Origin of the sequence: Marivirga sericea (assembly GCF_900177665.1) — a bacterium.
GTDB classification, from domain to species: domain Bacteria; phylum Bacteroidota; class Bacteroidia; order Cytophagales; family Cyclobacteriaceae; genus Marivirga; species Marivirga sericea.
Window position 1 is genome coordinate 1 of sequence record NZ_FXAW01000007.1, and the last position, 115,343, is coordinate 115,343.

Genomic DNA, 115,343 nt, shown 5'->3' on the forward strand with positions numbered 1-115,343 from the left:
TTCAAATCCATCTCCTCCATTCTAATTTTAATTGCTTCAATGGGGTCTGGGGCATCTATCGGGTAATGCTTTTTTTCGTATTCATCAATTAGAAGACCTAGAATATCAGCTTCATCACTTTCTGGAGTTCCAATTTTAGCATCAAAGATTTCTTCAAGTCTGTTGAGGGCCTCTTGATATTCGACATCTGTTTTTATAAGCTTTAGTATCATAATTATCTATTTAAATGTTGTTGGCATCAATTTTATCGTATTCGGCATGCATTCCAATAAAACGGATAAATATCCACTGCTTTTCAAAATTGAACTTTACTACAAGTCGGTATGAATTTCCTTTGATGTTAAATACAACTCGTTCCTCTTTTAGTATACTAGCATTTGCATAAGTGTTTTTCACGTCATTCGGGGTTTTCCACTGACTGTTAATAGCTGTATCATACCATGTTTTGAGATATTGTTCAGAGTCAGCATGTTTTTCCCAAAATTCTCTTAAGGTTCTTTTAGCAAATATTCTATCCATGTAAAAGCTTAGTAATTACAACAAAGATATAAATTTAGTTCTTAAAAAGAGAACTTATATTAATGGATTTTAAGAAGCAGTAAATTTTTTGAAGCCATTCTTAAAAGGTAGCCAAAAGCAAAGAGCAGATAAGCCGAAAAGGATAAAACTGATTAGTATTGTAACTGGTGCCATTATTTAAATTACTGCCAACGATTAGTATAAGAATAGTAGCCGACTGCATGGCAACGTCCCGTCAAGTTATATGAAAGTTCAAGCGTGCTTGCACTCTTGAAATCATCAATTTTCCGGCTATTATTTTTATATCTTGTTGTGCGTTCGGCTTTTTAGTTTAATTCTCTATATTCTATCGGAGTTTTTCCAGTTTTATTTTTAAATAACTTACTAAAATATTGTGGGTATTCAAACCCCAAGGAATAAGCAATTTCGCTGGCTGAATAATCCGTGTTTAAGAGAATATTCTTGGCTTCTTCTATCAGATAATAATGAATGTGATCTTGAGCATTCATACCGGTTTCCTTCTTGAGTAAATCGCTAAGATAGCTTGCAGAAAGGTGCACTTCATCAGCTAAATACTTTACAGTTGGTAAACCATTTTCCTTTATATTTTCATTTTTGAAATAGCTCTTCAATAATTTTTCTACCTGCGACAGGGTACTTAAATTGGTGTTTTTTCTTGTGATAAATTGTCTACTATAATATCTGTCACAGTAATTTAGTAAAAGTTCAATATTGGAGACAATAAGCGTTTGACTATGAGCATCAATGTTTTCCTGAAGCTCACTTTCAATACTTTGTACGCAATCGAATAATATTTTCTTTTCCTTATCAGATAAATGTAAAGCTTCGGTTACATCGTAATCAAAAAAGGTGTATCCATCCATTTTATCAGCCAAGGAAGTCCCTCTTAGCAAATCTGGGTGGAAGAATAATCCCCAACCAAGCATATCATCGTTTTCTTCTATTTCTGTATCCATCACCAATACTTGTTTTGGCGCGATACAAATTAAGCTTCCATCTTGAAAATCAAGCGATTGCCTGCCATACTTTAAGGTATTGGCAGAATAATTTTTAAACATGATCGTATAAAAATCAGCGTTAATGCGCATGCCCTCTTCCAGATATTGATCTACTTTGCCAAAGTCTACCACCGAGACTAATGGGTGCTTAGTTTTACTTTGTACAAATTGGTTGATTTCAGAAATTTGCTGTAAATGAATAATAGGTTTCATGTCATTTTTGTTAATGGATGCTTACATTTTGAAAATCGGATAGCAATATGTCTTTCCCATAAACAGCCGGTGTTTGAAAGCCAGAGGTCCAGTTATCCGTTAGTATTTTTTTCGAAATACTGCTTAAGGTTTGAGCCGTAAACACATAAGCTTCTGGCCCGCTGATATTAATCCGTTCAGTTTTTCCATGCTGATTTTTTACTTCAGCATACACAAACGTTTTTCCTTTTCTTAGTTCCTTTTCTGATGGCCCCACAGGTAGAAAATTAATCAATTTATTTAAAATTAAATTTCTTAACCATAGTAACTTCCCTTTCATCATTCTTTCTACAAAGCCTGGGAAGTTGGAGTAGGTTTGAATATTGGGTATCTGAGTGGAATGTAGAGCAGTTACTAAATCCCCCCGCCAGGGGTTATAAACTACCCGTTGTTTTTTGCCTCCTGCATCAAAGTAAAAATCAGACTTAGCAGGCATCGCTTTCACAGATTTCCCATTTACAATTTCAATACCTTCTCTGTGGATGTCTTTTAAAACAGTCTTCAAAGTCCCTCTTGTGGCACCTCCTATTGTAATATACGCAATCTTAAGATGAGTTGCATCAGGTAGTTTTTCATGAGCCATTTTTGATGCAATATCGGTTGGCACCACACCAAATCCTGCACCAGGCATGAGCATGATATTAGCCTCTTTTGCTTCTAAATCAAAAGCTAGAGCTGATTCAAATTCTGGCGTTTCACCTGAAATATCTATGTAGTGCGTATTAGTTTGCAAGCAGGCTTTAATAAAAACTTGTTGTGTATTCATAAATGGCCCAGCAAGGTTAACAACCAACTTTACATCATTCAAATGAGCAGCAATGGTATCTACATCATTCAAAGAAAACTGCCGAACTTCTTCGCTAGATTGCAGTGCAGTTCTGCTACCTAAAACGATTGGCATATTGGCGTTTTTGACATACTGTGTAAATAGTTTACCCATATAGCCTCCAGCACCGTAAATTAATATCTTATTTTTCATTTTCTACTCTTTGTTTTAAAAGGTTATTATGCTCAATAAATGCATTCTCCATCTTGTTTAGCAGACTCTTCGGGATAAACCAAGAAAAAAGACCGGTAAACCATTCTCCATGCAGCAATTTTGTTCGACTCCCGTCAATGGCCTCTAAACGATAGTAATGTTTACCTGCCATTAAAAATCTAGCCCCTTGAACTCCTTTCCAAACGAGTGCTTCATTCTCTTTCCACTCTAGTACTTTAGGATGGTAAGTTTTCCCTAAGGGTATAATATGAGTGCTAATCTTTCCTCCTTCTCTCAGATCTCCAGTTAAATCGCCTACCAGAGGATTCCAGCTTGGGTAGGCCTTAAAATCTGTGAGGTGTTGCCAAACTTGTGCTATGGGAGCCTTTATTTCGATGGATGTATGATACTCTTTCATCCCTTACCTTACTTGGCTCATCACAATTTTATCAAATAGCCGATCGCCTAAGTAAATTCGTAACCAAACCATTGGTTTAGCAAAATAGCCTACCCTATATCGAGTTTTAGGTTTCTTGGTGTTAACGATTTTCTTAACTACATCAGCTATTACTTTTACCTTAGAGCCTTGCCCTTTTTCGTACATAGTTTTGGTGGAAGCGACTAACTTGCTGGTCAAAGAGGCATAAGCTCCTTTTGCAGAAAATTTACTGATGTTATCAAGCATAATTTCACCCCACTCTGTTACAATTATGCCTGGTTCTAATACGACTACATTAATATTGCTTTCTGCTAATTCTATGCGTAAGCAATCACTAAAACCTTCTATGGCATGCTTACTGGCATGATACCAAGCTCCTAGTGGCGTGTACATTTTACCACCCATGGAAGAGGTATTAATGATGGTTCCTGCCTTGGCTTTTCGCATAAAAGGCACCACCTTCTGGGTCAAAGCAGCGACTCCAAAAACGTTTACCTCAAACTGTTTTCGGGCTTCCTCCATTGGCACATCTTCTACAGCACCATACAATCCGTAGCCTGCATTATTCCATAAGACATCAATTTTGCCTTCTTTTTCAATGATTGTGTCTACTACATCTTGGATGTCATTTTCATTGGTCACATCCATTTTGATAGGATGACCTCCTAGAGATTTTAGGTCTGCCATTTGTTCAACCCGCCTTGCAACGGTATAAACGCTATGACCCTGTGCAATTAAAATTTTTGCTGATTCTTTGCCCATACCTGAACTTGCACCTGTAATGAGAACTACTTTCTTTTCCATTTCTTTTTATCATTTATGTGATGACACAAAGGTCAGGAGAATGGGTAAAGTAGGAATTATACAGATTCGGGCTTATTGTATACTTTTTACAGATTGTCTGCTTTTACTCTGACGCACAACGCCACTGTATAAATTCGTGGCTGATTAAAAGTATAAAAATTTCAGTTAACTACCGAGGCAATCCGCAGGATTGGCTTATTAATTTAATGTTTAGCAATAAGGCAATCCTGCGGATTGCCGGGCTATCTACGAAGAGCTAAAAGTACAATAACCTACTGAACAGCCATGATTTATACAGGATGTTGTAAACTGTCTTTTTAGAACTCGTAAATTACAGAATCTGTTGAATAAAAAATGGTATCAGCACCATAGGTGTAATCTGAAAATGTAGTTAAACCAATGAGACTTTTGTTTCTTAGTGCAGATAAGCTTGCATTGTAAAATACTGCTGAGTACTTTAAATTAATTGGAAGTTCTACATTCTGTATTTCGGTATCTGTGATTGTTAAAAAGAAGGTTCTTTCTAAATCAAAAACTCTTGGTGGCTGGTACGGTTCCCTGACTAAATAGAACTGAAAATATACAGAGTCCTTATCGGTTGAATACTTCGAAAAGGCTATCAGTTTGCCATCCGAATCTGCAGGGTCTCCTTTTTGGTCATATTTCCTAAAATAGGTCAGTTCACCTTCCAAATTGGTATGGTAATAGATTTTATACATAGGATGGTCCTCCATAATGAATGTATCCACTTCGGTAATAAAGGAGTAATCAATTGTATCGTCATAATACAGCCCATGTTGTCCAAAAATCAGCTTTCCCTTATCATAATTAAGCATAATTTTAAGTTTCCCAGAGCTATAATTAACTGTAAATGTAGAATCTAACTTACCATTAGTTCGCTTAAAATTATATTTATTCCCAGATGAATCTGTGAAGCTAAAAGTTGAATTTATAATTAATGGCTTGTAATTGTCAGCAATTATAATCGCCTTCTTTATTTCATCAGAAAAAGCTATTTCTGATTCAGATTCAAGCTCTTTATCTTCATTATTTTGCTGAGAACAGGAGGAAACAAAAAGTAGTAAAATAGTTAAAATATGATATTTCATTACGATGGTTTACAACGTCATGCTATCAATCGTTTTGATTGGGAATCTTAGCAATTTGATGACCTTTCATAGTGATTTGATAGCTGATGTTGTATTTAGTATGTTTTAAATTAGTCCTAAAGTAATGCATTAAAAGCTAATTGAAAAATACGATGTTCCTTTCTTAATACCATCACAATCATCTGCCACGTCAGTTGGAGTCATGACTTAATGGTATATAGGAGAGACTATATAATCCGTTGTCATGCCGGTAGAAAGTCCAAATCCACCCCTGATAAAAAGGATTGCTTTTTTCATTAGCCTCTGAATTCCTTGACTTTATGGCTGGAATCGGCTAACTTCACTCTAAGTTTTTTAACGATCTCTACCGTTTAGAAGCACACTGCTTCCACGGCTCGCCCGCAAAACTTAGGCCTTTTCAAGGCTAATCAATCCGCTTTTTATGCCCTCTTTCTGCCAACTGCCTAGCAGAATAATTTTAAGAAAGGAATTAAATACAACGCCTACATAAAACCTGTTTGCCTATGTGGGCTATGAAAAGCTAAACTAAGCAATTTATGCGGTTTCCACCAAGGCAGAATGTTGATTAAAGTGATGTCCACATACGGTAGGTCCAGTGGGTCGGTAAAAACCAGTCCGCCCGATGATGGCAAGTAGTTGGGTTGATTGCTACAATGTTAGGCCTGCCCGCCGAAGGAGGGTCCGCCCGTTGATGAAGTTGCCACAAAGCAAAAGCATAAATTGCTGGCTAATTACTGCTGACTTTGCTACAAGGTGCTGAGCAAATTGGTTTTATGTTTTGTTAGAGCCTTTTTTTATTTCATCAAGGACATGTTGAAAATAACTGTTGAGGCTAGAAATCTTAATTCTGTTGTTTATGTATATGAAAGCTACAAATATGCCACCTACTAAAATGCCTTGGAGACTCAACATCATTTCACCTGAATAAATAGTATATGAAAGCCAAGCTCCTAATATCACAGAGATTAATACTAACATATCAGAAAAGCGTACATCTGGTTTAATTACATATTCTATTTTCAATCTTGATTTATTAGAATCTATAAGCTTGCCGACTATTTGACCTGAACCCCTAAATGGATTCATTAGGCCAGGTTTACGAGTAACCTTTATGGTGTTTTCTTTTATTTCTATATGATCAAAGTTTATAAAATAGTCTTGGATAAAGCCAAAAGAGTCATTTTTATAGTTTTCTTTTAACTCACACAATTGTGTCTTAAAAGCTTTCTGGTCGATATCTATTATTGAATCCATTTGAGTATGGAGCTAATTGGCTCTAACAATTGAACACGTGCACCTCAAGGTAAACGTATTTGCTATATATTTTTAGCAATCTAATGGATTTTTAATATTCTTAAAAGCATTTGCTACAAAACCCTTTTTTTCAAACCTGTCAATTTATTATAGGACGACACTACTTATTATAAGACGGCACCACCTATTATAGGATGGCACCCTTTAAACAAAACAATCTTCTCTCCTGATTCTTATTTACACTTCCCTGCAAAATATTATTGTCTTCTGAGTATTTTTTAGGCTTCCTGACTTAGTATTTTTAATTCCTGAAACTCAGGATAGCTATTTCACCTGTATATATCAATTTCTCTAACACCTACAGCACTGCTAATTCATAAAAAAGCCTTTCACAATAAGTTAAGACTATTGTGAAAGGCTTTAACTGTAGAATTAAACGTTTACTAAACGATTAACTCTACGGAAAAATCTAAAAAAATTTATTCCAATATCTCTTCAATAGGCTCCCCCGTTGCGCCATTTGGCAGGTTAGTCCCTAAAATATGAGCTAAGGTTACGGCTATGTCATCTATATTCTGTCTTTTATAAGAAGTCCCGCTTTTAATACCTGCTCCATACCAAATTAAAGGCACGTGAGTGTCGTAAGCGTAGCCTGTTCCGTGTGTAGTGGCTGAACGGGTTTGATAAAACCATCCAGGCTCTAATACTAGTAATACATCGCCAGAACGCTTAAAATTATAGCCCATTTGCAAAGCCGAGGCCTTGTGCTCCGTAAACTCAGTGCGCTGCATATCTGTAGCGGAATAGGCCTCCGCAACGCCTTCTAGATTTAATGCTTCATTTACTAAGAATCTTCTGACCGCATCTAATTCTATATTGCTTTCCTTTATCAAATCATGATTTAAGAAAAACTGCTCATTCGAGTAATCTTCTATCCATTCCCCCTGTCCAAATTTCTGATTTAAGGCCTTGCTCATATTCTGAACATAAGCCTTGCCGTCATAATGATTAGCAGGAATCTTATTGGCTTGCAAATACTCAGGTACTTCTGCACATCCGTGATCGGAGGTTAAAAAGATCAAGTAGTTCCCCTCTCCTACTTTTTCATCTAGGTGTTTAAAGAGGCGGGCTATTTCTTGATCTAATTTGATATAAGCATCTTGTACTTCCACAGAACGGGGGCCAAAACCATGACCTATATAATCAGTAGAAGAAAAGCTTAGGGCTAGAAAATCAGTGATTTCATCTTGTCCCATTTCCTCGCCTTCCATAGTTGCCATGGCTAGCTCAGCTAGAATTGTATTTCCAAATGCAGTATTCGGCAGTAATCCAAAATTGCCATTTTCAGCTCTGAGGGCTTTTAAATCATAAGGGAAAATAGGCTTTTCTTTTCCTCTCACTTTCATTTCATATGGCATATCATCTGCAGTCGACTGGGTGTACTTCTCTAGTGGCATAGATAATTCCCAGGCCTGGTTAAGATATTGATCTGCAAGATTACGAGCATTAAATGCCTGCAACCAAGAGGGCAATTCTTCTTTTCCATAATAACTGCTGCTCACGAAATGTCCGTTGCTTTTATCGTACCAATAGGAACCCGTTGGATTATGGCCCGCAGGCAAAATAGAACCTCTGTCTTTTATAGAAATCCCCACCACTTTTGATTTGAAATTGGTAGATAAGCCCAGTTCATCTGTAATCGTGCTGCTTAACATCCGGTGCGGAGACATGAGACCTGCCTCTGAAGTAGATCCAATAGTATGCACAGAGGTATCTTCAGCGCAATAAACGGAGGTTTTGATGTTCTTATCGTACCAGTTATTGGCGATAATCCCGTGTGTGGCAGGAGTGGTTCCTGTATAAACTGAAGCATGGCCGGGTCCAGTATAAGTAGGCACATAATTATAATGCGTATTATGATTATAAAAACCACCCTTTATCAATCTTTTAAAGCCATCTTTTCCAAAATTATCGGCATAGCGTTCGAAGTAATCATGTCGCAATTGATCTATTACGATACCCACTACTAATTTAGGTTTTTTTACTTTTTGTTCTTCCTTTTGAACCGGCTGGCAAGAAAATAAAATTAATAGAGCAAGTGCTCCGCTTAAATACTTTTTCATTGATCTTGAATTATGATTTTTTTGCAAATTAAAATTTTGAACTGACTAATGATACAATTTTAAGATTAAGGTTTTATGATGAAAAAAATAAAAGCAGGCTAATCACATGCCGTTTCCAAATAATCATCAAAGTTTAAACCCTCCTTGAATAGCACTTGACCATTTTTATCAAAATAAGCGATTACAATGTAGTTGATTTCAGAAAGCCTTCGCTCAGCTAACCAGTAGAGTTTACTTTTACTTTCATAGGCTTTTAGCTCATTAAAAATGAAAGGAATTACCTCCTCTCCCAATTGATTAATAACGCCATATCCTGCTTGCCTTCGAACAATAAAAAAAATTTCTTCTCCAAAAACTATTCTTTCCCAAGTTTCTAAGTCTTCAAACAAATATTCTTTACTATAAATGTTAAAGATACCGATTTGGCCGGCTTCTTCCACTATAGCTGTTGAATCATTGAAAAATTCTATGGCCTCAAAATCTGCATCTACCACAATCTCTGCTTTAGCATTACTTATACCTAGCAGATTATCTTCCTTGAAAATATACAAAGAGTCTTGGAGGAACAATTCTATTTTACTTTGCGAATGAGCAGGGATGATTTTCAAGTCTTCCACGATAAGCGCACCAAATTTTCTGTTTTGCAATATCGGGATTAACCCATCTTGAAAAGCCCCGAATGCCTCCACATTTTTAATTTTGATTTCGGTTCCGCTGGAGTCAATTAATTGCTTCTTTTTATTCTGATGAACCTGAATAAGACGGGGTGTCAATATGTTAATATCAAGATCCTGCCCTTCTTTCACCATTCTGCCCAAGCCATTATACAACTTGAAATAGCCTTTCTCATTTGAAATTTCCACAAAGCGGATCTGGTCTGATACATTAGAAAAGGCCACATTATAGTTTTTGAGAATCCTATATCGCTCCTTTTCCTTCAAAACAACTTTTTTTCCTGATTGAAAAAGCAAATACTCAGCATCATCCTGCTGAGCGTAAGTCAACCAACTATTAAATATTCGAATAGAATCATATTGGAATTTTGGAAATCCTTTGAATCCGCTGATAAATACTGACCACAGCATTTCATTTTTAACCCCTAAAACCCCAGATTCAAATTGAAAAGCAGCCAAGTCTTCCTCGAAAAGTGAATTCCTGTTTTGATCTAAAACTTTCACTTTACCATTTTTTTCTTTAACCCATACCGCATCAAAATAATTAAAGCTAGCTTGCTCCAACGGAAAAAAAACTTCCGCCCGTTGATTTAAAATGGTTTCGTAATCATTGGAATGTAGCCGCAGATATTTTTCATCTAGCCACTCATAATCATTATATAGATAGCTTAGAGATTTTAACTCATTCTTGGCTGATTTTTTGAAATCTGCTATGGAAGCCACTGCCATATTATTTCCTTTCTTAAAGAAGAAAACTTCGCCTTCCTTCCAAATACTATCCACGGGCTGTTTCAAAATAGCTTCACCTAATAGCGAAATTAAATACCAAGAATCATCTTCTTTTTTGGCCAAATGAAAATCATCTAAAATTTGAAATTCAACTGCCTTCTGACTCAATTTATCATGTTGGCTAAAATGAACTAAATTTTTGTCCCGTCCGTAATCATCGATTTGAAAGAATCCGCTTCCCAAATACTCAATCGCTTTAATATTGACATCAAGTATCTTCTCTCCGTTTTTAAGATAAGCAAAAACTACATTAGCCTGTTTACTTAAGATGAAAGGCTGCTTTATAAAAGAGCAAGAATCAGGAACTATCTCCTCAAATTGAAAAGATGATAAACCTTGCTTTTCTAAATTATAAAAATGAAACGCACTATCTTTTTTATGCGTCAATAATTCATCAGTTCTACCCTCATAACTCACGCCCTCTAGAATTGTCTGAGCAAGCTGAGAAGCTTCAAATTGGTTATATTGCTTGATGAATCGCTGATAATCTAATGTTTCTGCTCCAGCACTGATGATATTCAAGATTTCAAAAGCAGCTTCTTCCGCAAACTCAGTTTGAGGTCTTTCTTTTACATAATCTACATATTCGGTGAGCGTTTCATTTTGAGTTTTCTTCTCATAGTAGAGTGTTTCAAAAACATTTCTTGCTTTCTGAGCTTGAGGAGCATCTGGATATTTCCTAAAAAAATCACTGACCGCTTGAGTTGTATTTTGAGCAATGGCTTTATCATAGGCTACTTGATTTCTTAATGCTGTAGCTTCTTCTTCAAAAGTTAAATAGTCATAAGTATTAAGATACTGATTGTAAGCATCTTCTGTATTTTCTGCTTGAGCTTTTGCAAAGGCCAAGCTATCTACTATTAAGGCTTGTTGCACTACGGCCACACTGTCTAAGCCCTTTTTACTCAATTTCTTTACAGTTTTGTTCTCAAGCTGAGGGAAAGTATCGCTGACTGATCGAATATAAAGATGCGCAGAATCTACTGCATCAAAAGACCAAACTGAATGACTGTAATATTTGGCCAGCATAAATTGTGCTGCTGGATTGCGAGGATCATTTTCAATCGCTTTGTCAATACGCTTTTTTGCCTTACCCATCTCCTGCTTCTCCAAAAACTTATCAGCCTTCAATACTTTATAAGCACATCCGTAAAAAAATGTGACCATAAAAATTGCGAGAAGGAAAAATAATAGTTGACGCATACACCTGATTAAAAAAGCTAAAAGCGCTTAATTATATAACAAAGTTATAAATATTATTAAAGCTAATGGAAGGTTTGATAGCAAACTGAAAGATAGGCAAAAATTTAAGAATCTTTCAATCAAATGATCTCTCTTCATTCGGAAAGCGATAGACTAGCACTCCAATATTATCTCAATTTTAACATTTCTTTAAGTTCATTACCAATGTTAAATTTTAACACTGTAAGCCTATTCCTGCAGTCTACTTTTATGATCAATAAATCACACAAAATCATAAACCATGAGACAAAAAACTACAAAAAAAATGATGTTCAATTGTATAGCATTTTTGCTTGCAATGCTGTCAATTCAGACAGTTAGCTTAGCTCAGTCTACAGATGCAGCGATAAGCGGAATAGTAAAGGACAGCGATGGGAAAGGATTACCTGGGGCAAATGTAATGCTAAAAAACAAATCAACAGGATTTGAAACAGCTACCGTCACTGCCCTAGACGGGAAATTTTTATTAAAACAACTGCCTTTAGGAGGACCTTACCAATTAAGCATTTCATTTATCGGTTATCAGAGTTATCAAGTGGAGGATATTCAATTGAATCAAGGAGATAAAGTAAGACTTGATGTGGACTTAAACCCTTCTACTGAGGAACTAAAAGAGGTGGTGGTAAGTGCCAATAGTTTTTCTAAAAGAGCTGATAGAGCAGGATCTGGGATAGCAATCAATGCAGAAAAAATGAAGCACTTACCAAATGAGGGTAGAAACTTCACGAATCTAACAGCTCTTTCCCCATTACAGGGTGGCGGAAGCATAAACTTGGGAGGACAGAGAAGAACATCAACCAATGTGACTGTGGATGGGGTAAATGCCAGAAACCAATTGACCGCAGGGGAAATCGGAAGAGGTCCTTATACTATTTCCATGGAAGCAATCAGAGAGTTTGAAGTAGTGACCAATTCTTATGATGTAACCCAAGGTCGTCAGGCAGGTGGAGCATTAAATGCCGTTACCAAATCAGGAACCAATAAATTTGAAGGTTCGGCATTCATGTATCACAGAAATGACCAATTAGCTAGCCAGTTAGACATTCGTGGAAATGAGAGAGATCAGGAATTCTCCAATTACCAATGGGGGTTCAGCTTGGGTGGCCCTATAGTGCAAGATAAAGTGCATTTTTATATGGCATACGACAGACAAGATTCAGGCCAGCCTGTATTCATTGCTGATATCAATAATGAAGCAGATGAAAGGAGATTAGGCATTAGAAAAGATACCTTAGATAAAGCAGTCGAAATTGCCAGAAATCTATACGGAGTTAGTGAAGCTCAACAAGTAGGTGAATTCCAAAGAAGTTCAGTGGCTAATACCCTGTTTACCCGAGTCGATTGGCAATTGAATAACAAAAACAGACTAACCTTGAGGAATAATTACACAGATTGGAATAATCCTTTGAGTATAAGCGATAACTCCAATATTGAACTAGCCGAAACCTGGGGAAGCTTTTCTTCCAGAGAAAATAGTTTACTACTGTCATTAAGAACAGCTGTAAGCCCAAATCTAACGAATGAATTAAAAGCTCAGTTTCAGCATGCCGAAAGAGAATTTGGCGCTAATCCGCAATTGCCTAGCCAAAATATCCCTAGAGCAATTGTGCAGGTAGAAAGTCCATTTCCGACAGAAAGTAATCCTAATGCAACCCAGTCACGAACCCTTCAGTTTGGTGGCCAGCGCTATACGCCAGAAACCAATTTAGAAAGACAACTTCATCTAGTAAACACTACTTATTATACCCAAGGGAAATATAATTTCACTTTCGGAACTGATAATATGGTCACCTATTTAGAAACCCTACTTTCTAACGAACAAAATGGACGATTTTTCTTTAACAGCTTGCAAGATCTAGAGAACAAAATGCCTATCAGATACGCTAGAGAAGTACCTACCCAAGGCTTACCAGTGGTACAGCAAACAGTTTATGACGTTTCCTTATTTGGTCAAGTTGATTTTGAAATGCTACCCAATTTCAATACCACTTTCGGCTTAAGGTATGATGCTACTATTTTCTCAACTCCTGCTCAGTACAACTCTACAGTTGATGAAGAATTAGGAATCAGAACTGACAGAAAACCATCCGATTGGTTTAACCTTCAGCCAAGATTCCAAGCATTGTGGAATGTCAAAGGTGAAAACAAGGACATCATTAAGTTTGGTGCAGGATTATTCTCGGCTCAGCCACATTATTATGCACAGGTCAATAATATTCAGAACAGTGGACAAATGTTAGCTTCCATTGATGTAACGGATCCTAACTTAATCCCTTCTCCTGATTTCGAATCGTACAGGGCTGATCCTTCTTCAGTTCCGGGTATTCCTGAAGGTGCTTCAGCTGGAATCGCCACTATCAATGCTGTTGGTGAGGATTTTAAAGTTCCAAACACCTTGAAAGCTAATGTTAATTACAATAAGTTTATGGGAGATAGATTAAGAGTAGGTGTAAATTTACTATTTAGCAAAACATTCAATAATTATGTTTACCAGGAGTCCAATTTGGTAGATGATCCATACTTTAGATTAAGCAACGAAAATAACAGAGGAGTTTTCGTACCAGCCTCTGCAATCAACCCAGCAAATGGGCAATCAAGTTGGTTAGATTCCAGAAAATCAAATGAAGTGGGTCGTGCTTTGGTCCTGCAATCTGATGGTGAATTAACGCAGTATGCAGCAGTGATTGATGCAAGCTTAAGATTAGGGAAAGATGGAAGCTTGAACGTAAGTTACACTAGAAACCAATCGAAAGACAATTCATCCTATAATTGCTGTGTAGCCAATACTTCGACTTTTCTTCCAATAGAAGATGACCCAAGAGCATTGAATTATGGATATTCAGACAATCACTTTTCTGATAAGGTAGTGGTGAATGGAGTTTCACCATCTTTTGCAGGATTTACTTTTGGTGCAACTTTCAATGGAATTGGAGGAACACGCTATTCATTCTTAACCACAAACGGTAGTTTGAATGGAGATTTTAATTTAAGAAACGACTTGGCTTTCGTTTATGATCCGAATGACCCTAACACTCCCGCTAATATTCGCGAAGGTATCAATGGCATTTTAAATGATCCAGAGACTTCTCAGAGTGTCAAAAACTACATCAATGAAAACCTAGGTCAGATAGCAGAAAGAAATGGAGGCGTGAACCCATTCTTCTACACTATAGATTTACGGATGATCAAGAATTTCAACATTGTTAATAAACACAATTTCGAGTTGTCAGCAGATCTTTTCAATTTAGCTAATCTGCTGAATTCTGAATGGGGCGTCAACAATGATTTCAATAATAGAAACTTATTAAGAATAGCCGGTTTTGACCCTAGCAGTCAGAACTACCAATATAACGTAGAAAGCAATGTTGGGGCGCTTCCAGTGAATGGAACTCCGTGGCGATTGCAATTAGGCCTGCGTTACTCGTTTTAATTTCTTTTTATTTTTTTGATTTTAAAGTTAGGGGAACAGAAGCTTAATGTTCTCTTAACTTTTTTTCTCTACAAACAGACTAAATTCACAACTCAAATTAACATGAACATGAATTGCTTTTATAAAACTCTAATACTTTCTATTTCCATTTTAATAAGTTTTGCTGCTTCTGCTCAAAAGCAACAAGTGATCCTAATCTCTATTGATGGCCTTAGACCCGATTTCTATTTAAACAATGACTGGCCTGCTCCAATTCTACAACATATGGCAGAAAATGGAGCCCATGCAAAAGCAGTTAAAGGCGTTTTTCCATCTGTTACCTATCCATCCCACACAACAATTATTACTGGAATGCCACCTGCTAAACACGGAATATACTACAACACTCCTTTCGAACCATATGGTGCGACTGGTCGATGGTACTGGGAATATGAAACTATCAAGACTCCCACACTATTTTCTTTAAGTAAAGATGCCGGTTTAGTCTCAGCTGCAATTTCCTGGCCTGTTTCTGTCGGTGCTCCTATCGATTATAATATCCCTGAAGTTTGGTCCCTCGAAGAAGGAGTTGATCGCTTCACACCTATGAAAAGTAATGCTACTCCTGATGGTTTTCTTCAAGAAATTGAAACATATGCCACAGGAAAAATCAATACTACTAATTTTGGCAATGGAGGCTATTTTGCTAGAGAGCAAAAATTTGCCGCAGCTGCTTCTTACATTTTCGAAAAATACAATCCTGATCTGCTAGCCGTTCACCTGCTATCTGCTGATCATTTTCAGCATACTGATGGCCGGGAAGGCTTTATGCCAAAAAGGGCTGTAAGTGCTGTAGATGCTGCTATTGGTCAGATTTTAGAGACAGTAGAGCGACTGGGTAAATTAGAAAATACAACTTTTATTATCACGGGAGACCATGGTTTTGTGGATATCCATACCAAAATGGCACCTAATGTATTATTGAAAGAAAACGCTTTGATCAGTGAAGATGAGAAAGATTGGAAAGTCAAATTTCACACTTCTGGGGCTGCTGCTTTTCTACATCTCAACAAACCAGATGATAGTGAATCAGTCGGAAAGGTAAAAGAGCTTTTGAACTCTCTACCTGACAGCCAAAAAAAGCTTTTCAGATTAGTAGAAAAAGAGGAACTCGAAAGCATAGGAGCTGACCCTAAAGCGATGCTTGCCATTGCCCCAAATGAAGGTATAAGTATGACCTCTACCGCAGAGGGTGCACTATTTAGAGAGGGAAGTGGTGGTACACATGGATTCTTTCCGGAACATGAAAATATTTACACAGGTTTTATCGCTTTTGGCGGGAAAGCAAACAAAAAGACCGTATTAAAAGAAATGTATTTAACAGACATTGCCCCAGTAATAGCTGAAATACTAGGTTTAAGTTTAAAAGATGTCGAAGGAGTATTATACCCTGGCATATTAAAAAAATAAAAACAATCGTGACTAAAACTTTTGAATTATTCGCCTTTTTAAACCAACAAGAGCAATACAAAAACTGTCTTAAAAAGCATATAAGCTCCAAAGTATACAAAAAAGGACAATACATTTACAAGCCTTCAGAAGAGCCGCACCTAATTTTCGAACTCATTTCCGGAACTGTGAAAGTGGGGAACTATGCGATAGATGGTACAGAGCATTGCTACGACATACTAAAACCAGGTGATTTTTTTGGAAATTACCGTCTTCTGGACGGTAATTTCCAAGAATTCGCTAAGCCATTAACTAGCGTTAAAGTGCGCCAGTACGAACTAAGCTATATCAAAAAATTAATTTTTACAGATATTCAAATCTCGGAATTATTCACAAAGTATGTCGTTCGTAGATGGTCAAGAGCAGAAACGCGGTTTTTTACCGTTATTTCTGAAGACACCTCTGTTAGAATTAAAAGGCTATACCGAGAATTTAATGTTAAAATAAAGGATGCTGATGGAAGAGCTGTCAATATTTTTAGTCTATTTTCTCAAAAGGACATTGCAGATTTAACTGGCTCAAGCAGACAAACAGTTGCTCATATCTTTAAAAAATTAAATAAGGATTATGAGGCACTTCTTTTGGACATAGACCCTGTGATGATCCCATAATTTAAATGCCATTGGACTGAAATCTGATTGCCATTTCCATGCTAAATAGTATATTGCGCATTGTTTTTTAGGCAGGTACAGAACTATGGAGAGAATAGCCATTATAGATTTAGGCACTAATACTTTTCACTTACTCATTATGGAAGTAAAAGGTGAGGAAGAGAACATTATTCACAAAGAGAAAATAGCTGTAAAGCTAGGAGAAGGTGGGATAAGTGAAGGCAATATTAGTAAAGCTGCTGAGGAGCGTGCTTTAAAGACAATGCTGTATTTCAAAGATAAAATCAAGGAAGAGCAGGTAAAACAAGTATTCGCTAGCGCTACATCTGCAATGCGCAATGCAAGCAATGGAAAAGAAGTTATGGAGCGAATCTATGATGCTACAGGCATTTCCATACAGTTAATCTCTGGACTGGATGAAGCTAAATTCATCCACAAGGGCGTAAAAAAAGCTTTAAACATTGGCTTGGAGCCTGCATTAATTATGGATATCGGCGGTGGCAGTGTTGAATTTATTATTTGCAATCAACATGAAGTGTACTGGATGGAAAGTTTTGAAATCGGTGCACAAAGACTTTTAGATAAATTCCATAAGCATGACCCAATGCTTCCAAAAGACATAGAAAACTTAGATGATTTCCTAAGAAAAGAATTGGCAGAGCTAAAAGTCAAAATGGATATTTATCAACCTCACCACCTCATAGGCTCTTCTGGTACTTTTGACACCCTAATTGACATTAACTATCAAGAAAAAGGAGTAGAAAAGCCAGATGATAATGCTTTCTCACTTTCTCTGGAAGATTTCGATCGTATTTTTAGTGAAATCATCCATAAAACGAGAGCGGAAAGAATGGAAATTCCAGGCATGATTGAGATGCGAGTGGATATGATAGTAGTTGCGGTTTGTATGATTCAATTCCTCATTGAAAATAATGAGTTCATAGATATAAAAGTTTCAACTTATGCGCTTAAAGAAGGTTTATTAGATGCTATCATCTCGAATGAGTTGAAAATATCATAAAATACGCTGGTCGACTACAACACAAGCTGTTATTACCAGATTATCATTAATTCAAAAGTATTATCATTAAATAATAGCAGAATCCATATAATGAAGTTATTTGATCACATATCATTGCAACATTTTGTAAAAGAAGTATTCATCCGAATGGGTTGCCCAACCCTCGAGGCAGAAGAAGCAGCTGCGGTTTTAGTGAATGCTGATTTGCGCGGAGTTGATTCTCATGGAGTAGCGCGTTTGCATGGGTACATCAGGCTATGGGAAGAAGGTCGGATTAATGCAAAACCTGACATTAAGATTATACATGAAACCCCTAGTACGGCCGTAGTAGATGGGGACAAAGGTCTTGGGTTAGTAGTAGCACCCTTTGCTATGAGAATAGCGATGGAAAAAGCTGAAAAGGTGGGCACAGGATGGGTCTCTGTTAAAAATTCAAATCACTATGGCATAGCTGGCCACCACAGTATGATGGCCTTAGATAAAGACATGATCGGATGGTCTATGACGAATGCCAGTCCTTTAGTATCGCCAACTTTCTCTAAAGAACGATTATTAGGAACAAACCCTATTTCTATTGCCATACCCACTAAAAACCAACCTCCCTATGTAGCAGACTTTGCTACTACTACAGTAGCGAACGGTAAACTAGAAGTATTGAAAAGAAAAAATGAAAAAGCGCCATTAGGATGGGTGCAAGATGCAGAGGGAAATGGAACAACAGATGTAGACGCATTGAAGAAGGGTGGAAGTATGTTACCCTTAGGAGGTTCAAGAGAACACTCAGGACATAAAGGCTACATTCTTGGATCCATAGTAGATATATTCTCTGCGGTGCTTTCAGGAGCGAATTACGGCCCGTGGGCTCCACCATTCGTTAGCTTCCTACCTCTAAAGGAAAATCCTGTAGGCGAAGGCTTAGGCCATTTCTTGGGCGCAATGAGAATTGATGCTTTCAGACCTGCTGAAGATTTCAAATCCCACATGGATAATTGGATAGAAACATTCAGAAATGCGGAAACTACAAATGAAAATGATAAAGTATTGATTCCTGGTGATCCTGAAAGGGAAATTAGCGAAGAGAGAAAGACAAATGGAATTCCATTATTGCCTGCAGTAGTGCAAGATTTAACTACTATTGGGGAGAAATTTGAAGTGACTTTCAAAGACTACTTTAGATAGGTTGTAAACTACAACACAAGGCCGTTTAGAACAAAAGCCGCCATCTGAATGTCTATCTAAATGGTAAAGCCTACCCGCAAAACAAAAGGAGAATTATACGGAGAACGAGAAACATCATAAAGTAAATTATATAATGCCATTACTGTGAAACCAGCTCTATTTCCAATAGGCTGAAAATACCCCCCACCAATAAAAAAGGCTGGAACCCATGCTCTGCCTAGTTCAAAACCATTTGAAGTATTATAAATTACATCTAAATTAATATTCTCATACTCAGAATAACCGAATAATTGTTGTGAAAAATTATATCTTCCAAACAATTTGCCTCCAAAAATATTGGTTTCATAATCAGCCACTCTATTGCCTCCTCGGACTCTGAAATATTGATAAATTCCACCAACGCCCGCTGAAAGCTTTTCATTAATCATATAGCCTACTATAGGGGAAGCTTCAATATGAGTGAACGTTCCAAACTGGAGTCCAAAATTACCTCCAAAATAGATCCTCTCTGTAAAACTGGAATTTTCATCCACATATTTCTGAGCGGACGAGTCTTGAATAGTACTAGCAGTTAGTATTATCAGAATCACACAAAATGTAAATAGTTTCTTCAATATTTATTCTTTTTCAACTATAACGAAAAGATCTTCAGATTCTTTCTTCATCAGGTATCTTTCTCTAGCAAATTTTTCTAGCAATTCATCATCACTCATCAATCCCTCTCTGTCTAATTCGACTTCCTTAATCTTCTCTTGATAATATTTCTTCTCCTTTACCAAATCGTTATACTTGGAAGAAAGTCTCCACTGAGAAACTAAATCATTGCCATCAATGAATAACATCCAAATCAGGAACACTGCTCCTGCAATAAAGTAAAAGTTCTTAAAGATTTTTGGAATTCTATCCATTATATGCATTACTATTGATGCTTTAAAAGTAACATAAAAAAGTGAAACAGCCTAAAAGTAAAAAAGGCTACTGGCACAACACCAATAGCCTTTTGTGCTGATTGTCTATAATTAGAAGTTAATACCAGGAAAATACGCCATTTCACCTAATTCTTCTTCAATTCTCAATAATTGATTGTATTTCGCCATTCTATCAGAACGAGAAGCAGAACCAGTCTTGATTTGACCAGACCCCATAGCCACAGCCAAATCAGCGATAAAGGTATCTTCAGTCTCTCCAGAACGGTGAGAAATTATATTTTTGTAAGAAGCCTTATCCGCCATTTTGATTGCATTGATAGTTTCCGTCAAAGTACCAATTTGGTTTACTTTAATTAAAATAGAGTTTCCTATTTTCTCATCGATACCTCTTTGTAATCTTTTAGTATTCGTTACGAAAAGATCATCTCCTACTAACTGAACTGTTCTTCCGATTTCACGAGTTAATTTCTCCCAACCTTCCCAATCATCTTCTTGCATTCCGTCTTCAATAGAAAGAATAGGATATTTATCGCACCAGTTCTTCCAGTAGCTTACCATCTCATCTGAAGTCAACTCTTCTCCAGTACTTTCAAATACATATTTCTTTTTAGACTCATCATAAAATTCGGAAGCTGCTGCGTCTAAGGCAATGAAAATATCTTCACCAGGTTTGAAGCCAGCTTTTTCAATTGCAGTTAAAACTACTTCAATAGCCTGATCATTAGATTCAATGTTTGGTGCAAAACCACCTTCATCACCAACGTTAGTTGACAAGCCTTTGCTTTTCAACACTTCCTTCAAGTGATGAAAAACCGTAGTCCCCATTCTTAATGCTTCAGAAAATGACTCTGCATTTACCGGCATCACCATAAATTCCTGAAAATCAATTTTATTGTCCGCGTGGCTACCACCATTCAAAATATTCATCATTGGAACAGGTAAAGTATTGGCATTTACTCCTCCAATATATCTGTACAATGACTGACCTGAAAGCTGAGCTGCTGCCTTTGCACAGGCCATAGAAACGCCCAGAATAGCATTTGCTCCTAACTTAGCTTTATTTTCTGTTCCATCTAGTTCGATCATTATCTTATCGATCAGATTTTGCTCAAACACAGAAAAACCGATCAGTTCCTCAGCAATCGCACCGTTAACATTATCAACAGCTTTCAAAACCCCTTTTCCCATGAAAATGGACTTATCTTTATCTCTCAATTCAACTGCTTCATGGATACCTGTGCTAGCACCAGACGGAACTGCAGCTCTACCGAAACCACCATTGGTTGTAAACACCTCTACTTCTACAGTAGGATTCCCTCTAGAATCTAATATTTGTCTTGCGTGAATGTTTTCTATTATACTCATAGTTTTATTAGTTGATTAGTGAAATAAATTGGTCGAATAAATACCTTGAATCATGTGGGCCAGGGGATGATTCCGGATGATACTGCACAGAGAATACTTTCTTATCTTTCATCCTTAAACCTTCCACCGTCTTATCATTCAAATTCAAATGCGTGGCTACTACTAGAGTGGATTTCTCTACATCTTCAGTGACAATACTAAACCCATGGTTTTGTGAAGTGATTTCACTTCTCCCTGACTCTACATTCAACACTGGTTGATTTAAACCTCTATGTCCATTATGCATTTTAAACGTTTTAATTCCATTTGCTAGTGCAATTAACTGATGCCCTAAGCAAATACCAAATAATGGCTTACCACTTTCGATAATCTCCTTACTATTATTGATGGCATCTGTCATTACTCCCGGGTCACCAGGCCCATTTGATAAAAAGTACGCTTCAGGATTCCATTCTTCGCTTTCATTAAAACTTGCACTCGAAGGGAATACTTTGCACCTAAAGCCTCTTTCAACTAATTGCTTTAGAATACTACTTTTTATACCATAGTCCATTACGGCCAACTTCACTCCTCCATCTGGTCCCATTTCATAAGCCTGCTTAGTCGTTACTTTAGAAGAAAGCTCCAAGCCTTCCATTGAAGGCACTTTATCCAATTCTCTTTTTAATTCGTCTATATCTGTTATTTCTGAGGAAATGATAGCGTTCATCGCACCTTTATTTCGAATATGCCTTACAATTTTTCTTGTATCCACATCACAAATACCAGGAATTTCATGCTCAATGAGATAATTATTCAAATTATCGACTGCTTGACCTCTACTGTAGTCATCTGAAAAGGCATTAATTACTACGCCAAATATCTTCGGACTGTCAGATTCTGACTCATCAGGGTGAACTCCATAATTTCCTATATGGGCATTGGTATTCACCATAATTTGACCGTAATAGGAAGGATCAGTATAGACTTCTTGGTACCCAGTCATACCCGTATTAAAACAGATTTCACCACCTTTTGTGCCTGAAAAACCAACGGATTTGCCGTGGAAGACTGTTCCGTCTTCTAAAAGTAAGATTGCTTTGTTTTTGTTTTTATACTTCATCAGATACTATTCTGAAATTGAAAATGAAATGGAGCTTTATTTATTAAACTGAGGCAAAAATAAATAAAAAAAAAGGGATTGAATAAATATCCAATCCCTTTTATTAAATCTATTGTTAGAAAGATTATTCATCTCCCTTTTTCTCATCTGATTTATCATCAGATTTTGTCTCTTTTTTCTCTGCTTTCGGAGCATCCTCTGTCTTAGCTTCGGCTTTCTTAGTTTCAGCTTTAGGAGCTTCTTCTTTTTTCGCTTCAGCCTTTGGAGCATCTTCTTTCTTAGCCTCTTTCTTCGGAGTCGCTTCTTTGGTTTCGGCAGTACCTTCAGCCTTAGCAGAAGTAGATTTAGAACTACCACCTCTACGGCTTCTTCTAGTAGTTTTCTTTTCCTTCTTCTCACCACCTAGCAACAACTCATTGTAATCCACTAGCTCGATTAATGCCATTTCCGCATCATCACCCAATCTAGATCCCAATTTGATTATTCTAGTATAGCCACCTGGTCTATTAGCAATCTTAGTTGCAACTTCGTCAAAAAGCTCCTTTAGTACTTCCTTATTCTTTAAAGAAGAAAAAACAATTCTTCTATTATGCGTAGTATCCTCCTTTGATTTTGTCAATAAAGGCTCAACATACTTCCTTAGTGCCTTTGCTTTAGCAACAGTGGTTGTAATCCTTTTTGAAAGGATTAAAGAACCTGCCATGTTTGATAACATCGCATTTCTATGGGAAGCAGTTCTACTTAAATGATTAAATTTCTTACCGTGTCTCATTGTCCTTATTCTTCGTCAAGTTTGTATTTGGATAGATCCATTCCAAAGGTTAAACCTTTATCTGCTACCAATTGCTCTAATTCTGCTAACGATTTCTTACCGAAATTTCTAAATTTCATCATATCAGAAATTTCAAGTGCAACCAAGTCTCCTAGTGTTTTAACATCAGCTGCTTTCAAGCAATTGTACGCTCTTACGGAAAGGTCTAAATCGTTAAGAGCTGTTTTAAGCAATTTGCGCATATGCAACATTTCCTCATCTACAGCTTCAGGTTCATCAGATCCACCAGCATCCAATACCATATTCTGATCAGAAAATAACATAAAGTGCTTGATCAATATATTTGCAGCACCTTTTAATGCTACTTCCGGGTGAATACTACCGTCAGTTTCAATATCTAAAACTAATTGTTCGTAATCAGTTTTCTGCTCAACTCTTGTATTTTCAACGCTATATTTAACGTTTTTTATTGGAGTGAAAATTGAATCAATAGCAATATAGTCCGTAGCTTGGTCTACTACATTGTTCTCTTCAGAGGAAACATATCCTCTTCCTTTTTCTATCGTCAATTCTATCTCAAAATTAATTGACTCATCCATGTGACAAATCAACAAATCAGGATTCAAGATTTCGAAAGAAGTTGTGAACTTATTGATATCACCAGCTTTGAATTCCTTAGTATTTTTAAGAGAAATGTTAATTTTGTTGTCAGCAGTCTCTGCTATCTTCTTAAATCTTACCATTTTAAGATTTAATATCAATTCAGAAACATCTTCCACCACACCTTCTACTGCAGAAAACTCATGCAATACACCAGGAATCTTAATACCTGTTATAGCATAACCTTCAAGTGAAGATAACAAAATTCTTCTTAAGGCATTACCTACAGTAACGCCATATCCTTTTTCTAATGGTTTGAATGTAAAAAGCCCGTGAAAATCATCTGCTTTCTCCATTGCCACCTTTTCAGGCATTTGGAATGCTAAAATGGACATATTATTAAATTTCTTTAAATTAACTGTTTATTTTGAGTACAACTCGACAATCAGCTGCTCATTAATATTCTCTGGAATATCTTCTCTTTGCGGAATATTTACAAATTTTCCTGACATTGAAGACTTATCAAATTCCAACCAAGAATATTTCGTTGCTGTATTGGATGAAAGGCTATCAGTGATAGACTCTAGAGATTTAGATTTCTCTCTTACACCAATTACATCACTTTCTTTCACTTGATAAGATGGGATATTTAAAATCTCTCCATTTACCAAAATGTGTTTATGACCTACCAACTGTCTCGCTGCTCTTCTAGTAGGAGCAATCCCTAATCTAAAAACAACGTTATCCAATCTACTTTCCAACAATTGAAGTAGTACCTCACCAGTAATACCTTTCTTTCTGGAAGCTTTATCAAATAAATTAGCAAATTGCCTCTCTAATACACCATAAGTGTATTTAGCTTTTTGCTTCTCCATCAGCTGCACAGCATATTCAGACTGCTTTCTACGTCTTCCTCTGCCGTGTTGTCCAGGAGGATAAGCCTTTTTGGATAATGCTTTACTTGCACCAAAAATTGGTTCATTAAACCTTCTTGCTATTTTGGATTTTGGTCCTTTATATCTAGCCATTTTCTTTAATTACTTAAGCGATGAATTAAACCCTACGTCTTTTAGGTGGACGACATCCATTATGTGGTAATGCAGTAACATCTTTAATCACCGTTACTTCAATACCTGTATTTTGAATAGTTCTGATGGCAGAATCTCTTCCTGCACCAGGTCCTTTAACATATACTTCAACTTTCCTAAGACCTAAATCGTAGGCAGTCTGTGCGGCATTCTGAGCAGCGACTTGACCAGCATATGGAGTGTTCTTTTTAGAACCCTTAAAACCCATCTTACCAGCGGATGCCCAGGAAATTACCTGACCTGTAGAGTTTGTTAAGGAAATGATGATGTTATTGAACGAAGCTCTGATGTGTGCTTGTCCGATAGCTTCAACATTAACAACTCTTTTTTTAGCTTTATCTTTTCTCTTTTGAGCCATGATCTAATGATTACTTAGTAGCTTTCTTTTTATTTGCAATAGTCTTCCTCTTTCCTTTACGAGTACGAGAATTGTTCTTTGTTCTCTGTCCCCTTAACGGAAGCCCTTTTCTGTGACGTAAACCTCTGTAACATCCAATATCTAACAATCTTTTGATGCTCATTTGAACCTCAGATTTTAGAACACCTTCAGTCTTGAAGTTTTCACTAATGACAGATCTAATGCTATTCGCTTCGTCATCAGTCCACTCACTAACTTTTTTATCAGCGTCAACACCAGCCATTTCTAAAATCTTTGCTGATGAACTTCTACCAAGACCAAATATGTAGGTCAATGATATAACTCCCCTTTTATTATCAGGAATATCTACTCCGGAAACTCTTGCCATAATTACCCTTGTCTTTGTTTGAAACGTGGATTCTTCTTGTTGATCACATAAAGCTTGCCGTTTCTTCGGACTACTTTACAATCAACACTTCTCTTTTTGATTGAAGCTTTAACTTTCATAATCTTTTTATTTGTATCTGTATACTATTCTACCTTTTGTTAGGTCATAAGGAGACATCTCCAATTTCACCTTATCTCCAGGAAGAATCTTAATATAATTCATTCTCATTTTCCCAGAGATATGAGCTATTACCTCATGACCATTACTTAATTCAACACGAAACATAGCGTTCGATAACGCTTCCGTTATTGTTCCATCTTGCTCTATTGAACTTTGTTTTGCCATAATTACTAGATTAAGCTACCGCTGTTCTTTGTGACGAACTACCTTTCACTTTACCTGACTTCATCATCCCTTCATAATGACGCATCAACAAGTAACTCTCTATTTGCTGTAAAGTATCTAAAATCACCCCTACCATAATGATTAGGGATGTTCCTCCAAAAAATTGAGAGAATTGAGTGCCAACACCAGCTCTAGCAACGAACGCAGGTAAAATTGCAATCAGTGCTAAATAAATAGAGCCCGGTAAAGTAATTTTCGTTAATATATTATCTATAAAATCGGAAGTTTCCTTTCCTGGTTTAATTCCAGGCACAAAACCACCGTTCCTCTTCATATCATCTGCTATCTGACTAGGATTAATCGTAATCGCAGTATACAAGAATGTAAACACTATGATTAACAATGCAAATGTTAAGTTATACTGCCAACTTTGAAAATCTGAAAATACATTTCCAATATAAGCCGCTGTATCACTATCATCTGCCCATAAGTTTGCCAATAAAGCAGGTAAAAACATCAATGACTGCGCAAAGATAATCGGCATTACACCTGACGCATTAACCTTTAATGGAATATATTGACGTTGACCACCATACACTCTTCCTCCCACAACTTGCTTAGCATACTGAACTGGTATTCTTCTGGTAGCTTGCACCAACATTACGGTGACCATCACTACGAAGAATAAAGCCACGATCTCTAGAATGAAGAATAATAAACCACTCATGCCTAGGGATATTGCTTCAGCAACAATAGAACCAGGGAAACGTGAAATAATTCCTATCATAATCAGCATAGAAATCCCATTCCCAATACCCTTATCAGTAATTTTTTCTCCTAACCACATACAAAAAATTGTACCTGCTGTTAGAACAATAACGGATGTGACAGTGAAGAAGGTCTGACTCATCATAATAGCCTCCGATGGAATCGTTCCTGCTACGTAGCTTACACCTTGTACAAAGGTGATAGCAATAGTTAAGACTCTTGTAATTTGAGTGATTTTCTTTCTACCAGATTCGCCCTCTTTTTGCATCTTCTGAAAATACGGCACAGCAACTGTCAAAAGCTGAATGACAATACTTGCAGAGATGTAAGGCATGATACCTAACGCAAAAATGGATGCGTTCGAAAACGCACCTCCTAAAATGGTGTCTAAGAGACCAAAAATACCTTGGGCATCACCGGACAACTTTGAAGGATCAACACCAGGTAAAACCACAAAAGAGCCTAGACGGAATATTATTAAAAACCCAATAGTATTTAAAATCCTATCTCTCAGCTCCTCAATGGAGAAAATATTCTTTATGGTAGAAAAAAAACGATTCATATTATATTTTTGATGCAGTTCCCCCAGCTTTTTCAATTGCCTCTAATGCAGTTTTTGAAAATGCATTAGCTGTAACATTCAATTTAGCTTTCAAGGTTCCGTTTCCTAAAATTTTAACCAAGTCATTTTTAGCAACAAGTCCTTTGCTTTTCAATAATTCCAAGTCAATAGTATCAACACTATACTTTTCTTGAAGTATCTGAAGATCACTCAAATTGATGGCTTTATAACTAACTCTATTGAAGTTATTGAAACCAAATTTAGGAACTCTCCTTTGCAATGGCATCTGTCCACCTTCAAAACCTTGTTTCGAAGAATATCCACTTCTCGATTTAGCACCTTTATGACCTCTTCCTGCAGTACCGGCAGCTCCAGATCCCTGGCCTCTTCCAATACGCTTTCTATCTTTAATAGAACCTTCTGCTGGTTTTAATGTATGTAATTTCATCTTATCCTTCAGTTATATTAACTAAGTGAGCTACCTTTCTCAACATTCCTTCGATTTGAGGAGTTGAATCTTTAGTCACTGTTTTATTAATTCTACCTAAACCTAAAGCTTCTATTGTAAGCTTTTGATTTTTAGGCCTTCCTATTACACTTCTGGTTTGTGTTACCTTAATTTTCTTAGCCATTGTAATTACCCATTAAATACGTTAGAAAGTGCAATTCCTCTATCTTTCGCTACTGTATAAGGATCTCTCAATTTAAGTAGTGCATCAAAAGTAGCTTTCACTACGTTGTGCGGGTTCGAAGAACCTTTAGATTTTGCTAAAACATTATGAACACCAGCACTTTCGAAAACAGCACGCATTGCACCACCTGCTATTACTCCAGTACCTGGAGAAGCAGGTTTCACTAATACGAAACCACCACTATATTTACCGATTTGTTCATGCGGAACAGTACCTTTAAGAATAGGCACTTTTACCAAATTCTTTTTAGCATCATCAATTCCTTTGGTAATCGCATCCGTCACTTCATTGGCTTTACCCAATCCATAACCAACAACACCATTACCATCTCCTACAACCACGATTGCAGAGAAGCTAAATCTTCTACCACCTTTCACAACCTTAGCAACCCTTTTAATGGCTACCACCTTCTCCTTCAATTCGATTTCGCTTGCTCTAACAGATTTTATATTACTCTGAGACATATTTTTAGAATTTTAAGCCACCTTTACGAGCACCGTCAGCCAATGCTTTTACTCTACCATGAAATCTGTAACCACCTCTATCAAATACGATTGATTTGATACCAGCATCCTTCGCTCTCTCGGCCAATGTTTCACCAACCTTTGAAGCCGTATCGATATCAGCATTGCTATTAGCTCCTAACTCCAAAGAATTAGCGGCTACCAACGTATGCCCTTTTAAATCATCGATCACTTGTGCATAAATGGCACGGTTACTTTTAAATACCGTCAAACGAGGTGTTTCAGCAGTTCCGGAAATCTTTCTACGAATTCCTAATTTAATTCGAACTCGTCTATCTTGTTTACTAATAGCCATTTTTAATATTATTTAGCGGCAGTCTTACCTGCTTTACGTCTAACTTGTTCACCAACAAATCTAATTCCTTTTCCTTTGTACGGTTCAACAGTACGTAAGGACTTGATCTTAGCAGCAACCTGTCCAATCAATTGTTTATCAAAGCTTTCTAAAGTAACGACAGGATTTTGACCTTTAACCGTTTCAGCAGTCGCTTTTACCTCTTCAGGCAATCCTAGAAATATACTGTGAGAATAGCCTAAACTTAACTCCAATACATCCCCTTGAACTGTGGCTTTATAACCAACACCAACCAGTTCTAATTGCTTTTTATATCCTTCAGAAACTCCAGTAACCATATTATTCAATAAAGCTCTGTACAAACCGTGCATCGCTTTATGTCTTTTAGATTCTGTAGCTCTTTCTAACTGTATTACACCATCTGTGTTCTTAACAGAAATAGCAGAATCAATTTGCTGTGTTAAAGTACCTTTAGAACCCTTTACCGTTACTAAATTATCTTTAGCAATTTCAAGCGTTACATCTTGAGGTAGTTGTATAAGACTTTTACCTATTCGTGACATTTCTATTCTTTAATATACGTAGCACAATACTTCACCACCAATTTTAAGCGTTCTAGCTTCTTTGTCAGTGATTACTCCCTTTGAGGTTGACATTATCGCCACACCCAAACCATTTAAAACTCTCGGCAAGTTTTCAGAATCAGAGTATTTTCTTAACCCTGGCTTTGAAACTCTCTCTAGTTTTGAAATAGCAGGAGTCTTTGTTTCAGGATCATATTTCAAAGCAATTTTGATATTACCTTGCGCGTTATCTTCCTCAAATTTATAATTCAGGATATAACCTTTTTCATGAAGCACTTTGGTCATACTCTTTTTCAAGTTTGATGCCGGTACTTCTACGATTCGGTGATTTGCCTTTATAGCATTACGAACCCTTGTAAGAAAATCAGCTATTGGATCAGTTACCATCTCTTAATTAATTATAATTTCTATTTGCCCTGCCGAAACAGGCGTGCAAAGTTAAGAAATTAATTTGTTTATAAAAATAAAAATTTAAAAATCACCAACTTGCTTTGGTCACCCCTGGTATTTTACCTTGTGAAGCCATTTCACGGAAGGTTACCCTTGAGATTCCAAATTTACGCATATACCCTTTAGGACGTCCAGTCAATTTACATCTGTTGTGCAACCTTACTGGCGATGCATTTTTTGGTAATTTATCTAAAGCCTCATAGTCACCATTAGCTTTTAACTCAGCTCTTTTGTCTGCGTACTTAGCGACTAATCTCTCTCTTTTCTTTTCTCTGGCAATTACTGCTTTTCTAGCCATAATTATTTGTTGTTTTTACTAGCAAATGGCATTCCGAAAGCTTTCAATAATTCATAGCTCTCTTCGTCCGAATTTGCAGTGGTTACAAATGTGATATCCATCCCGGAGATAGTTGAAACTTTATCAATACTTATTTCCGGGAATATGATTTGTTCTTTAACTCCTAGAGTATAATTCCCTCTACCGTCAAAACCTTTATCTTTCACACCTTGAAAGTCACGTACTCGAGGTAATGAAACAGATATTAATCTATCTAAAAATTCATACATCTTTTCACCCCTAAGCGTCACCTTCGCTCCAATTGGCATTCCCTCTCTTAACTTAAAATTCGAAATAGAATTTTTAGCATAAGTAGGAATAGCTTTTTGACCTGTTATCATGGTCAACTCCTCTACTCCAGTGTCTACCAACTTTTTATCAGCTGTTGCTGCTCCAATTCCCTTGTTGATTACAATTTTTGTAAGCTTAGGAACCTCCATAGCAGAGCTGTATTGAAATTTCTCTTTCAAAGCGGGAATTATTTCACCCAGGTATAATTCTTTTATTCTTGGATTAGCCATTGTTGATTACCTCCCCCGTTTTTTTTGAATATCTTTGCAATTTACCTTTTTCGTCAAGCTTTCGCCCAGTTCTAGTTGCTTCACCAGTTGCAGGATCCACTAATTTCAAGTTACTGAGATGAATTGGTGCTTCCACTTTGTCGATACCACCTTGAGGACTATTGGCAGAAGGTTTGTTGTGCTTTGTAACCACATTAGCTCCTTCAACAATAGCTCTATCTTTCTCCCCGATCATTTCTAACACTTTACCTGATTTGCCTTTAGCATTACCGGCAATTACCATTACAGTGTCACCCTTGCGGATATGAAACTTCTTTTGTTTGTTTTTTCTCCTCTCCATAATATTATAATACTTCAGGTGCTAAAGAAACAATTTTCATGAATTGCTTTTCACGCAATTCTCTAGCAACAGGTCCGAAAATACGAGTACCTCTTGGCTCATCATTAGGGTTCAATAATACCGCAGCATTATCTTCGAAGCGAATATATGAACCATCTTTTCTTCTTACCTCTTTCTTAGTCCGTACGATAACGGCTCTAGAAACGGTACCTTTTTTCAAGTTACTTGAAGAAAGAGCAGACTTAACAGTTACAATCACTTTATCACCAATGGAAGCGTACCGTTTTTTGGTACCACCCAATACACGGATACACAATACCTCTTTGGCACCACTATTATCCGCTACACTTAATCTTGATTCTTGTTGTATCATGGTTATTTAGCTCTTTCAACGATTTCTACTAATCTCCATTTTTTATTCTTGCTCAATGGTCTAGTTTCTTGTATTTTGACAGTGTCGCCAATCGTACAATCATTAGCCTCATCATGAGCCATGAATTTGGTATTTTTCTTTACGAATTTACCATACATAGGGTGTTTAACCTTTCTTTCTACAGAAACGGTAATGGACTTATCCATTTTGTTACTAACAACTAACCCTACTCTTTCCTTTCTAAGGTTTCTTTCCATCTTAGCAATTATTTAGCAAGTACTTTACTTCTTAGTTCAGTTTGCAGACGTGCAACATTCTTACGAGTATCTCTGATTTGCATAGGATTCTCTATTGGAGAAATTGCGTGCGCAAACTTTAACTTGTGAAGTTTTTGTCCTTCAACTTTAATATTCTCATTGAGTTCGTCAACGGATAATTTTTTAATATCAGTGTTTTTCATGATACTATATTTTCTGAGTAATCCCTTCGTACTGAAAACTTAGTTTTCACAGGCAATTTTTGCGCTGCAAGTCTAAGTGCTTCTTTGGCATCTGCCATAGATACACCACCCGCTTCAAACATTATGGTACCAGGTTTAACAGTTGCAACCCAATATTCAGGTGCACCTTTACCTTTACCCATCCTTACTTCTGCAGGCTTTTTGGTGATTGGCTTATCAGGGAATATTCTGATCCAAACCTGACCTTGTCTTTTCATAGCTCTAGTCATGGCAATCCTTGCTGCCTCAATCTGTCTACTGGTAATCCAACCCGGCTCCAGTGACTTCAAAGCAAAACTTCCAAAGGCAATTCTATGCCCTCTCTGAGCAATTCCTTTTACTCTTCCTTTTTGCTTTTTCCTAAATTTTGTTCTTTTTGGCTGTAACATTTTCTAAAAATCTTTTACCAAGAAAGCGCTTACTTACGCTTTCTTTTAGGACGTTCACTTCTTCTATTATTAGCCGGGCCACCACCTTTACCAGGTGTACCTGCCCCAACATTAAGCGACAAGTCTCTCTTGCCGAAAACCTCTCCTTTGAAAACCCACACTTTCACACCAATTGTTCCATAAATTGTATGTGCTGGAGTTGTCTCATAGTCGATATCTGCCCTTAATGTATGCAAAGGAATTCTACCTTCTTTATACATCTCGGTACGTGCCATTTCAGCTCCGCCTAAACGTCCTGAAACTTTAATCTTAATTCCTTGAGCTCCTACTCTCATAGCAGATGCAATTGCTTGCTTCATTGCTCTTCTGTAGGAAATTCTTGCTTTTAATTGCTGACCAATTGACTCTCCAATTAATTTGGCGTCTAATTCTGGACGTTTTATTTCAAAAATATTGATTTGAACATCCTTTCCAGTCAATTTTTTAAGCTCCTCTTTTAGTTTATCTACTTCGCTACCACCTTTACCGATTACTACTCCTGGTCTAGCAGTGTGAACAGTTAAAGTAATTCTTTTTAAAGTTCTTTCGATAACAATTTTAGAGATTCCACCTTTTGGAATACGAGCTAATATATATTCTCTGATCTTTTGATCTTCTATAAGTTTATCAGAAAAAGAAAGACCTTTTCCCCCGTACCAGTTGGATTCCCAACCTCGCACGATACCTAAACGAAAACCTATTGGATTAACTTTCTGTCCCATTGTTATTTATTTTCAGCGTTATCAGTTTCAGCCAATACCGCTTTGTCCGCAGCACTGTCAACAATCAAAGTTACATGGTTTGATCTTTTTCTAATTCTATGAGCTCTACCCTGAGGAGCTGGTCTAAGTCTTTTTAGGACTCTACCACCGTCAACTTGAACAGACTTAACATATAACTCAGCATCTTCAAGATCTAGTTCTGGATTTGCTTGTTGCCAGTTGGCAATTGCAGACAGCAATAATTTCTCAACTCTAGCTGCTCCATGCTTAGATTCAAACTTAAGAATATTCAAAGCACGGTTAACTTTTTCACCTCTGATAAGATCCACTACCATCCTCATTTTACGAGGAGAAGTAGGTACGTTATTTAATTTAGCTATTGCTTCCATTATCTCCTACCTTTATCTTTTTTGTTTATATGACCCCTGAAATTTCTAGTAGGAGAAAACTCACCTAGCTTATGTCCTACCATGTTCTCAGTTACATAAACCGGAATAAATTTATTCCCGTTGTGCACTGCAAAAGTATGACCAACAAAATCAGGAGAAATCATAGATCTTCTTGACCAAGTTTTGATAACCGATTTCTTACCGGAGTCATTCATATTGTCAACTTTCTTTTCAAGACGAAAGTCAATATAAGGTCCTTTTTTTAACGATCTAGCCATCTATTATTTCTTTTTACCGATAATTAATTTATTGGAATATTTCTTAGGCGTTCTGGTTTTCAAACCTTTAGCCAATAAACCTTTTCTTGATCTAGGGTGACCTCCTGAAGATTTACCTTCACCACCACCCATTGGGTGATCAACTGGGTTCATAACAACCGCTCTGGTTCTAGGCCTACGACCTAACCAACGCTTACGACCTGCTTTCCCTAACTTAACAATCATATGATCGCCATTAGATACAGTTCCTACAGTAGCCATACAAGTTGCCAATACTAATCTCATTTCACCAGAAGGCAATTTCAAAGTAGCATATTTACCATCTCTAGCCAATAACTGTGCATATGATCCAGCACTTCTTGACATTGCACCACCTGCACCAGGTTTAATTTCAATATTATGAATTATTGTACCTAAAGGAATATCAGACAAGGGAAGAGCATTTCCAACCTCAGGTGCTATACCCTTACCTGAAACTATAGTATCTCCTACTTTCAATCCGTTAGGAGCTAAGATGTATCTCTTTTCTCCATCAGCATAGTGCAATAAAGCTATAAAAGCCGTTCTACCCGGATCATATTCCAAGGTCGCTACTTTAGCAGGAATATTCAATTTATTCCTCTTGAAATCAATAATTCTTAAACTTTGCTTATGACCACCACCTAAATAGCGCATAGTCATACGTCCTGAATTATTCCTTCCACCTGATTTCTTACTTGGAGCAAGCAATGACTTCTCAGGAGCCACTTTACTTAGCTCGGTATAAACCGGTGCTAATCTATATCTTTGTCCAGCTGTAACTGGTCTTAATTTTTTAACTGCCATTTTTCAGATCATTAAATTTCGCTGTAGAAATCGATTACCTCTCCTTCTGCTACAGTTACAATTGCTTTTTTGAAACTAGGCTTTCTTCCAGTAAGAATCCTAGACTTAGTATAACGAGATTTTTGTTTGCCCAAATACTTCATAGTATTGATGCTCTCGACATTTACACCGTACGTCTTTTCAACCTCAGCTTTAATTTGGATTTTGTTAGCATTAATATCTACAACAAATCCATATTTACCTTTTTCGTTGAGGTCTGAGACTTTTTCCGTTACAAGTGGTTTTATTAAAACGCTCATATCTTTTACTTAAATAAGTTTTCTATTTTCTCTAAAGAACCTTCAACGAATAGCAACTGATCAGCATGAAGAACATCATACGTATTTAATGAATCAACTGTAGTTACTTGCGTGTTTTTAACATTTCTACCAGAAAGCACGATATTTTTATCTACTTCTGGAAGAACTAAAAGTGTCTTTTTATTATCCAAAGACAACTTGCTCAGCATTTCTGTGTAAGATTTCGTTTTCACTTCATTAAAAGTAAACCCTTCTAATACCGAAATCATCTGATCTTTAGCTTTGTAAGTTAAAGCAGACTTTCTCGCCACCAACTTTAGCTTTTTATTCAATTTAAAGCTGTAGTCTTTCGGTCTAGGACCAAATACTCTACCACCACCTTTAAATATCGGAGATTTAATACTACCCGCACGAGCAGTACCAGTACCTTTCTGCTTTTTAATCTTTCTGGTTGAACCTGAAATTTCTGCTCTCTCTTTAGATTTATGCGTTCCTTGTCTCGCATTAGCCATTTTCTGCTTCACATCTAAATAAATAGCGTGATCATTTGGCTCTATATCAAAGATGGCATCCGATAAAGAAACTTTTCTTCCGGTGTCTTCGCCTGTATGTTTTATAATTGAAAGCTCCATCTTTATTTCTCTATTATTACAAATGAATTTTTTGCACCCGGTATTGAACCACTTACTAAAAGTAAATTCTTTTCAGGGATCACTTTTAACACTCTCAAATTAGTGTTTTTAACTCTATCCCCTCCTGTTCTACCGGCCATACGCATACCCGGAAAAACTCTTGCCGGATAAGAAGCACCACCTATTGAACCCGGTGCTCTTTGTCTGTTATGCTGACCATGAGTTGCTTGACCAACCCCACCAAAACCATGACGTTTTACAACACCTTGGAAACCTTTACCCTTTGAAGAACCTGCAACATCTACAAAATCGCCTTCTTCAAAAACATCGCCGATAGTTACCGTTTGTCCAAGACTATACTTGTCAACAAAAGTATCATAACCTTCGTATTCACGAAACTCAACTAGCTTCTTCTTTGGCGTTGTTTGAGCATTTTTAAAATGCCCTTGCAATGCTTTTGGTGTATTCTTCTCCTTGCGCTCATCATAGCCCAATTGAATAGCAGAATAACCATCGGTTTCCTCTTTTTTTACTTGTGTAACCACACAAGGACCAGCTTCTATCACCGTGCATGCGACATTTCGTCCATCGACACCGTAGATACTAGTCATTCCGATTTTCTTTCCTATTATTCCTGACATTATTAATTTGATTAACAACCTTTTAACGGGTTTTACCGTAGCTTTTCCCGAAAGGACTGCAAAGTTAGTAAAATATTATAAGCTACAAAACTTACAACATTAAAAAATACAAAATTCCAAAAAAGAAAAACCAATGATAACAAGACCATTGGTTTTTCTAATTTTAAATAATATTCGATTACACCTTAATCTCAACATCAACTCCACTAGGAAGCTCAAGTTTCATTAAAGCATCAACTGTTTTTGCGCTATTTGAATAAATATCAACTAGTCTTTTGAAAGTACATAATTGATATTGCTCACGAGACTTTTTGTTCACGTGAGGTGAACGCAAAACTGTAAAAATTTCTTTTTCTGTAGGCAAAGGGATTGGACCACTAACTACCGCACCTGTTGTTTTTACAGCTCTCACAATTTTCTCAGAAGACTTGTCTACTAAATTGTGATCGTATGATTTTAACTTTATTCTGATTTTTTGATTCATGATTCCTAATTATTTAACAGTCTCCCCTTTAGATTTTGCAATTACTTCTTCCGCAATATTTCGAGGAACTGGGTCATAGTGTGAAAAAGTTAAGGATGCTGTAGCTCTACCGGAACTTATAGTTCTTAAGTCTGTTACATATCCGAATAACTCTGACAATGGAACGTCAGCTCTGATAACTTGAGCTGCTCCTTTAGGATCCATTCCTTTCATTAATCCCCTTCTCTTATTTAAATCACCTGTAACAGGACCAGTATACTCTTCAGGAGTAAGCACTTCTACTTTCATTACTGGTTCAAGTAATTGAGGACCCGCTTTCTTAGCTGCCTCTTTGAAGCCGATTCTAGCAGCCAGTTCAAATGACAAAGCATCTGAATCCACGTCATGGAAACTACCATGGTATAGTTCAACTTTCATCGCTTCGATTGGATATCCTGCCAAAGGACCATTCGACATAGCCTCAGTAAATCCTTTTTGAATTGCTGGAATGAACTCCTTCGGAATAACACCACCAGTAATCTTATTATCAAATTGTAATCCTGGCTCGATCTCACCTTTTTCGTTAGGCTCTGCAGGAGATAACTTAAATACAATGTCAGCAAATTTACCTTTACCACCAGACTGCTTTTTATAAACCTCCTTGTGATCAACTAAAGCACTGATTGCTTCTTTATATGCTACCTGTGGTGCACCTTGGTTGATATCTACCTTAAACTCTCTTCTTAATCGATCCATGATGATATCTAAGTGCAATTCTCCCATACCTCTTAGGATTGTTTGCCCAGTTTCTTCATCAGTATTTACTAAAAGAGTTGGATCTTCTTCCACCAATTTAGCAATCGCCATACCCATCTTATCAACATCTGCCTGTGTCTTAGGCTCAATTGCATAACCAATCACTGGCTCAGGGAAATTCATTGATTCAAGAACAATTTTATGTTTCTCGTTACAAAGTGTATCGCCTGTCTTGATATCTTTAAATCCTACAACTGCAGCAATATCACCAGCATGAAGTGTATCAATTTGGTTTTGCTTATTTGCATGCATTTGAAAAATTCTTGAAATCCTTTCTTTTTTATTAGTTCTAGTATTGAATACATAAGAACCAGAGTCTAAAGTACCAGAATAAGATCTTACAAAGCATAAGCGACCTACGAATGGATCGGTAGCAATTTTAAATGCTAATGCTGCGAATGGATCTTCAGATGTAGGTTTTCTTGTAGTTTTCTCATCAGTATCAGGATCCGTCCCAACAATATTATCTCTATCCAAAGGAGATGGTAAAAGTTCCATTACATAATTCAACATGGTCTGGACTCCTTTATTTTTGAAGGCTGATCCACATAACATTGGAACAAATGCCAAGTCCAAAGTTGCAGCTCTTAAAGCAGCAATCACTTCATCTCTGGTAATAGTCTCAGGGTCTTCAAAGTATTTTTCCATTAAGGATTCGTCATACTCTGCAACTGATTCTAATAAGTGCTCGCGATATTCGCTTACCTCATCTTGCATGTCCGCAGGTATTTCCACTTCTTCCCACGTCATACCCATATCTTCTTCGTTCCAAACGAAGGCCTTCATTTCCACTAAATCAACAACACCTTTGAAATTACCTTCGGCTCCGATAGGCAATTGCAATGGAACTGACTTAGTTCCTAACATTTCTTTAACCTGCTTACAAACGTTTAAAAAATCGGCACCATCTCGGTCCATTTTGTTCACGAAGCCAAGTCTCGAAACATTATAATTATCAGCTAGTCTCCAGTTAGTTTCAGATTGTGGCTCAACACCATCAACCGCACTAAATAAAAATACTAGACCATCTAAAACTCTTAAAGATCTATTTACCTCAACAGTAAAATCAACGTGTCCTGGAGTGTCAATAATATTTATATGATACTCCTCATCTTTATAAGGCCAAAATACAGTAGTAGCAGCTGAAGTAATCGTAATACCCCTTTCCTGCTCTTGTTCCATCCAGTCCATAGTAGCTGCGCCATCATGAACTTCACCTAATTTGTGACTTACACCTGTATAGTATAAAATCCTTTCAGTAGTAGTAGTTTTTCCGGCATCGATATGTGCTGCGATACCTATATTACGTGTTAGTCTGAGATCTCTTGCCATTATACTAGCTTTTAAAATCTAAAATGAGAAAATGCTTTGTTTGCTTCAGCCATACGGTGCGTATCATCTTTCTTTTTGATAGCAGCTCCTTCACCTTTAGAAGCAGCGATGATTTCACCAGCCAAACGTTCCGTCATAGTTTTTTCACCTCTTTTTCTTGCGAATGTAATCATCCACTTGATTCCTAGAGATGTCTTTCTTTCAGGACGAACTTCAAGAGGTACTTGGAATGTAGCTCCACCAACTCTTCTACTTTTTACTTCAACTGCAGGAGAGATGTTAGCTAACGCTTTCTTCCAAACTTCTAAACCGTTCTCTTTTGTTTTCTCCTCCGCCATAGCTAATGCTTCATAAAAAATGTTGTAAGCAACACTTTTTTTTCCATCAACCATTAGGTAGTTAACAAATTTTGTAACCAAAGTATCTCCAAATTTCGGATCTGGAAGGATATATCGTTTTTTAGGTTTTGCTTTCCTCATCGTTTTTTATTTCTTAGGTCTTTTTGCTCCATATTTTGATCTTCTTTGGGTACGACCGTTTACACCGGCTGTATCCAACGCACCCCTAATAATGTGATATCTCACACCGGGTAAATCTTTTACTCTTCCACCCCTGATTAACACAATAGAGTGCTCTTGAAGGTTATGACCTTCACCAGGAATATAAGCGTTCACTTCTTTTTGATTGGTCAACCTAACCCTAGCCACCTTTCTCATTGCTGAGTTTGGCTTTTTTGGAGTGGTGGTATAAACACGAGTACATACACCCCTTCTTTGTGGGCAAGAATCCAAAGCAGGAGACTTTGACTTAGAAGTCAATTTCTTTCTACCCTTTTTAACTAATTGTTGTATAGTAGGCATTTATTATAACTTTATCTTCTATTACTACTTGAGATTTTTAGGACTGCAAAGGTAAAAAATCAGATGCATTATCCAAACACATCTGATTAATTATTTTCACAAAGTCCTAATTTATAAGGAATAAGCTTACGCTTCTCCAACATTTGAACCGAAATTCATCGGAAATTTTGGCGATTCTTCCGATTGCTTTATCGGACCAAAATTACTTTCATATTTACTTATATTATCCTTTAAGGCATTCAAAAGCCTTTTTGCATGCTCTGGAGTAACTACAACTCTAGATTTTACCTTTGCTTTTGGCACCCCCGGCATCAACCGAATGAAGTCAATCACAAATTCACTATTCGAGTGTGCAACCATCGCCAAATTAGCATAGACTCCTTCTGCAACATCATCGGGAAGCTCAATATTAATCTGATTTTGTTGTTTCTTATTCTCTTTCTTGTCCTCCATTTTATGAATCGGATTTTATCATCTAAAGAAAGACTGAATTAAGCTTCAGTCTTTTCTTCTTTTACTTTACTTTCCTTCATACTGTCAAGTTCATCCTGAGACCCAACAATCATTTCGCTCCAATCACTCAAACCTGTACCAGCAGGGATTAAATGCCCTACAATTACATTTTCCTTAAGACCATTTAAATGATCTGCTTTACCTCTAATAGAAGCTTCACTTAGCACTTTAGTAGTCTCTTGGAAAGAGGCTGCTGAAATGAAACTTTCAGTTCCTAAAGAGGACTGTGTGATACCTTGCAATGTAGGTTTAGAAACAGCTGGTTCAGCATCTCTAGTCTTCACTAACTTCAAGTCCTTTCTTTTCAGAGTAGAGTTTTCATCCCTTAATTTCCTAGCAGAGATGATTTGACCTGGCTTCAAATTAGGTGAATCACCTGCATCTGTCACTACTTTCATATCTAAAACTCTATCGTTTTCCTCTCGGAACACAAAGCGATCAACCACTTGGTTAGGCAAGAATGTAGTGTCACCTGATTCTAATACCTGAACTTTTTGCATCATTTGTCTTACGATCACTTCAATGTGTTTATCATTGATTTTCACACCTTGTAATCGATAAACTTCCTGAATTTCGTTTACAATATATTCCTGCACAGCAGTCGGACCTTTAATTGACAATATATCAGAAGGTGTAGTAGCACCATCTGATAGTGCATAACCTGCTTTTACAAAGTCATTGTCCTGAACCAAAATATGTTTCGATAGTGACACTAAATATCTCTTCTTAACTCCGTCTTTTGATTCAATATATATTTCTCTATTCCCTCTTTTGATACCTCCAAAAGTTACAACACCATCTATCTCAGACACTACTGCTGGATTTGAAGGATTTCTTGCCTCAAACAATTCTGTAACTCGCGGAAGACCACCTGTAATATCCTTAGACTTACTTGTAGATCTTGGAATCTTAGCCAAAATCTGACCTGGCTTAAGCTTAGCCCCCTCATCAACTGACAAGTGAGCGCCAACAGGAATGTTATAAGTTTTCGGGTCCTGACCTTTTGTATTTACAATAACAGCAGGATTCTTGGTTTTATCTTTCGTGTCGATAATAACTTTCTCCCTATGTCCTGTTTGCTCATCTGACTCTTCCTTATAGGTTATTCCTTCTTCGATACTTTCGAATTCAGTTACTCCTTCAAACTCAGAAAGAATCACAGCGTTATAAGGATCCCAGAAACAAAGTTCCTGATCTTTATCAACCTTTTCTCCTTCTTTGACCTTAAGTGTAGCACTATAAGGAACGTGATTACTCATCAATACTTTCTTGCTTTTCGGATCGATGATTTTGATTTCACCTGATCTTCCCATCACCACCGTTCTTGATTCACCTTCATCATCCGTAGACTGGATAGCTCTCAAATCTTCAAATTCAACTACTCCGGCAGTCTTCGCTTTGATTGTAGCTTCAACAGCTATGTTAGAAGCAGTACCCCCAACATGGAAGGTTCTCAATGTTAACTGAGTACCAGGCTCACCGATTGATTGTGCTGCAATTACACCAACTGAATCACCTTTTTGAGCAATCTTAGATGTCGCTAAGTTTCTTCCATAACACTTACTACATACCCCTTGACGAGTTTCACAAGTTAAGACAGATCGTATTTCAACTTCTTCAATTAAAGCCTCATCGATTTTTTCACAAATATCATCAGTGATTGTTTCACCTGATTCAACGATCAATTCATCAGTTTGTGGGTGAAATACATCATGTACACTCACTCTTCCAAGAATACGCTCATACAGTGATTCAACAACTTCATCATTATCTTTTAATGCCGAAACATTCAATCCTCGTAATGTGCCACAATCCACATCGTTTACAACAACATCTTGTGCTACATCTACTAGCCTTCTGGTTAAGTAACCAGCATCGGCAGTTTTCAATGCCGTATCAGCAAGACCTTTTCTAGCACCGTGGGTAGAGATAAAGTACTCAATTACATCCAGCCCCTCTCGGAAGTTAGATAAAATTGGGTTTTCAATAATACCTCCAACTGATCCTGCTAGGTTTTTCTGTGGCTTAGCCATCAAACCTCTCATACCACCCAGCTGACGAATCTGCTCTCTTGAACCACGGGCTCCTGAGTGCATCATCATATAGATAGAGTTAAATCCTTGATTATCCTCTTCCAATTGTTGCATCAAGGTATTCGTCAATTGAGAGTTAATTCTAGTCCAAATATCAATTACCTGATTGTATCGCTCATTATCAGTGATTAGACCCATCAAGTAGTTGTTCCACACTGCATCAACTTCTTCTTTGGCTTGTTCTACCAAGGTATCCTTCACTTCAGGAACCATAATATCGCCAAGTCCCATTGAAAGACCTCCTTTATAAGCACTTTGGAAACCTAATTCCTTAATATTATCTAAGAAATTAGCAGTTTTAGCTGATCCTGCTAATTTATATACATGCGCAATAATACCCTGTAAGTTCTTTTTAGTCAATAATTGATCAATGTAACCTACCTCTTCTGGTACACTTTCATTGAAAATTACACGACCTGCAACAGTATCAACTATTTTAGTCTCAAGCTCACCGTCAGCATTTCGCACCTTAGTTCTTAACTGAATATTTGCATGTTTTGAAAGCTTCTTCTCATTGATAGCAATAATTACTTCTTCAGAGCTATAGAATCTTTTACCTTCACCAATTACAGGCTCTTCCTTAGTTGATTTTCTTCCTTTAGAAACATAATACAGACCTAAAACCATATCCTGAGATGGTACAGTAATAGGAGCCCCGTTTGCAGGATTTAATATATTATGAGAAGAAAGCATTAAAGTTGAAGCTTCCAAAATAGCTTCATGTCCTAAAGGAACGTGAACCGCCATTTGGTCACCATCAAAATCGGCATTAAATGCAGTACACGCTAATGGGTGTAACTGAATTGCTTTACCTTCAATCAATTTCGGCTGGAAGGCTTGTATACCTAAACGGTGAAGTGTTGGAGCCCTGTTTAATAGCACAGGATGTCCTTTCATCACATTCTCTAAAATATCCCAAACCACAGGATCTTTTCTATCTACAATTTTCTTTGCAGACTTCACCGTTTTCACGATACCCCTTTCAATTAATTTCCTAATGATGAAAGGTTTGAAAAGCTCAGCGGCCATGTTTTTAGGCAAACCACATTCGTGCATTTTTAACTCCGGTCCTACAACAATTACAGAACGACCAGAATAATCCACCCTTTTACCTAATAAGTTTTGACGGAATCTACCTTGCTTACCTTTCAACATATCAGAAAGGGACTTCAAAGCTCTGTTTCCATCAGATCTTACTGCATTTACTTTTCTTGAGTTATCAAACAATGAATCAACAGCTTCTTGCAACATCCTCTTCTCATTTCTAAGGATAACTTCAGGCGCTTTGATATCGATCAACCTTTTTAGACGGTTGTTTCTGATAATAACTCTTCTGTATAAATCATTCAAATCAGAAGTCGCAAATCTACCACCGTCAAGAGGTACTAAAGGTCTTAGTTCAGGCGGAATTACAGGCACCATTCTGATGATCATCCATTCTGGACGATTTTCGATTCTTGTTCTTGCATCACGGAAAGCTTCTACTACTCTCAATCTCTTTAAAGCTTCTGCTTTTCGTTGTTGAGAAGTATCAGTCGCTGCCTGATGTCTTAATTCATAAGAAAGCTCATCTAACTGAATTCTGCTTAAAAGCATATCCAGAGACTCTGCTCCCATTTTAGCTATAAACTTGTTTGGATCGTCATCGTCTAACTTCTGATTTTCTGCCGGAAGTTTATCTAAAATATCTAAATATTCATCTTCCGTCAAGAAATCCATGTAGGCAATACCGTCCTCTTCCTTCACACCTGGCTGAATTACTACGTATCTTTCATAGTAAATAATCTGATCCAACTTTTTCGTTGGTAGACCCAATAGGTATCCTATTTTGTTAGGTAGAGACTTAAAATACCAAATATGAGCAACAGGTACTACCAATTCGATATGCCCCATTCGCTCTCTACGAACTTTCTTTTCAGTTACTTCAACACCACATCTATCACAAATGATGCCTTTATATCTGATCCTTTTATATTTTCCACAATGACATTCCCAGTCTTTTACAGGTCCAAATATTCTTTCACAGAATAGACCACCCATTTCCGGCTTATAAGTACGGTAGTTAATGGTTTCAGGCTGAGTGACTTCACCATGAGAACTTTCCAGAATAGATTCTGGAGAAGCCAAGCTAATGGTGATTTTTGAAAAGTCAGTGTTAATTTTTTTATTTTTCTTGAACGCCATAATAAAGTATATCTAAATGGGGCCGGTTAAAGCCCCGATAAAACAAATGAAATTAGTCTAGAGTGATTTCTAGAGCTAGACCTCTTAATTCATGAACCAATACATTGAATGATTCAGGAATATTCGGTTTACCCATATTTTCACCTTTGACAATAGCTTCGTAGGCTTTAGCTCTTCCAATCACATCATCTGATTTGATTGTAAGAATCTCTTGCAGAACATGAGAAGCACCGAAGGCCTCCAATGCCCAAACCTCCATCTCACCGAAACGCTGACCACCAAACTGAGCTTTACCACCCAATGGTTGCTGAGTTATAAGTGAGTATGGTCCGATAGAACGAGCATGCATCTTGTCATCAATTAAGTGACCTAATTTCAGCATGTAAATAACTCCGACAGTAACTTTTTGGTCAAAAATATCACCTGTTAAACCGTCATAAAGATGTGTTCTACCAAATTCAGGTAAGCCAGCTTCAGCTAATTCAGCAGAAACTTCATCAGAGGATGCACCGTCAAAAATAGGTGTAGCATACTTCCTACCTAATTTCAATCCTGCCCAACCTAACACAGTTTCATAGATCTGACCTATGTTCATCCTTGAAGGTACACCTAGCGGATTCAATACGATATCTACTGGGGTTCCATCTTCTAAGAATGGCATGTCTTCATCACGAACTATTTTGGCTACAACACCTTTGTTTCCGTGACGACCGGCCATTTTATCTCCTACTTTCAATTTACGTTTTTTAGCAACATAAACTTTAGCAAGCTGAACTATACCTGCTGGCAATTCATCTCCTACTTCAATAGTAAATCTCTCTCTCTTAAATTTACCTGCTATTTCGTTTCTTCTTTTGTTATAATTTCTAACTAAATCAACGATAAGCTTATTAGTATTATCATCGTTAGTCCAATTATCCAAAATCAAATCAGAAATCAAATTCACCTCTTCAGGAACATTGTAGTTACTTTCATCTCTGTAAATGTTCTTCTCAGGGAATAAGTTCTTTTCAATATTGTTTTGAGTGAATTTAACACCTTTACTCATGATCTCGTCACCAAACTTATGCTTGATTCCTTGACAAGTTTTACCTTCAAGTAAAGTAGCTAATTTCTCGATCTTAAGATTTCTCAATTTCAATAATTGACGGCTATATTCTTTCGCCAAAACAACAACTTCTTTCTTAGCGTCCGCTCTTCCGTCCTTATCTTTTTTGTGTCTAGCAAAAAGCTTGGTATCAATCACTACACCTCTTAAAGATGGTGAAGCTTTCATCGAAGCATCTTTAACATCACCCGCTTTGTCTCCGAAAATTGCTCTTAAAAGCTTTTCTTCAGGAGTTGGATCAGTTTCACCTTTAGGTGTGATTTTACCAATAAGGATATCTCCTTCTTTGATTTCAGTACCCGTTCTGATGATACCGTTTTCGTCAAGGTTTTTAACCGCTTCTTCACTAACATTTGGAATTTCAGAAGTTAATTCTTCCTCTCCACGCTTAGTATCTCTAACTTCTAATTCAAATTCTTCAATGTGAATAGAAGTAAATATATCTTCTCTAACAACTCTTTCAGAGATTACAATCGCATCCTCAAAGTTGTAACCTTGCCATGGCATAAATGCCACTTTCATGTTACGTCCAATAGCTAATTCACCTTTTTCAGTTGCATAACCATCACAAAGGATTTGACCTTTTTTCACTTTATCACCCTTGTAAACTAGTGGTCTAAGGTTGATAGTTGTATTCTGGTTAGTTCTTCTGAATTTGATTAGATCGTATACCCTATCATCATCTTCGAATGAAACCAATTCTTCCTCATCATTCATGTCGTATTTCACGACAATTTTTGTAGCATCAACAAAAACAACAACTCCGTCTTTTTCTGCTACAATCATTGATCTAGAATCTCTGGCAACTCTTCCTTCAAGACCCGTACCTACAATTGGTGCTTCTGGTCTTAATAAAGGAACAGCTTGACGCTGCATGTTTGATCCCATCAAAGCTCTGTTCGCATCATCATGCTCCAAGAATGGAATCATTGAAGCAGCAACGGAAACAATTTGATTAGGAGCAATATCCATGTACGAAAGCTCTTTCGGTTCTAACACTGGGAAATCACCTTCAAATCTCGCTTTCACTCTATCATTAAGATATTTACCAGAGTCATCTATAGGGGCATTAGCCTGCGCAATATTATGATCATCTTCCTCTTCAGCAGTAAGGTATAGTACATTACCACTCATATCTACTTTACCACCTTCAACTTTCCTATACGGAGTTTCAATGAATCCCATACCATTTACTTTGGCATGTACACACAATGAAGAAATCAATCCAATGTTTGGACCCTCAGGCGTTTCAATTGTACATAATCTACCATAGTGAGTATAGTGAACATCACGAACCTCGAAACCTGCTCGTTCTCTAGAAAGACCACCAGGTCCTAATGCTGACATTCTCCTTTTATGGGTTACCTCAGATAATGGATTCGTTTGATCCATAAACTGAGATAATTGGTTGGTACCAAAGAATGAGTTTATAACAGAAGACAATGTCCTAGCGTTTATTAAATCAACCGGCTTAAAGTCTTCGTTATCTCTCACATTCATTCTTTCTCTGATGGTTCTTGCCATTCTAGCCAAACCAACACCGAATTGAGCGTATAACTGCTCCCCTACTGTTCTTACTCTTCTATTACTTAAGTGGTCAATATCATCAACAATAGCTTTAGAGTTGATCAAGCCAATAAGGTATTTCACAATATGGATTATATCCACCTTCGTTAAGACCTTAGTTTCAGCGTCTATATCTAAACCTAATTTTTTATTGATTCTATATCTACCAACTTCACCTAAGTCATATCTCTTCTCTGAAAAGAAAAGATTTTGAATTATCTCTCTTGCAGTTGCTTCATCAGGAGCTTCAGTATTACGCAATTGACGATAAATTTGCTCAACTGCTTCCTTTTCTGAATTGGAGTTATCCTTCTGAAGCGTATTATAAACAATGCTGTAGTCAGTGATATTAACATCAGTTCTATGAAGAATGATGGACTTAACACCAGCATCAATAATTAATTCTATATCTTCTTCTTCTATAACAGAATCTCTTTCCAATAAGACTTCATTTCTATCGATAGATACAACCTCTCCAGTATCTTCATCCACAAAATCTTCCGTCCAAGTCTTCAATACTCTAGCGGCCAATTTACGTCCAATGACCTTTTTCAGCGCTGCTTTAGTACCATCGACCTCTTCAGACAAATTAAAGAGATCTAAAATATCTTTATCAGAACCATAACCAATTGCACGTAGCAATGTAGTCACAGGGAATTTCTTCTTCCTGTCAATGTACGCATACATGACATTATTCACATCGGTAGCGAATTCAATCCAAGAACCTTTAAAAGGAATGATTCGTGCAGAATATAATTTCGTCCCGTTGGTGTGTTTACTTTGAGCAAAGAACACACCAGGTGATCTATGCAATTGTGAAACAATCACACGTTCAGCACCATTAATGATAAATGAGCCTTTTTCGGTCATATAAGGGATGTTCCCTAAAAATACCTCTTGCTCAATGGTTTCAAAGTCTTCATTATCCTCATCATTGCAAATCAAACGTAGTTTTGCCTTCAAAGGAACAGAATAAGTTAATCCCCTATCAATACATCCATCAATATCATATTTTGGTGGATCTACCAAATAATCAACAAATTCCAAAACGAAATTCTCTCTGGAATCAGAAATAGGGAAATTTTCTTGAAATACTTTAAAAATTCCTTCTTCAGCTCTCTTTTCAGCGGGAGTTTCCAATTGGAAAAAATCCTGGAAAGATTGGAGTTGAACATCAAGGAAATCAGGATAATCAATTACTGCCTTAATTGAGGAGAAATTGATTCTTTCAGATTGATTTATATTAGCCAAGGCTCTGAATATTTAAAGTTGTGTAAATCTATAGTGTGCAATTAAGCACTATCCTGCTGCATAAATTAGTACAAACAGGAAAAGACCTGACCACGAAAACGAAAAATCGTCATCGGGGACCAGGCCTAATTTCTTGGGCAGAAATCAGTTAATCCTTTCAGGATCAACTTGTTACTTTAATTCAACTTCTGCTCCAGCTTCTTCAAGTTGCTTCTTAAGCGCCTCTGCTTCGTCTTTAGCTACTCCTTCTTTTATTGCTTTAGGAGCACCATCAACTAATTCTTTTGCTTCTTTCAAGCCTAAACCTGTCAATTCTTTAACAGCTTTTACAACTTGTAATTTAGCAGCACCTGCAGAAGTTAAAACTACATCAAAAGATGTTTTCTCTTCTGCTGCATCTCCTCCGCCAGCACCGCCAGCTGCCATTACAGGCGCAGCTGCTGCTGCAGGTTCGATACCGTGTGTTTCTTTTAGGTAATCAGCAAGTTCATTAACTTCTTTTACTGTTAATTCTACTAATTGATCTCCAATTGCTTTGATATCAGCCATGATTGTGTTATTTAAATTTTAATGATTTTGTTCTAGTAATTTGTTAATTATTGTGCTCTTTCTTCAAGTGCTTTCACTAATCCTGAAACAGTATGTCCTCCGCTTTGTAAAGCAGAAATAACATTCTTAGCAGGTGATTGTAATAGACCCACAATATCGCCAAGCATATCTTTCTTAGATTTAAGTTCGCTTAGTGGCGTTAAGTGTTCTGCACCTACGTAAATATCAGTATCTATAGCAGCAGCTTTAAATAAAGGCCTTTCTGTACTGTTTTTCTTATGAAATTCTTTTATAACCTTAGCAGGTGCATTACCTACTTCAGGAGAAAACAGAATTCCTGAGAAACCTTTTAATGATTCAAATATTGCAGTATAATCTCCTTCCTGCTTCTCTAATGCTTTTTGTATTAAAGAGTTTTTCACTACTTTATACTCAAGCCCTTTTTCAAAACAAAGTTGACGAAAGGTATTAGTTTGCGAAACAGTCATTCCTGAACCATCTGCCAGATAAAAATGCGGATATTCTGCAAATTTTTCTGTAAGTTCCTCTATTAGTTGTCCTTTTTCTTTTTTATTCATATTAAATTCCAGCTATAGAGTTTTTATCAATTGAGATGCCCTTGCTCATCGTTGATGACATGGTCATACTCATGAAATAAGTACCTTTAGAAGAAGCTGGTTTCAACTTCGCTAAAGTTTGAATTAATTCATTAGCATTCTCAGTAATTTTCTCTTTCGAGAAGGAAGCTTTACCAATACTTGCATGAATAATTCCGAACTTGTCCACTTTAAAATCAATTTTACCTGATTTTACTTCTTGGACCGCCTTTCCTACATCAAGTGTAACAGTTCCTGATTTTGGATTCGGCATAAGACCTCTTGGTCCTAGCACTTTACCTAACCTACCTACTTTTGCCATAACAGTAGGCATTGTTACGATAATATCAATGTCTGTCCAACCACCTTCGATTTTTTTGATGTACTCATCCAATCCAACGTAGTCTGCACCAGCATCTTTTGCTTCCTGCTCTTTGTCAGGAGTTACTAATGCTAACACTTTCACATCTTTACCTGTTCCGTGGGGAAGTGCCACAACACCTCTAACCATTTGATCAGCTTTACGCGGATCAACTCCTAATCTTATGTCTAGGTCAACAGAAGCATCAAACTTGGTAGTTGTAATTTCTTTAACTAGAGAAGACGCCTCATCTAAAGCATATACTTTAGTTGAGTCCAATTTCTCAGCTGCAATTTTCTGATTTTTAGTAAGCTTTGCCATTTTACCTATTTTTTAAGATTTCCAAGGAGCAGTTCCTGTAACTTTAATTCCCATGCTTCTCGCAGTTCCTGCAACCTGACGCATAGCTGATTCAATTTTAAATGCATTCAAATCAGTCATTTTGGTTTCAGCTATTTCTTTAACTTGATCCCAAGTCACAGAGCCAACCTTAACACGGTTTGGCTCAGCAGAACCTTTTTTCTTCTTAGAAGCATCTAATAAAAGTACCGGAGCTGGAGGAGTTTTAATTACAAAATCAAAAGATTTATCTTTGTAAATTGTAATAACAACTGGCAATACTTGCCCAGCTTTGTCTTGAGTCCTTCCATTAAATTGCTTACAGAACTCCATTATGTTTAGTCCTTTACTACCTAATGCAGGACCAACGGGAGGTGACGGATTTGCTGCACCCCCTTTAATCTGTAATTTCAGATATCCACTTATTTCCTTAGCCATCTTGCTATTCTGTTTTTTCTACTTGCATGTAATTCAATTCCACCGGAGTATTTCTTCCAAAGATTTTCACCATAACATTTAGCTTCTTTCTTTCTTCAAAAACCTCCTCTACGGATCCGGTAAACCCACTGAACGGCCCATCCATCACTTTCACTGCTTCTCCTATTATGTAAGGAGTACTCAGCTTCTCGTCCATTTCTTCAGTTTCATCAACCTTTCCGAGTATACGGTTCACCTCATTTTGTCTCAAAGGAACCGGTTCTTTCTCATCACCTTGTCCACCTAAGAATCCAATTACTCCAGGAATACTGGTGATCACGTGATGCGCTTCTCCATGAGATATATCAGCCGATACAAAAACATAGCCCGGAAAGAAATTCTTTTCCCTGACACGCTTTTTCCCATTCCTCATTTCATACACCTTTTCAGTAGGTATAAGTATTTGAGGGATGAAATCTTCTATTTTTTGTCGAGCAATCTCATTTTCAAGATAAGTTTTAATCTTCTTCTCTTGACCACTGATTACTCTTAAAACGTACCATTTATATTCTGACATTATCTCAATATATCTTAAATGCTAAAATGCATTATAAAACCACTCCATCGCATTATCAAATGCCAAATCAATAACACCTATCAACAGGGCAAAAATTAAAGCTCCAACTAATACCAAAATAGAACTATTTTGTAGCTTACTGTACGGTGGCCAAGTTACTTTATATCGCATTTCTGACCACGATTCTTTTAAGAATAAACTTAATTTTTGCATCTTATTAATGTGTTAAAATTGCACGGGTGGAGGGACTCGAACCCCCAGCCAATGGTTTTGGAGACCACTACTCTACCAATTGAGCTACACCCGTATTTACCAATGCAACTCAAAATGGTCTGCAAAGGTAGACAAAAGTTTTATAAGAAACAAATGCGCTCTCAAAATTTCGAGAGCGCATCGTTTAATTTATTACTAAATCTTAAGTATTAATCTAAGATCTCTGTTACCTGACCAGCACCTACTGTTCTACCACCTTCACGGATAGCGAAACGTAAACCTTTTTCACAAGCTACCTTGTTGATCAAGTTTACTTCAATAGTTACGTTATCACCAGGCATAACCATTTCAACATTTTCAGGAAGTTTAATCTCACCTGTTACGTCAGTAGTTCTCAAGTAGAACTGTGGACGATATCTGTTAAAGAATGGTGTGTGACGACCACCTTCATCTTTCGATAGAACGTAAACCTCAGCTTTGAAATGAGCGTGTGGAGTTACAGAACCTGGCTTACAAATAATCATACCTCTTTTGATCTGAGCTTTTTCAATACCTCTCAACAAAAGACCAACGTTATCACCAGCTTCTCCTCTATCTAAAATCTTACGGAACATTTCAACACCAGTCACAGTAGACTTTAAGTTTTCAGCTCCCATACCGATTAAGTCAACAGCATCTCCAGTGTTAGTTACACCTCTTTCGATTCTACCAGTTGCAACAGTACCTCTACCAGTAATAGAGAATACATCCTCAACTGGCATCAAGAAATCTTTATCAGTTAAACGCTCTGGTAATGGAATATAATCATCAACAGCTTGCATTAACTCATCAATTTTAGCAACCCACTCAGCTTCACCGTTAAGTGCTCCAAGAGCAGATCCTGAAATTACTGGAAGATCATCACCAGGGAAGTCATAGAAAGAAAGTAATTCTCTCACTTCCATCTCTACTAATTCTAATAACTCCTCATCGTCAACCAAATCAACTTTATTCAAGAAAGCAACGACAGCAGGAACACCTACCTGACGAGCCAAAAGAATGTGCTCACGAGTTTGCGGCATTGGACCATCTGTAGCAGCTACTACTAAAATAGCTCCATCCATTTGCGCAGCACCTGTAACCATGTTTTTCACATAATCCGCGTGACCTGGACAGTCAACGTGTGCGTAGTGACGGTTAGCAGTAGCATACTCTACGTGAGAAGAGTTAATTGTAATACCCCTTTCTTTCTCTTCAGGAGCGTTGTCAATAGATGAGAAATCTCTCATCTCTGCGAATCCTTTATCAGACAATACTTTACAGATTGCAGCAGTTAATGTAGTTTTACCATGATCCACGTGACCGATAGTTCCGATATTCACGTGTGGTTTCGAACGGTCAAAGGTTTCTTTAGCCATATTTGAAAAATCCTCAGTTTAGTTAAAATTTATAATATATTTATTCAATAACACTGATTGAGCCAACGAGGGGATTTGAACCCCCGACCTCTTCCTTACCAAGGAAGCACTCTACCCCTGAGCTACATCGGCTTGAAATCATTCAGTGCCTTTTGCAGGCACATCCTAACAAAGGCAGTGACGTTTCCGTTCTGCCTTAGATTTTCACCGAAATGCCTATTGTATTATAGAGCGGGAGACGAGGTTCGAACTCGCGACCTGCAGCTTGGAAGGCTGCCGCTCTACCAACTGAGCTACTCCCGCTTGTTTGATTAATAACTACTAAAAAATGGTAGTATTAAAATCAAATTGTAATCTTTCGCCGAAGCTACAAACTACAAAGTGGGGGAAACAGGATTCGAACCTGTGAAGTCGAAGACAACGGATTTACAGTCCGTCCCAGTTGGCCGCTTTGGTATTCCCCCAAATGGTTTCAATAAGCATTTCCTAAATCCCTTTCGTTTTAGGAAGTGCAAAATTATATGGATTTTATATTTTATCAAACTTTACTGACAAAAAAGATTACTTTTTTTTCATCTTAATTTCTAATCATGCACTATCTCTTGTAAATCAGTTATTTATAACTAAAAGAAAATGTAGTAGATATTTGAAGAATACAAAAATACAAGCGAATCGCTTTTTACTTATCAGCGTCTGACTAGTTTCTTAGATTTTTTTCAAGCGCAAAGGTGAAAAAAAACTCAACACTTTCACTAATTTTAAAATGAAATGTGTGAAATTTAATATGTGTTCCTATCTTCGTGTTAAATTTTAATTATGTACGAAATAAAATTCAGTCAATCCGATAAAGAATATCGACTATCCACGAAAGACGGAGATATTTTCATAGACGATAAACAAGTTGATTGGGACATAAATAAAACCGATCATCAATCCTTCCACATCATTTATCATAATCAAACATTTAATGCACATATTGTCGAGATTGATTATGAAAGTAAAGTTTTCAAATTACAATTAAATGGTAAAATCATTGAATTGGAGTTGAAAGATAAGATGGATCTACTTTTAGAAGAAATGGGGATCTCTGACTTAGATCAAAACCAAATGAATGATGTCAAGGCTCCCATGCCAGGATTAATTATAGATATAATGGTCGCACCAGGAGACGAGGTTAAAAAGGGAGATCCACTGTTGATTCTGGAGGCAATGAAGATGGAGAATGTGATAAAAGCTGCAGGTGATGGCACAATTGCAGAAATAAAAGCCAAAAAAGGTGATAGTGTAGAGAAAAATCAATTGATAATTCAATTCTAAATTTTTGAAGTATATTCAACAACTAGAATCGAATAAAATACTTATAAAATAGACTTAAACTTTTAAAGGGACAGCAACAATTTAACTATGAAATTCAAACGTATTCTATTGAAATTAAGTGGCGAGGCTCTTATGGGTGATGAAGGCTACGGCATTGACTCCAAACGATTAGCGCAATATGCAAAGGAAATAAAAAGAATACATGACCAAGGCATTGAAGTGGCTATAGTTATAGGTGGAGGAAATATTTTCAGAGGTATTCAAGCTGAATCAGCGGGAATTGACAGAGTTCAAGGCGATTATATGGGAATGCTAGCGACAGTAATTAATGGTATGGCTGTGCAAGGGGTTTTGGAAAATCACGGCATGTTCACTCGTTTAATGTCTGGTATTAATATGGAGCAAGTTTGCGAACCATTTATAAGAAGAAGAGCGATACGACATCTAGAAAAAGGAAGAGTTGTGATTTTTGGTGCAGGAATCGGTAATCCTTACTTCACTACTGATTCTACTGCAAGCTTAAGAGCTATTGAAATAGAAGCGGATGTAGTTTTAAAAGGTACTCGAGTGGATGGGGTCTATACATCAGACCCAGAGAAAAATGCTGATGCTGTGAGATATTCAAACATATCATTTCAAGAAGTCTATGAGAAAGGGTTAAATGTTATGGATATGACTGCATTTACGCTTTGTCAAGAAAACAATTTGCCTATTATTGTATTTGACATGAATAAAGCAGGAAATTTATACGACCTGATAAATGGAGAAAATGTTGGTACCTTGATAAATTCTGAAAAATAAAAAGCAATGGAAGAAATAAATTTAGTATTGGAAGAAGCAAAAGAGCTAATGGAAAAAGCCATTCAGCATACTAAAAGTAATTTGCAGAAAATTAGAGCAGGTAAAGCTTCACCTGCAATGCTCGAAGGATTAATGGTTGATTATTATAACAATGACACTCCTATCAGCCAAGTTGCTTCAATTAGCACACCAGATGCACGTTCAATCATTATTAAACCATGGGAAAAAAATATTATCGGTGAAATAGAACGTGCAATTATCAACAGTGATTTAGGATTTACTCCTCAAAATGACGGTGAAATTGTAAGGATAAACATTCCTCCTTTAACTGAAGAGAGAAGGATTGCTTTGAGTAAGCAAGCCAAAAATGAAGCAGAAGATGGAAAAATCTCTATCCGAAACGCACGAAAAGATGCTAACGATCAACTGAAACAATTACAAAAGGAAGGGATTTCTGAAGACGATGTCAAAAGAGGAGAAGAGAAAGTGCAATCACTTACTAATGACTATACTAAAAAAATTGACGATATCTTAGAGCACAAAGAAAAAGAGATTATGACTGTTTAATTATTTATCACTTAAACTTAGGCTGTTTTATTGGGTCGACAAAATCATTAAAGTTGCTGTTTGTCGAATTTATAAAACAGCTTTTTTTTGCCTAAATATTAGGGAGTTTATACAGCTGTTCCAATTGTTTATTTACCACAAATTGAGGTGTCATTTTCATGACTAACTTCATCACAAACTGTCCTACGCTGCTATGAGCCATTTTGCCAAAACGCCATGAATTATTGACTACATAATCTACCTTCTTTCTTCGTAATGTTTCAAACTCTTCAAAAATCTTTTCAGATGGTTGAAGCTTGGAAAACAACTTGGCTATCACATAAGCATCTTCAATTCCTTGCCCCGCACCTTGTCCCATATTTGGTGTTGTAGCATGTGCGGCATCTCCTAGTAAGCAGATATTTTGCATATGCCAATGATCTAATCTCCCTAAATCTAAAATGTCACCTCCAATTATCTTCTCAGCATCTGTATTACTTATGATTTGCTGTACAAGCGGATGGAAATTTTTAAACTTTTCATTTAACTCCTTTTTTACTATTGCTCTATCAACTTCTACTTGTGCATTTGCCTCTGCTACTGCAAACCAATAAACCAAATCATCAGAGACTTGAGAAAAACCAAATCGGACTTTATTACCCCAAGCTTCTCTACCCAAATTCCGGAGCTCTTCCGGGACTTGAATCGCTGAGATTCCCCTCCAACAGGTCTGCCCTGAATGCCTTAAGGAAGAAAGAGGAAAAAGTGCTTGCCTGATCCTGGAATTAATACCATCCGCTGCTAAAACATAATCTGCTTTTAAAGAAATACTTTCAAAATGCAAGTCCACTTTGCCTGCACTTTGAGTAAAGGATCTTAAATCATGCCCTAATTTAAGCGCATCATTTGGCAAAGCTTCTACTAAGATTTTCTGCAACTTCCCTCTGTGAATCGACACAATTTTGTTCCCCTTCTTATCTTGAACGACACCATTACCAGACTGAAATGGATTTAATTGACGATTAGTGATATCTACTCTATCTAATTGAACTGCATCCTTCAAGATGGAATCTTTCACGCCTAAATAATCTAATACTTTCAATGCATTAGGTTGCAACCAAATACCAGCCCCTATTTCGTTTAATTGCATTGCGCGTTCATATACAACAGATTTAATCCCCTGCTTTCTTAAAGCTAATGCAGCAGTAAGACCTGCTATACCTCCTCCAATTATTGCTATTTCCATACTTATTCCTAATTTTAGGTCAAATATACTAATTTATTTTAATTAGGTCAAGTTTACTAAAAATGAAAAATACCAGAGCAAAAATTCTTAATGCAGCTCTCCAGCTTTTCAACGACAAAGGCATGGTCAACGTCAGCTTGCGACAGATTGCCCAAGAATTGAAAATCAGTCAAGGGAATTTGAATTATCACTTTAAACTTAAAGAAGATATTGTCGAAGCTTTATACGTTCAACTAGTGGGAGAAATGAATCTTCAAATGACTTCAATGGATGCAGCAGGCACCGTACTTGAAGCCTTATATGAGTCTTCGTTAAAGACTATGGAAAAAATGTTTGACTATAAATTTATACTGATTGACTTTATCCATTTGATGAATGCTAACCCAAAAATAAAATCACATTATGCAGATTTAATGAAGATTAGAAATGAACAGTTCCAAGTAATTTTTCATTCACTTATTAAATCAAATATCTTAAGGAGGCCCGAATTTGAACATGAATATGAAAGACTATATCAAAGGATGAATATTGCTGGAGATAGCTGGATAAATATCTATGCTACTTTTGACGAAAACAATACTGTCCAATACTACTGCAACCTACTTTTTGAAATGATATATCCGTATTTAACGGAAAAGGGCAAGGAGGCGTATCAAAAAATACGGAAAGCATGAGTTCAAAACTCTAATAGTTTCTTTACTTGCTCTTCCAATAACTGGCTGTAAAGTTCATCGGTAACTTCTTCACCATCAAAATTCTTCTCAATCCTCGCTAGCTTAGGCTTTAGCGCTAAGACATTCATTCCTAAGTAATTAAAAATATCTGTCATATGGCTTAATGCCAAGCCGGCCCCTTGCATTCCTGAAGATATACCCACTAGCGCACATTTCTTATCTTGAAAACTATTGGGATATTCCATCCCATCTATGAAAGCTTTCAAAACTCCAGGAAAAGAACCATTATACTCTGGAATAATGAAAACGTACTTCTCTGAAGTGCGCAATTTTTCCAAGAACTTATTAAAATCAGCATTTTTTCCATTGTTGTCGTACAAGGCTGTATACACAAAGTCATTAGGTAAATCAGCCAAGTCAATAATATTGGATTCAACTTCATGCTTTCTCAATAAGCCTTGGTAAAGATGAGCTACTTGAGCAGATACTGAATTTGGACGGTTGGTGCCTGATATAATGGTTATCATTCTTAATAGATCTGTTAAAAAACAAAAATAGGGACAAAATGTCCCTATTCAATAAATAATACAATACGTTTAAATTATAACGATGATAAATTAACTGATAATTCAAAATCATCATAAATCATTTTGTCTCCTAATCCATCGAAAAATGAACCAGAGCCATATCTTACTTCCCATTTCGTTCTATCTAGAGCAAATGAAGCTTTAGCGTTTGCCTTTCCGTCTTTAATTGTGACTGTAGCTGGAAAAGTAATTTTATTGGTAATTCCTTTTATTGTTAAATCACCAGCAATAAAATGTGTCGCATCTGTTGCTTCACTTTTATCAATTGAAGTAATTGTAAATTTTGCAGTCGGATACTTTTCAACGCTAAAGAAGTCGTCAGATCTTAAATGCCCCATCAATTTACCTTTGTACTCTCCTTCTAAATCTAAAACATCAATAGTCGTCATATCAATAACAAAAAATCCGCCTGTTACTTGACCTTCTTCCATTTCAAGAGCTCCCTCTTTTATGTTAACGATGCCATTATGCTGACCAGTTACTTTTTTACCTACCCAAGCAATTTGACTTGAATTTGTATCTACTTTTACTTCTTTCTGTAAAACAGTAAAAGCTGCAGTCATAATTAATGCTGCTAATCCGATTGATAAAATTTTTGTTTTCATTTTTATTAACTTTATGTTGTTACATTTAATGTTGATACATATACTTACAAATATATAAAAAGGTTTTAAAATCTCTTAAAATAATTTTGAAGAGATAGAGACTTCAATCAAATTGAACCAAAATTGTTTAAATAAATTATGAGCACATTGAAAGAAATAAAACAAGCAACTGATTATTTAAGAGATAGAGTGGATTTCAAGCCAGAAGTAGGGATCATTTTAGGTACAGGTCTGGGGGCTTTGGTAGAAGATATTCAAATCAAATATAGCTTTTCTTACAAAGACATTCCTCATTTTCCAGTTTCAACAGTAGAAACGCACAGCGGAAAATTGATTTTTGGCGAATTAAGTAGTAAAAAGGTAGTTGCTATGCAAGGTCGCTTCCATTACTATGAAGGCTACAGTATGCAGCAAATCGTTATGCCGGTAAGAATGATGTACTTATTAGGAATACAATATTTATTCATTTCAAATGCTGCAGGAGGTTTAAACAAAGGCTTAGAATTGAGTGATTTAATGATCATTAAGGACCATATCAATCTTTTTCCGGAAAATCCACTTAGAGGTCAAAATATAGATGATTTTGGCGGTCGCTTCCCTGATATGTATGATGCATACGATCCTAACTTGATTGCCTTAGCAAAAGAAGTCGCAAAAGAGGAACATATTGACATAAAAGAAGGCGTTTATGCTGGTGTTCAAGGGCCGAACCTGGAAACACCTGCCGAATACAGGTACTTGGATACAATAGGCGCTGATGCCGTGGGGATGAGTACTATACCAGAAAATATTGCAGCTAGACATATTCAAATTCCTGTTTTTGCTGTTTCTGTCATTACCGATTTATGCTATGCAGAAAAATTAAAACCTGCGGCAATACCAGAAATAATTGGAGCTGCAATCAATGCCGAACCTAAAATGACTAAAATTTTCAAAGGATTACTAAAGAAGCTAGGCTGATCTTATCTTGTTAAGCTAATCAACTTCATATTAATTTATTGTTAACTTAAAATTGCTTCTATTAATATTGATAGCCATTTTATTCAAAACAAAAATGGCTTAACGAAAATATGGGGCAATTATTAATTATTTGTTAACACAATAAACTATCAGATAATATAGGAGGGATTTACATTTGCAGAAACTTATAGGAAATGCAAAAAACAATTCTGACTTTTTTATTATTAGTCCTACTATCTTTTTCTGCTTTAGGACAAATTCAGAAAATGCCATACGATATTAATGGCAATTCATGGTTTGAGAATATCAAAATAGGAGGATATGTTCAAGCTCGATATAACAGACTATTGGAAACCAATCCTGATTTAGATTGTAACCAATGTGATAAAAGCTGGGGAGCCGGAAATAGTTTTTCATTAAGGAGGGTCAGACTTAAATTTTCTGGAAATTTAGGTGAGCACGTGTACTTTTATATTCAACCAGACTTTGCAAGTTCGGGCAGCGGAAGCGGTCAACATTATGGTCAGTTGAGAGATGCTTACTTTGACGTTAGTTTAGATAAAAAACGTGAATTCAGATTTCGATTTGGTCAAAGTAAAATACCTTACGGCTTTGAAAACATGCAATCAAGTCAAAATCGATTACCATTAGACAGAAATGATGGTATGAACAGCTCCATTAAAAATGAAAGAGAGCTAAGCGTGTTATTTTATTGGGCACCAGAAGAAACAAGAAAATTATTTAGAGAATTAGTGGCCGAAGGCTTAAAAGGATCTGGAGACTATGGAGTGATTGGCTTTGGCGTTTTTAATGGTCAAACAGGAAATGCGCCAGAATTGAATGACGACCTCCATATAGTAGGTCGAATTAGTTATCCTATCCAAATAGGGAGACAAATAATTGAACCTGGAATACAAGCATATACTGGGCAGTATCAAATGCCACAAAGCAATTTAAGCACTGGTGTGAATGTGCAAGAAGGGTTAAACTATTTAGATCAAAGAGCTGCAGCTTCATTTGTACTGTATCCCCAGCCTTTTGGGATTCAGGCTGAATATAATTGGGGAACTGGCCCAGAGTTTAATAAAGTAACTAATACTATAGAGCAGACTAATCTAGAGGGTGGCTACGCAACATTGACATACAAATTTTCCAAATTCAACCAACTTTTCTATCCATTCATGCGGTATCATTATTATGATGGAGGTAAAAAATTTGAACTCGATGCTAGAAGTTATAATGTAAGTGAATTAGAAATTGGGATGGAGTGGAGACCGGTTAGAGCATTTGAATTAGTAGCACATTACACGATCTCTTCAAGACGGTATGAGGATTTCATAAATCAAGATAATTTGCAAACTGGTAGATTATTGAGACTTCAAGCCCAAGTTAATTTCTAATATTTCTTACAACCAATTAGTCGCATCTTCGGTATATTATATAAAGAGGACTGTCGATAATGGGAACATTTGAAGTAAAATTAGAGGTTGTCAAAGGGGATATCACCCAACAGAAAGATATTTCTGCAATTGTAAATGCTGCAAATGCAGAACTCCAAATCGGAAGTGGAGTAGCAGGTGCAATTCATACTGCTGCTGGAGAGGGATTGGCAGAGGAATGCCGTTCTTTAGCTCCCATCAAAACAGGGGAAGCTGTCATAACAGACGCCTATTCTCTACCTAATGAATACATTATTCATGTTCTTGGCCCCATATACGGCTTCAATCAGCCTGAAGTTAAGTTTTTAGGCCACTGCTATGAGCATGCTTTAGCACTGGCAGAAAAGCACAACATTGAATCTATCGCTTTCCCCGCAATTTCGACAGGGGCCTTTGGCTACCCTTTTGAAGAAGCAACTGAAATTGCATTAAAGACAGTTCAAAATTTTCTTAGTAAAGCTCGCTCACTAAAGTTGATCCGTTTTGTTCTCTTCAGTGATGAGGATTTTAAGCACTATGAAGAAAAGCTGCCTTCAATCACATAAATCTGAATGTAAGTAGCAAGGAAGAATTTAAATTAGGTTTGACTAAAGTAGCAAGTACTTCAACTTGTAACCGTGAAAGAAAGAAATGATGGAATCAGGCTATTATTCTTTTTGTCAAAAAATTATTAATATCCAATAAAGCATCGACTATGTTATCAGCCATTTTTTGGCGATACCCAATTACCCTCTGATTAATAAGCTTTCCTGAATCCCCATTGAATGCAAATCGTCCTATAATTTTATTATTTCTGATTTCATAAATTAAAACCTCATAGATGGATACATCAACCCCATTGTGGTAACCTACACCCATTTTCCAGCTGATATCTCTTCTTTCTTTAATAGTATGATTTAACAAGTCTACTATTGCATTTTTACTTAAATCCATGTGCTTCAATGAGTTGTTTCCTTACTCAATTTATAAAAAATTGAAACTACTTAAAAACAAATTAAAACATATTTACCTAGATGCAATCCTTTACACCCATAGAACTTAAATAAACAATGCGATCACTGGTTTTTGAAGCTTTTCAAAAGAGATTATTTGGTTGCTTCACCCTGCATAATCTCCCGTCTTTTGCCTACATTCTTTTGCCTTTTTAGTAGAGATAATTTTCCACAAAGGATTTCTGAAAAAGAGCACTGACTTAACGTAGAAATTGTGCATAACACTTTGAAAACTTGAATGATACTTTGAGGCATTTTTAGGCATCACTACATATTCGTAGCCAAAACGTTCACTCACTTTATCCATACAAGGATTTCCGTATAGTACATTTTTTGTATCCTTTATATAGATACTCAAAAGTCTTCTATCTTTTTTAGTGCCTTCAGGTTCTAGCTCAGGTTGCCTTTTAATTTTTTCTGTTGCATTATTATTGTAATCAACTTGACCAATAGCCTGCAAAGAAATTAGACAGAATAAGATAAGGACACATGCTGTGAAGCTTCTCATTTTACAAACATCCGAAAATAATTAAATAAAAAAGGGATTAACTTAGATTTATTCAATTAAACGCTTGTTTTCTCTGAAATCATATAGCGTCAGCTGTCTTAAATTATAATAGGCCTGCCAAAAATTTCCCAATGAATTGATATAGTCTCTTTTGGCTTGATCTTTTTCGGTAAGTGCAATGGATAAGTCTGTAATGCTGATCTTACCGATTAAGTAACGGTTTTTAGCAATATTGTACCTCCTTTGGGATATATCATCTGCTTTTTCAGTGATGGCAACTTGATCTCTAAGCATTTCAAGAGTCTTAACTTGCGTATAGACTTCTTGCTCAAAATTGACTTTCTCCTGCTCTACAGTATATTGAACCAATTGATAATTTGCTTCAGCCGTTCTTACTCTTGACTTTTGCCTTCCCCAATCCACTATTGGAATAGTAAAACCCAATTGTACTCTTTGCTGATTCTCCGGGGTTTGATAGATTGCAGGTAGCTGTTCCGCTTGATTAGTTAAACCAAAACTTCCGAATAAATTCATATTCAAACCTGTTTCACCTTGAGCTCGATCTACCTCTTTGTTAGCTTCCAATAATCTTCTCTTAAAACCAACTGCTTCTTGTCTATTGTTAAGGGCTTCCTGAAGTGCTAAATCAGGATCAATTTGAAATTCAGGTATCTTTTGAGGAACAATCAAATTAAGCTCATCGTCATTTTTCAATCCTAAGAAAGCCTTTAACGCTAGTTGAGTTGTTTCTAAATCCAAACTTGCTTGAGCAACTGCTTGTCTAGAATTCATTAAACTTAATTCCAATTGTAGTAATTCATTTTCTGGTATTTTACCAAGCTCATATCGTCCTTGGGCAATTTTATAAATGGTATCATTATTACCTAAGTTTTTTTGTGCTATTTCAAGACTTACTTGAGCGCTTAATAAATTGAAAAAACGAGTAGAAACATCTTTAGATATTTGTTCAAACTCTTCCACAAATTCCCTTTTGGACTCCTCGTATCGCAATGGTTCAATCTCCCTGTCCCATTTCAATTCATTAAAACGAAATAAAGGCTGGATAAAACCAATGGATAAAGGGTCACCACCATATCTAAAATCATTTCTTTCAAAATCATCAAAACGATTGACCGTAGAATTTAAAAAAACAGTTCCCCCAGTCAGACCAATTTGCTGCTCAAGGTTCAAAGATACATCTGAATTACTATTGAATACAGAACGATATTGCGTGGAGCCGTCTTCTTGTGTAACGGGGGTTACAGACCTGTTAAAATTAGGCAAGGTACCACTTAAGCTTAACTGAGGAACAAAATTAGATTTATAGACCCTGTACTGCCAGTACCTGTTTTCCTTAATGGTTTCGGCTCTTTTATAAGCTGGAGATTGGGTTTTTGCTATTTGGATGACCTCTTGAAGCGTATAGGTTTGTTGGGAATATAAATCAAAACTCCAAAATATAGAGCTTAAAATCATCACTGTATTAAAAATGTACTTTCTATTCATATCTTAAAGAGGTTATTGGATCCTGATTTGCGGCTTTCCTAGCAGGTGCTATACCAAAAATTAAACCCACGGTTGCGGCAACTCCGAATGAAATTACTATTGAAATACCACTTACGATTGTGGGGATTTCAGCGAAAGAAGCCACTAAATAAGCAAAAATAATTCCTAAAATAACTCCTATTATCCCACCGCTAATACTAATCATTACTGCCTCCAATAAAAATTGTAACACAACATCTGATTTCTTAGCTCCAAGAGATAATCTCAGTCCAATTTCTTTTATCCTTTCCATCACCGAAGCGAGCATTATATTCATAATACCTATTCCACCGACCAAAAGCGATATCCCTGCAATAGCTCCGAGCACGATATTAAAAATATTCTTTGTTTTCTGTTGTTGCTTCAACAATAATTCCGGAATAGTCACTTCAAAATCCACTTTTTCATAATGCCTTCTTTTTAGCATTCTAGAAATAATTTCTGCTGTTGCATTTAAATTATCAGATTCTGAAACTTGTACCGTAAGTTTATCTATTTGATGATAATTAGTACTTCCTTGATCCTGACTATTGGCATTTTCATCACCATTTCGAGCATTGGCTTTCTTCAATTGAGCCTGAGTTAGTGCCGCTCGGTTTTTGTAATTAACTAAAACGGTTTGAACAGGCGTGTAGATATCCATATTAAAATCTCTCAAGCCTAAGTTATCCAAACTTTTTTGACTATAAATTCTTTCTTTTAATACGCCAATAACTTGCAACCAATGAGGCCCTACTTTAATCATTTTACCGACAGGATCTGTATTTGGAAAAAATCGGGCTTTTACTGATTTTCCAATAATGCATACTCTACTTCCAATTTTCTGGTGTTCTTCAATAAACATTTCTCCTTCATTGAGCTCAAATGCAGACAGATTGAAGTAGGAAGGATCTACACCCACAAGTTTTGCAGAACGCCTAATTCCGTTTCGAATAACGTAAGTTTCTAAAATGATTTCGGGACTGACGGCCTCGATACCCGGTATGATTTCTTTAATACTCTCAGCGTCTGCTAAAGTCAAACCAGGGCTAAATTTCTTTTTTTCCTTCTTCCCGTTCCCCTGCTGTTGTAAGTTTTCTTCTTTTTGCTCTACAACTGGCTCAATCACTATATTATTTACACCGACTAATTTTATTTGATTGAGAATCTCCTGTTGTGCTCCGTTGCCGATAGCAAGCATAGCAATCACTGCAGCCACTCCGAATATTATTCCCAAAGCCGTTAAAAACGATCTGGTTCTGTTAGCTACTACAGCTTCAAAGGCAATATTAAGGTTTGCTATAATTTTTTCTTTCATCTGTTTATAATCGATTAGAACAGGTCAGATGTAAATTTTGAAGCTTAAAACAATCATTGCCCTGCTTTTCAACTGATTATTTTAATTATGCCAATTTCATTTAAATTTCAGAAGATTTTAATAATGTCACTTCCTTTTCGTCAAGGTCTTGAGGTGCAATCAGATACAACTTTTCTCCGGACTCAATTCCTTCTTTGACTATTACTTCATTTGCATTCGATTTGCCTAAAATAACTTCTTGTTTAATAGTCTCTAATCCGGATTTTTTATAAACATAAGCAATAGAATCTCCTTGATTAAAGACCGACTCTAAAGGAACAAAGATTGCTTTTGGCTCTACGTCAGTTATAATTTCGTTGGCAGTACTCATGGCAGGTCTTAAAGTAGTATCACTTTCGTTAATTTCTACTTTCACTTCAAAAACTTTAGCATCTGAATTTGGTCTTTGCTCCCCTACATTAGCAACATAAATGACCTCACCAGTCAGCTTTTTGTCAGGAAATGCATCTAATCCGATATTTACATGTTGGCCTTTTGCAATCTTTCGAATATCCACCTCATTCACAAAAGTAGTGGAGATCATAGTTGATAAATCTGGCAATGTGGCCACTGTTGGGTCCCAAGCTCCTATAGAAGCCCCTTCAGATTTCTTAGAACCATCATACTCACGGACGTAAATCACCATACCATCCTCAGGAGCCATAATTCTAAACTTTTTCCGTAATTCAACCAAAAAATCTCTCTCGTCTCGATCTTCAGATAGCCCTGCATCTGCCTCCTGCATTTGTGCAACTGCTTTATCCCTCTTTAATAAGTAATTCTCCTTTGCTTGTTTAAACGCTCTTTCTGCTTTACTTAAATCAATTTCCGCTTGTTTGATGGTAGCAGGCGGCTCAAATTGAGATTGCTCTAAGACTAATTTCTTTTCTTCAACTGCGAACTCTAGGTTGATTAATTCATCACGAGATTCCCTTAGTGTCAGAGCTGTATCTAATTTGGTTTGTGTGTATTGAGAGAGACTTTGCTGATATTCATTTTCTACTTCTCGTAATCGATCAGAAAGCTCTGAGGCATCTAAGCTAGCCACAAAATCTCCTTTTTCCACAACGGTCCCTTCATCAACTAATTGATCAATTTTCACATTCCATAATCTAGCTGCCCGCAAACCTGACGGACCTGTTATTTTGATGGCATTTTTAGCCTCCAATTCACCAGTTGTCGTTATAGCAATGACAAATTCTCCAGCCTGAGCCTCAGTCATTATCTCAATAGTTTCGCTTGTCCCGCTTCCCCGAAAGGTGAAGAAAGCTATTACGATAATCACAAGTGCTGACAATACTATAATTAATTTTTTATTCATGGGATCTATTATTCTAAGAAAAACTACTAACGATCATTTTGTAAAAATATTAATAAAAAATATACTTTTTTGCACCACCTATCAATTAATCAAGCCTACTAAATAAATAGTTTTAGTAGCTAATCAGCAGTGATCCACTAAATTTATGATGCGATAACATTATATTAGTTTTAAATACGTCACAGTTTAATCTACTAAGCCGCTGCCAATGATTATAAACTAGCTACCCACTTCAATTTCCATCTACACAAAGCAAGAGTCTTTAAGAAGATTCCAGCATTTTATTACCTTTGCATTCCAAAATAACTCCATGAAAAGAATTATAAGTTTTTTATTACGCAATATCCCTAGAAAATACATTCAGAGAATTAGTGGCATTAGCCTAAAAGTAATCGGTCTGTTTTATAGAGGAGATAATGTCTATTGCCCGATTAATGGAAAAGGATACAGGAAATTTTTACCATATGGAAGAGTAAATCCACGTGAAAATGCCTTATGCCCAGATACGCTTTCCTTAGAGCGACATCGATTAATTTGGCTATACTTAAAAGAAAAAACTAATTTCTTCAATTCGAAACTCAAAGTTCTACATGTTGCTCCTGAGCAATGCTTCATGGATCATTTTGAAAAACTACACGGTGAAAATTATATCACAGCCGATATCGAATCCCCTTTAGCAAAGGTGAAAATGGATATTCATGATATCCCTTTTCCTGAAAATACATTTGATGTGATTTTTTGCAATCATGTAATGGAACATGTTGAAAACGATATTAAAGCTATGAGTGAACTCCAAAGAGTATTAAAACCAGGCGGCTGGGGAATAATACAAATTCCCTTTTTTGAACCCATCCCTGAGAAAACTTTTGAGGATAATAGTATCACTGATCCAAAAGAAAGAGAGAAAATATTTGGTCAGGATGATCACGTTAGGCTTTATGGAAAAGACTATCCTGATAGATTAAGAAAAGCCGGCTTTGAGGTAACTGAAGACAACTACATAAACGAACTACCGGAATACCGGGTTAAAAAATATGCGCTGCCAAAAGGAGAAATAATTTATAAGGTAGAGAAATAATTACTCAAAGAATTTTACCTACTTCAGTCCTGTCGGTTTCGGCTGTTTTACGTAGTTAAAACTTTCATTAATAAAACCCATACCGTAAGCAAATAGCTGAATAAAAGAGGTTAGTATACTTAGACCAGCCACAAAGGGGTTTCTCGTCTTCCTAAAAGCATCCGCACCAATAAGTATATAGTAAACAGCGAAGGCTGTCCCTCCCCACTCAAACAGTTGACGACTCCACAAAGGGGTGAGGAACCAAAAAAACAATCCTAACACGAAAAATAACGGCAATAAATGGACTGCCTTCAGTTCACTTTTATAAAATCTAAAAATATTGATCCGACCCCGACCAAAAAAGAAGAGTTGTTTATAAAATTGGCTCAATTTTGTTCTTCGCTTATGGTAAACTTTAGCGTCAGGAATTAAGCCAGTTTTAAAACCAGCTTTTTCAATCCGAATACTAAATTCAATATCTTCACCCATTCGTGTAATATTGTAACCATCAGTCTTTTCAAAAACCTCTTTTGAAATTCCCATATTAAAGCTTCTTGGACGAAACTTTTCTAACTGCTTTTTACCTCCTCGGATGCCACCGGTGGTAAAAAAAGAGGTCATAGAATAGCTAATAGCTTTTTGAACAATTGTAAAACTATCCATAGCTGCATCGGGTCCTCCAAAAGCATCTAATGGGTTAACATTCAGGTATGTTTCTACTGTTTCAAAATAATCGGAAGGAATAATACAATCAGAATCAAAGACAATATAGTAATCTCCTTCTGCTTTTTTAAATCCATAATTACGACTAAACCCTTGACCTGAATTTTCTTTATAGAAATACCTAAGATTTAATTTAGAAGAAAAAGACTGGCAAATCTCTTCACATTTAATGGTCGATCCATCTTCGACTACTATGATCTCAAAATTATCAAAAGATTGTTGAGTAAGACTTTCTAATAATTCTTTGATCTCATCGGGACGATTATAGATGGGAATAATAATAGAATAAAACCTCATCCTATTCCAGTTTCTTCATCTATACTGTAGTCTAACTTTCTCGGTGAATTCATGGTGAGCATCTCACCGATAAACCCGGCCAAAAACAATTGCACTCCAACAATTAATGCCACCAGAGCTAAAAAGAACAGCGGTTGATCAGTAATTTCCCGTACTGGCAAACTATAATGAATTTCATAAAATTTCTTACCAATAATATAAACGGTAACAAAAAAGCCGAAGATAAACGAAAGGGTTCCCATTGCACCAAAAAAATGCATCGGACTTTTCTTAAATTTAGAGACAAAAGTAATGGACAATAGATCAAGAAAACCATAGAGGAATCGCTCCAATCCATATTTTGTTTCTCCGTATTTTCGAGCTCTGTGTTCTACAACCTTCTCTCCTATTTTTCTAAATCCATTCCACTTTGCTATTACTGGAATATAGCGATGCATCTCGCCATACACCTCTATGTTCTTCACTACTTTATGGCGATAAGCTTTTAAACCGCAATTAAAATCATGTAATTTAATCCCAGAGATCTTTCTAGTAACATAATTGAAAAATTTAGAAGGAATGGTTTTACTGATTGGATCATGCCTTTTCTTCTTCCATCCCGACACAATATCGTAACCTTCTTTTACGACCATATCGTAGAGCGCAGGAATTTCATCAGGACTGTCCTGCATATCGGCATCCATGGTCACCACTACATTCCCTTCAGAAGAACGAAATCCAGTGTGGAGAGCCGCAGATTTACCATAGTTTCTAGCAAATTTGATTCCTTTAATTTGAAGTTTATTCTTTGCTAAATTTTGAATAATCTCCCAAGAGTTATCTGAACTCCCATCATCGATCATAATCACTTCGTAGCTCAGCATCGGATGCTTTGCCATCACTCTTTCAATCCAAGCAATAAGTTCAGGGATCGACTCCTCCTCATTGAAAACGGGTACTACGATGCTTAAATTATACTTCATAGTCGCTTAGGTTCACTTGTGCGCATAAATAAAGAAACCAATGGAGTGATTAAAATTCCAATTAGAATATTGTTGAAAGCTAAACTCCCGATAATTCGAGCGTTTGAGGATTCTCCCGATCTCAAATAATCCTGATAACCGTCTTCCCCCATTTTATCAACTAGCATTTCTCTACCTGCTACTATTTTCTCCACTATCATTTCTCTATATTCATCAAAATGATCGGTATCAAACACGCTTCCATCCATCCATAAAACAATAGAATAGAAAAGCGTGAAGAAGAGAGTATATAAAATACCGATCGAAAAACCTTGCCAGAACCTTAAACCATCTGGATTAGTATCACGAAATACTTTTATGCTGAAAAATAAGAAAATAGCCATAAGTGGCCCGATAAAAATGATATTACTTCCGTAAATCACAGGATTTTTATCTAAAAAAATCAGAATAAAAAACATTAATACCACAAAAAATATGGCGATTAAGCTAAATCGTAAGGGACTTTTGACTAATAAATTCATACTTTAAGAGTGAGTAAATTTTGAATCCAAATATTGTGTTCTATTGTTAAATACTGCTAATACCTTGGCGGAAAAATCAGTATTCAGAAAAGGCGAATTATCACTTTTTGATAAATTATTTTCTGCGTTGAATACCCACTTCTCATCTAAAGAAAATAACGTAAAATCAGGCGCTACACCTTTTTCAATCTTACTTTGCTTCATCTTTAGAATCTTACGAGGATTACTTTCTATGCAGGCTAAGAAAGTTTCTAAATCAATTTGATCTGATAAGAACTTATGATAAAGCGGTAAAACAATTTGTGCCCCCATAATCCCAAACTCAGCCAAATCAAACTCCATTTTTTTATGGTCTTGATCATAGGGCTGGTGAGCCGATACAATAGCATCGATCACGCCCTCATTAACTCCATCAATTAATGCCTTGATATCCTTTTGGGTTCTTAAAGGAGGTAAAACCTTGTAATTAGTATCGAAAGATTCTAAATATTCATCGTCTAAAATCAAATGGTGAATATTAACATCGCAAGTCACTCGTAACCCTTTGGCTTTTGCATCCTTAATCATTTGAACGCTCTTAGCACTGCTGATACAACTAAAATGTAATTTACCACCGGCATATTGGAGAAGTTCTAAATCTCGCTGGATTACTATCTCTTCTGCCAAATGCGGAATGCCTTTCAAGCCCAATCCTGTGCTAGTTTTCCCTTCATTCATTTGTCCAAACAATGCTAGTTTATGGTCTTGAGGAAAGTTTATCAGTAAGCCGTCAAATTTTTGAAGATATTGTAGCGACTTCACTAAAATATCGCTATTCCACAGCGGCTGAGCACCGTCAGTAAAAGCCTGAGCCCCTGCTTGAAAAACATCTAACATCTCATTGAGATTCTCACCATCGCAGTTTATGGTGATGGCAGCAGATGGTAAAAATTGACAGACATGAGATTTATTATGAGATAAAATCGTCTTAATGTCTGCTTTATTTTGAATGGTTGGATTCGTATTAGGCATTAATAATGCTGCTCCAAATCCTCCTGCTTCTAGCACTTTCGCTAAGCTCTCAAAATCTTCTCTGTACTCTTCACCCGGCTCTCCTGAAAAAACTCGCATATCTACCCAAGAAGGAGATGCATATAATTGCTTTGCTTCAATAATAAGATCAGCATCAACTTTTCCTGAAGGATTGACATCTATAATTTGTCCTTCATCTAATAGCATATCGATGGTCTGATTATGCCATGTGGAAGCAGGGTTAATGATTTTGACAGCTTTTATATAAGTACGCATATCTATTTAAAAAAGCGAATAATTAAAACTTCAGCTAATAAACTCAACAAAGCTAATACTAAGAAGTATTTCCACAAAGGAAAACCTTTCTTGGTTTCAGCTATGTAATCGTCAATTGATGAAAAATCATAGCTATCTAATAATATAATATTACTACGATCTTGAAATAAAGTCTGTAATTCTGAGCTAGTGTAATAGTCACTTTGACTTTCCGATTTAGGATAATTCAAACTTAATTTTGCCACTTCTACCTCAGTTTTTGCTTTAACTACATCATAAAACCCATTATTGATATCTTCTTGATGTAAAATTAATCTTAATTTGTTACCACTTATTCTTTGATCAGGAACTAACTCTTGTTCACCTTGCCTTAATTTAAAAATATCCCCTGATGTTAAATCAGGAATCGTGAGATTAATAATGGCATCATCCAAATAAGCGTATTGAATTTGATTTTCCCTTTTTCCTGAAAATGAGATTTTATACAAAACGGGGAGAAAAATTCCATGCCGAGTGAAGTTGGTATAGTCTTCGTTCAGTGGCACTGAAAACGCAAAGACATTTTCCTGTCGTCCGGTGAGCCCTAAAAAAGGATAGGAATTGGCAAAAGCAAGTAAATTTTGACCACTATTCCACTTCATAAATAATTGAGACTCTGGCATACTTAATCCGCCCTCCATTGAGTTGAAAATATTCTTAAAAAACGGATTTCGAATATCTGGCTTTTCTAGTCTTACTGCTTCTCGGCTAGTCTGATTGATGGAGCTTACATTAGCAAATCCTAACTCCTCCAGGAAATTAAATTGATCAAAGTTACTTTCAGGTATGATAAGCAAACTATTTCCTGAAGAAGCATAAGTTTTGATGGCTGAAGCTGCAAAATTATTTAGTTCGTCTCCAAGGTGAAGTAACACTAGATCATATTCATCTAAATCCTGAAAAGAAAAATTATTCAGTGACTCCGACCGAAATTCGAAGAGTTCTTCATTCTCAAAAACAGTATTGATCATTTCATTGGGACTACCAGCTGATAAGCCCAAGACTTTTAACCTATCCTGATTTAGAACGGAAAAATAGAACTCATTATCAAATTCTATTTGATCACCTTCTAAGGAGATCTGAAAAGTTCTATAACTGCTGTTTAAAACTCTCTTTATAGGGAAATCTAGTATTATACTAGCATTCTCAGCCATTTCAACTAACTGTGTTCCAATTAACTGGCCGTTACTTTCCAAAGCAAGGTTGACTTCTTCTACATTTCCAATCGCAAAAAGTCTGATACGTAAATCAGTATTTTCACCTCTCCCATTACTCTGTTCAACCCAAATTGAATCCACCATGACATTATTAGGTGGCAGCAGGTAAGGAGGCATAAAAACATAGGCCTTAGTAGAGTCTTGAAAAAACGCTAAATTTTCATCGATGACAGATTTTTGAAAATCGCTTAACAGCAATATCTTTTCCGTATCATTATGCTCTTCTAGTATTTTTTCGAAATTTATTTTGCTTTTACTCTCCTTTATAGCTCGCTCTTCGTAAGGCTCTACTGTCTGACCTGATTGATCAACAGCTTTCAAATCCTGAGGATATTTTTCAAAAAGCTGATTAATAAAACTCATGTTCTCCACCACTATAGGATTAGATTTTCCTTCTGCAAAACTTAGATTGGAGGGCGTTTTATCTAAGATTACTAAGTTCAGTTCGTACTGCATAGAATCACTTTCCAAAAAAGGCCTAGCCACACTAAGTACCAAAAAGACAATAAGCAATATCCTTGTTAATAAAATTAAAAGATGTTTTAACTTTTTGCTCCGTTTTTCCTCTTCATTTACAGCACTCAAAAAATAAAGATTGCTAAACTTGAGGCTTTTATATCTCCTAAACTGAAAAAGATGAATCAGAATAGGGATTAAGATAAAAGTAAGGAGCCAAAAAGCGCTAGGATTGGTAATAGTCATAGAAAGGGCAAATTAGTGCAATAGATGAAAGTAATCAATACTTTATAGGAATATTTAGCCCGTTCATCAATAAATAGAGACAATCCAAAAGATAATTTTAATTTATTGAGATAAATTGTATTAAATTATTTAAAATTGTCGGTTGTACAGCTTAATCAACTCTATTTTTTGATTAAATTGATACAAGATTTTTAAAACTATACTCAATGGAAATGAATTTACTCAAAAAAACTATCTTACTATTTTGTCTCGCAATAGGAATAGCATGGCAAAGTAATGCACAAAGCACAAGAATTTCGGGGACAGTCATAGATAATGACTCTAAAGTACCACTCATAGGGGTGAATGTGGTAGTGAAAGGAAAGGTATTAGGAACCACGACTGATTTTGACGGTAACTTTGACTTTAGTGTGAATCTCCCCAACCCGATTACCTTACAATTCAGTATGGTAGGTTACCAAACCCAGGAATATACTATTGATGAAAACAATAGCAGCACTGGTATTAAAATGTCGATGTCAGAAGAACTGCTGATGGGACAGGAAGTAGTGGTTTCTGCTTCCAGAGTTGAGGAAAGTATTTTACAATCTCCAGTTTCCATTGAAAAAATGGATGTATTAGCTATTCAACAAACACCAGCAGATAATTATTACAAATCTATCGGCTATTTGAAAGGTGTAGATGTTACCCAAAGTAGTATCAACTTTCAAATTGTAAATGCCAGAGGTTTTAACTCTACAGGAAACACTCGTTTCGTTCAGTTGACAGATGGAATGGATACTCAAGCACCCGCTTTGAATTTCCCAATTGGTAACTTGAATGGCCCATCGGAATTAGATGTAGAAAGTGTTGAGTTTATTCCAGGCGCACAATCTGCACTTTATGGACCGAATGCATTTAATGGTATTATGAGAGTAACCAGTAAATCCGCCTTTGAATATCAGGGTTTAAGCGCATTTGCTAAAGTAGGAGTCAATCATGTAGATGCCAATACTGAAGCAGGGGCACCAAGTACACCGCAACCAATGTACGAGGCTTCCATACGGTATGCTAAGTCTCTATTCAATGATCGTTTCGCTTTTAAGGTAAATGCTAGTTATATGCGCGCTGAAGATTGGTATGCGACTGATTATAGCTCTGATCGAAATTCAGGGCTGCAGCCTGATAATTTGGATTTCAACCCTGGTAAAGATGCACCGAACTTAATGGGAGATGAAGCGGCTGTAAATTTAGCTATTTTATCTCTTTCCGATGCATGGGGCACTTTAGCTGGTCAATTGAGTAATAATTCTCAAATCCAGAGAGACAACCTTATCATGAAAGGCGTTCCGGCAAGTAGTTTCGTTCAAAATGGCTTTCTTCCAAATCAACTAGTATCGGCAACTCCTTATCAAGAACATGAAGTGATTGATTATGGAGCAGAAAATTACAAAGCAAACGTTGGACTCTATTACAGAATCACTGACGATATTGAAGCCAGTTATTTGTGGAATGCAGGATACGGAACCAGTATTTATACCGGAGCTCAACGATATAGTTTGAACAATTTCGGAATCCAACAGCATAGACTACAATTTGAAGGAACCAATTGGTTTGTAAGGGGTTATGCTACATTAGAAAACTCTGGTGATTCTTATATCACTGAATTCTATGCAAAGAGAGTTTTAGATTTAAGTGTTGCTAATAGTCCTGTAGGTGTTTTTTCGCAGGATGTTTCAGGCTGGTTGGGTACTTATGCTTACAACTACTTAGCATCATTATCGCAGCAGGGTATAGATCCACAAAACAATACAGTGGCAGATGTTACTCCAGAGATTCAGAGAAATGCCTTCAACTATGCTAGAACTACAACCGAAGCATTTTTTGATGTGGATTTTGATTCAGAAGAAGGTCAAAGAATTTTACAAGAAGCTGCTGAAGGAACAGTACCCTCTGGCCCAAAATTCAACGATCAATCAAGAATGTATCATGCAGAAGCACAGTATGATTTTAGCGACAAGATAGAATTTGTAGATATATTGGTAGGTGGAAGCTTCCGTCAGTATGATTTAAGATCAAATGGGACTATTTTTCCAGACAGCCCTGAAAACCCCATCACCATCAATGAAATCGGAGGTTTTGCTCAGGCATCTAAAAGATTACTAGACGATAAATTGAAATTAATAGGCTCTATTCGAGGAGATAAGAACGAAAACTTTAATGCTGTTTTCAGCCCTCGATTGTCTGGAGTTTTAACATTTAATAAAACACATAATATTAGAGCCTCCTTTCAAACCGGATTTAGAAACCCAACTACTCAGGGTCAGTTTATAAATCTTGATATTATTTCTAGTAGATTATTAGGTGGACTGCCTGGCAATTTGGAAGAATATGGAATTGGTACGGATCCTAATATTTACACTATTGAATCTGTCAATGGGTTTGCCGCTGATGTTTTTGCAGCAACTCCAGAAGAAAGGGCTGATGCCAATTTCATTCCATCTGCTGCTCAACAATTGACACCGATAGAAAACTTCGATCCAGTTGCTCCTGAACAAGTGCAGTCGTTTGAAGTAGGTTACAAAAGTGTTATAAACAATAAGTTGATGATGGATTTTGTTGGTTATTTCAATAATTATAACGACTTCATTGTTCAGCAACGAATGAGAAGAGCTGGTTTAAATCCTGATGGAACCCCTAACCCTCTTACTTTGCTGAACGGAACAGCAGACAATACTTTCCAAGTTTATACGAATGCAGATGAACAAATAAGCGCCTATGGGTTTGCTGGTGAGTTAAACTATAGTCTACCAAGAAAATATACAGTTGGTGTGAATTACAACTACAATCAATTAAACACTCAAAATGCAAGTGATGATTTTGTATTTGGTTTTAATACTCCTGAGCACAAGTTTAATGTGAAATTTGGTAATAGAAAACTGACCGACAAGCTAGGTTTTAATATTGTTTACAGATGGCAATCAGAATTCTTCTGGGAATCATCTTTCGGAGATGGGATAATTCCAGCGTTTGGAACTGCAGATGCTCAGATTTCTTATAAACTACCATCAAAAATGATGTTGAAAGTAGGTGGCTCAAATTTATTCAATCAATACTATATCCAAAGTTTTGGAGCTCCTAGAATCGGAGGAATCTATTATGTTTCAATCACATTCGACCAGTTGATGAATTAAGTTCTTAAAATTCAGAAAAATACATTTTAAGGATGATCAATTTCTTGATCATCCTTTTTTTGTGAGAAAACTATAAGCAGCACCACCTTTGCACGTTTGATTTGGATAGATCTGAGAATTTTCATAGCGCCAAATATTAAACCTAGATGAAATAAAGCTCTTAAATTCTTTCGAATCAATAGTTAACTATTTGACCTAGGTACATGGAACCTATTCTAAGTTTTCATACTAGCTAACATCATATCTTTATCATATGCCTGTAGTAACTGACATTATATTACAAAAACAATAGTTCTGATACTGATCGAAAAATACTATCAAACTATTGAACTGGATTGACAATCACCATAAAAAGCTATATAAGCTTTCTTCTAATTAGTAACGATTCTTACAAAGAGTAGATTATGTTTCAAGTCCAAAAATGAAGGAAGTATTTATTTTAGTAAACGATAATTAAGGACTATACTTTAGACGCACTCAATAAATTGAGCATAAAAAAAGGCCATCGAGTGATGACCTTTTGATTTTTAAAAACGAAACTTATTAGTTACCAGTAACTTGTACCTTCACTTCTATAGTTATGGTTCCAGTGTTGTTAGTGTCATCAACTGAGACCACTCTTATTAACCCTGCATATCCACCTCGATCAGAATCTAAAGTGAAAGCAACAACACTTCCTTCTTGTAGATTGGTAGCAGATAAATTTGTATTATTTTCAGAACTGGCAGCATCTTCAAGTTGACTATTCAAGATAATTCCTCCAAATTGTTCAGGGGATAAATCAGTCACTCTAAAGCGTGTTGAGTTTCTAGTATCAAAATCAATTGCAATGTCTAATGAATTATTAGAAGCAAAGAAATTATTTCTTAAACCATCCGAATCAATTGATGCTAATGTCGCTTGGTTTGTATTACCAAAATAGTAAGCCAAATCAACTGGTGAACTTGTACCACCTGAAGCAGAACCAGCATCTCCATAAGAATATCTAATATTGCTAAATGCATTATAGAAACTTGGCTCAGCAGCATTACCAGGACTTCCTAACAAAACAGTCTCGTAGGTATTAACGCTTGATACAATACCTGCAACAGCATGAACTCTTCCATTATCAGAAGTAATATCAGCAGATACTACAGGAGCACCTCCAGCAGAAATTGTAGCAACATCCTCACCAGTCTCCGGATTTGTAAATATACCCGGACCTACTTGTATGTTGGTTTGAGCTGCCGTAGCATAAGTTCTTACACTTGGGTTTGCGGCTAAACCAGCTTGAATATCTTCAGCTGAAAAATCACCACCCGCTAATACATGAGTTGCAATAATTCCGTACCACTGCTCAGCAGTAAAGGTCTCTAAAGTTATACCTGCAGATGCAAATACTTGGTTAATTGGAGCAAATACCGTAATTGGATTATCACCAGCTAAAACATCCGTTAAAAATGGAACGCCAGTAGTTGCATCAGCATAAGTATCTGCTTTTGCAATAGCCGCAGCTAATGTACTAAAATCAGCACCTAATAAAACCGTTTGTGAAACTTTACCAAGATTAGCTCCAATAGTTGCAAAAATCGATGGTGGAATCAAAATCGTTTCCACTACATGAACTACGCCATTCGTGGCTAAAATTTCATCTCCAACGAATTCAACATCAGTATCTGTTCCTCCATTGAATATATTTGCATCAGCATTAAAAGTAATATCCTCACCTTGCAATGATGTTAATTCAGATTCTTCTGTAAAAGACTCTCTTAATTCAACAGATGCAACAGCATGATATCTTAGCACAGCGCCTATTACAGCAGGGTTTACCTGATCTAAGCTTTCTACATCTAAAATAGTTCTCAATCTGTCAAAAGCAGCATCATTTGGAGCAAATAACGTCAAATTATTGCCACCTAATGCAGCTGCTAAGTCAGCGTCAGCTGTTACAAAAGCTTCGAGTTGAGTATGTGTTTCACTGGCTGAAACTATCTCTAGTATTGAATTTTCTGGTTCCGGTTCTGGTTCTGGATCATCGTCACATGCCGTGAACATAAATGCCGACATTACCACAAAAAGCATAGCTAATAAGCTGCTTGTCGATTTTAAAAATAAATTTTTCTTCTTCATAGTAGTTTTAATTTGTTAAGTAGTTGTGAAAATAGGTAATTAAACCTCATTCTTAAAATATTGTTACGAATATTTGTTATGCATAACGACTAATTTACGCAATTATTTTTTCGCAAGCAGTTATTAGACACTATATTGTTTAATATAGTTGGGACAATTCAAAAAATAGTTTTGAATGTGTACATCAGCCTGTCAGGTTCCAACAACTGCTTTCGCTATTCAATATCTATAAACAATAGCTATCACTATAAACCGATACCCGACAGGATTCAAATTGACCAATATCTAATCGCTTACTTCAAATACCTATCTAAATAATTGATATAGTTATTCATCAAAAGTAAATAACTCGGGTAGTTATAAGCTACACCATGCGCTCCTGGAGGAAAAATTTTCAAATCATGATCTTTTCCATTGTCGATTAATCCCTTCACCAATTGAAACGTATTTTGAACATGTACATTTTCATCCATAGTGCTATGCGCTATAAACATATGGCCTGTTAAATTCTTTGCATAAGTAGTCGAAGCAGAATTGATATAGCCTTCTTCATTATCCTCTTCCAATCCCATATAGCGCTCTGCATAAATACTGTCATATAATCTCCAGTCTGTAACAGGAGCTCCTACAAGAGCCACTTTAAAAACCTCAGGGTGATTCAAAATAGAAAAGCTACTCATATATCCTCCGTAACTATGGCCTCTGATCGCAACTTTATCAGCATCAACATATCCTTGATCTATTATGTATGCGGCCGCTTCAGCAAAATCCTGAGCTTCAGCATGACCTAGATTTTTATAAACTACTTTTTCAAACTCACGGCCATAGCCTCCACCTCCTCTGTTATTTACCTGCAATACTACGTAGCCATTATGAAGTAAATATTGATGCCAAGCACTTACGCTCCATTGATTATAAACTGATTGTGCACCTGGTCCACCGTAAACATCTACTACCATAGGATATTTTTGGGATGCATCAAAGCCTAAGGGTTTATAAACTGAAATGTCAATTTTATTGCCCTCACTATTTTCAAAACTTGATAATTCCGGCATCACAAATGCGACATTATTCATTGCTTCATTAACTTGCTTATTGTCTTCCAACATTTTTATAGACTTACCCGAAGCATCTCGCAATTCAATTTTAGTAGGCGTATTTATGTTAGAATATCTATCAATAAAATAAGTCGCTTCAGGAGCCATATCAATGTTATGACGACCTTCCATCTCTGTCACTTTCTTTTTCCCTCTTCCATTAAAATTCACCACATAGAGCTGTCTTTCCAGAGGTGAATCTTCTGTTGAGCTGTAATATATTTTCTTCTTTTTACTATCAACAGCATGCACATACACGACTTCCCATTCACCCTCTGTCAATTGATTTTGCAATTCACCTTCGTAATCGTAGCGATACAAATGAGCGTATCCATCCTTATCAGATATCCAGAAAAACTCTTCACTATCTTTAGGGAAAAATGCGTAATGCATAATGCCCGCAAAGAAATCAAACACATCAATCCAGGCATCAGAAGTTTCTTCCATGATCATATTGGCTTTTCCTGATTTAGCATCTGCCATGTACATTTTCATATGAGTTTGTGCTCTGTTCAAATGCATCACTGCTAATTTCTCTTTTTCAGCTGTCCAGTAAATCCTTGGGATATACCCTTCCTCCAACGGAACCTGCATCCACTCTTTAGATTTTTTAGATACGTTAATCACCCCAATTCTAACGGTCGGGTTGGTATCCCCTACTTGTGGGTACGGAACTTTTATCCATTCTTTATGAGTACCTTGATAATCCGTCATTTGAAAAATAGGGACTTCTCTTTCGTCAGATTGCCAAAATGCGATATACTCACTGTCATGCGACCATTCCCACGCTTGAGCAAGTCCAAATTCCTCTTCATAAGCCCATCCGAAACGACCATTGTAGAATCCGTCTTCGGCATCATCAGTTAATTGAGTTTCTTGCTTAGATGCTAAATCGAAAACAAATAAATTACCCCCTCTTTCATAGCCTACTTTTTTTCCGTTCGGAGATAATTCAGCAGTTTGTGCGTCTTTAGCAACTAAATCTAAGGTCTTGTTTTCAATAGAATAGTAGTAATAGTCTGATATACCTGATCTTCTCCAAACAGGACGGAAATTAGTTTGAAATAATAAATATTTGGAATCATCTGACCACTGGAAAGACACATATTGAAATGGATCTTCAGATCCAGGAACTTTCATGCCTTCAGTAGAAAATATTAGATTCTCTTCTTCGCTCTTTGGCTTAAAAGATTTAATTAATTGAGCTCCGTTTTCAGCTCTTTCAGTAAATGAATAAGCCTCACCATCATTAATCCAATTGATATTACTCGGGCCTGAGTTGCCGCCCAGCGGTCTTAAACCAGACATAGCTTCTTGAAAGCTACTGAATGTTTGTTTCTCCTGTGCTTGAACTGAAAAGCACATCATCAATAATAGCAAGCTAAAAAGCTGCGTAAATCGTTTCATTATCATATTTCTGATTGTCTTTGTTCTAATTAGGCCTGAATTTAATAAAAAGGAATGGAAATATAGGTTTACAGCTTGTCAAGTTATCAGGTTTTCAGGTTAGAGGGTTTAGGTAGAATAGTCCTAAAAAGTTTACAGATCTAACATATTTTTATAGATAGAATACCTTGGGATAAATTTAGATCTACCTCTACCCATTACAATTCATTTCTCTTCTTGATCACCCGTAATTTCCAATAGCCCATTTTATAGTAAGCGAACGCTAAAATTGCAGCCATAAAATTTGAAATCGGAAATGCCCACCAAATTCCTTCAAATCCTAAAGAAGTTTTATTGGACAACATAAAGGCAGTGGGAAAACGAACAATCCATAAGCTAAATATGGAAATCAACATAGAAGCTTGCGTAAAGCCTGCACCATTAAATACACCATTTAGAATCTGCTGGACACCCAATAAGCCAAAACTTGGCGCCATTATTTTGATAAATAAAGCACCATTTTTAATTACTTCAGGATCATTCGGTATAAAGAAAGCTGTTATCGGTTCTGCAAAAATAAATAACAAAAATCCAATTCCTGTCAAACCGAAAAAACCAATTTTATTACTTAGATCTCCAATTTTCTCAGCCCTTTTGAGCTTATTTGCCCCTATATTTTGTCCTACCAAACTTGTCGTTGCAATGGCAAAACCGAGAGCTGGCACAACCACCAAACTCAAAATCCTAGCGCCTACACCGTAAGCAGCCACTACCTCACTGCCGAAACTCGTCACTAACATGATCATGAAAGTCATTCCTGCCGCCCTGCTCGATTGATCTAAGCTAGATGGAATACCTAATTCGAAGAGCTTCTTCACCCATGCGAAATCCCACTTCATATGGAAAAACTTTATCTTAATGCCCATATTTCCTCTAAATAGGATTGCTAAGCCTATGAAAGCTGATATACCTTGAGTAAATACGCTGGCCATTGCAGCTCCAGCTACTCCATTTCCCTCTATCGGACCCCAGCCGAAAATAAAAAGAGGATCTAATATCAGATTTAGCAATACAGTGCCTAAAACGATAAACATGGGCAAATACACATTTCCAATTCCACGCATAAGGGATTGGAATACGAAAAACATGAAAAGGAAAACAAAGCCAAGGGATGATACTTCGAAGTAACTAATTGAATCTTTCAGAATCTCAGGACCCGCACCTACTATTTTCATCAGGGGCTCAGCAGAAAAATAACCAAATGCCGCTAATAAAATGGAAATAAAAAAGATGATAATAACGGTCTGAGAAGAGGCATAATTAACCTTCACCTGATTTTCGGCTCCTTTGTGTTGCGAAACAATCACGGTGCCGGCCAAGGTCAATCCACCTCCTAATGACAAAACCAAAAACAGGATAGGGAAACTTAAACTAACCGCTGCCACAGCATTGGCTCCCAATCGACCCAGCCAAAAAGTATCAATTAACTGATATGCCGTTTGCAGTACATTAGCCATGATTATAGGGAAAGCCAGACTGACCAAGGAGTTCAAAATCTTCCCTTCTGTGTACTTCTTAGCTTTTGCCATTTTTAAAGGTACGGCTTTTGATTATATGGGTTTGTAATTCCTATTATGATTTAAAAAGTAATCAAAATTTCATCGACAAACTCCAGTTTCCTAACAAAAAGATCCCCTAGCTGTTGTCCTAAATAAAAACTATGAGAGAATACGAAGTTTTCTATAAAGATGGATCTACCGTTAATTGTGATGCCAATGATCAACAGGACCTTCTTGATCAATTATTTGATGGAAAAGAAGAAAAGCTGATTGAAAAAGTGAAGTTACTAAGGTGGAGTACCGGCACTATGATCTACACAAAAGATCCCGCCAAGGAAAAAATTAACTCTGAAATCACCACTGCAGATGCTAACCCCTACGGATGGAGAAATGAGGGAGACATAGAAAAAGAGTAAAAAAGATGGGTCTTAGACAGCAAAAGTAAGTCGCTGAGAAAAAACACAAGATCCCATTTTTACCAAAAATCAACTTCAAATAGGAACACTTTAGTCCTACTAAGGCACTAAGGCTGAATTTTTTAATCTAATGACTTCCTCCATAGTGTGTTCATCTACAAATTGCTCAATAGTGAATCCCTTTTCTACCACTACAGATTTCTTCCTTAAATTTGATGCCGCTACTTTCGAAAGAATTTCTTTAGGATCTATTAATTGCGCATGAAACAATTTCTTACCCTGTAGATGTTTTAGCAAGCCCGGAAATAAGTTTTCAACAATCCAAGCTTGTGCTTCTAATGAAATAATACTCATCTTTCTAATGTCGGCCACTACAATGGTCGTATCTAACTGCTGAAAAGCTTGCAATAAATTACTGTTAATCTCTATAAATTCATCTAGGTCTTTCACTTTAGAATTGTACTGCAAAAAGAGTGCATTTAGCCCCTGATCCCAAAATACACTAGCTGTTGCTGTTTCGTAGTAGATTTTTGATTTTTCCATAGCAATATTTTTTTATGAAAATAGCACTTTTTTTTTAATAATTATTGATAGAAAATATATTATTATTTTAATTAGCTTGTAAAATATTCAAAATCAAACACTCTCTTGCCAATAGGCAAGTTCCCGCTTGATTGCATGAAAACACAATTTATTTTCAGACTATCATGATCAGTTTTAATCAATAATTATTAAATTTTAACCTAAATCAATTAGCGGAATAGAAGTGATTAATGTTGACCACACCTCAGAAGTAAAAAATCAGGTAGTAGACAAAGATTTTATTTCAAGTTTAAGTTTCTATCACAGCGATTTAATTCTTAAAGACTATTTAAACCGCAAAGTTAGTCCAGAAGGCTTAAATTATAGGGGGGGGGGGATAAATTAACTACTCTTTTTCAACTGTCACTAATTTTGAATCAATTGAACCGAGATAATTCCCATTGGATGAAGCCAACTTGTGAATTTTTAAAAGCGCAACTGAATCAGGAAGACAACTTAAAAGTCAGAAGTCTTTCAGATAGTAAAGAATTAATGGGATGGGAGATTTAATTTTAACAAAAACCTTATGATACTAGATTCAGAGTGCAATACAGTTTATTTTTCCGAAAAGCTCAAAGAACACTTTCCAAGAGAGTTTAAAAACATCAGTGATGCTATTGCTCCTTTCGATTATATCAAGCTAAAACTATTAAAAGGAACCAAAGATGAATGGGCAAGAGATTATATGCCAATTCAGACTGCAGAAAAAAGATTAATAAAGTTTCGTTATCAGCCAAGCTACGAACCAAGAGCCCGCTGGACTGAAAGCAAAAAGGTCATAAAAGCAAACAGACTAAGAACTAATTTCTCAGAGCATAATATCAATTTAGACGGAGGAAACGTGGTGAAGTGGAAAGACAAAGTGATTATCACAGATAGAGTTCTTCAAGAAAATCACACCTATGAAAAATGCCCTTCTTTACTGTATGAAAGAATATCAGAAGATCTTCAAGCAGAAGTGATCGTAATAAAAGCTCATCGGGAAAAAGACGATATGACGGGTCACGCTGATGGAATGTTACGATTTGTAAATGAAAAAACCCTTATTGGAAATCGTTTAAGTGATGAGTGTGAACCCATCCGAGAGAATATTGCTCAGATGCTTAAAGGACATCAATTTCATTATATCGATTTACCGTTCTTTGAAGATACGACTGTAAACCATTACTCTGCAATTGGAACTTATACTAATTTTCTAGAGATAGCAGATATAATTTTATTTCCTGTTTTTAATCATCCCAAGGAAAAAAACCAGGAAGCCCTAGAAATCATAAAAAATAGCTTTCCTAAACGGAAAATAATCCCGATCAATATTGATGCAGTAGGAAAGCATGGAGGACTAATGAATTGTATAAGCTGGTGTTTGAAAGAGTGAGATTGATAAATGATCTTAAGTACAATTGCATAAATAACTGATTAAAGATAATGAACATGATCAGCTAAAACGATGTAGTTATGTTCCCGTTATTATTGAGCAATCAGTAAAAAAACGATTTCTATGTTTAATTTTGATTGGCATGAGGAGCTCATAATATTTATGAACGTCGCCATTGCTGCGATACTAACCGGCCTAATAGGCTGGGAAAGAGAAGTGAAGGACAAACCAGCAGGTTTTAGAACCAATATGATTGTAGGTGCCTCTTCAGCATTAATTTTATCCTTAGGAGAAATTCTTATCAATCATTATATTCAAAATGGCTTAAATAATGTCATCCAACCTGATCCCACCAGGATTATTGAAGCCATAATCTTAGGAATAAGTTTTATAGGTGCAGGAACTATTTTAAAAGCAAATGGCGATAGCAAAGTTTATTATCTTACAACTGCTGCCACAGTGCTTTTCGCTGCTGGAATCGGAATTGCTGTGGCTCTACAACAATATGTTCTTGCAGTTGCAGCTACTGTACTATTGCTAATCATAAACAAGGTCGCAAATCTTCTTAAAAAGAAAGTATAATATGATTTGACCTGTAATCTCGAGTAGGAAGCGTAAAGTAGGACTAATCTTTAGTCCTAGAAAATCTTCTGCGATATCTTAAAATAAATAAAACCATTAAAGCTGCCAACAGAAAGACGGCAGCTTTAATGCATTAAAAACTCTAGCAGGCAAAACAAGATACTAGTTTAATTAAGGCAGCACAGGCAACTCACCCAAAATCACTTAGCTGAAATACTTATGATAAAAGACATATTCATTCTTTTTCGGTAATACTCATAGCAAAGCCTCCTCCTGAAGCTAATCTTACCTCCAATTGAGAATCTCGAGTCAGCTCCACTTCTTCTATTTCATACTCTTCCGGATTATCATTCCAATGTGCTTGAGGTCCATCTTTATAGAGGGTGCCACTATAGGTTTTACCTTCCTTCAGAAAGTCAAAAGTCAAGGATTGCATTCTTTCATTTTCATCCGTAATACCTCCTACAAACCAGTCTCCGCTTTCTCTTTCCTGTCTAGCAATGGTAACATAATCGCCTACTTCCCCATCTAAAACCTTCGACTGTTGCCAATCTACTCCAACATCGGTAATAAATTGAAATGCTGGATGCACTTTACCGTCTTTCAGGTAATGCTCTGGTAAATCACAGGCCATCTGAACAGGACTGTAAATGACCACATATAAAGCCAATTGCTGCGCTAATGTGGTATTAACCTGATTGTCTTCTTTGTATTCATCAAATTTAATATTGAACACCCCTGGTGTGAAATCAATCGGCCCTGCCAACATTCTTGTAAAAGCTATAGTTGGTAAATGGCTGGGAGGATTACCTCCATCAGAAGCCCAAGCGTTAAATTCTTGCCCTCTAAGACCTTCTCTCGCAATTGCATTTGGATAAGTTCTGCGCTTGCCCGTAGCCTTAATAGGCTCATGTGCATTGACTGCTATCTTCTTTTTAGCGGCCTCATCTAATACCTTTTGATAATGATTGACCATCCACTGCCCATGGTGATATTCTCCTTTAGGGATAATCTCTCCCACATAGCCCGTTTTTACGGAATTCATCCCGTTCTCCTTCATAAAATCAAATGCTACCTCCATTTGCTTTTCATAGGTTCTTGGCGCAGCCGAAGTTTCGTGGTGCATGATTACCTCTACTCCTTTTTCATCCGCATACTGCATCACCTCCTCAAAATCATAATCATCATAAGGTGTCATGAAATCAAACACTCCTTCACGATCATCTGTATTGATCCACTGATCCCAACCCGTATTCCATCCTTCCACCAAAAGGCCTCTAATACCATTTTGAGAGGCAAAGTCAATATACTTTTTAGCATTTGCAGTAGTAGCTCCATGCCTCGATGTACCCGCTTTACCCGTGGTATAAGTATTCATATCTTGGCTTCCTTCTATGTCCCAGGTGGATTTACCAATATGCATTTCCCACCAGATCCCTACATATTTCATGGGCGTAAAATAAGGCAACTCTCCTATTTCGTTAGGTTCGTTCAGGTTTAGGATCATTTTTGACTCAATGAGATCTCCTGCTTTTTCTGCAATCTGAATAGTTCTCCATGGAGTATTGAAAGGTAAGTTGACCTTTGCTTTTCCTCCCAGTATTTCTGAACCCACGAGTTCGCTTGTCATCTCAAAATTTTCAGGATCAACTTTTAAAGTCATACCAGCATAATTAGTTAAATCAGCTTCATGAAAACTTAAATACAGCCCATCATCTGTTTTCATAGTAACTGGCGTATTTACAGCATTTTCAGGTATATAGGTGGCATTTAAATCCGGATGGTTTCGCTTGGAAATGGCATCAATCGCAGAGAACAAGCTTTCATTATATAAATGCTCATAGTTATCCCAGTCCCCTGGCATCCACCACACCTTATGATCGCCTGTTAAATTAAATTCTGTGTTTTCATCGGTGATCAACAGCTCTTGCATTCCTGCCTGCTCAGGAAATTCATATCTAAAACCAATTCCATCATCATAGACTTTGAAATGGATGTTGAGCTTTCTTTTAGTTTCAGATTGTTCCTCTAAATAGACAATCAGCTCATTATAATGATTTCTGACCTGTAGCTGCTCACCCCATGGCATGTCCCACACTTCATCGGCAGTCGCTTTTTCTGACTTTAGAAATTTAAAATCATTTTTTAAGCTCTGAAGGTCTTTGAAATCAAAACTCATAAAAGAGCTATCCACGACAATTTTATCATTATGACTAAGTCGATAAAAAGGCTGTCCTTCTTTTGATAGATCAAAGGTTATTTCGTTCGCCTCATTGGGAGACTTGACGGTTAAGAGTGTTTTCTTTTCCTCACAGGAAATCAGTGAAACAAATAAGAATGTACAAATTGCTAAGCATAAATTTTTCATTATTATAATATTTAGTGATTTGTCATGGCTTGACAAGTTCTTTCTAGAATGTATCTCCAACGGCTAATTGATACACTGCTAAAGTAGCAATGCAAAACAAGTACTACAATCTTTCTAAGAACTATTTGACGAGAAGCTAGGAACGAGAGCAAGATGATCTGCATTTCGCCAAGAAAAGCGATGCAGAATGGAATAAGTTCAAGGACTGTAGTCTTCCTTTATGACGGTCCCATATAATAAATCTGGACCAAATAACCTTTTTGTAAACCCGACCCCTATAATCGAATAGCCAAAGAATGCTTGACCATATTGTATATTCTCTCTCTTCTTTTAGCCATTTTAATCATCTAAATTCCCCTAGGCTGCCTAGATTAGTTAGTTGACTGACCATGAATACTTTTTATGCCGCCAAGGATTATCAGCTTCAATAAATTTAGCTTAAATAGCGTAAGGAAATTAAATAGGCGGTGAGCCTTCAAAATCGTTTAGCCGTGAATAGCCTCTGATTTTCCGTAACGGCCTATGATTTCTGCTTCAGCAACTAGTAGTTCTTTCCATTGCTGATCAACGTCAATTCCTTCCCCGTACTTACGAGCAAAACTTAAAAAAGTGTTATAGTGTCCTGCCTCACTAATCATTAATTCACGATAGAATTTAGATAATTCTTCATCTTTAATGTTATTGGAGAGCACCTTAAAACGTTCGCAGCTTCTCGCTTCAATCATGGCTGAAAAAAGCAACCTATCAACTAGGCTCTGCTGGCGACTACCGCCTTTTACTCGGATTTTAAATAATTCGTTCACATAACTGTCTTTTCGCTCACGCCCAAGGGTATACCCACGCTTTTTGATAATATTATGCACCATTTCAAAATGTGACAATTCTTCTTGGGCAAGTTCCAAGAGTGCCGTAACTAACTCCTCATGCTCAGAATTTAAGGTAATGATGGTGATGGCGTTGGTAGCTGCTTTTTGCTCACACCATGCGTGATCTGTTAAGATTTCCTCAATATTTGTTTCCACTAAATTAGCCCACCGGGGATCTGTGGCAAGTTTTAATCCAAGCATAGGTTGTATTTTGTCAATAATTATACGGAATGCAAAAATACGATTAAAAAGACCTTGTTCATAGCGTCTTGGGGAAATTAAACTTTTGCTGGAGCACTTTCTTTCTTCCTTCATTCAGTTTGGAAGAACGAGCTTCAAAGAATTATGCTTTTTTCAATGTAAATTCGATTTGCATAATCAGCTCAAGTAACAATAGTTTTGTGAGCCGATTAGATTTATTAATTGGCTCATAACAGCGTAGCAACTATTGCTAAAAGATGGGAATTTACATTGAGTGGTTACTTTCTAATACAAAAAGTAATTATAACTGACAATCAATTAGTTATAATTACAAGGTACAAATAAGGTATATATTGACCATTTTTAAGGACTTCGCAAGTATTTCTTTAATCCTCTAAGAAGTAGCGTAGATGATTCGCTAAGGTCAGTGAATTACTTTAATCAGTATTTACAGTATTACTATTAGATTCTAGAGTTTCTTTATCTGTAACGCCTTGTCCAGTAATTTCCCTCTGCTTTAAACCAAAAGTCATAATTCTAAGATCCTTTTTAGTTAAGCGTCAGCAATTAAACCCTTCATCTTTAATTTAAAATCCTGGAAAAGAGTAAAATATTTTCCCTTTATATTTTTAGCAATGGTTTCTGCAGTCGCACTATTATATGCGTTAGAACTTTCATTTCTGCTCTTGATCATTTCCATCCATCCTTCTCCATCGCTAATCAATTCCAGCTGGAAAGCTTCTCTTGTTGCATCCTTTGATCCATATATAGGGCTATTTCCTTTCTCTTGGATAAAATCTTTCAAGCACTGCCAGGCCAATTCATGATTGCATTCAAACAATTGGATAAGGCCTTGCTCTTCCAAATCCGTTAGTTCCCTCTCTTCACTTAACTGCACAGCTTTCTCTAATTGACTAAAGGCTTTATTAAAATTTGAAAAGCGTTGTATCCAACGTATGTCTTTATCACCCATAAAACAAAGATATCAATTTGCTTACTTCCCAATACAAAACTTACTGAAAATATTCGCCAATAAATCATCTGTAGTGATTTGCCCGGTAATTTCTCCTAAGAATCTTAGTGCATGACGGATATCCAAGGCCAAGAAATCTCCTGTGATATTGTCACCAAGTCCACTCAGGACGGCATTTAAGCTATTTTGAGTTTGTACTAGATTGTCGTAATGCCGGATGTTGGTCACTACCGTATCTCCGCTTTTGAAATTATCGAGATTTACGGTGTCTACTAATTTGGATTTCAAGGCCTCTAGGCCTTCCCTATTGATGGCTGAAATAAATAAAGTGCTTTCGTCCTTCTGCATTTCTGCATACAAATCAGCTTGAGCTTCATCTACCTTATTACCCACTTTTATGAAAGGGATTCCTAGGTTCTCGAGCATGTTAATGTCTCGGTTCACCTCTGTGAGGCTGTCATTTTTGAGGTCAAACATATAGATGATTAAAGAAGCCTGTTTCATCTTTTCTTTCGTCCGCTGTACTCCTATTGCCTCCACTTTATCCTCAGTATCGCGAAGACCTGCGGTATCGATAAATCGGAAAACAACGCCCTCCAAATTGATCTCATCTTCAATAAAATCTCTGGTGGTTCCTGCTATATCTGAAACTATCGCTTTTTCCTCGTTCAAAAGCGCATTCAACAAAGTTGATTTTCCTGTATTGGGCTTTCCTGCAATGACGGTAGGCACTCCGTTTTTGATCACATTTCCTAAATCAAAACTGCTGACTAAGGTGGTAATTACGCTCAATAATTGGTTGACAAGTTTTTTTAAGTCATCTCGGTCTGCAAACTCCACATCTTCTTCCCCGAAATCCAATTCTAATTCAATCATGCTGGCAAAGTGAATCAGTTCTGCACGTAATTGCTTGATCTGTTCTGAAAAACCACCTCGCATTTGATTGATCGCAGCTTTATGAGAAGCTTCTGTATCGGCATTTATTAAATCAGCCACTGCTTCGGCCTGCGCTAAATCAAATTGGCCATTTAAAAATGCCCTTTGTGTAAATTCTCCTGCTTTTGCTAATCTCACCCCTTTGCGCAAAAATAATTTTATCAGGCGCTGCACGATGTAAGGAGAGCCATGACAAGAAATTTCTACCACATTCTCTTTTGTAAAGGATTTGGGAGCTATGAATAAAGTAGCAACTACTTCATCTATAATTTCTCCTTCCTCATTACGAATAGTGCCAAAATGTGCAGTATGGCTTTCCTGGTTTAAAAGGTTTTTGCCCCTGAAAACACTATTGGTGATAGCTATAGCATCATCTCCCGAAAGTCTGATAACAGCAATAGCTCCTACCCCAGGAGCTGTAGACAATGCAATAATGGTTTCCTTCAACTGATCTAACATAACACAAATTTCATGAATTCTAGGGGATTATAAAATGGTTATTTGCATTAAGGCAGTTCTTCACCTTTTGCCGCTGAATATAATGCATACCAATCTTCTTTTTCCATAGTTTTAGTTTCCAATTTCAATGCTTCTTCTAACCTTACTAATTTGGATGTACCTAAGACAGGAATGATCCCTGAAGGATGCTTTTTTAGAAATAAAAGCATTAATTGAGCATTATTGAGCTCATATTTTTCACTCAAATTTTTTAATGTCCTATTCAGTTCCTGCTCAGCTTTTGAATTGCCTTTATGCATAAAATGTCCACCACCTAGTGGAGACCAAGCCGTTGGTTTAATGTTTTTCATTAATAACTGATCCAAGCTACCGTCTTCAAACGGCTTTAAATGTAGTAGGGAAGCCTCAATTTGATGGGTAACTAAAGGAAATACTGCGTTTATCATTTCAAATTGAGGAGTTGTAAAATTAGAAACTCCAAAATATTTCACTTTACCTGCATCCTTTAATTTGTAGAACGTTTCTGCGATCTCGTTACGATCCATCAAAAAGTCTGGTCGATGCAATAGTAGGACATCAATATAATCTGTTTGAAGATTTCGCAAGGAATTTTCCACTGATTCAATGATATGTTGTTCACTGCTCTCATAGCTTTTGATTCTATAAGTAGGACGGTTTTCTGCTGGCATTTTAATTCCACACTTGGTAGTGATTTGCATTTCATTCCGCAAATGAGGCTTTTCCTTTAATACATTACCGAAATCAGCTTCCGTTGTATAGTCACCATAAATATCAGCATGGTCAAAATCTCTCAACCCCAATTCAAGAGATTTTTCTACAAAATCAATCCATTGTTTAGTACTAAAATCCTCTCCCCATTTTCCTAGCCGCATTGTGCCAACTAAAAATGGAGAAAATTCAATTGATTTACGTGATAGGCTTGTTTGTCGCATAGAGTATTTAAAATAATGTCAAAATTTACATAATTATTTCATTATCACATATCCAATTTTAAACTTCTTCGTTAGCTTGCACATAGATCTATAGTTAAATGAAATTAAACGAACAATCAACCACCAATAAACTTTTATTAGTATTAGTAATACCTGTAATATTTTATAGTCTACAGCTATTATCATTTATCTTCATCCCTTTAATGTTTGCTATTTTCATTGCATTATTATTTACACCTATGATGAGATGGATGAAGAAAAGGAAGGTTCCACAATTTATAGCTTTAGGAACTGTGATTCTAATATTAACATTTACAGGTTTTTCCGGTATAAAAATTGTTCAAATATCAGGCAAGCAAATCGAAGAAGGTAAGTCTGAAATTTTTAAGAAATTAGACAATAAAGTTGAAGCGGTGGTAACCCCTTTTGCCGAAACATTAGGTTTAGACCAAAGAAACGGTGACAGTACCATAAAAGGGCTGTTAAAGAGTGATAGAATTGAACAAGTGATTATAGATAATTTCACCATCACTATTTCTTTTATTCAAAGCACTGTAGTCAATATTCTGATGACGCTCTTCTTTTTAATGTTACTTTTGGCCGGCTCGCTCAATTTTAAAGATATTCTACAGAGTACCTTATTCACTGGAGGTACCCAATCCGTCAAAACCTTCATGAAAGTGGAGCGTAGTGTGTCTGACTTTCTTAAAGTGAAAATTTTTGTAAGTTTTTTAACTGGAGTAGCCTTTGGTGTAATCGCATGGTCACTAGGAATCAGTTTTCCACTTTTTTGGGGCTTACTAGCTTTCGTGATCAATTTTATTCAAATGGTAGGCTCTGTAATCTCTACTGTTTTGGTCATGCTCTTTGCATTCATTGAGATCGAAAGTCCTGGTACTTTATTGTTAGCCGCTATTTTATTTACTGGCGCCCAAGTTCTATTTGGAGCTGTTTTAGAGCCCATTTTTATGGGAAAATCATTCTCCATTAATATTATTGTAGTGCTTGTAATGTTGATGTTTTGGGGCTTTATCTGGGGAGTGCCGGGCTTAATTTTGTCAATCCCCTTGACAGTGCTGCTTAAAACCATACTAAATGAATTTCCTGCAGGCAAAAAGTTTGCAAAAATAATGTCTTAAACCTAAGTACAATTTTCCTAGCAAATTTAATTTAAAAAAAATCTGACCATCTTTCATCAGAAATCTTATTCCTAATTATCTGTTTTATTGGACCTCATTTAAGTATTTCTACAACTGTAATAAAAGCATCAGATATTTTTCGTAGCTTCCAATAAACTACTGCTTGCTTAAGATTTTATGTCTAAAAAGAAAGTACTCAAAAGAACCGGCATCATAGTGATTAGTGTAAGCATTACACTTTTTATCTCTTGGCAATTACTCAAAGAATTAAAAATTGAGTCGTTTGTGGTTGACTCTATTCATACCGAACTCAACCATTACTTCGAAGATTCTGTACATTTTCAAATCGAAGATATGTCCTTTAGAGTTTTGGCAAAAAGAATCAATTTAGAAAATGTTAAAATCAATTTAATAGATGACAGAAAAGACACACTTGCCAGTTTAGAATTACCCAACCTAAATCTGTCATGGGATAAGTATAGCGAAACTTTTAACAATCAGTTTTTCAAATTCAATACCTTAGCTCTGCAAAAAGCTAAACTGTTACTTCCTTTTGATTTTGATAAAATAAAAAGAACTACTGCATCTCGCCCCTCTTTTGAAGGTAGATTCGAATTAGAAATTAAAGAATTGCGTGTTGAAGGAGGCGAAATACTATTTTATGATGAGCAAAACAGCAAGACGGGACGAGTGAAGACTGAATACAATTTATTTGCACAGGATCTTAAATTTAAAAAAGGCGAGATTCCGCATAAATTTCAAGATGTAGCAAAAGACATCTTCTTAGAGTTTCATAATATGAGCTATTACTTACAAGATAATCTTCATAAAGTAGATATAAAAAAGTTGTCCTTTAACTTATTCAAACAAGATATTACAATAAAAAGTGCTCATTTTCGTCCTATCCACTCTCCTGAAAAATTTGCAGAACTAAAAGGAGACCAAGCTAATCATATTGATATTTACTTAGATAGTATACGATTAAATTCCATGAAATGGCAAGGAGATAGCATGTTCAGCGCCAATACTATTTTTACCAATAATATTGAATTAAAAGTCACTAAAGATAAAAATTATCCTCTGCCAGATGATCGTTTTGTCCCTGTGTTGATCGAGGTTTTAAAAGACAGTAAGATTTCAATTGATGTTAGGAAATGCAAAGTAGAAAACATGAATCTAAGCTATTTTGAAATACCCGATGGAACTCAAAAAATTGGCACTGTTAGTATTACGAATATTGAGGGTGAGATTTCAAATATCACAAACAGAAAAGATAGTATTGAAAAACATGGCGATGAGTTAGTCATTAAAGCAAGTGGAAATCTATACGATAAAGGAAAACTTATTGCAGATATTCGATATGATCTGACCTCCAATTATGGATATTTTAAAGTGGCGGGTAGCTTAGAGCCTATGTCTATTGGTGCCATAAACCAATATATGTCGAAATCTACTCCAGTAGAAATTACTTCGGGACAAGTTGATGAATTATATTTCACTTACTCAGGAGGCAATAAAGCCGTTCATGGGGAAATGCAATTCAAGTATTCTGATTTAAAAATTGAATTTAACAAAATACTAAACGAAGAAGAAAAAGGAGATAAGGCCTTAAGCTGGTTGGCAAACGTTGCGCTGTCGCAGCAAAACCCTAGAAAGAATGGGAAGTTTAGAATTGGGGAAATTCAGTTCAATCGAGATACTCGAAAATCTATGTTCAGCTATTGGTCAAATAGTTTAGTTTCAGGCTTCCAATCAACTGTGGGAGTAAAAAAAGCAAGCCGAGTTGAGAAATTAGAAACAGAGAACGATGATAAAAATATCTGGCAAAAATTAGGTTTTGGGAAGGAGGATGAAAGTGAATAAGAGGAACTTTACAATCGGCTTCATTATATTAATCATTATTGTTGCTTTTAGCGGCTCTATATTCTTTCCTGATAGCAGAACCGCTAAGCCCGAGAAAATCAAAGGCTTCAATTTAGTAGCCCCTCCACAAGTTTTCCCTCTTGATTCTTTGCAAAAAGTGAAAGAAGTAGGAGCTAGCTGGGTGGCAATAGTACCTTATGCCTTTTGTAATGCCCAAACAGGTGAAATAACGTTTGACCATCAGCGCCAGTGGTGGGGTGAAAAACCAACAGGAGTAAAAGAAACAATTATCATGGCAAAATCATTAGGCTTTAGAATTATGCTTAAGCCTCACCTGTGGGTTGGTGGTCAAGGATGGGCAGGTGATTTAGAATTTGAGTCAGATAGTCTTTGGGAAGTATTTGAAGAACAATATACGGCCTATATTAGTACCTATGCGAAAATAGCTGATTCGCTAAATGTTGAAATTTACTGCCTTGGAACGGAAATTCGAAAATCCACTGGGAGTCGTAATGACTTTTGGATTGAGTTAATTTCAAAATCCCGTTCGACTTACAGTGGAAAACTGACTTATGCTGCCAACTGGGATGAATACGACCAAATTGAATTTTGGAATCAACTTGACTACATCGGAATAGATGCTTACTTTCCTTTAAGTGAAAAGAAATCTCCAACTACACAAGAATTGATAAAGGCATGGCTAGAACCAAAAAAAGAAATGAAGAAAATTTCTGAAAAATATCATAGGCCGATTCTGTTTACTGAATATGGCTATGAAAGCATTGATTACAATACAATGGGCCACTGGAAATTATCGAAGGATAGTTTATCAGTGAATTTTGATAATCAAAAAATTGCCTTTCGAGCCTTATATCAGACCTTAAATCAAGAAGATTGGTGGGTTGGTGGATTTATTTGGAAATGGCATTTAACCAGAAATGGTCTTCACCGCAGAACTGTAAAAGCCTTTACTCCCCAGAATAAACCGGCAATTGAGACGATTACCAGTGCTTTCAAACATACTTTTTAAATTGAGAAACTATGAAAATTTCATTCCAAAACTCATTTTTTACTTTGGCATTCATTGCACTCCTGATTGCATTTTTGATAGTGGCCAAGTCAATTTTGATTTCTCTCGGCATCGCCCTGCTATTAGCCTTTATCTTGTACCCTGTACATAAAAAATTTATAAGGTGGGGAGTAGGGAATATCCTAGCTGGTTTTCTTTCTATTTTACTGCTTATCATAATCATCGGAGGAGGAATTACTTTTTTTTCTGCGGAAATCATAGCGTTATCAGATGAGATTAGCACCTTTGGAGAAAAACTATCAAAGCTTTATACTGATGTTATTTTTTACATCAACAAGAATGTCAGCATAGTTCAGGATTTGAACAAAGACCAATTGATGGTAGATATCAAATCGTGGCTAAAAGACTCTGCCGGTAGCCTTTTAGGCGGAACCTTTAATAGCACGGCAAATTTTTTCACAGGCATGGTAACGATGTTTATTTACTTGTTTCTATTCCTGATTTATCACAAGGGCCTTGTAAGGGCTTTTATGAAATTCTCCCCAGAAGACAAAAAAGAGCAGTTCTTCAACATGCTTAAAGGAGTGCAACAAGTAGGGCAGAAATACCTTTCAGGTATGCTTGTTTTAATCCTAGTTTTAGGCCTTGCCAATAGCATCGGACTTTGGATCATTGGAATTGATAGTCCCTTCCTATTTGGCTTTTTAGCGGCTTCTTTGTCGATTATCCCCTATATCGGCACTACATTGGGGGCCACTATCCCGGTTTTATATGCTTTTATGTCTCATGACCAGCTCTGGGTACCATTGGCTGTAGCCGCTTTGTTTTGGTTTGTTCAGCTAATTGAAAGTAATTTCTTAAGCCCTAAAATTGTGGGCAATAGCGTAAATGTAAATGCCTTTGCTGCTATTCTAAGTTTGATTATAGGGGCATCCATATGGGGAGTAGCTGGTATGGTGCTGTTCCTCCCCTTCGCTGCTATGCTCAAAGTAATATGTGAAGAATATGAACCGCTACAACCCCTTGCTCTTTTAATAGGAAACAGTAATTTTCAAGATGGGGATGGCAATAAAAAAGGGTTGTTTTCTAGATTGAAAGAGAAGTTCAAAAGCAATTGATTAAGCTCCAGAAAACGCAAGTAAAAGAATTTTTTATTTCAATATTAAAAACAGCAAGAGCTTAGCAGATGTATGCTTACTTCTTGACCCTATTCGGGTTATCATTAATAAAGGCTTTCCAGCTCTTAGGACCGCTAGTAGTTTTACCCCCCTGGAAATGATGGCAAACTGCCACTCCTAATGCATCGGTTGCATCTAGCAACTTGGGGATCTCCTTTATACCTAATAAGGTTTTTAACATTTCCGCAACTTGCTCTTTTGATGCATTCCCATTTCCAGTCACGGACTGCTTTACCTTTTTAGGAGCATATTCCGAAATGGGTAAGTCTAGTCGAAGTGCTGCTGCCATAGCAACTCCTTGAGCTCTCCCCAGCTTGAGCATTGACTGTATATTTTTCCCATAAAAAGGAGCCTCTAGAGCCACTTCATCAGGGGCATAATCTTCAATCAAACTTGTGACTCTATCGAAAATCTTACGGAGCTTTATTTCATGATTGGCATACTTGGACAAATGGATTACTCCATACTGAAGCATTGTCATTTTATTACCAATGATTTGGATTACCCCATATCCCATAACCGAAGTACCGGGATCAAGCCCTAATATGATTTTGTCTTTTGCCATTGCGAAGAACCTAGATTCTAGAATTTAGATTCTAGACGTTTCATTTATTTACTTCCTGTTTAATTGTACTTTTATCTCGTAAAAAGCATTTCCTAAAGAATAATTTTCGGTCTGACCTGCGGTACTGACCTCATCATACCACTTCTAACTTTCTACTTCACACATCAAACTTCCCACTTTCTATCAATGTGCCTCACTCCAATTATCTGCAATACCAACCCCAATTTCCATGGGAACATCCAGCTCCATGGCATTCTTCATCAAATCCACTACTTTTTCCTTTAGCTTCTCAACTTCATCCTTATGAGCATCAAAAATCAATTCATCATGCACCTGCATAATCATCTTTGATTTCATCTTTTCTTTCTCCATCCATTTATGAATGTTAATCATAGCCACCTTAATCATGTCAGCAGCACTGCCTTGAATAGGTGCGTTTATTGCATTTCGCTCCGCATAACCTCTTATGGTTTGATTTCTAGAATTAATATCTCTTAACCATCGCTTTCTTCCTAATATAGTGGTTACATATTCTTTTTCTCTGGCTTCCTCTTTCACTTTTTCCATGTATTCACTCACCTTGGGGAATTCTTTGAAGTAAGCTTTAATAATATCAGAAGCTTCAGTTCTGGAGATATTAAGATTTTGAGCTAAACCAAAAGCTGAAATCCCATAAATAATACCAAAATTAACTTCTTTGGCTTTTCTTCTCATGCCCGGGTCAACATCATCCAATTCCACACCGAAGACTTTTGCAGCAGTGGTAGCATGAATATCCCTACCATTCTTAAATGCCTCCATCATGGCCTCATCTTGCGAGAAGGCAGCCATTATACGCAACTCAATTTGAGAATAATCTGCCGCCATCAATTGATAATTTTCATCTCTAGGCACAAATGCTTTTCTAATTAATCGCCCTTTTTCAGTTCGTATTGGTATATTTTGAAGATTCGGATTGTTGGAGCTTAATCGACCGGTTGCTGCTACTGCTTGTCGATAGTCTGTATGAACTCGTCCATCCTTCTTACTTATTAGCTTTGGTAAAGCATCCACATAAGTAGATTTCAATTTCTGATATTCCCTGAATTCTAAAATCTTATCCGCTATTTCATGTTCATTAGCCAACTTAGATAAAATCTCCTCTCCCGTAGCATATTGTCCGGTTTTGGTCTTTTTTGGTTTGTCAACCAATTTCATTTTATCAAAAAGAATCTCACCCAACTGTTTTGGTGATGCGATGTTAAATTCCTGACCTGCTAATTCAAAAATTTTCTCTTGGGCTTCTAATGCAGCAGTTTCTAATTCTTTAGACATTTTGGCCAATGCATCCTTATCAATTTTCACGCCTTCGTATTCCATTTCTGCCAATACATAAGAAAGTGGCTCTTCTACTTCATGCAGTAGATTTTCAAGATTATTTTCCTTTATCTCTTTTTCCAAAATATGCTTCAACTGTAGTGTTATATCAGCATCTTCACCTGCATATTCTACTACGTCCTCTACCGGTACATCACGCATATTCCCTTGCTTCACACCTTTTTTACCAATCAATTCAGTTATGGAAACCGGACTGTAGTTCAGGTAATTCTCAGCCATGACATCCATGTTATGGCGAGTTTCAGGATCTATTTGGTAATGAGCCAGCATGGTATCAAACATTTTTCCTTTGACTCTAATCCCATAATTGCGTATCACTTGGATATCATATTTCAAGTTTTGCCCTATTTTTATGATATCTTCATTTTCTAACACCTCCTTAAATTCATCCGCAATTTTCTGAGCTTCCTTCTGATCGGCAGGAAAAGGCACATAATAAGCTTCCCCAGCTACATAGGAGAATGCGAGACCAACCAACTCTGCGTCTTTCGGTTCCAAATCAGTAGTTTCTGTATCAAAACAAAATTCGTCTTGTATAGATAAATAGGTAATTAAGTCCTCCCTCAATTCCCGAGTATCAATTAGGTGGTAGTGATGTACAGTATTTGCTAAGGTTCTTCTTTCTGCAGGCTCTTCCTCCTTGTCTGCAGCCTCCTCAGGAGAATCAGTGAACATAGACATTTGAGCGGGGTCAACCTTTGAAGAAGACTTTGCTGGAGCAGCTGGTTCTTCTCCCAAAACCCTTTTCATTAGGGTCCTAAATTCGAGCTCCTCAAATAACTCTTTTAATACCTCTTCATTTGGTTCATCTAATACCAGCTTATCTGGTTCATATTTTAATGGAACATCTATTTTGATAGTGGCTAATTTTTTGGAAAGTAAAGCCTGTTCTTTATTAGCTTCCACCTTTTCCTTCATTTTTCCTTTTAGCTCATCGGTGTGTTCAAGCAACCCTTCTACAGAACCATATTGCTTCAAGAATTTAACTGCAGTTTTAGCCCCCACTCCTGGGATGCCCGGTATATTGTCAACTGCATCGCCTTGTAATCCCAAAATATCAATAACCTGCTCTACACGATCAATATCAAATTTTTTCTTCACTTCTTCTATGCCTAACACGTCAACACCATTCCCCATAAAGGCTGGCTTGTATAGAAACACATTTTCTGTCACCATTTGAGCATAATCCTTGTCAGGCGTCATCATATAGACTTTAAAGCCATCTTCACCTGCCTGTTTCGCAATAGTTCCGATGATATCATCTGCTTCAAAGCCATCCATGATGAGTACTGGAATATTAAATGCTTCTACAATTTTCTTTACATAAGGAATGGCCACTCTAATATCCTCAGGTTGTGCTTCCCTTTGGGCTTTATATTCAGGGAATTCTTCATGTCTAAAAGTTGGAGCAGAGGTATCAAATGCAACTCCTATATGCGTAGGCTTTTCTTTTTTCAGTATTTCTAACAAGCTATTGGTGAATCCTAGTGCTGCTCCAGTATTCATGCCTTTTGAATTAATTCTTGGTGTCTTGCTAAAAGCAAAATGTGCTCTATAAATTAGCGCCATTGCATCAAGAAGGAATAATTTTTTATCAGATTCAGGTGTATTGCTCATTTGATATTTAATTCAGAATTTAAAGAGATTTTAAAGTTAGAAAATTGTTGACCGAAAAGGAATGACAAACAGACAATTCCTTTAAAGTTATAATTAATTCCTTTTATCAGTAAAATCCCCTTTTAAAATAACCCTCTCTAAGCTCCTCAAGTTTTGAATATCATCTAAAGGATTTTTAACTAAGATTAATAAATCTGCTACTTTCCCCTCTTCTACACTTCCATAATATTTTTCCAAATCCATAAATTCAGGACCATGGATCAAAGAAGTTTGTAAAGCCTCAGCTGGAGTAAGTCCAGCATCAACCAAACTAAACAATTCGCCCCAAAGTGCTTCTCCAGGATAAACAAAAGAATTGAACGGTCCACAGTCTGAACCGGCCAAAATAGGAACACCAGCATCGAACATGGGTCGAATCATTTGCTTAGCTAAGTCCGACACTTTTTCTCGCATCTGACTTCCTGATGACTTGGCTCTTTGAGCAGATTTAATTCTTCCTTCATAAGTTTTTTGAACACCCGTTCCTATTTGGTTGAGCAGGGAGTCTTCGCTGTGATCTTTATCAGCTAACTGGGAAAGTACTTTTCCAATATATAGCGTAGGGGTGATATACACTTCTTTTTTAGCCAGTTTCGTAAAAAATTCGTTTGCTAATTGGGAGTCATAAGTATCCGTGATAGTTTCCATCATGCCATAGCCTAAACCCAATTCCGTTAAACTATCTGCCTTAGGTGAACAAGCCTTCATCACATAATACATATGTTCACTTCCATCCAATCCCAAATCAACTGCTTTATTCAAATCGGCCGACATGGGCATATGACCGGTAACTTTCATACCTCTTTTGTCTGTTGCTTCTATAATGGCATAGAAATTTTCTTTTGATAAACTTCCATCATAAATTTTTACGTAATCTACTCCAATTGATTCTAAAGAATCCAAGGCATTTTGAATATCTTGATCATTTTCAATTTTAATTGATCCTTCCCAAGCAGGCTTTGGCCCATCTAGCTTTGGGCCAGAAGTAAAAATTCTTGGACCTACTAATTCGTTCTGCATAATTTTTTCCTGCCAACCCATCACCGCAGGCGTTATATCACCACCCGCATCTCGAACAGTGGTCACCCCAAATTTTGAAAACAAGCCCAATAAATCCTGATTTCCAGCAATTAAGTCCGTTCCGCCTCTGAAATGTACATGATTATCCCACAGGCCAGGCATAACGTATTTTTCTTTTAGATCGACAGATCTTTGAGCGCTATAAACAGGTATTTCATCCATAGGACCCGTGGCAAAAATTGTATCTGCCTTAATTGCTACATATTGTTTTTCGAGTGTCTTGTTATTTTGAATATCTACAATGGAAGCATTCATCAGAATTAAATCAACAGATATTTGCTTATTAAGAGTACAAGATGACACTAAAATGACACTAAGTAGTGTAAGGAAAAGTGAGCGATGTGACTTCATGATTTTTCTTTAAATATAATGAAATTGATCTAAGATGTGGAATCCATATCAAAGGGAACAGTAATCATTACTAGGCAGAGACTAGCGATTGTAGACATTCACTTCCACTAGCCTCCGGCTAGTTAAAATTACTACCGCCTCTGCCGAACTAGAAAAAGCCCTCCCCAGCAGCTTCCTCTGTAATCCTCTCGGAATTTTCCTTCCCTAAATATCGATCTATCAAGAAATGAGCAACGTAAAGAAGTGGCGTCAGTAAAATAGCCAGTGCACCTTTATATATATAATTAATGACTCCAACAGAGAGCACTTGTTCCATGCTCCAATTCCCAAAAACAAAGAAAGCAATCCAAAGGACCACAAAGCTGTCTACTAACTGGCTAACCAAGGTTGAACCCGTAGCTCTGAGCCATATCTTGCCACTTCCTGTAAATTTTCTTAAGTGTTGAAAAACCAAGACATCTAAAAACTGACCAATCAAAAAAGCGGTCAAAGAACCGATGATAATTCCTAAACCTTGTTGAAAAATAACTCCGTACGCATAATTAATGTTAAAATCCTTTCCATTCGGATCAGGTGAATTAACATTCAACCAAAAATCTGCTGGTGCCAGTTTAGTCACAGCATAAATCACAAAAAAGGAATATAAAATAAACAAGGCAGTTAAGAAACTGATTCTACGCACTCCTTTTTTACCGAAATATTCATTAATAATATCAGTCGTGACAAAAACAATAGGCCAGATGATGACGCCAGCAGTAAGATTAAAATCTAATACAAAATCACCAAACAGTCTGATTTGTGCAGGTGGAAAACCTAAAGTAGATTCAGCTGAAAAAATCTTGACTCCCAGAATCTCAGCCAATAGTGCATTGGTGAGGAAAATCCCACTTAGAACAATAAAAAGATTCCTTTTCTTTCTATTCAGAGATCCACTTGACTTTGTTGCCTCCATCCTATTCGTTAATTGTAAAAACTTTTCCTTCCTCAGCCAGCTGAGTATTCGCAAATTCTTTTTGCGCCTCCTCTAATAATGGATACAACTCTTTATATCGATTTGAAAAATGGCCAATCAATAACTGTCCTACATTCGATTTTTTTGCAATAATACCAGCCTGTTTAACTGTTGTATGGAAGGTAGCTTCTGCCCTCTCTAAGTTTTCATGTAAAAAAGTTCCTTCATGATAGAGTAAGTCAACTTCTCTTACCAAAGGAATGATTTCTTCATTATATTTAGTATCAGAACAATACGCATAACTTCTGGAGCGCTTAGCGGGCAAAGTATAATCTGAATTTCTGAGTTTCAGTTGACCTGACTCATCCAACACATCTTCACCCTTTTTCAAAATATTAATATCTCTAACGCTTAGTTCCAAAACTTTTTCTTTTCGCAGGCGCTTGGGCTTGGGCTTTTCTTTGATCAGGAATCCTGTGCATGGAATTCTGTGTTGAAGGGGAATAGTTTGTACTGTAATTTTTGGATGATCTAAAATCAGTTCGGATTGGTCGCCTTTTAATTCTTGAAAATGGATGGGATAACTTAAGCGAGTATTTGCGTACTTCAATTGTAAACTTATGATTTCAGACAAGCCTACCGGCCCATAGAGATAAAGATCTGTTTTTCTACCGTTTAGATGCATGGTTGATAGCAAGCCCATCAAACCTAAGAAGTGATCGCCATGTAAATGGCTTATAAAAATATGGCTCAAGCGATTCTTCCTTAAGCCATATTTTTTCATTTGCATTTGTGCAGCTTCCCCGCAGTCGATCATGATCTGCAAATCTTGAATCTTCAAGACCTGAGAAGTATGATGCCTGCCATGAGCTGGAGCTGCCGAATTGGAGCCTAATATGTGAACTTCAAATGACAATGGATCTTACTCGCTATCGCCTTCTTCACCCAAGCCTTTTTCTAATTCATGCATGAATACAGATTCTACTGCTTCGTGAACTGTTGGTAAAATATCGAATACTTTATCCAATTGAGATATTTTAATCAATTTCTCCGTATGCTCTGTAGGAGCCGCGATGATAAAAGCCCCACCATTCTCACCAAATACTCTATTTCCGACCAATAAAGCACTTAAACCAGAAGAATCGACATATTTCACATCTGACATATCAATGACCATGTTTTGAACACCTTCTGCTTGCATGGTCACTAAATCTGATTTAAAGCCAGATGCTACGGAAGAATCAAATTTCTCTTCCTTTATTTTAATCAATGAGTATTTTTCTTCTTTATCAATTGAATATTTCATAATGTTTTGTTTAAAAATCTGTATTGCTTTTCAGTAAGCAAATCTAACTTCTTATTTAATACTTTTTAGGATATTTTGTTCAATGGTTTTTAATACGTCATTGTAATCTCGGGGTTGGAATTTCTCACCAGTTACTTTTTCGTATAATTCTACATAACGATTAGAAATCTCCGCAACCTTCTCATCTGTCATTTCAGGAATTTGCTGACCGTCTTTTCCTTGAAAACCGTTTTCTATCAACCACTCCCTTACAAATTCTTTTGACAATTGCTTTTGCTTCAATCCTTTCGATTGATTTTCTTCATATACATCAGCATAAAAGAAGCGTGAAGAATCAGGGGTATGGATTTCATCTATTAAGTAAATTTTATCCCCCATTTTACCAAATTCATATTTAGTATCTACCAAAATCAAGCCATTTCTAGCAGCTAGGTCAGTACCTCTTTGAAACAATTGTTGAGTATAGTCCTCCAGTTTCTCATATTCTGCTTTTGAAACTAAGCCTTGTTTCAAAATTTCCTCTTTCGAAATATCCTCATCATGTCCTTCATGCGCTTTGGTAGTAGGCGTAATGATCGGTTGAGGCAATTTATCATTTTCCTTTAACCCTTCTGGTAAAGAAACACCACAAATACTGCGCCTCCCATCTCGATATTCTCGCCAGGCATGACCTGCTAAATAGCCTCTAATGACCATTTCAACAGGGTAAGTCTCGCAATTAAACCCTACACTCACATTGGCGTCAGGATTAGATAACAACCAATTTGGTACTACATCCTCCGTAGCTTTTAAAGCTTTGGCTGCTATTTGATTTAAGACTTGTCCTTTAAAAGGAATAGCCCTTGGCATCACGACATCAAAAGCAGAAAGCCGATCAGTGGCCACCATTATTAATTGATTGGGTGTAGTATAAACATCCCTTACTTTCCCTCTATAAAAATTTTGCTGATTAGGCAGCTGAAAATTGGTTTCTCTAATTGCTTCCATTGTGGCAAAAATAGCTAAGTGTTGGCAGATAAAAAAGATAGGATGTAATTGAATTTATCAATAAACTTTATCCCTAGGTCAGCTTCGCTACTTTCATTTCTATTCCTTTCTTTTTGCTTAATCAAAAAGATGTGATTGTATTTAAAAAACTCTTCGTAACAAACAGTGTTTTTAAAAATTTATAAGATTTCCCATTGTTTTATCAAATAATATTGCAAACCTTTGTTACTGAATTTGAAAAAGAATAATACCATAGCGCAAAATTTTAATTCAGTAGCAATTATTGCTGTTGATGCTACGGCTGTATTGCGTAGTCGCCAGACTCGCAGGTTTTTCTTTAGGGCATAGCCCTTTTCTATTCTAGGATGCCCTACGCGGGAATCCAATACCCCAATTATATTCTATTATTTCATTGTTAGTGCTCTAGCTGTTTTTCATACTGCTATGCACGCCTATTTTCAATTTTTCATTCAATGGAAAAATCAAAATTTATCATCAGAATTGCTCAAGAAGCAGATCAAATTTATGCTTCAACTATCATAGATGAAATGGCAGACTCTGCAGCCAAAAGAGGTACCGGCATTGCCCGAAGATCGGTAGCGTATATCGAGAAAAAGATGTTGGAAGGCAAAGCTGTTATTGCTTTGAACCAGAATAAGGCTTGGGCCGGCTTCTGTTACATCGAATCTTGGGATCATGAGAAATATGTAGCAAATTCAGGATTAATTGTAGCGCCCGAATTCAGAAATTCAGGTTTAGCCAGCGCTATCAAATCCGAGATATTTAAATTAAGCAGGAAGAAATATCCCAATGCAAAGATTTTTGGCTTAACAACAGGAAGTGCTGTCATGAAAATCAATTCTGCCTTAGGCTATATCCCTGTAAGCTATTCAGATTTAACTAAAGATGAGGAGTTCTGGAAGGGCTGTCAAAGCTGCGTAAATTATGATATTCTGCAATCCAAAAATAAGCAGAATTGCATTTGCACCGCTCTGCTATATACACCCAAATCTGAAAGTAAAGCCAAGGCACTTAGAAAAAACTTCTCTAAGAACATCAAACTTTTTGAGCGCTGGACTAGGATTAAAAAGCATGTCATGCTGAAGCTCAAAAAGCATTCATCTCAATGGGTGAATTTATTTTAAAAAGTCTTAAGAAATCAAAAATATAAATTATGAAAAAAGTTGTTTTAGCCTATAGCGGTGGTTTGGATACCACCTTCTGTGGCCTTTATCTATCAAAAGAACTAGGTTATGAAGTCCATGCCGTTTTAGTCAATACGGGAGGTTTCTCTACTGAAGAATTAAAAGCAGCGGATACTAAATCCCAAAAATTAGGCATCGCGTCCTTTACGGTTATTGATCGTTTGGAGGAATTTTACGAGAAAGTGATCAAATTTTTGGTCTTCGGAAACATCCTGAAAAATCAGACTTATCCCTTATCAGTCAGTACGGAAAGAATCGTACAAGCACAAGCTTTAGCTGAATATGCAAAAGCAATTGGAGCAGATGCCATCGCGCATGGAAGCACAGGAGCAGGCAACGATCAAGTTCGATTTGATATGATTTTTCAAATCCTTTTGCCTGAAATTGAAATCATTACTCCGATTAGAGATCTGAAATTAAGCCGAGAACAAGAAATTGATTTTTTAAAGACGCAAGGTGTCGAAATGGATTTTGAAAAGTCTAAATACTCTGTCAATAAAGGGATCTGGGGGACATCAGTAGGTGGAGCTGAAACCTTGACTTCTGATCAATATTTACCCGATGATGCGTTCCCAACTCCAATAAGTAAAACTGAAGCGGAGGAGATATCACTCACTTTTAAAAATGGAGCGTTTATCGGCTTAAATGATAAAGATTTTACGCACCCAACTGAAGCCATTCAAGCATTAGAAAAGATTGCCAGTCCTTTTGGGATCGGTCGAGATATACATGTAGGTGACACCATCATCGGCATAAAAGGTAGAGTGGGTTTTGAAGCAGCTGCTGCATTAATCATTATCAAAGCCCATCATCTTTTGGAAAAACATACCCTTACCAAATGGCAAATATTTTGGAAAAATCAATTGTCCGAGTTTTACGGGAATCATTTGCACGAGGGACATTATTTGGATCCTGTGATGCGAAATATTGAAGCTATGCTTTTGGACAGTCAGGAAAAAGTAAGCGGTAAAGTTTTTGTGAAATTGAAGCCTGAGCATTTCATCTTAAAAGGAATTGAATCAGTCCATGATTTGATGTCCAGTGAATTCGGTAGCTACGGAGAAATGAATTTGGGTTGGACTGCAGATGATGTGAAAGGCTTTACCAAAATCACAGGCAATCAAACGGCTATTTATCACCAGATCAACAAAGAAAATGGATAAGCTAAAAGTTGGAATAGTAGGAGCTGCGGGCTATGCAGGGGGTGAACTGATAAGATTATTATTGCATCATCCTAAAGCAGAGATTGATTTTGTTTTGAGCAATAGCCAAAACGGGAGAAAGGTAAGCGAAGTCCATACAGATTTAATAGGTGAGACAGATTTAATGTTCACCCAATCGCTTAAAGTAGGCGTTCGAGTAATATTTCTGGCTTTGCCTCATGGAAGATCTCAGCAATTTCTTCAAGAAAATAAAATAGCCGATGAAGTTTTATTGATTGATTTAAGCACTGATTTTCGAAACGAAAAAGAAGGTTTTGTTTATGGACTGAGCGAATTTTTCCCGAAAAAAGTAAAATCATCCAAGCGAATCGCCAATCCGGGTTGCTTTGCCACAGCCATTGAATTGGCCTTGGCTCCGGCAATTGCCAATTCTTGGGTGAAGGAAAATATTCATGTAAGTGGAATTACGGGAAGTACGGGAGCAGGTATAATTCCATCCGACACCACCCATTTCAGCTGGCGAAATCAGAATATATCTGCTTATAAGTTATTCGAACATCAGCATTTGCATGAGATCAAGCAGACTTTTACTCAAATAAATTCAGACTTTACGAAAGATGTCTTATTTGTACCCTACAGAGGGAATTTCTCCAGAGGGATTTTAACAACTGCCTATTTTCCTTTTGAAGGCATGCTTAATATTGCTAAAAAGGCTTTTACTGATTTTTATGAATCCTCTGCTTTCGTCCATATTTCTGACGAGCCTATTCATTTAAAGCAAGTGGTCAATACTAATAAATGCCTATTGCATCTTGAAGTAAAATCAGGTCAGTTAATTATCACCTCCATCATTGACAATCTACTGAAGGGAGCTGCCGGACAAGCAGTCCAAAACATGAATTTGCACTTAGGTTGGGAAGAAAATTCAGGCTTACAACTAAAAGCCACTGTCTACTAAAATTAAGAAAGATGAAAAATTATATAAAATTCGATACTAAATATTCAGCTGAAAAATTAATAATATCAGCACTTCAATTTAAGGAAAACCCATTTTTGAAAAAAGAAATTGGAAAAGGACTAAGAATTGGATTGATTTTTTTAAATCCAAGCTTAAGAACTAGAGTGAGTACCCAAATTGCAGCCAACAATCTAGGGATGGAGGCTATTGTATTTAATATTGACAAGGAAGGATGGGCTCTGGAATTTGAAGAAGGGGTCATCATGAATGAAAATAAAGCAGAGCACATCAAAGAAGCGGCATCAGTTTTAGGTGGATATTTTGATATTTTAGCAATTCGAGCATTCCCTACATTAATTGATAAAGAACAGGATATGGCGGATAAGGTCATCCATCAATTTATCAAATACAGCCAAAAACCAGTGGTCAGTTTGGAAAGCTCAAGTCGCCATCCGCTCCAGTCTTTAGCGGATATGATGAGTATCGAAGAAACTTGGCAGAAGGTTTCAAAACCAAAAATCGTTTTAAGTTGGGCACCGCACGTAAAAGCTTTGCCTCATGCCGTTCCCAATTCTTTTGCGGAATGGGCGCTAGGTTTAGGACACAATTTGACCATAACACAACCTGATGGCTATGAATTAGATGCGCAATTTACCAAAGGGGCAGCGATTGAATATGACCAAGAAAAAGCTGTTGCTGATGCAGATTTTGTCTATGTGAAAAATTGGAGCAGCTACCATGATTATGGAAAATTGCCAAAAGTGAAAGGCAAATGGTTATTAAAAGATCATCAGTTAAAAGAAAACGCTAAAATTATGCATTGCCTGCCAGTGAGAAGAAATTTAGAATTGGCTGATGAACTTTTGGACGGCAATAAAAGTCTAGTGCCTTTGCAAGCCCAAAATAGAATCTATGCGGCTCAGGCTGTACTTTTTGAAATCATTTCAAATATGGGGTCATGAAAAGAGAAGTCATTAATATTATTAAAATTGGGGGAAAGACCATAGATCATGAAGAGAAATTGGATCGATTCCTAAATTCATTTTCCAGAGTGCCAGGACAGAAGATTTTAATTCATGGAGGGGGTATATTGGCCAATCAAATAGGTGAAAAAATGGGGGTAGTGACTAAATTTCATGAAGGCAGAAGAATTACGAATGCTGAAACTTTAGAATTAGTCACAATGGTTTATGGCGGATTGATCAACAAAAAGATAGTAGCAAAACTGCAATCGCAAAATGTAAATGCAATTGGCTTGAGCGGTGCAGATGCAAATTTACTTACGGCAGAAAAAAGAGTAGTGAAAACGATTGATTATGGATTTGCTGGAGATATTCAAAAAGTAAATAATGACCTATTGCAAAACCTATTATCTCAAAATTTAACTCCTGTTATATGCCCGATAACACATGATGGGAAAGGACAATTATTGAATACAAATGGTGATACAATTGCCATGACAATTGCCTGTGCCTTACAATCACAATTTGAAGTGAATTTATGGCTATGTTTTGATAAAAAAGGTGTTTTGCTAGATATAAAAGATGAAGAATCAATTATCCCACAACTTAACCCTAGCACTTATGCCGAGCTACTTTCTAAATCTCTGATTCATGAGGGTATGAAACCCAAATTAGAAAATGCATTTCGGGCTTTAGAATCAGGCGTTTCTAAAATCAGAATCGGGTCAGCAGATGATATTGATTTAGCAATTGCCAATGAAAAAACAGGAACCCTTATTTGCGCCTAATGGAAAATATTCAACACATAGACTTGAAAACCAAAGCAATTCAATTATTAAAAGAATTGATTACAATCCCTTCATTCAGCGAAGAAGAGGATAAAACCGCTGATGCAATTTCTAATTTCCTAAAAAATGAATCAGTTGAATTTAATCGAATAGGAAATAATGTTATCGCTCCCAATCTTCATTTTGATAAGCAAAAACCCTCCATTTTACTCAATTCTCATCATGATACGGTAAAAGCTAATGCAGGCTATACTAAAAATCCATTTGAACCTGTAGAGGAAGACGGAAAGCTTTTTGGCTTAGGAAGTAATGATGCAGGAGCTTCATTGGTCAGCTTGATCGCCACTTTTCTTAAATTTTATTCAAAAGATATTCCCTACAACCTCATTTTAATTGCTTCTGCAGAAGAAGAAATAAGTGGACAAAATGGAATCAGCAGTGTGCTTGAACATATACCAAAATGTGAATTGGCCATAGTAGGTGAACCAACAGAAATGAAACTGGCAGTAGGAGAGAAAGGTTTACTAGTGATAGATGCAGTGGCAAAAGGGAAAGCCGGGCATGCCGCCAGAGATGAAGGAGAAAATGCTATCTATAAAGCTATGGAAGATATTCTAAAAATACGGGACTTTAAATTCAAAAAATCATCTCAATATCTAGGGCAAAATAAAGTAAGCGCCACTATGATTAAGTCTGGGCAACAACATAATGTAGTGCCTGATCTTTGTGAATTCACATTGGATGTTAGAGTTACAGATGCTTACACTTTGCAGGAAGCCTTTGGAGAATTACAAAGCCATTTGGGCACTGAATTAAAAGCAAGATCATTCAGATTACAAAGCTCATTTATTCCCGAAACGCATAAAATAATAGAAGTAGGAAAGGTATTAGGATTGAAAAAATTCGGAAGCCCTACTTTGTCTGATCAGGCACTTATTCCATTTCATTCTGTAAAAATTGGCCCAGGAAAATCAGAACGTTCTCATACAGCAGATGAATTTATTGAAATACAAGAACTTGAAGAAGGGGTTGAAATTTACATCCAATTGTTGGAGCAATACATGAATCATCAAAATACTGTAATATGAAAATTTGGCAAAAAAATATAGACTCTTTAAAAGAAATAGAGCAATTCACCATAGGAAGAGATACGGAGTTTGATCTTTTGTTAGCTCCCTATGATGTTTTAGGCTCAATAGCCCATATCAGAATGTTGACGAAAATTTCTCTTATTTCTAAAGAAGAACTCAAAGCAATATCAAAGGAATTAAAAATTATTTTTCAAGAAATTCAGGCTGGAAATTTTCAGATTAAGGAAGGAGTGGAAGATGTGCATAGTCAGATTGAGTTTTTACTTATTGAAAGATTAGGGGATATCGGTAAAAAAATCCATAGTGGTCGATCAAGAAACGATCAAGTATTGGTGGATTTAAAACTATTTTACCGCGATAAAGTCAAGGAAATAGTAGCGTCTGCAAAGCAATTATCTGAATTGCTTATTCAATTAGCTGAAAAATATAAAGGGGATTTAATGCCCGGCTATACGCATACCCAACTAGCCATGCCATCTTCTTTTGGCCTGTGGTTCAGCAGTTTCGCAGAGTCTTTAGCTGAAGATATGGATATGCTTTATGCTGCCTATCAAATCATCAATAAAAATCCTTTGGGTTCTGCTGCAGGATATGGCTCTTCTTTTCCGCTTGACAGAACTTTCACGACTGAATTATTGGGGTTCGAAGACCTGCACCATAACGTAATCAATGCACAAAACAGCAGAGGGAAAACTGAAAAGACTTTAGCTTTTGCATTAAGTGCAATAGGAAGTACTTTGAATAGAATGGCATCTGATATTTGCCTGTTTATGAATCAACATTTTCAATTTATCAGTTTTCCTGATGAGTTGACAACAGGAAGTAGTATTATGCCGCATAAAAAAAATCCTGATGTATGGGAATTAGTGCGTGCCAAAACTAATCAATTGCATGCCATCCCGAATGCCATTAGCTTGAATGATACTAATCTGACCACTGGCTACCATCGTGATAAACAGTTATTAAAAGAATACATTTTTCCTGGCATCGAAACCACATTGGACTGCCTAAATATCACTCATTTTATGCTGAAAGAAATTAAAGTGCAGCAAAATATTTTGGTGCACGAGAAATATCAATATCTCTTCAGTGTTGAAGAAGTAAACCGACTCGTGAAAAAAGGACTTTCCTTTAGAGAAGCCTACAAAAAAGTGGGGCTGGATATTGAAAAAGGAGATTTTAAAGCCAAAACCACATTAAATCATTCTCATGAAGGCAGTATTGGGAATCTATGTTTAGAGGAGATCAGTGAAAAAATAAAGTCAAAAATTAAACGATTTGATTTCAGGAAAATCGAAAGCAGTAAAAATGACTTATTACAATAATAGCTTCAGGTAATAAAAAAACTGTCCCTAAACCAATTTTAGGGACAGTTTAACTGAAATTAACTACATAAGAACTGTCTTGCTGATCAAAGCTCAAAAACTACTCTACCATCAAAAACCGTCATAGAAACTGCAGCTTCAAGGATCTCATTCTCAGGTACACTCATAATATCTTTGTCAAAAATGGTGAAATCGGCTAATTTACCCACTTCAATAGATCCTTTAATATCTTCTTCAAAAGCGCCATAAGCAGCATCAAGAGTATAAGATCGTAAGGCTTGCTCACGGGTCATTTTTTGTTCCGGCTCATATCCTCCTTCAGGAGTTCCCTCTAGAGTTTTACGACTAACACTAGCATAGAATGAAGCTAAAGGATCAATTGGTTCAACTGGCACATCTGTTCCATTCACAATTGGAACTCCTGATTGTAGCAGGGCTTGCCACATATAAGCGCCTTCTTTTATTCGCTTTTCACCTAATCTATCAATCGCCCAAGGCCTATCCGATGACATATGAACAGCTTGCATAGCAGGAATTACTCCTAATTCAGCAAATCTTGGAATATCATCAGGATGCAAATGTTGTGCATGCTCAATGCGGAATCGATGGTCCTTCGTTTTTTCAGAATTTTCCTTCATGGCCTTTTCATATCGATCCAGAATTTCTTGGTTGGCTCTATCTCCTATTGCATGCGAACATACTTGAAATCCAGTCTCTAGACCTTTTGTAGAGGTAGTATAAACAAAGCTCATAGGTAAAGTTTCATGTCCAAAGTGACCTGGTTGATCAGTATATTCCTTCAAAAGCCAAGCACCTCGGGAACCTAAAGCACCGTCACAATTCAATTTAATAGACCTAATTGTTAAAAGATGCGCACTATCAACCTCTGGTCCTTTTTCATACCATTCATTCAAGAGCTCTTTGTCCCAACCTGTAAGCATTGCATACATTCTCACATCTAACTTACCTTCTGCCTTCATATCTCGATACAGCTGAATATTTTCTCTACCGATACCTGCATCATGAAAACTAGTAATTCCATTTCGGTGACTAGCTTTCACTGCTAATTCAAAAGCTTTTCGATCTTTTTCTGGAGTACTTTCAGGTATGTGCTTAGTAATTAAAGTCATTGCCCTTTCATTAAAGACTCCCGTGGGATTTCCATTTTCATCCCTAAATATCTCTCCTCCTTCAACATCCAAATTAGCCAAACTTTCTTTAGACAAAGGAAGCACTCCTGCAATTTGCATTGCCTTTTGATTGGCCATTCCTGCATGACCACTGGCATGTCTTAGGTAAACTGGATTATTAGGTGAAACTTCACTGATAGCATCATGTAAAGGAAAACCGTTGATGGTATTTTCAGGTAATTCTTTCCACTTGCTTTGATGCCATCCTCTACCTGTAATCCATTGGCCAGGTTCAGCGGCATCTACAGCCTCTTTTACTTTTTGAATGATTTCAGCATAGCTTTTAGTTTGTAATAAATCTACATTCAGCTCATTATAGCCTAAACCCATGAAATGACCATGTCCTTCAATAAATCCAGGAGTCATGGTTTTTCCCGCCAAATCAATTTGTTTTGTTCGCTCAGAAAGATATTTCTCAACCTCCGCTGCATCTCCAGCAAATATGATTTTATTGTCTTTTACGGCAACAGCCTCCACTGTTGGCTGCTTTTCATTAACTGTGTAAATAGTGCCTCCTTTTATGATCAAGTCTGCGGTTTCTTGCTGATCCTGGCAGCTTAGCAAGCTAAGGATAGCGACTAAGGAAAGTAAAATCTTTATCTTCATAGTATTAACATTAAAATTTTGATTGAAAGTAATTTTAAAAAGCATAAAATACAATAAAGATTATTTGAATGGAAAAGCTTTACACCCATGGTCACACTTTATAGCAGTCTGAATGAGCTCAACCCTTCGGTAATGAGCTCAGTATTATTTTCTCAAG

The 115,343-nt window shown here is 36.6% G+C and carries 115 protein-coding genes, 4 tRNA genes and 1 pseudogene (1 of these 120 running past the window's edge); 28 read left to right on the forward strand and 92 right to left on the reverse strand.

Annotated features, from left to right (window positions below):
• The 10 genes from B9Y84_RS15275 to B9Y84_RS15320 all read right to left on the reverse strand — a co-directional run.
• A partial coding sequence (locus B9Y84_RS15275; RefSeq protein ID WP_394334693.1) for a helix-turn-helix domain-containing protein occupies window positions 1-212 on the reverse strand: 212 nt, incomplete at its 3' end.
• A 10-nt stretch (window positions 213-222) separates the two neighbouring features.
• Window positions 223-519: a type II toxin-antitoxin system HigB family toxin gene (locus B9Y84_RS15280; RefSeq protein WP_085518270.1), complete on the reverse strand. Its 297-nt coding sequence runs from the start codon at window positions 517-519 to the stop codon at window positions 223-225.
• 326 nt (window positions 520-845) lie between these two features.
• On the reverse strand, window positions 846-1,751 hold the full coding sequence (locus B9Y84_RS15285; RefSeq protein WP_085518271.1) for a helix-turn-helix domain-containing protein: 906 nt from the start codon (window positions 1,749-1,751) through the stop codon (window positions 846-848).
• Between the two features lie 10 nt (window positions 1,752-1,761).
• Window positions 1,762-2,769: a saccharopine dehydrogenase family protein gene (locus tag B9Y84_RS15290; RefSeq protein WP_085518272.1), complete on the reverse strand. Its 1,008-nt coding sequence runs from the start codon at window positions 2,767-2,769 to the stop codon at window positions 1,762-1,764.
• Entirely contained in the window at window positions 2,759-3,187 is a 429-nt protein-coding gene (locus B9Y84_RS15295) for an SRPBCC domain-containing protein (protein ID WP_085518273.1), read from the reverse strand. The genes B9Y84_RS15290 and B9Y84_RS15295 overlap by 11 nt, the downstream gene beginning before the upstream one ends.
• 3 nt (window positions 3,188-3,190) lie before the next feature.
• Window positions 3,191-4,012 carry an oxidoreductase gene (locus B9Y84_RS15300; RefSeq protein WP_085518274.1) on the reverse strand — a complete coding sequence of 274 codons (822 nt, stop codon included), beginning with the start codon at window positions 4,010-4,012 and terminating at the stop codon, window positions 3,191-3,193.
• 317 nt (window positions 4,013-4,329) lie between these two features.
• Entirely contained in the window at window positions 4,330-5,121 is a 792-nt protein-coding gene (locus tag B9Y84_RS15305) for a hypothetical protein (protein WP_085518275.1), read from the reverse strand.
• Window positions 5,122-5,913: 792 nt separating this feature from the next.
• Complete coding sequence (locus B9Y84_RS15310) at window positions 5,914-6,396, reverse strand: hypothetical protein (protein ID WP_085518276.1); 483 nt, start codon at window positions 6,394-6,396, stop codon at window positions 5,914-5,916.
• 479 nt (window positions 6,397-6,875) lie between these two features.
• Window positions 6,876-8,519 carry an alkaline phosphatase PafA gene (gene pafA / locus B9Y84_RS15315; protein ID WP_085518277.1) on the reverse strand — a complete coding sequence of 548 codons (1,644 nt, stop codon included), beginning with the start codon at window positions 8,517-8,519 and terminating at the stop codon, window positions 6,876-6,878.
• Between the two features lie 98 nt (window positions 8,520-8,617).
• Complete coding sequence (locus tag B9Y84_RS15320; RefSeq protein WP_139828060.1) at window positions 8,618-11,185, reverse strand: WG repeat-containing protein; 2,568 nt, start codon at window positions 11,183-11,185, stop codon at window positions 8,618-8,620.
• Window positions 11,186-11,465: 280 nt separating this feature from the next.
• Between B9Y84_RS15320 and B9Y84_RS15325 the strand changes: the two genes are divergently transcribed.
• The 5 genes from B9Y84_RS15325 to B9Y84_RS15345 all read left to right on the forward strand — a co-directional run bounded on the left by B9Y84_RS15325 (window position 11,466) and on the right by B9Y84_RS15345 (window position 18,953).
• Window positions 11,466-14,654, forward strand: a complete 3,189-nt coding sequence (locus B9Y84_RS15325; protein WP_085518279.1) for a TonB-dependent receptor — start codon at window positions 11,466-11,468, stop codon at window positions 14,652-14,654.
• A gap of 108 nt (window positions 14,655-14,762) precedes the next feature.
• The gene (locus tag B9Y84_RS15330) at window positions 14,763-16,103 is read left to right on the forward strand and encodes an alkaline phosphatase family protein (RefSeq protein WP_085518522.1); all 1,341 of its coding nucleotides are present in this window, start codon (window positions 14,763-14,765) and stop codon (window positions 16,101-16,103) included.
• 8 nt (window positions 16,104-16,111) lie between these two features.
• Window positions 16,112-16,753, forward strand: coding sequence for a Crp/Fnr family transcriptional regulator (locus B9Y84_RS15335; protein WP_176223814.1), 642 nt, complete (start codon window positions 16,112-16,114; stop codon window positions 16,751-16,753).
• 85 nt (window positions 16,754-16,838) lie between these two features.
• Complete coding sequence (locus B9Y84_RS15340) at window positions 16,839-17,774, forward strand: Ppx/GppA phosphatase family protein (RefSeq protein WP_085518281.1); 936 nt, start codon at window positions 16,839-16,841, stop codon at window positions 17,772-17,774.
• Between the two features lie 90 nt (window positions 17,775-17,864).
• Window positions 17,865-18,953, forward strand: coding sequence for an Ldh family oxidoreductase (locus B9Y84_RS15345; protein ID WP_085518282.1), 1,089 nt, complete (start codon window positions 17,865-17,867; stop codon window positions 18,951-18,953).
• Window positions 18,954-19,009: 56 nt separating this feature from the next.
• Here the strand turns inward: B9Y84_RS15345 and B9Y84_RS15350 are convergent, their stop codons facing one another.
• From B9Y84_RS15350 to B9Y84_RS15595, 50 genes are all read right to left on the reverse strand, one after another.
• Entirely contained in the window at window positions 19,010-19,567 is a 558-nt protein-coding gene (locus tag B9Y84_RS15350) for a hypothetical protein (protein WP_085518283.1), read from the reverse strand.
• 3 nt (window positions 19,568-19,570) lie between these two features.
• Window positions 19,571-19,870, reverse strand: coding sequence for an FtsB family cell division protein (locus B9Y84_RS15355; RefSeq protein ID WP_085518284.1), 300 nt, complete (start codon window positions 19,868-19,870; stop codon window positions 19,571-19,573).
• 102 nt (window positions 19,871-19,972) lie between these two features.
• On the reverse strand, window positions 19,973-21,247 hold the full coding sequence (eno, locus tag B9Y84_RS15360) for a phosphopyruvate hydratase (protein ID WP_085518285.1): 1,275 nt from the start codon (window positions 21,245-21,247) through the stop codon (window positions 19,973-19,975).
• Between the two features lie 7 nt (window positions 21,248-21,254).
• Window positions 21,255-22,349, reverse strand: coding sequence for a glutamine-hydrolyzing carbamoyl-phosphate synthase small subunit (gene carA, locus B9Y84_RS15365; protein ID WP_085518286.1), 1,095 nt, complete (start codon window positions 22,347-22,349; stop codon window positions 21,255-21,257).
• Window positions 22,350-22,473: 124 nt separating this feature from the next.
• A complete protein-coding gene (rplQ, locus tag B9Y84_RS15370; RefSeq protein WP_085518287.1) occupies window positions 22,474-23,121 on the reverse strand; it encodes a 50S ribosomal protein L17 in 648 nt (215 codons plus the stop codon).
• Between the two features lie 5 nt (window positions 23,122-23,126).
• The gene (locus B9Y84_RS15375; RefSeq protein ID WP_085518288.1) at window positions 23,127-24,116 is read right to left on the reverse strand and encodes a DNA-directed RNA polymerase subunit alpha; all 990 of its coding nucleotides are present in this window, start codon (window positions 24,114-24,116) and stop codon (window positions 23,127-23,129) included.
• A gap of 27 nt (window positions 24,117-24,143) precedes the next feature.
• Complete coding sequence (rpsD, locus tag B9Y84_RS15380; protein WP_085518289.1) at window positions 24,144-24,749, reverse strand: 30S ribosomal protein S4; 606 nt, start codon at window positions 24,747-24,749, stop codon at window positions 24,144-24,146.
• 25 nt (window positions 24,750-24,774) lie between these two features.
• Entirely contained in the window at window positions 24,775-25,167 is a 393-nt protein-coding gene (rpsK, locus tag B9Y84_RS15385; protein ID WP_085518290.1) for a 30S ribosomal protein S11, read from the reverse strand.
• 10 nt (window positions 25,168-25,177) lie between these two features.
• Window positions 25,178-25,555, reverse strand: coding sequence for a 30S ribosomal protein S13 (gene rpsM / locus B9Y84_RS15390; RefSeq protein ID WP_085518291.1), 378 nt, complete (start codon window positions 25,553-25,555; stop codon window positions 25,178-25,180).
• A 2-nt stretch (window positions 25,556-25,557) separates the two neighbouring features.
• On the reverse strand, window positions 25,558-25,674 hold the full coding sequence (gene ykgO / locus B9Y84_RS15395; RefSeq protein WP_013455173.1) for a type B 50S ribosomal protein L36: 117 nt from the start codon (window positions 25,672-25,674) through the stop codon (window positions 25,558-25,560).
• 7 nt (window positions 25,675-25,681) lie between these two features.
• Window positions 25,682-25,900, reverse strand: coding sequence for a translation initiation factor IF-1 (gene infA, locus B9Y84_RS15400; protein WP_013455172.1), 219 nt, complete (start codon window positions 25,898-25,900; stop codon window positions 25,682-25,684).
• A 10-nt stretch (window positions 25,901-25,910) separates the two neighbouring features.
• Window positions 25,911-27,230, reverse strand: a complete 1,320-nt coding sequence (gene secY / locus B9Y84_RS15405) for a preprotein translocase subunit SecY (protein ID WP_085518292.1) — start codon at window positions 27,228-27,230, stop codon at window positions 25,911-25,913.
• A gap of 1 nt (window position 27,231) precedes the next feature.
• Window positions 27,232-27,678 carry a 50S ribosomal protein L15 gene (gene rplO, locus B9Y84_RS15410; RefSeq protein ID WP_085518293.1) on the reverse strand — a complete coding sequence of 149 codons (447 nt, stop codon included), beginning with the start codon at window positions 27,676-27,678 and terminating at the stop codon, window positions 27,232-27,234.
• A gap of 1 nt (window position 27,679) precedes the next feature.
• Window positions 27,680-27,862: a 50S ribosomal protein L30 gene (rpmD, locus tag B9Y84_RS15415; protein WP_085518294.1), complete on the reverse strand. Its 183-nt coding sequence runs from the start codon at window positions 27,860-27,862 to the stop codon at window positions 27,680-27,682.
• 5 nt (window positions 27,863-27,867) lie between these two features.
• On the reverse strand, window positions 27,868-28,386 hold the full coding sequence (rpsE, locus tag B9Y84_RS15420; protein WP_013455168.1) for a 30S ribosomal protein S5: 519 nt from the start codon (window positions 28,384-28,386) through the stop codon (window positions 27,868-27,870).
• Between the two features lie 4 nt (window positions 28,387-28,390).
• The gene (gene rplR, locus B9Y84_RS15425) at window positions 28,391-28,741 is read right to left on the reverse strand and encodes a 50S ribosomal protein L18 (protein WP_085518295.1); all 351 of its coding nucleotides are present in this window, start codon (window positions 28,739-28,741) and stop codon (window positions 28,391-28,393) included.
• Between the two features lie 8 nt (window positions 28,742-28,749).
• Window positions 28,750-29,304: a 50S ribosomal protein L6 gene (rplF, locus tag B9Y84_RS15430; protein ID WP_085518296.1), complete on the reverse strand. Its 555-nt coding sequence runs from the start codon at window positions 29,302-29,304 to the stop codon at window positions 28,750-28,752.
• A gap of 9 nt (window positions 29,305-29,313) precedes the next feature.
• The gene (gene rpsH / locus B9Y84_RS15435) at window positions 29,314-29,712 is read right to left on the reverse strand and encodes a 30S ribosomal protein S8 (RefSeq protein WP_085518297.1); all 399 of its coding nucleotides are present in this window, start codon (window positions 29,710-29,712) and stop codon (window positions 29,314-29,316) included.
• Window positions 29,713-29,803: 91 nt separating this feature from the next.
• Window positions 29,804-30,073 carry a 30S ribosomal protein S14 gene (rpsN, locus tag B9Y84_RS15440; RefSeq protein ID WP_085518298.1) on the reverse strand — a complete coding sequence of 90 codons (270 nt, stop codon included), beginning with the start codon at window positions 30,071-30,073 and terminating at the stop codon, window positions 29,804-29,806.
• 2 nt (window positions 30,074-30,075) lie between these two features.
• The gene (rplE, locus tag B9Y84_RS15445) at window positions 30,076-30,633 is read right to left on the reverse strand and encodes a 50S ribosomal protein L5 (protein ID WP_085518299.1); all 558 of its coding nucleotides are present in this window, start codon (window positions 30,631-30,633) and stop codon (window positions 30,076-30,078) included.
• Window positions 30,626-30,973 carry a 50S ribosomal protein L24 gene (rplX, locus tag B9Y84_RS15450; protein WP_085518300.1) on the reverse strand — a complete coding sequence of 116 codons (348 nt, stop codon included), beginning with the start codon at window positions 30,971-30,973 and terminating at the stop codon, window positions 30,626-30,628. Before rplX ends, rplE begins: the two co-directional genes overlap by 8 nt.
• 4 nt (window positions 30,974-30,977) lie before the next feature.
• Window positions 30,978-31,346: a 50S ribosomal protein L14 gene (gene rplN, locus B9Y84_RS15455; RefSeq protein WP_013455161.1), complete on the reverse strand. Its 369-nt coding sequence runs from the start codon at window positions 31,344-31,346 to the stop codon at window positions 30,978-30,980.
• Window positions 31,347-31,348: 2 nt separating this feature from the next.
• A complete protein-coding gene (rpsQ, locus tag B9Y84_RS15460; RefSeq protein WP_085518301.1) occupies window positions 31,349-31,603 on the reverse strand; it encodes a 30S ribosomal protein S17 in 255 nt (84 codons plus the stop codon).
• A gap of 8 nt (window positions 31,604-31,611) precedes the next feature.
• Window positions 31,612-31,806 carry a 50S ribosomal protein L29 gene (gene rpmC / locus B9Y84_RS15465; protein WP_085518302.1) on the reverse strand — a complete coding sequence of 65 codons (195 nt, stop codon included), beginning with the start codon at window positions 31,804-31,806 and terminating at the stop codon, window positions 31,612-31,614.
• Window positions 31,803-32,234 carry a 50S ribosomal protein L16 gene (gene rplP / locus B9Y84_RS15470; RefSeq protein WP_013455158.1) on the reverse strand — a complete coding sequence of 144 codons (432 nt, stop codon included), beginning with the start codon at window positions 32,232-32,234 and terminating at the stop codon, window positions 31,803-31,805. Before rplP ends, rpmC begins: the two co-directional genes overlap by 4 nt.
• A gap of 29 nt (window positions 32,235-32,263) precedes the next feature.
• Window positions 32,264-32,995 carry a 30S ribosomal protein S3 gene (rpsC, locus tag B9Y84_RS15475; RefSeq protein ID WP_085518303.1) on the reverse strand — a complete coding sequence of 244 codons (732 nt, stop codon included), beginning with the start codon at window positions 32,993-32,995 and terminating at the stop codon, window positions 32,264-32,266.
• Between the two features lie 2 nt (window positions 32,996-32,997).
• Entirely contained in the window at window positions 32,998-33,384 is a 387-nt protein-coding gene (rplV, locus tag B9Y84_RS15480; RefSeq protein ID WP_085518304.1) for a 50S ribosomal protein L22, read from the reverse strand.
• On the reverse strand, window positions 33,384-33,662 hold the full coding sequence (gene rpsS, locus B9Y84_RS15485) for a 30S ribosomal protein S19 (protein WP_085518305.1): 279 nt from the start codon (window positions 33,660-33,662) through the stop codon (window positions 33,384-33,386). Before rpsS ends, rplV begins: the two co-directional genes overlap by 1 nt.
• Window positions 33,663-33,665: 3 nt before the next feature.
• Entirely contained in the window at window positions 33,666-34,487 is an 822-nt protein-coding gene (gene rplB / locus B9Y84_RS15490) for a 50S ribosomal protein L2 (RefSeq protein WP_085518306.1), read from the reverse strand.
• A gap of 11 nt (window positions 34,488-34,498) precedes the next feature.
• Window positions 34,499-34,786 (reverse strand): 50S ribosomal protein L23, encoded by a 288-nt coding sequence (gene rplW / locus B9Y84_RS15495; protein ID WP_085518307.1) that lies wholly within the window; start codon window positions 34,784-34,786, stop codon window positions 34,499-34,501.
• Window positions 34,787-34,791: 5 nt separating this feature from the next.
• A complete protein-coding gene (gene rplD, locus B9Y84_RS15500) occupies window positions 34,792-35,418 on the reverse strand; it encodes a 50S ribosomal protein L4 (RefSeq protein WP_085518308.1) in 627 nt (208 codons plus the stop codon).
• 2 nt (window positions 35,419-35,420) lie between these two features.
• On the reverse strand, window positions 35,421-36,059 hold the full coding sequence (rplC, locus tag B9Y84_RS15505) for a 50S ribosomal protein L3 (protein ID WP_085518309.1): 639 nt from the start codon (window positions 36,057-36,059) through the stop codon (window positions 35,421-35,423).
• 178 nt (window positions 36,060-36,237) lie between these two features.
• A complete protein-coding gene (gene rpsJ, locus B9Y84_RS15510; protein ID WP_013455150.1) occupies window positions 36,238-36,543 on the reverse strand; it encodes a 30S ribosomal protein S10 in 306 nt (101 codons plus the stop codon).
• Window positions 36,544-36,552: 9 nt separating this feature from the next.
• A complete protein-coding gene (gene fusA, locus B9Y84_RS15515; RefSeq protein ID WP_085518310.1) occupies window positions 36,553-38,670 on the reverse strand; it encodes an elongation factor G in 2,118 nt (705 codons plus the stop codon).
• A gap of 11 nt (window positions 38,671-38,681) precedes the next feature.
• Window positions 38,682-39,149 carry a 30S ribosomal protein S7 gene (gene rpsG / locus B9Y84_RS15520; protein ID WP_085518311.1) on the reverse strand — a complete coding sequence of 156 codons (468 nt, stop codon included), beginning with the start codon at window positions 39,147-39,149 and terminating at the stop codon, window positions 38,682-38,684.
• A 6-nt stretch (window positions 39,150-39,155) separates the two neighbouring features.
• On the reverse strand, window positions 39,156-39,530 hold the full coding sequence (gene rpsL / locus B9Y84_RS15525) for a 30S ribosomal protein S12 (protein WP_013455147.1): 375 nt from the start codon (window positions 39,528-39,530) through the stop codon (window positions 39,156-39,158).
• Window positions 39,531-39,656: 126 nt separating this feature from the next.
• Window positions 39,657-39,983, reverse strand: coding sequence for a DUF3467 domain-containing protein (locus tag B9Y84_RS15530; protein ID WP_085518312.1), 327 nt, complete (start codon window positions 39,981-39,983; stop codon window positions 39,657-39,659).
• Window positions 39,984-40,021: 38 nt separating this feature from the next.
• Window positions 40,022-44,320 carry a DNA-directed RNA polymerase subunit beta' gene (rpoC, locus tag B9Y84_RS15535; RefSeq protein ID WP_085518313.1) on the reverse strand — a complete coding sequence of 1,433 codons (4,299 nt, stop codon included), beginning with the start codon at window positions 44,318-44,320 and terminating at the stop codon, window positions 40,022-40,024.
• Between the two features lie 52 nt (window positions 44,321-44,372).
• On the reverse strand, window positions 44,373-48,245 hold the full coding sequence (gene rpoB / locus B9Y84_RS15540) for a DNA-directed RNA polymerase subunit beta (RefSeq protein WP_085518314.1): 3,873 nt from the start codon (window positions 48,243-48,245) through the stop codon (window positions 44,373-44,375).
• 171 nt (window positions 48,246-48,416) lie between these two features.
• Window positions 48,417-48,794 (reverse strand): 50S ribosomal protein L7/L12, encoded by a 378-nt coding sequence (gene rplL / locus B9Y84_RS15545; protein WP_085518315.1) that lies wholly within the window; start codon window positions 48,792-48,794, stop codon window positions 48,417-48,419.
• Window positions 48,795-48,841: 47 nt separating this feature from the next.
• The gene (rplJ, locus tag B9Y84_RS15550; protein ID WP_085518316.1) at window positions 48,842-49,372 is read right to left on the reverse strand and encodes a 50S ribosomal protein L10; all 531 of its coding nucleotides are present in this window, start codon (window positions 49,370-49,372) and stop codon (window positions 48,842-48,844) included.
• A gap of 1 nt (window position 49,373) precedes the next feature.
• Window positions 49,374-50,072, reverse strand: coding sequence for a 50S ribosomal protein L1 (rplA, locus tag B9Y84_RS15555; protein WP_085518317.1), 699 nt, complete (start codon window positions 50,070-50,072; stop codon window positions 49,374-49,376).
• Window positions 50,073-50,084: 12 nt separating this feature from the next.
• Entirely contained in the window at window positions 50,085-50,528 is a 444-nt protein-coding gene (gene rplK, locus B9Y84_RS15560) for a 50S ribosomal protein L11 (RefSeq protein ID WP_013455140.1), read from the reverse strand.
• Between the two features lie 4 nt (window positions 50,529-50,532).
• Complete coding sequence (gene nusG, locus B9Y84_RS15565) at window positions 50,533-51,084, reverse strand: transcription termination/antitermination protein NusG (protein WP_085518318.1); 552 nt, start codon at window positions 51,082-51,084, stop codon at window positions 50,533-50,535.
• Between the two features lie 21 nt (window positions 51,085-51,105).
• Complete coding sequence (secE, locus tag B9Y84_RS15570) at window positions 51,106-51,297, reverse strand: preprotein translocase subunit SecE (RefSeq protein ID WP_013455138.1); 192 nt, start codon at window positions 51,295-51,297, stop codon at window positions 51,106-51,108.
• Between the two features lie 21 nt (window positions 51,298-51,318).
• Window positions 51,319-51,391 (reverse strand) — tRNA-Trp (locus B9Y84_RS15575).
• A 115-nt stretch (window positions 51,392-51,506) separates the two neighbouring features.
• Window positions 51,507-52,694, reverse strand: a complete 1,188-nt coding sequence (tuf, locus tag B9Y84_RS15580; RefSeq protein ID WP_085518319.1) for an elongation factor Tu — start codon at window positions 52,692-52,694, stop codon at window positions 51,507-51,509.
• Between the two features lie 60 nt (window positions 52,695-52,754).
• Window positions 52,755-52,826, reverse strand: a tRNA-Thr gene (locus B9Y84_RS15585).
• 98 nt (window positions 52,827-52,924) lie between these two features.
• A tRNA-Gly gene (locus B9Y84_RS15590) sits at window positions 52,925-52,997 on the reverse strand.
• Window positions 52,998-53,076: 79 nt separating this feature from the next.
• A tRNA-Tyr gene (locus tag B9Y84_RS15595) sits at window positions 53,077-53,158 on the reverse strand.
• 352 nt (window positions 53,159-53,510) lie between these two features.
• On the opposite strand from B9Y84_RS15595, the gene B9Y84_RS15600 reads away from it, so the two are divergent.
• The 3 genes from B9Y84_RS15600 to frr all read left to right on the forward strand — a co-directional run bounded on the left by B9Y84_RS15600 (window position 53,511) and on the right by frr (window position 55,379).
• Window positions 53,511-54,011 (forward strand): acyl-CoA carboxylase biotin carboxyl carrier protein subunit, encoded by a 501-nt coding sequence (locus B9Y84_RS15600; protein WP_085518320.1) that lies wholly within the window; start codon window positions 53,511-53,513, stop codon window positions 54,009-54,011.
• A gap of 87 nt (window positions 54,012-54,098) precedes the next feature.
• Window positions 54,099-54,812, forward strand: coding sequence for a UMP kinase (pyrH, locus tag B9Y84_RS15605; protein ID WP_085518321.1), 714 nt, complete (start codon window positions 54,099-54,101; stop codon window positions 54,810-54,812).
• A gap of 6 nt (window positions 54,813-54,818) precedes the next feature.
• Window positions 54,819-55,379 (forward strand): ribosome recycling factor, encoded by a 561-nt coding sequence (gene frr, locus B9Y84_RS15610; RefSeq protein ID WP_085518322.1) that lies wholly within the window; start codon window positions 54,819-54,821, stop codon window positions 55,377-55,379.
• Between the two features lie 91 nt (window positions 55,380-55,470).
• On the opposite strand, the gene B9Y84_RS15615 is transcribed toward frr, so the two are convergent.
• Window positions 55,471-56,604: an FAD-dependent monooxygenase gene (locus B9Y84_RS15615; protein ID WP_085518323.1), complete on the reverse strand. Its 1,134-nt coding sequence runs from the start codon at window positions 56,602-56,604 to the stop codon at window positions 55,471-55,473.
• Window positions 56,605-56,666: 62 nt separating this feature from the next.
• Between B9Y84_RS15615 and B9Y84_RS15620 the strand changes: the two genes are divergently transcribed.
• Complete coding sequence (locus tag B9Y84_RS15620; protein WP_085518324.1) at window positions 56,667-57,278, forward strand: TetR/AcrR family transcriptional regulator; 612 nt, start codon at window positions 56,667-56,669, stop codon at window positions 57,276-57,278.
• 2 nt (window positions 57,279-57,280) lie between these two features.
• Here the strand turns inward: B9Y84_RS15620 and B9Y84_RS15625 are convergent, their stop codons facing one another.
• Entirely contained in the window at window positions 57,281-57,805 is a 525-nt protein-coding gene (locus B9Y84_RS15625; RefSeq protein ID WP_085518325.1) for an NADPH-dependent FMN reductase, read from the reverse strand.
• A 74-nt stretch (window positions 57,806-57,879) separates the two neighbouring features.
• Window positions 57,880-58,470 carry a YceI family protein gene (locus tag B9Y84_RS15630; protein WP_085518326.1) on the reverse strand — a complete coding sequence of 197 codons (591 nt, stop codon included), beginning with the start codon at window positions 58,468-58,470 and terminating at the stop codon, window positions 57,880-57,882.
• A 138-nt stretch (window positions 58,471-58,608) separates the two neighbouring features.
• Here B9Y84_RS15630 and B9Y84_RS15635 point away from each other — a divergent pair, with 138 nt between their 5' ends.
• The 3 genes from B9Y84_RS15635 to B9Y84_RS15645 all read left to right on the forward strand — a co-directional run bounded on the left by B9Y84_RS15635 (window position 58,609) and on the right by B9Y84_RS15645 (window position 61,414).
• Window positions 58,609-59,430, forward strand: coding sequence for a purine-nucleoside phosphorylase (locus B9Y84_RS15635; RefSeq protein WP_085518327.1), 822 nt, complete (start codon window positions 58,609-58,611; stop codon window positions 59,428-59,430).
• A 194-nt stretch (window positions 59,431-59,624) separates the two neighbouring features.
• Window positions 59,625-60,830 (forward strand): porin, encoded by a 1,206-nt coding sequence (locus B9Y84_RS15640; RefSeq protein WP_085518328.1) that lies wholly within the window; start codon window positions 59,625-59,627, stop codon window positions 60,828-60,830.
• 59 nt (window positions 60,831-60,889) lie between these two features.
• On the forward strand, window positions 60,890-61,414 hold the full coding sequence (locus tag B9Y84_RS15645; protein ID WP_085518329.1) for a macro domain-containing protein: 525 nt from the start codon (window positions 60,890-60,892) through the stop codon (window positions 61,412-61,414).
• Window positions 61,415-61,508: 94 nt separating this feature from the next.
• Here the strand turns inward: B9Y84_RS15645 and B9Y84_RS15650 are convergent, their stop codons facing one another.
• From B9Y84_RS15650 to B9Y84_RS15670, 5 genes are all read right to left on the reverse strand, one after another.
• Entirely contained in the window at window positions 61,509-61,802 is a 294-nt protein-coding gene (locus tag B9Y84_RS15650; protein WP_085518330.1) for a hypothetical protein, read from the reverse strand.
• 165 nt (window positions 61,803-61,967) lie between these two features.
• Window positions 61,968-62,369 carry a hypothetical protein gene (locus B9Y84_RS15655; protein ID WP_085518331.1) on the reverse strand — a complete coding sequence of 134 codons (402 nt, stop codon included), beginning with the start codon at window positions 62,367-62,369 and terminating at the stop codon, window positions 61,968-61,970.
• A 48-nt stretch (window positions 62,370-62,417) separates the two neighbouring features.
• Window positions 62,418-63,875, reverse strand: a complete 1,458-nt coding sequence (locus B9Y84_RS15660; protein ID WP_085518332.1) for a TolC family protein — start codon at window positions 63,873-63,875, stop codon at window positions 62,418-62,420.
• The gene (locus B9Y84_RS15665; protein WP_085518333.1) at window positions 63,868-65,211 is read right to left on the reverse strand and encodes an ABC transporter permease; all 1,344 of its coding nucleotides are present in this window, start codon (window positions 65,209-65,211) and stop codon (window positions 63,868-63,870) included. The genes B9Y84_RS15660 and B9Y84_RS15665 overlap by 8 nt, the downstream gene beginning before the upstream one ends.
• 100 nt (window positions 65,212-65,311) lie before the next feature.
• Window positions 65,312-66,571 (reverse strand): efflux RND transporter periplasmic adaptor subunit, encoded by a 1,260-nt coding sequence (locus B9Y84_RS15670; RefSeq protein WP_085518334.1) that lies wholly within the window; start codon window positions 66,569-66,571, stop codon window positions 65,312-65,314.
• Between the two features lie 310 nt (window positions 66,572-66,881).
• Between B9Y84_RS15670 and B9Y84_RS15675 the strand changes: the two genes are divergently transcribed.
• Window positions 66,882-67,649 (forward strand): class I SAM-dependent methyltransferase, encoded by a 768-nt coding sequence (locus tag B9Y84_RS15675; protein WP_085518335.1) that lies wholly within the window; start codon window positions 66,882-66,884, stop codon window positions 67,647-67,649.
• Window positions 67,650-67,667: 18 nt separating this feature from the next.
• Here B9Y84_RS15675 and B9Y84_RS15680 read toward each other — a convergent pair whose 3' ends face one another.
• The 6 genes and pseudogenes from B9Y84_RS15680 to B9Y84_RS21060 form a co-directional block, all read right to left on the reverse strand.
• The gene (locus B9Y84_RS15680) at window positions 67,668-68,651 is read right to left on the reverse strand and encodes a glycosyltransferase family 2 protein (RefSeq protein ID WP_085518336.1); all 984 of its coding nucleotides are present in this window, start codon (window positions 68,649-68,651) and stop codon (window positions 67,668-67,670) included.
• Window positions 68,648-69,613, reverse strand: a complete 966-nt coding sequence (locus B9Y84_RS15685) for a glycosyltransferase family 2 protein (RefSeq protein WP_085518337.1) — start codon at window positions 69,611-69,613, stop codon at window positions 68,648-68,650. Before B9Y84_RS15685 ends, B9Y84_RS15680 begins: the two co-directional genes overlap by 4 nt.
• Window positions 69,610-70,134 carry a DUF4199 domain-containing protein gene (locus B9Y84_RS15690; protein WP_085518338.1) on the reverse strand — a complete coding sequence of 175 codons (525 nt, stop codon included), beginning with the start codon at window positions 70,132-70,134 and terminating at the stop codon, window positions 69,610-69,612. Before B9Y84_RS15690 ends, B9Y84_RS15685 begins: the two co-directional genes overlap by 4 nt.
• Before the next feature lie 3 nt (window positions 70,135-70,137).
• Complete coding sequence (locus tag B9Y84_RS15695) at window positions 70,138-71,421, reverse strand: dihydroorotase (RefSeq protein ID WP_085518339.1); 1,284 nt, start codon at window positions 71,419-71,421, stop codon at window positions 70,138-70,140.
• 2 nt (window positions 71,422-71,423) lie between these two features.
• The gene (locus tag B9Y84_RS15700) at window positions 71,424-73,133 is read right to left on the reverse strand and encodes a hypothetical protein (protein ID WP_245830873.1); all 1,710 of its coding nucleotides are present in this window, start codon (window positions 73,131-73,133) and stop codon (window positions 71,424-71,426) included.
• A gap of 15 nt (window positions 73,134-73,148) precedes the next feature.
• Window positions 73,149-73,379: pseudogene (locus B9Y84_RS21060) on the reverse strand (BatA domain-containing protein); the annotation flags it as partial.
• A gap of 212 nt (window positions 73,380-73,591) precedes the next feature.
• Here B9Y84_RS21060 and B9Y84_RS15705 point away from each other — a divergent pair.
• Entirely contained in the window at window positions 73,592-76,552 is a 2,961-nt protein-coding gene (locus tag B9Y84_RS15705; protein WP_139828061.1) for a TonB-dependent receptor, read from the forward strand.
• A 543-nt stretch (window positions 76,553-77,095) separates the two neighbouring features.
• Here B9Y84_RS15705 and B9Y84_RS15710 read toward each other — a convergent pair.
• From B9Y84_RS15710 to B9Y84_RS15720, 3 genes are all read right to left on the reverse strand, one after another.
• A complete protein-coding gene (locus tag B9Y84_RS15710) occupies window positions 77,096-78,661 on the reverse strand; it encodes a fasciclin domain-containing protein (RefSeq protein WP_085518342.1) in 1,566 nt (521 codons plus the stop codon).
• A gap of 293 nt (window positions 78,662-78,954) precedes the next feature.
• Window positions 78,955-81,165 carry a S9 family peptidase gene (locus B9Y84_RS15715; protein WP_139828062.1) on the reverse strand — a complete coding sequence of 737 codons (2,211 nt, stop codon included), beginning with the start codon at window positions 81,163-81,165 and terminating at the stop codon, window positions 78,955-78,957.
• A gap of 197 nt (window positions 81,166-81,362) precedes the next feature.
• Window positions 81,363-82,733, reverse strand: coding sequence for an MATE family efflux transporter (locus B9Y84_RS15720; protein ID WP_085518344.1), 1,371 nt, complete (start codon window positions 82,731-82,733; stop codon window positions 81,363-81,365).
• A gap of 131 nt (window positions 82,734-82,864) precedes the next feature.
• On the opposite strand from B9Y84_RS15720, the gene B9Y84_RS15725 reads away from it, so the two are divergent.
• On the forward strand, window positions 82,865-83,119 hold the full coding sequence (locus tag B9Y84_RS15725; protein WP_085518345.1) for a hypothetical protein: 255 nt from the start codon (window positions 82,865-82,867) through the stop codon (window positions 83,117-83,119).
• Between the two features lie 99 nt (window positions 83,120-83,218).
• Here B9Y84_RS15725 and B9Y84_RS15730 read toward each other — a convergent pair whose 3' ends face one another.
• Window positions 83,219-83,662, reverse strand: a complete 444-nt coding sequence (locus B9Y84_RS15730; RefSeq protein ID WP_085518346.1) for a hypothetical protein — start codon at window positions 83,660-83,662, stop codon at window positions 83,219-83,221.
• A 565-nt stretch (window positions 83,663-84,227) separates the two neighbouring features.
• Between B9Y84_RS15730 and B9Y84_RS15735 the strand changes: the two genes are divergently transcribed.
• The gene (locus B9Y84_RS15735) at window positions 84,228-85,076 is read left to right on the forward strand and encodes an agmatine deiminase family protein (RefSeq protein WP_085518347.1); all 849 of its coding nucleotides are present in this window, start codon (window positions 84,228-84,230) and stop codon (window positions 85,074-85,076) included.
• Window positions 85,077-85,199: 123 nt separating this feature from the next.
• On the forward strand, window positions 85,200-85,658 hold the full coding sequence (locus B9Y84_RS15740) for an MgtC/SapB family protein (RefSeq protein ID WP_085518348.1): 459 nt from the start codon (window positions 85,200-85,202) through the stop codon (window positions 85,656-85,658).
• Between the two features lie 235 nt (window positions 85,659-85,893).
• Here the strand turns inward: B9Y84_RS15740 and B9Y84_RS15745 are convergent, their stop codons facing one another.
• The 5 genes from B9Y84_RS15745 to B9Y84_RS15765 all read right to left on the reverse strand — a co-directional run bounded on the left by B9Y84_RS15745 (window position 85,894) and on the right by B9Y84_RS15765 (window position 92,414).
• Window positions 85,894-88,026, reverse strand: coding sequence for a glycoside hydrolase family 97 protein (locus B9Y84_RS15745; protein ID WP_085518349.1), 2,133 nt, complete (start codon window positions 88,024-88,026; stop codon window positions 85,894-85,896).
• A 485-nt stretch (window positions 88,027-88,511) separates the two neighbouring features.
• Complete coding sequence (miaE, locus tag B9Y84_RS15750; RefSeq protein WP_085518523.1) at window positions 88,512-89,093, reverse strand: MiaE family protein; 582 nt, start codon at window positions 89,091-89,093, stop codon at window positions 88,512-88,514.
• Window positions 89,094-89,646: 553 nt separating this feature from the next.
• Window positions 89,647-90,066 carry a nucleotidyltransferase substrate binding protein gene (locus B9Y84_RS15755; RefSeq protein WP_085518350.1) on the reverse strand — a complete coding sequence of 140 codons (420 nt, stop codon included), beginning with the start codon at window positions 90,064-90,066 and terminating at the stop codon, window positions 89,647-89,649.
• Window positions 90,067-90,087: 21 nt separating this feature from the next.
• A complete protein-coding gene (gene mnmE / locus B9Y84_RS15760; RefSeq protein ID WP_085518351.1) occupies window positions 90,088-91,461 on the reverse strand; it encodes a tRNA uridine-5-carboxymethylaminomethyl(34) synthesis GTPase MnmE in 1,374 nt (457 codons plus the stop codon).
• A 47-nt stretch (window positions 91,462-91,508) separates the two neighbouring features.
• Window positions 91,509-92,414 carry an aldo/keto reductase gene (locus B9Y84_RS15765; protein WP_085518352.1) on the reverse strand — a complete coding sequence of 302 codons (906 nt, stop codon included), beginning with the start codon at window positions 92,412-92,414 and terminating at the stop codon, window positions 91,509-91,511.
• Between the two features lie 98 nt (window positions 92,415-92,512).
• Between B9Y84_RS15765 and B9Y84_RS15770 the strand changes: the two genes are divergently transcribed.
• The 4 genes from B9Y84_RS15770 (at window position 92,513) to B9Y84_RS15785 (ending at window position 97,564) form a co-directional block, all read left to right on the forward strand.
• Window positions 92,513-93,553, forward strand: a complete 1,041-nt coding sequence (locus B9Y84_RS15770; RefSeq protein ID WP_085518353.1) for an AI-2E family transporter — start codon at window positions 92,513-92,515, stop codon at window positions 93,551-93,553.
• Between the two features lie 177 nt (window positions 93,554-93,730).
• On the forward strand, window positions 93,731-95,416 hold the full coding sequence (locus tag B9Y84_RS15775) for a hypothetical protein (protein ID WP_085518354.1): 1,686 nt from the start codon (window positions 93,731-93,733) through the stop codon (window positions 95,414-95,416).
• On the forward strand, window positions 95,409-96,446 hold the full coding sequence (locus B9Y84_RS15780; protein WP_139828064.1) for a glycoside hydrolase family 113: 1,038 nt from the start codon (window positions 95,409-95,411) through the stop codon (window positions 96,444-96,446). The genes B9Y84_RS15775 and B9Y84_RS15780 overlap by 8 nt, the downstream gene beginning before the upstream one ends.
• A gap of 11 nt (window positions 96,447-96,457) precedes the next feature.
• On the forward strand, window positions 96,458-97,564 hold the full coding sequence (locus tag B9Y84_RS15785; protein WP_085518356.1) for an AI-2E family transporter: 1,107 nt from the start codon (window positions 96,458-96,460) through the stop codon (window positions 97,562-97,564).
• A 76-nt stretch (window positions 97,565-97,640) separates the two neighbouring features.
• Here the strand turns inward: B9Y84_RS15785 and ruvC are convergent, their stop codons facing one another.
• The 7 genes from ruvC to B9Y84_RS15820 form a co-directional block, all read right to left on the reverse strand.
• Complete coding sequence (gene ruvC, locus B9Y84_RS15790) at window positions 97,641-98,189, reverse strand: crossover junction endodeoxyribonuclease RuvC (RefSeq protein WP_085518357.1); 549 nt, start codon at window positions 98,187-98,189, stop codon at window positions 97,641-97,643.
• 183 nt (window positions 98,190-98,372) lie between these two features.
• The gene (gene polA, locus B9Y84_RS15795; RefSeq protein ID WP_085518358.1) at window positions 98,373-101,183 is read right to left on the reverse strand and encodes a DNA polymerase I; all 2,811 of its coding nucleotides are present in this window, start codon (window positions 101,181-101,183) and stop codon (window positions 98,373-98,375) included.
• Between the two features lie 93 nt (window positions 101,184-101,276).
• Window positions 101,277-102,653: an amidohydrolase family protein gene (locus B9Y84_RS15800; protein ID WP_085518359.1), complete on the reverse strand. Its 1,377-nt coding sequence runs from the start codon at window positions 102,651-102,653 to the stop codon at window positions 101,277-101,279.
• Window positions 102,654-102,801: 148 nt separating this feature from the next.
• Window positions 102,802-103,605 (reverse strand): queuosine precursor transporter, encoded by an 804-nt coding sequence (locus tag B9Y84_RS15805; protein WP_085518360.1) that lies wholly within the window; start codon window positions 103,603-103,605, stop codon window positions 102,802-102,804.
• Between the two features lies 1 nt (window position 103,606).
• Window positions 103,607-104,521: a ribonuclease Z gene (locus B9Y84_RS15810; RefSeq protein WP_085518361.1), complete on the reverse strand. Its 915-nt coding sequence runs from the start codon at window positions 104,519-104,521 to the stop codon at window positions 103,607-103,609.
• 6 nt (window positions 104,522-104,527) lie between these two features.
• Window positions 104,528-104,911, reverse strand: coding sequence for an STAS domain-containing protein (locus B9Y84_RS15815; RefSeq protein WP_085518362.1), 384 nt, complete (start codon window positions 104,909-104,911; stop codon window positions 104,528-104,530).
• Between the two features lie 51 nt (window positions 104,912-104,962).
• On the reverse strand, window positions 104,963-105,898 hold the full coding sequence (locus tag B9Y84_RS15820; protein ID WP_085518363.1) for a phosphoribosylaminoimidazolesuccinocarboxamide synthase: 936 nt from the start codon (window positions 105,896-105,898) through the stop codon (window positions 104,963-104,965).
• Window positions 105,899-106,371: 473 nt separating this feature from the next.
• Between B9Y84_RS15820 and B9Y84_RS15825 the strand changes: the two genes are divergently transcribed.
• From B9Y84_RS15825 to argH, 7 genes are read left to right on the forward strand one after another with little or no spacing between them, the layout of a single operon-like run.
• A complete protein-coding gene (locus B9Y84_RS15825; RefSeq protein WP_085518364.1) occupies window positions 106,372-107,043 on the forward strand; it encodes a GNAT family N-acetyltransferase in 672 nt (223 codons plus the stop codon).
• Between the two features lie 29 nt (window positions 107,044-107,072).
• A complete protein-coding gene (locus tag B9Y84_RS15830) occupies window positions 107,073-108,266 on the forward strand; it encodes an argininosuccinate synthase (RefSeq protein WP_085518365.1) in 1,194 nt (397 codons plus the stop codon).
• Window positions 108,259-109,224 carry an N-acetyl-gamma-glutamyl-phosphate reductase gene (gene argC, locus B9Y84_RS15835; protein ID WP_085518366.1) on the forward strand — a complete coding sequence of 322 codons (966 nt, stop codon included), beginning with the start codon at window positions 108,259-108,261 and terminating at the stop codon, window positions 109,222-109,224. The genes B9Y84_RS15830 and argC overlap by 8 nt, the downstream gene beginning before the upstream one ends.
• An 11-nt stretch (window positions 109,225-109,235) precedes the next feature.
• The gene (locus B9Y84_RS15840; RefSeq protein WP_085518367.1) at window positions 109,236-110,186 is read left to right on the forward strand and encodes a Rossmann-fold NAD(P)-binding domain-containing protein; all 951 of its coding nucleotides are present in this window, start codon (window positions 109,236-109,238) and stop codon (window positions 110,184-110,186) included.
• The gene (gene argB / locus B9Y84_RS15845; protein WP_085518368.1) at window positions 110,183-110,974 is read left to right on the forward strand and encodes an acetylglutamate kinase; all 792 of its coding nucleotides are present in this window, start codon (window positions 110,183-110,185) and stop codon (window positions 110,972-110,974) included. Before B9Y84_RS15840 ends, argB begins: the two co-directional genes overlap by 4 nt.
• Complete coding sequence (locus B9Y84_RS15850) at window positions 110,974-112,062, forward strand: M20 family metallo-hydrolase (RefSeq protein WP_085518369.1); 1,089 nt, start codon at window positions 110,974-110,976, stop codon at window positions 112,060-112,062. The genes argB and B9Y84_RS15850 overlap by 1 nt, the downstream gene beginning before the upstream one ends.
• Window positions 112,059-113,390 carry an argininosuccinate lyase gene (argH, locus tag B9Y84_RS15855; protein WP_085518370.1) on the forward strand — a complete coding sequence of 444 codons (1,332 nt, stop codon included), beginning with the start codon at window positions 112,059-112,061 and terminating at the stop codon, window positions 113,388-113,390. The genes B9Y84_RS15850 and argH overlap by 4 nt, the downstream gene beginning before the upstream one ends.
• Window positions 113,391-113,476: 86 nt before the next feature.
• Here argH and B9Y84_RS15860 read toward each other — a convergent pair whose 3' ends face one another.
• Window positions 113,477-115,186, reverse strand: coding sequence for an amidohydrolase (locus B9Y84_RS15860; RefSeq protein ID WP_085518524.1), 1,710 nt, complete (start codon window positions 115,184-115,186; stop codon window positions 113,477-113,479).
• A gap of 144 nt (window positions 115,187-115,330) precedes the next feature.
• Window positions 115,331-115,343, reverse strand: partial view of a porphobilinogen synthase gene (hemB, locus tag B9Y84_RS15865; protein ID WP_085518371.1) — the end only. Its footprint extends 962 nt past the window's final position; only the last 13 of its 975 coding nucleotides appear in the window; its start codon lies off the right edge, out of view; it ends in the stop codon at window positions 115,331-115,333.

Bases quoted from the DNA above. Each gene is read 5' to 3' on its own strand.
- B9Y84_RS15280 (WP_085518270.1), bottom strand. From the start codon at position 519: ATGGATAGAATATTTGCTAAAAGAACCTTAAGAGAATTTTGGGAAAAA.
- B9Y84_RS15285 (WP_085518271.1), bottom strand. From the start codon at position 1,751: ATGAAACCTATTATTCATTTACAGCAAATTTCTGAAATCAACCAATTT.
- B9Y84_RS15290 (WP_085518272.1), bottom strand. From the start codon at position 2,769: ATGAAAAATAAGATATTAATTTACGGTGCTGGAGGCTATATGGGTAAA.
- B9Y84_RS15295 (WP_085518273.1), bottom strand. From the start codon at position 3,187: ATGAAAGAGTATCATACATCCATCGAAATAAAGGCTCCCATAGCACAA.
- B9Y84_RS15300 (WP_085518274.1), bottom strand. From the start codon at position 4,012: ATGGAAAAGAAAGTAGTTCTCATTACAGGTGCAAGTTCAGGTATGGGC.
- B9Y84_RS15305 (WP_085518275.1), bottom strand. From the start codon at position 5,121: ATGAAATATCATATTTTAACTATTTTACTACTTTTTGTTTCCTCCTGT.
- B9Y84_RS15310 (WP_085518276.1), bottom strand. From the start codon at position 6,396: ATGGATTCAATAATAGATATCGACCAGAAAGCTTTTAAGACACAATTG.
- pafA (WP_085518277.1), bottom strand. From the start codon at position 8,519: ATGAAAAAGTATTTAAGCGGAGCACTTGCTCTATTAATTTTATTTTCT.
- B9Y84_RS15320 (WP_139828060.1), bottom strand. From the start codon at position 11,185: ATGCGTCAACTATTATTTTTCCTTCTCGCAATTTTTATGGTCACATTT.
- B9Y84_RS15325 (WP_085518279.1), top strand. From the start codon at position 11,466: ATGAGACAAAAAACTACAAAAAAAATGATGTTCAATTGTATAGCATTT.
- B9Y84_RS15330 (WP_085518522.1), top strand. From the start codon at position 14,763: ATGAATTGCTTTTATAAAACTCTAATACTTTCTATTTCCATTTTAATA.
- B9Y84_RS15340 (WP_085518281.1), top strand. From the start codon at position 16,839: ATGGAGAGAATAGCCATTATAGATTTAGGCACTAATACTTTTCACTTA.
- B9Y84_RS15345 (WP_085518282.1), top strand. From the start codon at position 17,865: ATGAAGTTATTTGATCACATATCATTGCAACATTTTGTAAAAGAAGTA.
- B9Y84_RS15355 (WP_085518284.1), bottom strand. From the start codon at position 19,870: ATGCATATAATGGATAGAATTCCAAAAATCTTTAAGAACTTTTACTTT.
- eno (WP_085518285.1), bottom strand. From the start codon at position 21,247: ATGAGTATAATAGAAAACATTCACGCAAGACAAATATTAGATTCTAGA.
- carA (WP_085518286.1), bottom strand. From the start codon at position 22,349: ATGAAGTATAAAAACAAAAACAAAGCAATCTTACTTTTAGAAGACGGA.
- rplQ (WP_085518287.1), bottom strand. From the start codon at position 23,121: ATGAGACACGGTAAGAAATTTAATCATTTAAGTAGAACTGCTTCCCAT.
- B9Y84_RS15375 (WP_085518288.1), bottom strand. From the start codon at position 24,116: ATGTCCATTTTAGCATTCCAAATGCCTGAAAAGGTGGCAATGGAGAAA.
- rpsD (WP_085518289.1), bottom strand. From the start codon at position 24,749: ATGGCTAGATATAAAGGACCAAAATCCAAAATAGCAAGAAGGTTTAAT.
- rpsK (WP_085518290.1), bottom strand. From the start codon at position 25,167: ATGGCTCAAAAGAGAAAAGATAAAGCTAAAAAAAGAGTTGTTAATGTT.
- rpsM (WP_085518291.1), bottom strand. From the start codon at position 25,555: ATGGCAAGAGTTTCCGGAGTAGATATTCCTGATAATAAAAGGGGAGTT.
- ykgO (WP_013455173.1), bottom strand. From the start codon at position 25,674: ATGAAAGTTAAAGCTTCAATCAAAAAGAGAAGTGTTGATTGTAAAGTA.
- infA (WP_013455172.1), bottom strand. From the start codon at position 25,900: ATGGCAAAACAAAGTTCAATAGAGCAAGATGGAACAATAACGGAAGCG.
- secY (WP_085518292.1), bottom strand. From the start codon at position 27,230: ATGAATCGTTTTTTTTCTACCATAAAGAATATTTTCTCCATTGAGGAG.
- rplO (WP_085518293.1), bottom strand. From the start codon at position 27,678: ATGAAATTACATACATTAAAACCAGCAGAAGGTTCTATTAAAGATAGA.
- rpmD (WP_085518294.1), bottom strand. From the start codon at position 27,862: ATGGCTAAGAAAATTAAGGTAACACAAACCAGAAGTGTAATAGGAAGG.
- rpsE (WP_013455168.1), bottom strand. From the start codon at position 28,386: ATGTCTCAGAGTAATATAAAATCTGTTAGAGCAAGCGAAATCGAATTG.
- rplR (WP_085518295.1), bottom strand. From the start codon at position 28,741: ATGGCTATTAGTAAACAAGATAGACGAGTTCGAATTAAATTAGGAATT.
- rplF (WP_085518296.1), bottom strand. From the start codon at position 29,304: ATGTCACGAATAGGTAAAAGTCTTATACAACTACCTCAAGATGTAACG.
- rpsH (WP_085518297.1), bottom strand. From the start codon at position 29,712: ATGGTAACTGATCCAATAGCTGATTTTCTTACAAGGGTTCGTAATGCT.
- rpsN (WP_085518298.1), bottom strand. From the start codon at position 30,073: ATGGCTAGAAAAGCAGTAATTGCCAGAGAAAAGAAAAGAGAGAGATTA.
- rplE (WP_085518299.1), bottom strand. From the start codon at position 30,633: ATGGCTAATCCAAGAATAAAAGAATTATACCTGGGTGAAATAATTCCC.
- rplX (WP_085518300.1), bottom strand. From the start codon at position 30,973: ATGGAGAGGAGAAAAAACAAACAAAAGAAGTTTCATATCCGCAAGGGT.
- rplN (WP_013455161.1), bottom strand. From the start codon at position 31,346: ATGATACAACAAGAATCAAGATTAAGTGTAGCGGATAATAGTGGTGCC.
- rpsQ (WP_085518301.1), bottom strand. From the start codon at position 31,603: ATGGAAAGAAACCTTAGAAAGGAAAGAGTAGGGTTAGTTGTTAGTAAC.
- rpmC (WP_085518302.1), bottom strand. From the start codon at position 31,806: ATGAAAAACACTGATATTAAAAAATTATCCGTTGACGAACTCAATGAG.
- rplP (WP_013455158.1), bottom strand. From the start codon at position 32,234: ATGTTACAGCCAAAAAGAACAAAATTTAGGAAAAAGCAAAAAGGAAGA.
- rpsC (WP_085518303.1), bottom strand. From the start codon at position 32,995: ATGGGACAGAAAGTTAATCCAATAGGTTTTCGTTTAGGTATCGTGCGA.
- rplV (WP_085518304.1), bottom strand. From the start codon at position 33,384: ATGGAAGCAATAGCTAAATTAAATAACGTACCTACTTCTCCTCGTAAA.
- rpsS (WP_085518305.1), bottom strand. From the start codon at position 33,662: ATGGCTAGATCGTTAAAAAAAGGACCTTATATTGACTTTCGTCTTGAA.
- rplB (WP_085518306.1), bottom strand. From the start codon at position 34,487: ATGGCAGTTAAAAAATTAAGACCAGTTACAGCTGGACAAAGATATAGA.
- rplW (WP_085518307.1), bottom strand. From the start codon at position 34,786: ATGAGCGTTTTAATAAAACCACTTGTAACGGAAAAAGTCTCAGACCTC.
- rplD (WP_085518308.1), bottom strand. From the start codon at position 35,418: ATGGAGCTTTCAATTATAAAACATACAGGCGAAGACACCGGAAGAAAA.
- rplC (WP_085518309.1), bottom strand. From the start codon at position 36,059: ATGTCAGGAATAATAGGAAAGAAAATCGGAATGACTAGTATCTACGGT.
- rpsJ (WP_013455150.1), bottom strand. From the start codon at position 36,543: ATGAATCAAAAAATCAGAATAAAGTTAAAATCATACGATCACAATTTA.
- fusA (WP_085518310.1), bottom strand. From the start codon at position 38,670: ATGGCAAGAGATCTCAGACTAACACGTAATATAGGTATCGCAGCACAT.
- rpsG (WP_085518311.1), bottom strand. From the start codon at position 39,149: ATGAGGAAAGCAAAACCTAAAAAACGATATATCCTTCCAGATCCGAAA.
- rpsL (WP_013455147.1), bottom strand. From the start codon at position 39,530: ATGCCTACTATACAACAATTAGTTAAAAAGGGTAGAAAGAAATTGACT.
- B9Y84_RS15530 (WP_085518312.1), bottom strand. From the start codon at position 39,983: ATGGAGGACAAGAAAGAGAATAAGAAACAACAAAATCAGATTAATATT.
- rpoC (WP_085518313.1), bottom strand. From the start codon at position 44,320: ATGGCGTTCAAGAAAAATAAAAAAATTAACACTGACTTTTCAAAAATC.
- rplL (WP_085518315.1), bottom strand. From the start codon at position 48,794: ATGGCTGATATCAAAGCAATTGGAGATCAATTAGTAGAATTAACAGTA.
- rplJ (WP_085518316.1), bottom strand. From the start codon at position 49,372: ATGAATAAAAAAGAAAAAGGACAACTAATAGAGGAACTTACAGAAAAA.
- rplA (WP_085518317.1), bottom strand. From the start codon at position 50,072: ATGGCAAAGCTTACTAAAAATCAGAAAATTGCAGCTGAGAAATTGGAC.
- rplK (WP_013455140.1), bottom strand. From the start codon at position 50,528: ATGGCTAAGGAAATAAGTGGATATCTGAAATTACAGATTAAAGGGGGT.
- nusG (WP_085518318.1), bottom strand. From the start codon at position 51,084: ATGTCAGAATATAAATGGTACGTTTTAAGAGTAATCAGTGGTCAAGAG.
- secE (WP_013455138.1), bottom strand. From the start codon at position 51,297: ATGCAAAAATTAAGTTTATTCTTAAAAGAATCGTGGTCAGAAATGCGA.
- tuf (WP_085518319.1), bottom strand. From the start codon at position 52,694: ATGGCTAAAGAAACCTTTGACCGTTCGAAACCACACGTGAATATCGGA.
- B9Y84_RS15600 (WP_085518320.1), top strand. From the start codon at position 53,511: ATGTACGAAATAAAATTCAGTCAATCCGATAAAGAATATCGACTATCC.
- pyrH (WP_085518321.1), top strand. From the start codon at position 54,099: ATGAAATTCAAACGTATTCTATTGAAATTAAGTGGCGAGGCTCTTATG.
- frr (WP_085518322.1), top strand. From the start codon at position 54,819: ATGGAAGAAATAAATTTAGTATTGGAAGAAGCAAAAGAGCTAATGGAA.
- B9Y84_RS15615 (WP_085518323.1), bottom strand. From the start codon at position 56,604: ATGGAAATAGCAATAATTGGAGGAGGTATAGCAGGTCTTACTGCTGCA.
- B9Y84_RS15620 (WP_085518324.1), top strand. From the start codon at position 56,667: ATGAAAAATACCAGAGCAAAAATTCTTAATGCAGCTCTCCAGCTTTTC.
- B9Y84_RS15625 (WP_085518325.1), bottom strand. From the start codon at position 57,805: ATGATAACCATTATATCAGGCACCAACCGTCCAAATTCAGTATCTGCT.
- B9Y84_RS15630 (WP_085518326.1), bottom strand. From the start codon at position 58,470: ATGAAAACAAAAATTTTATCAATCGGATTAGCAGCATTAATTATGACT.
- B9Y84_RS15635 (WP_085518327.1), top strand. From the start codon at position 58,609: ATGAGCACATTGAAAGAAATAAAACAAGCAACTGATTATTTAAGAGAT.
- B9Y84_RS15640 (WP_085518328.1), top strand. From the start codon at position 59,625: ATGCAAAAAACAATTCTGACTTTTTTATTATTAGTCCTACTATCTTTT.
- B9Y84_RS15645 (WP_085518329.1), top strand. From the start codon at position 60,890: ATGGGAACATTTGAAGTAAAATTAGAGGTTGTCAAAGGGGATATCACC.
- B9Y84_RS15650 (WP_085518330.1), bottom strand. From the start codon at position 61,802: ATGGATTTAAGTAAAAATGCAATAGTAGACTTGTTAAATCATACTATT.
- B9Y84_RS15655 (WP_085518331.1), bottom strand. From the start codon at position 62,369: ATGAGAAGCTTCACAGCATGTGTCCTTATCTTATTCTGTCTAATTTCT.
- B9Y84_RS15660 (WP_085518332.1), bottom strand. From the start codon at position 63,875: ATGAATAGAAAGTACATTTTTAATACAGTGATGATTTTAAGCTCTATA.
- B9Y84_RS15665 (WP_085518333.1), bottom strand. From the start codon at position 65,211: ATGAAAGAAAAAATTATAGCAAACCTTAATATTGCCTTTGAAGCTGTA.
- B9Y84_RS15670 (WP_085518334.1), bottom strand. From the start codon at position 66,571: ATGAATAAAAAATTAATTATAGTATTGTCAGCACTTGTGATTATCGTA.
- B9Y84_RS15675 (WP_085518335.1), top strand. From the start codon at position 66,882: ATGAAAAGAATTATAAGTTTTTTATTACGCAATATCCCTAGAAAATAC.
- B9Y84_RS15680 (WP_085518336.1), bottom strand. From the start codon at position 68,651: ATGAGGTTTTATTCTATTATTATTCCCATCTATAATCGTCCCGATGAG.
- B9Y84_RS15685 (WP_085518337.1), bottom strand. From the start codon at position 69,613: ATGAAGTATAATTTAAGCATCGTAGTACCCGTTTTCAATGAGGAGGAG.
- B9Y84_RS15690 (WP_085518338.1), bottom strand. From the start codon at position 70,134: ATGAATTTATTAGTCAAAAGTCCCTTACGATTTAGCTTAATCGCCATA.
- B9Y84_RS15695 (WP_085518339.1), bottom strand. From the start codon at position 71,421: ATGCGTACTTATATAAAAGCTGTCAAAATCATTAACCCTGCTTCCACA.
- B9Y84_RS15700 (WP_245830873.1), bottom strand. From the start codon at position 73,133: ATGCAGTACGAACTGAACTTAGTAATCTTAGATAAAACGCCCTCCAAT.
- B9Y84_RS15705 (WP_139828061.1), top strand. From the start codon at position 73,592: ATGAATTTACTCAAAAAAACTATCTTACTATTTTGTCTCGCAATAGGA.
- B9Y84_RS15710 (WP_085518342.1), bottom strand. From the start codon at position 78,661: ATGAAGAAGAAAAATTTATTTTTAAAATCGACAAGCAGCTTATTAGCT.
- B9Y84_RS15715 (WP_139828062.1), bottom strand. From the start codon at position 81,165: ATGAAACGATTTACGCAGCTTTTTAGCTTGCTATTATTGATGATGTGC.
- B9Y84_RS15720 (WP_085518344.1), bottom strand. From the start codon at position 82,733: ATGGCAAAAGCTAAGAAGTACACAGAAGGGAAGATTTTGAACTCCTTG.
- B9Y84_RS15725 (WP_085518345.1), top strand. From the start codon at position 82,865: ATGAGAGAATACGAAGTTTTCTATAAAGATGGATCTACCGTTAATTGT.
- B9Y84_RS15730 (WP_085518346.1), bottom strand. From the start codon at position 83,662: ATGGAAAAATCAAAAATCTACTACGAAACAGCAACAGCTAGTGTATTT.
- B9Y84_RS15735 (WP_085518347.1), top strand. From the start codon at position 84,228: ATGATACTAGATTCAGAGTGCAATACAGTTTATTTTTCCGAAAAGCTC.
- B9Y84_RS15740 (WP_085518348.1), top strand. From the start codon at position 85,200: ATGTTTAATTTTGATTGGCATGAGGAGCTCATAATATTTATGAACGTC.
- B9Y84_RS15745 (WP_085518349.1), bottom strand. From the start codon at position 88,026: ATGAAAAATTTATGCTTAGCAATTTGTACATTCTTATTTGTTTCACTG.
- miaE (WP_085518523.1), bottom strand. From the start codon at position 89,093: ATGCTTGGATTAAAACTTGCCACAGATCCCCGGTGGGCTAATTTAGTG.
- B9Y84_RS15755 (WP_085518350.1), bottom strand. From the start codon at position 90,066: ATGGGTGATAAAGACATACGTTGGATACAACGCTTTTCAAATTTTAAT.
- mnmE (WP_085518351.1), bottom strand. From the start codon at position 91,461: ATGTTAGATCAGTTGAAGGAAACCATTATTGCATTGTCTACAGCTCCT.
- B9Y84_RS15765 (WP_085518352.1), bottom strand. From the start codon at position 92,414: ATGCGACAAACAAGCCTATCACGTAAATCAATTGAATTTTCTCCATTT.
- B9Y84_RS15770 (WP_085518353.1), top strand. From the start codon at position 92,513: ATGAAATTAAACGAACAATCAACCACCAATAAACTTTTATTAGTATTA.
- B9Y84_RS15775 (WP_085518354.1), top strand. From the start codon at position 93,731: ATGTCTAAAAAGAAAGTACTCAAAAGAACCGGCATCATAGTGATTAGT.
- B9Y84_RS15785 (WP_085518356.1), top strand. From the start codon at position 96,458: ATGAAAATTTCATTCCAAAACTCATTTTTTACTTTGGCATTCATTGCA.
- ruvC (WP_085518357.1), bottom strand. From the start codon at position 98,189: ATGGCAAAAGACAAAATCATATTAGGGCTTGATCCCGGTACTTCGGTT.
- polA (WP_085518358.1), bottom strand. From the start codon at position 101,183: ATGAGCAATACACCTGAATCTGATAAAAAATTATTCCTTCTTGATGCA.
- B9Y84_RS15800 (WP_085518359.1), bottom strand. From the start codon at position 102,653: ATGAAGTCACATCGCTCACTTTTCCTTACACTACTTAGTGTCATTTTA.
- B9Y84_RS15805 (WP_085518360.1), bottom strand. From the start codon at position 103,605: ATGGAGGCAACAAAGTCAAGTGGATCTCTGAATAGAAAGAAAAGGAAT.
- B9Y84_RS15815 (WP_085518362.1), bottom strand. From the start codon at position 104,911: ATGAAATATTCAATTGATAAAGAAGAAAAATACTCATTGATTAAAATA.
- B9Y84_RS15820 (WP_085518363.1), bottom strand. From the start codon at position 105,898: ATGGAAGCAATTAGAGAAACCAATTTTCAGCTGCCTAATCAGCAAAAT.
- B9Y84_RS15825 (WP_085518364.1), top strand. From the start codon at position 106,372: ATGGAAAAATCAAAATTTATCATCAGAATTGCTCAAGAAGCAGATCAA.
- B9Y84_RS15830 (WP_085518365.1), top strand. From the start codon at position 107,073: ATGAAAAAAGTTGTTTTAGCCTATAGCGGTGGTTTGGATACCACCTTC.
- argC (WP_085518366.1), top strand. From the start codon at position 108,259: ATGGATAAGCTAAAAGTTGGAATAGTAGGAGCTGCGGGCTATGCAGGG.
- B9Y84_RS15840 (WP_085518367.1), top strand. From the start codon at position 109,236: ATGAAAAATTATATAAAATTCGATACTAAATATTCAGCTGAAAAATTA.
- argB (WP_085518368.1), top strand. From the start codon at position 110,183: ATGAAAAGAGAAGTCATTAATATTATTAAAATTGGGGGAAAGACCATA.
- B9Y84_RS15850 (WP_085518369.1), top strand. From the start codon at position 110,974: ATGGAAAATATTCAACACATAGACTTGAAAACCAAAGCAATTCAATTA.
- argH (WP_085518370.1), top strand. From the start codon at position 112,059: ATGAAAATTTGGCAAAAAAATATAGACTCTTTAAAAGAAATAGAGCAA.
- B9Y84_RS15860 (WP_085518524.1), bottom strand. From the start codon at position 115,186: ATGAAGATAAAGATTTTACTTTCCTTAGTCGCTATCCTTAGCTTGCTA.